This is a genomic window from Ruegeria sp. TM1040, assembly GCF_000014065.1.
Taxonomy (GTDB): Bacteria; Pseudomonadota; Alphaproteobacteria; order Rhodobacterales; family Rhodobacteraceae; genus Epibacterium.
Window position 1 is genome coordinate 237,672 of record NC_008043.1, and the last position, 115,343, is coordinate 353,014.

At 58.9% G+C, this 115,343-nt stretch carries 99 protein-coding genes, 1 tRNA gene, 6 pseudogenes and 1 riboswitch (2 of these 107 cut by a window edge); of the genes and pseudogenes, 57 read left to right on the forward strand and 49 right to left on the reverse strand.

The window, feature by feature from the left end; all coding sequences use genetic code 11:
• A protein-coding gene (gene phnE, locus TM1040_RS01610) for a phosphonate ABC transporter, permease protein PhnE (protein ID WP_011536854.1) crosses the window boundary here: on the forward strand, positions 1–19 show its 3' portion. The gene continues 812 nt to the left of window position 1, outside the view; the window shows 19 of its 831 coding nt (coding positions 813–831); the start codon falls outside the window, past its left edge; it ends in the stop codon at positions 17–19.
• A 192-nt stretch (positions 20–211) separates the two neighbouring features.
• Here the strand turns inward: phnE and TM1040_RS01615 are convergent, their stop codons facing one another.
• From TM1040_RS01615 to TM1040_RS01625, 3 genes are all read right to left on the reverse strand, one after another.
• Entirely contained in the window at positions 212–883 is a 672-nt protein-coding gene (locus TM1040_RS01615; protein ID WP_011536855.1) for a DsbA family oxidoreductase, read from the reverse strand.
• 69 nt (positions 884–952) lie between these two features.
• Positions 953–1,765 (reverse strand): hypothetical protein, encoded by an 813-nt coding sequence (locus tag TM1040_RS01620; protein WP_011536856.1) that lies wholly within the window; start codon positions 1,763–1,765, stop codon positions 953–955.
• Positions 1,766–1,827: 62 nt separating this feature from the next.
• Positions 1,828–2,793, reverse strand: coding sequence for a glutathione S-transferase family protein (locus tag TM1040_RS01625; RefSeq protein ID WP_049763169.1), 966 nt, complete (start codon positions 2,791–2,793; stop codon positions 1,828–1,830).
• Positions 2,794–2,905: 112 nt separating this feature from the next.
• On the opposite strand from TM1040_RS01625, the gene TM1040_RS01630 reads away from it, so the two are divergent.
• From TM1040_RS01630 to TM1040_RS20590, 9 genes and pseudogenes are all read left to right on the forward strand, one after another.
• Positions 2,906–3,823, forward strand: a complete 918-nt coding sequence (locus tag TM1040_RS01630) for a LysR family transcriptional regulator (protein ID WP_011536858.1) — start codon at positions 2,906–2,908, stop codon at positions 3,821–3,823.
• An 861-nt stretch (positions 3,824–4,684) separates the two neighbouring features.
• Positions 4,685–5,092 carry a hypothetical protein gene (locus tag TM1040_RS01635; protein ID WP_011536859.1) on the forward strand — a complete coding sequence of 136 codons (408 nt, stop codon included), beginning with the start codon at positions 4,685–4,687 and terminating at the stop codon, positions 5,090–5,092.
• A 1,027-nt stretch (positions 5,093–6,119) separates the two neighbouring features.
• On the forward strand, positions 6,120–8,762 hold the full coding sequence (locus TM1040_RS01640; protein WP_011536860.1) for a PAS domain S-box protein: 2,643 nt from the start codon (positions 6,120–6,122) through the stop codon (positions 8,760–8,762).
• 24 nt (positions 8,763–8,786) lie between these two features.
• Positions 8,787–9,617 carry a CheR family methyltransferase gene (locus tag TM1040_RS01645; protein WP_011536861.1) on the forward strand — a complete coding sequence of 277 codons (831 nt, stop codon included), beginning with the start codon at positions 8,787–8,789 and terminating at the stop codon, positions 9,615–9,617.
• Between the two features lie 4 nt (positions 9,618–9,621).
• Positions 9,622–10,161 (forward strand): chemotaxis protein CheD, encoded by a 540-nt coding sequence (locus TM1040_RS01650; RefSeq protein WP_011536862.1) that lies wholly within the window; start codon positions 9,622–9,624, stop codon positions 10,159–10,161.
• Positions 10,161–11,747, forward strand: a complete 1,587-nt coding sequence (locus TM1040_RS01655) for a chemotaxis protein CheW (RefSeq protein ID WP_011536863.1) — start codon at positions 10,161–10,163, stop codon at positions 11,745–11,747. Before TM1040_RS01650 ends, TM1040_RS01655 begins: the two co-directional genes overlap by 1 nt.
• Positions 11,748–12,071: 324 nt before the next feature.
• Positions 12,072–13,168, forward strand: a protein-coding gene (locus TM1040_RS01665) for an IS3-like element ISSisp1 family transposase (RefSeq protein WP_085978751.1) whose coding sequence is annotated in 2 segments (ribosomal slippage) — positions 12,072–12,333 and positions 12,333–13,168 — 1,098 coding nt in all. Because the reading frame shifts where the segments join, the coding sequence is not laid out codon by codon here.
• Positions 13,169–13,269: 101 nt separating this feature from the next.
• Positions 13,270–13,431, forward strand: a pseudogene (locus tag TM1040_RS20585) (transposase); the annotation flags it as partial.
• A 77-nt stretch (positions 13,432–13,508) separates the two neighbouring features.
• Positions 13,509–13,837: pseudogene (locus tag TM1040_RS20590) on the forward strand (transposase family protein); the annotation flags it as partial.
• A gap of 252 nt (positions 13,838–14,089) precedes the next feature.
• Here the strand turns inward: TM1040_RS20590 and TM1040_RS01675 are convergent.
• Complete coding sequence (locus TM1040_RS01675; protein WP_011536867.1) at positions 14,090–14,614, reverse strand: CBS domain-containing protein; 525 nt, start codon at positions 14,612–14,614, stop codon at positions 14,090–14,092.
• Between the two features lie 78 nt (positions 14,615–14,692).
• Between TM1040_RS01675 and TM1040_RS01680 the strand changes: the two genes are divergently transcribed.
• A complete protein-coding gene (locus TM1040_RS01680; protein ID WP_011536868.1) occupies positions 14,693–14,875 on the forward strand; it encodes a hypothetical protein in 183 nt (60 codons plus the stop codon).
• Between the two features lie 54 nt (positions 14,876–14,929).
• On the opposite strand, the gene TM1040_RS01685 is transcribed toward TM1040_RS01680, so the two are convergent.
• The 8 genes from TM1040_RS01685 to TM1040_RS01720 all read right to left on the reverse strand — a co-directional run bounded on the left by TM1040_RS01685 (position 14,930) and on the right by TM1040_RS01720 (position 22,925).
• The gene (locus tag TM1040_RS01685) at positions 14,930–15,940 is read right to left on the reverse strand and encodes an ABC transporter permease (RefSeq protein WP_011536869.1); all 1,011 of its coding nucleotides are present in this window, start codon (positions 15,938–15,940) and stop codon (positions 14,930–14,932) included.
• Positions 15,937–17,439: a sugar ABC transporter ATP-binding protein gene (locus tag TM1040_RS01690; RefSeq protein WP_011536870.1), complete on the reverse strand. Its 1,503-nt coding sequence runs from the start codon at positions 17,437–17,439 to the stop codon at positions 15,937–15,939. The genes TM1040_RS01685 and TM1040_RS01690 overlap by 4 nt, the downstream gene beginning before the upstream one ends.
• A 61-nt stretch (positions 17,440–17,500) precedes the next feature.
• A complete protein-coding gene (gene torT / locus TM1040_RS01695; protein ID WP_011536871.1) occupies positions 17,501–18,571 on the reverse strand; it encodes a TMAO reductase system periplasmic protein TorT in 1,071 nt (356 codons plus the stop codon).
• 91 nt (positions 18,572–18,662) lie between these two features.
• On the reverse strand, positions 18,663–19,634 hold the full coding sequence (locus TM1040_RS01700) for a biotin-dependent carboxyltransferase family protein (RefSeq protein ID WP_011536872.1): 972 nt from the start codon (positions 19,632–19,634) through the stop codon (positions 18,663–18,665).
• Positions 19,624–20,499: a 5-oxoprolinase subunit B family protein gene (locus tag TM1040_RS01705; protein WP_011536873.1), complete on the reverse strand. Its 876-nt coding sequence runs from the start codon at positions 20,497–20,499 to the stop codon at positions 19,624–19,626. Before TM1040_RS01705 ends, TM1040_RS01700 begins: the two co-directional genes overlap by 11 nt.
• Positions 20,496–21,872 carry an acetyl-CoA carboxylase biotin carboxylase subunit gene (locus TM1040_RS01710; RefSeq protein WP_011536874.1) on the reverse strand — a complete coding sequence of 459 codons (1,377 nt, stop codon included), beginning with the start codon at positions 21,870–21,872 and terminating at the stop codon, positions 20,496–20,498. The genes TM1040_RS01705 and TM1040_RS01710 overlap by 4 nt, the downstream gene beginning before the upstream one ends.
• A gap of 3 nt (positions 21,873–21,875) precedes the next feature.
• Positions 21,876–22,109: an acetyl-CoA carboxylase gene (locus TM1040_RS01715; protein ID WP_011536875.1), complete on the reverse strand. Its 234-nt coding sequence runs from the start codon at positions 22,107–22,109 to the stop codon at positions 21,876–21,878.
• Positions 22,110–22,145: 36 nt separating this feature from the next.
• Entirely contained in the window at positions 22,146–22,925 is a 780-nt protein-coding gene (locus tag TM1040_RS01720; RefSeq protein WP_011536876.1) for a 5-oxoprolinase subunit PxpA, read from the reverse strand.
• 279 nt (positions 22,926–23,204) lie between these two features.
• On the opposite strand from TM1040_RS01720, the gene TM1040_RS01725 reads away from it, so the two are divergent.
• On the forward strand, positions 23,205–24,122 hold the full coding sequence (locus tag TM1040_RS01725; protein WP_011536877.1) for a LysR family transcriptional regulator: 918 nt from the start codon (positions 23,205–23,207) through the stop codon (positions 24,120–24,122).
• Here TM1040_RS01725 and TM1040_RS01730 read toward each other — a convergent pair.
• Positions 24,119–24,691, reverse strand: coding sequence for a cupin domain-containing protein (locus TM1040_RS01730; protein ID WP_011536878.1), 573 nt, complete (start codon positions 24,689–24,691; stop codon positions 24,119–24,121). The two genes, TM1040_RS01725 and TM1040_RS01730, sit on opposite strands and share 4 nt — an antisense overlap.
• Positions 24,692–24,837: 146 nt before the next feature.
• On the opposite strand from TM1040_RS01730, the gene TM1040_RS01735 reads away from it, so the two are divergent.
• From TM1040_RS01735 to TM1040_RS01770, 8 genes are all read left to right on the forward strand, one after another.
• Positions 24,838–26,115, forward strand: coding sequence for a 4-aminobutyrate--2-oxoglutarate transaminase (locus TM1040_RS01735; protein ID WP_011536879.1), 1,278 nt, complete (start codon positions 24,838–24,840; stop codon positions 26,113–26,115).
• A gap of 1 nt (position 26,116) precedes the next feature.
• The gene (locus tag TM1040_RS01740) at positions 26,117–27,586 is read left to right on the forward strand and encodes an NAD-dependent succinate-semialdehyde dehydrogenase (RefSeq protein ID WP_011536880.1); all 1,470 of its coding nucleotides are present in this window, start codon (positions 26,117–26,119) and stop codon (positions 27,584–27,586) included.
• Positions 27,587–27,741: 155 nt separating this feature from the next.
• Positions 27,742–28,956, forward strand: a complete 1,215-nt coding sequence (locus TM1040_RS01745) for an ROK family transcriptional regulator (protein ID WP_011536881.1) — start codon at positions 27,742–27,744, stop codon at positions 28,954–28,956.
• Positions 28,953–30,203 (forward strand): M20 family metallopeptidase, encoded by a 1,251-nt coding sequence (locus TM1040_RS01750; protein WP_011536882.1) that lies wholly within the window; start codon positions 28,953–28,955, stop codon positions 30,201–30,203. The genes TM1040_RS01745 and TM1040_RS01750 overlap by 4 nt, the downstream gene beginning before the upstream one ends.
• Positions 30,204–30,218: 15 nt before the next feature.
• Positions 30,219–31,271 carry a substrate-binding domain-containing protein gene (locus TM1040_RS01755; protein WP_011536883.1) on the forward strand — a complete coding sequence of 351 codons (1,053 nt, stop codon included), beginning with the start codon at positions 30,219–30,221 and terminating at the stop codon, positions 31,269–31,271.
• Positions 31,272–31,452: 181 nt separating this feature from the next.
• Positions 31,453–32,406, forward strand: a complete 954-nt coding sequence (locus TM1040_RS01760) for an ABC transporter permease (protein WP_011536884.1) — start codon at positions 31,453–31,455, stop codon at positions 32,404–32,406.
• A 13-nt stretch (positions 32,407–32,419) separates the two neighbouring features.
• Entirely contained in the window at positions 32,420–33,631 is a 1,212-nt protein-coding gene (locus TM1040_RS01765; protein ID WP_011536885.1) for an alanine racemase, read from the forward strand.
• The gene (locus TM1040_RS01770; RefSeq protein WP_011536886.1) at positions 33,628–34,371 is read left to right on the forward strand and encodes an ATP-binding cassette domain-containing protein; all 744 of its coding nucleotides are present in this window, start codon (positions 33,628–33,630) and stop codon (positions 34,369–34,371) included. Before TM1040_RS01765 ends, TM1040_RS01770 begins: the two co-directional genes overlap by 4 nt.
• 33 nt (positions 34,372–34,404) lie before the next feature.
• On the opposite strand, the gene TM1040_RS01775 is transcribed toward TM1040_RS01770, so the two are convergent.
• The 3 genes from TM1040_RS01775 to TM1040_RS01785 are packed head-to-tail and all read right to left on the reverse strand — an operon-like array spanning position 34,405 to position 37,924.
• A complete protein-coding gene (locus TM1040_RS01775; protein WP_011536887.1) occupies positions 34,405–35,208 on the reverse strand; it encodes a 3-hydroxybutyrate dehydrogenase in 804 nt (267 codons plus the stop codon).
• Complete coding sequence (locus TM1040_RS01780) at positions 35,205–36,731, reverse strand: AMP-binding protein (RefSeq protein ID WP_011536888.1); 1,527 nt, start codon at positions 36,729–36,731, stop codon at positions 35,205–35,207. Before TM1040_RS01780 ends, TM1040_RS01775 begins: the two co-directional genes overlap by 4 nt.
• Complete coding sequence (locus TM1040_RS01785; protein WP_256378195.1) at positions 36,728–37,924, reverse strand: acetyl-CoA acetyltransferase; 1,197 nt, start codon at positions 37,922–37,924, stop codon at positions 36,728–36,730. Before TM1040_RS01785 ends, TM1040_RS01780 begins: the two co-directional genes overlap by 4 nt.
• A 47-nt stretch (positions 37,925–37,971) precedes the next feature.
• Here TM1040_RS01785 and TM1040_RS01790 point away from each other — a divergent pair, with 47 nt between their 5' ends.
• On the forward strand, positions 37,972–38,529 hold the full coding sequence (locus TM1040_RS01790) for a LuxR C-terminal-related transcriptional regulator (RefSeq protein ID WP_011536890.1): 558 nt from the start codon (positions 37,972–37,974) through the stop codon (positions 38,527–38,529).
• Between the two features lie 147 nt (positions 38,530–38,676).
• Positions 38,677–39,805: pseudogene (locus tag TM1040_RS19885) on the forward strand (DDE-type integrase/transposase/recombinase); the annotation flags it as partial.
• A gap of 342 nt (positions 39,806–40,147) precedes the next feature.
• On the opposite strand, the gene TM1040_RS19655 reads toward TM1040_RS19885, so the two are convergent.
• On the reverse strand, positions 40,148–42,349 hold the full coding sequence (locus TM1040_RS19655) for a histidine kinase N-terminal 7TM domain-containing protein (protein ID WP_166485491.1): 2,202 nt from the start codon (positions 42,347–42,349) through the stop codon (positions 40,148–40,150).
• A gap of 300 nt (positions 42,350–42,649) precedes the next feature.
• A complete protein-coding gene (locus tag TM1040_RS01810; RefSeq protein ID WP_166485492.1) occupies positions 42,650–43,243 on the reverse strand; it encodes a hypothetical protein in 594 nt (197 codons plus the stop codon).
• 24 nt (positions 43,244–43,267) lie between these two features.
• Here TM1040_RS01810 and TM1040_RS20180 point away from each other — a divergent pair, with 24 nt between their 5' ends.
• Together TM1040_RS20180 and TM1040_RS01815 are read left to right on the forward strand one after the other, a co-directional pair.
• Positions 43,268–43,441 carry a hypothetical protein gene (locus TM1040_RS20180; RefSeq protein WP_166485493.1) on the forward strand — a complete coding sequence of 58 codons (174 nt, stop codon included), beginning with the start codon at positions 43,268–43,270 and terminating at the stop codon, positions 43,439–43,441.
• Between the two features lie 388 nt (positions 43,442–43,829).
• Positions 43,830–44,234 carry a YbaY family lipoprotein gene (locus TM1040_RS01815; protein ID WP_049763174.1) on the forward strand — a complete coding sequence of 135 codons (405 nt, stop codon included), beginning with the start codon at positions 43,830–43,832 and terminating at the stop codon, positions 44,232–44,234.
• 155 nt (positions 44,235–44,389) lie between these two features.
• Here TM1040_RS01815 and TM1040_RS01820 read toward each other — a convergent pair whose 3' ends face one another.
• From TM1040_RS01820 to TM1040_RS01835, 4 genes are all read right to left on the reverse strand, one after another.
• Positions 44,390–45,307 carry a DMT family transporter gene (locus TM1040_RS01820; protein WP_011536897.1) on the reverse strand — a complete coding sequence of 306 codons (918 nt, stop codon included), beginning with the start codon at positions 45,305–45,307 and terminating at the stop codon, positions 44,390–44,392.
• A gap of 72 nt (positions 45,308–45,379) precedes the next feature.
• On the reverse strand, positions 45,380–45,601 hold the full coding sequence (locus TM1040_RS01825; RefSeq protein ID WP_011536898.1) for a tautomerase family protein: 222 nt from the start codon (positions 45,599–45,601) through the stop codon (positions 45,380–45,382).
• 4 nt (positions 45,602–45,605) lie between these two features.
• Positions 45,606–45,986 (reverse strand): nuclear transport factor 2 family protein, encoded by a 381-nt coding sequence (locus TM1040_RS01830; RefSeq protein ID WP_011536899.1) that lies wholly within the window; start codon positions 45,984–45,986, stop codon positions 45,606–45,608.
• Positions 45,987–46,360: 374 nt separating this feature from the next.
• Positions 46,361–47,251 (reverse strand): LysR family transcriptional regulator, encoded by an 891-nt coding sequence (locus tag TM1040_RS01835; RefSeq protein ID WP_011536900.1) that lies wholly within the window; start codon positions 47,249–47,251, stop codon positions 46,361–46,363.
• A 188-nt stretch (positions 47,252–47,439) separates the two neighbouring features.
• Between TM1040_RS01835 and TM1040_RS01840 the strand changes: the two genes are divergently transcribed.
• Positions 47,440–48,018, forward strand: a complete 579-nt coding sequence (locus TM1040_RS01840; protein WP_011536901.1) for a flavodoxin family protein — start codon at positions 47,440–47,442, stop codon at positions 48,016–48,018.
• Positions 48,019–48,463: 445 nt separating this feature from the next.
• Here the strand turns inward: TM1040_RS01840 and TM1040_RS01845 are convergent, their stop codons facing one another.
• Entirely contained in the window at positions 48,464–54,151 is a 5,688-nt protein-coding gene (locus tag TM1040_RS01845) for a choice-of-anchor D domain-containing protein (protein ID WP_011536902.1), read from the reverse strand.
• A 544-nt stretch (positions 54,152–54,695) separates the two neighbouring features.
• On the opposite strand from TM1040_RS01845, the gene TM1040_RS01850 reads away from it, so the two are divergent.
• The 5 genes from TM1040_RS01850 (at position 54,696) to TM1040_RS01870 (ending at position 58,140) form a co-directional block, all read left to right on the forward strand.
• On the forward strand, positions 54,696–55,202 hold the full coding sequence (locus TM1040_RS01850; protein ID WP_011536903.1) for a phage tail protein: 507 nt from the start codon (positions 54,696–54,698) through the stop codon (positions 55,200–55,202).
• A 17-nt stretch (positions 55,203–55,219) separates the two neighbouring features.
• Entirely contained in the window at positions 55,220–55,738 is a 519-nt protein-coding gene (locus TM1040_RS01855) for a phage tail protein (RefSeq protein WP_011536904.1), read from the forward strand.
• Between the two features lie 9 nt (positions 55,739–55,747).
• Entirely contained in the window at positions 55,748–56,275 is a 528-nt protein-coding gene (locus tag TM1040_RS01860) for a phage tail protein (protein WP_011536905.1), read from the forward strand.
• Positions 56,276–56,344: 69 nt separating this feature from the next.
• Positions 56,345–57,562 (forward strand): hypothetical protein, encoded by a 1,218-nt coding sequence (locus TM1040_RS01865; RefSeq protein ID WP_011536906.1) that lies wholly within the window; start codon positions 56,345–56,347, stop codon positions 57,560–57,562.
• A complete protein-coding gene (locus tag TM1040_RS01870) occupies positions 57,559–58,140 on the forward strand; it encodes a GNAT family N-acetyltransferase (protein WP_011536907.1) in 582 nt (193 codons plus the stop codon). The genes TM1040_RS01865 and TM1040_RS01870 overlap by 4 nt, the downstream gene beginning before the upstream one ends.
• Here TM1040_RS01870 and TM1040_RS01875 read toward each other — a convergent pair.
• The 3 genes from TM1040_RS01875 to TM1040_RS01885 all read right to left on the reverse strand — a co-directional run bounded on the left by TM1040_RS01875 (position 58,116) and on the right by TM1040_RS01885 (position 60,812).
• Entirely contained in the window at positions 58,116–58,409 is a 294-nt protein-coding gene (locus TM1040_RS01875; RefSeq protein WP_011536908.1) for a DUF6916 family protein, read from the reverse strand. The genes TM1040_RS01870 and TM1040_RS01875 overlap by 25 nt on opposite strands.
• 301 nt (positions 58,410–58,710) lie before the next feature.
• Positions 58,711–59,604, reverse strand: coding sequence for a hypothetical protein (locus TM1040_RS01880; RefSeq protein WP_011536909.1), 894 nt, complete (start codon positions 59,602–59,604; stop codon positions 58,711–58,713).
• A 236-nt stretch (positions 59,605–59,840) separates the two neighbouring features.
• Complete coding sequence (locus tag TM1040_RS01885) at positions 59,841–60,812, reverse strand: GlxA family transcriptional regulator (protein ID WP_011536910.1); 972 nt, start codon at positions 60,810–60,812, stop codon at positions 59,841–59,843.
• A gap of 128 nt (positions 60,813–60,940) precedes the next feature.
• On the opposite strand from TM1040_RS01885, the gene TM1040_RS01890 reads away from it, so the two are divergent.
• The 6 genes and pseudogenes from TM1040_RS01890 (at position 60,941) to TM1040_RS01915 (ending at position 70,628) form a co-directional block, all read left to right on the forward strand.
• Positions 60,941–62,887, forward strand: a complete 1,947-nt coding sequence (locus TM1040_RS01890) for an acetoacetate--CoA ligase (protein ID WP_044026453.1) — start codon at positions 60,941–60,943, stop codon at positions 62,885–62,887.
• A 19-nt stretch (positions 62,888–62,906) separates the two neighbouring features.
• A complete protein-coding gene (locus tag TM1040_RS01895; protein WP_011536912.1) occupies positions 62,907–63,824 on the forward strand; it encodes a 3-keto-5-aminohexanoate cleavage protein in 918 nt (305 codons plus the stop codon).
• A gap of 55 nt (positions 63,825–63,879) precedes the next feature.
• Positions 63,880–65,301, forward strand: a pseudogene (locus TM1040_RS01900) (carnitine 3-dehydrogenase).
• Positions 65,302–65,486: 185 nt separating this feature from the next.
• Positions 65,487–66,962, forward strand: a complete 1,476-nt coding sequence (locus TM1040_RS01905) for a BCCT family transporter (RefSeq protein WP_011536913.1) — start codon at positions 65,487–65,489, stop codon at positions 66,960–66,962.
• 90 nt (positions 66,963–67,052) lie between these two features.
• Positions 67,053–69,326 carry a sensor histidine kinase gene (locus TM1040_RS01910; RefSeq protein ID WP_011536914.1) on the forward strand — a complete coding sequence of 758 codons (2,274 nt, stop codon included), beginning with the start codon at positions 67,053–67,055 and terminating at the stop codon, positions 69,324–69,326.
• A gap of 144 nt (positions 69,327–69,470) precedes the next feature.
• Complete coding sequence (locus tag TM1040_RS01915) at positions 69,471–70,628, forward strand: sensor histidine kinase (RefSeq protein ID WP_011536915.1); 1,158 nt, start codon at positions 69,471–69,473, stop codon at positions 70,626–70,628.
• Between the two features lie 285 nt (positions 70,629–70,913).
• Here TM1040_RS01915 and TM1040_RS01920 read toward each other — a convergent pair.
• From TM1040_RS01920 to TM1040_RS01950, 8 genes and pseudogenes are all read right to left on the reverse strand, one after another.
• Positions 70,914–71,141, reverse strand: a pseudogene (locus TM1040_RS01920) (RidA family protein); the annotation flags it as partial.
• Between the two features lie 49 nt (positions 71,142–71,190).
• Positions 71,191–71,666 (reverse strand): annotated as a pseudogene (locus TM1040_RS19890) (IS5 family transposase); the annotation flags it as partial.
• A gap of 499 nt (positions 71,667–72,165) precedes the next feature.
• A tRNA-Arg gene (locus tag TM1040_RS01925) sits at positions 72,166–72,242 on the reverse strand.
• Positions 72,243–72,393: 151 nt separating this feature from the next.
• Positions 72,394–73,491 (reverse strand): ABC transporter ATP-binding protein, encoded by a 1,098-nt coding sequence (locus TM1040_RS01930; protein WP_011536918.1) that lies wholly within the window; start codon positions 73,489–73,491, stop codon positions 72,394–72,396.
• A 19-nt stretch (positions 73,492–73,510) separates the two neighbouring features.
• On the reverse strand, positions 73,511–75,163 hold the full coding sequence (locus TM1040_RS01935; RefSeq protein ID WP_011536919.1) for an alpha-amylase family glycosyl hydrolase: 1,653 nt from the start codon (positions 75,161–75,163) through the stop codon (positions 73,511–73,513).
• A 45-nt stretch (positions 75,164–75,208) separates the two neighbouring features.
• Positions 75,209–76,357, reverse strand: coding sequence for a carbohydrate ABC transporter permease (locus TM1040_RS01940; protein ID WP_011536920.1), 1,149 nt, complete (start codon positions 76,355–76,357; stop codon positions 75,209–75,211).
• 13 nt (positions 76,358–76,370) lie between these two features.
• Positions 76,371–77,378 carry a carbohydrate ABC transporter permease gene (locus TM1040_RS01945; RefSeq protein WP_011536921.1) on the reverse strand — a complete coding sequence of 336 codons (1,008 nt, stop codon included), beginning with the start codon at positions 77,376–77,378 and terminating at the stop codon, positions 76,371–76,373.
• Positions 77,379–77,522: 144 nt separating this feature from the next.
• Positions 77,523–78,872: an ABC transporter substrate-binding protein gene (locus tag TM1040_RS01950; RefSeq protein WP_011536922.1), complete on the reverse strand. Its 1,350-nt coding sequence runs from the start codon at positions 78,870–78,872 to the stop codon at positions 77,523–77,525.
• A 266-nt stretch (positions 78,873–79,138) separates the two neighbouring features.
• On the opposite strand from TM1040_RS01950, the gene TM1040_RS01955 reads away from it, so the two are divergent.
• Both TM1040_RS01955 and TM1040_RS01960 read left to right on the forward strand, forming a co-directional pair.
• The gene (locus TM1040_RS01955; protein WP_011536923.1) at positions 79,139–80,179 is read left to right on the forward strand and encodes a substrate-binding domain-containing protein; all 1,041 of its coding nucleotides are present in this window, start codon (positions 79,139–79,141) and stop codon (positions 80,177–80,179) included.
• Entirely contained in the window at positions 80,176–81,510 is a 1,335-nt protein-coding gene (locus TM1040_RS01960) for a GH1 family beta-glucosidase (protein WP_011536924.1), read from the forward strand. The genes TM1040_RS01955 and TM1040_RS01960 overlap by 4 nt, the downstream gene beginning before the upstream one ends.
• Positions 81,511–81,560: 50 nt before the next feature.
• Here TM1040_RS01960 and TM1040_RS01965 read toward each other — a convergent pair whose 3' ends face one another.
• Positions 81,561–82,031 (reverse strand): 6,7-dimethyl-8-ribityllumazine synthase, encoded by a 471-nt coding sequence (locus tag TM1040_RS01965; RefSeq protein ID WP_044026455.1) that lies wholly within the window; start codon positions 82,029–82,031, stop codon positions 81,561–81,563.
• A 70-nt stretch (positions 82,032–82,101) separates the two neighbouring features.
• Positions 82,102–82,233: riboswitch (FMN riboswitch) on the reverse strand.
• Positions 82,234–82,403: 170 nt separating this feature from the next.
• On the opposite strand from TM1040_RS01965, the gene TM1040_RS01970 reads away from it, so the two are divergent.
• The 6 genes from TM1040_RS01970 to TM1040_RS01995 are packed head-to-tail and all read left to right on the forward strand — an operon-like array spanning position 82,404 to position 88,016.
• Positions 82,404–83,492 (forward strand): LacI family DNA-binding transcriptional regulator, encoded by a 1,089-nt coding sequence (locus tag TM1040_RS01970; protein WP_011536926.1) that lies wholly within the window; start codon positions 82,404–82,406, stop codon positions 83,490–83,492.
• Positions 83,493–83,496: 4 nt separating this feature from the next.
• The gene (locus TM1040_RS01975) at positions 83,497–84,516 is read left to right on the forward strand and encodes an ABC transporter substrate-binding protein (RefSeq protein ID WP_011536927.1); all 1,020 of its coding nucleotides are present in this window, start codon (positions 83,497–83,499) and stop codon (positions 84,514–84,516) included.
• A 57-nt stretch (positions 84,517–84,573) separates the two neighbouring features.
• Positions 84,574–85,377, forward strand: coding sequence for an ABC transporter permease (locus tag TM1040_RS01980; protein ID WP_011536928.1), 804 nt, complete (start codon positions 84,574–84,576; stop codon positions 85,375–85,377).
• A 3-nt stretch (positions 85,378–85,380) separates the two neighbouring features.
• Entirely contained in the window at positions 85,381–86,169 is a 789-nt protein-coding gene (locus TM1040_RS01985) for an ABC transporter permease (RefSeq protein WP_011536929.1), read from the forward strand.
• Positions 86,166–87,194 carry an ABC transporter ATP-binding protein gene (locus tag TM1040_RS01990; protein WP_011536930.1) on the forward strand — a complete coding sequence of 343 codons (1,029 nt, stop codon included), beginning with the start codon at positions 86,166–86,168 and terminating at the stop codon, positions 87,192–87,194. Before TM1040_RS01985 ends, TM1040_RS01990 begins: the two co-directional genes overlap by 4 nt.
• Positions 87,195–87,203: 9 nt before the next feature.
• Positions 87,204–88,016, forward strand: coding sequence for a phosphodiesterase (locus TM1040_RS01995; RefSeq protein WP_011536931.1), 813 nt, complete (start codon positions 87,204–87,206; stop codon positions 88,014–88,016).
• Positions 88,017–88,059: 43 nt separating this feature from the next.
• On the opposite strand, the gene TM1040_RS02000 is transcribed toward TM1040_RS01995, so the two are convergent.
• The 5 genes from TM1040_RS02000 to TM1040_RS02020 form a co-directional block, all read right to left on the reverse strand.
• Complete coding sequence (locus tag TM1040_RS02000; protein ID WP_011536932.1) at positions 88,060–89,343, reverse strand: TRAP transporter large permease; 1,284 nt, start codon at positions 89,341–89,343, stop codon at positions 88,060–88,062.
• A complete protein-coding gene (locus TM1040_RS02005; protein WP_011536933.1) occupies positions 89,336–89,863 on the reverse strand; it encodes a TRAP transporter small permease in 528 nt (175 codons plus the stop codon). Before TM1040_RS02005 ends, TM1040_RS02000 begins: the two co-directional genes overlap by 8 nt.
• A gap of 56 nt (positions 89,864–89,919) precedes the next feature.
• Positions 89,920–90,900, reverse strand: coding sequence for a TRAP transporter substrate-binding protein (locus TM1040_RS02010; RefSeq protein ID WP_011536934.1), 981 nt, complete (start codon positions 90,898–90,900; stop codon positions 89,920–89,922).
• 116 nt (positions 90,901–91,016) lie between these two features.
• Complete coding sequence (locus TM1040_RS02015) at positions 91,017–91,895, reverse strand: NAD(P)-dependent oxidoreductase (protein WP_011536935.1); 879 nt, start codon at positions 91,893–91,895, stop codon at positions 91,017–91,019.
• Positions 91,896–91,982: 87 nt separating this feature from the next.
• Entirely contained in the window at positions 91,983–93,470 is a 1,488-nt protein-coding gene (locus TM1040_RS02020; RefSeq protein ID WP_011536936.1) for an aldehyde dehydrogenase family protein, read from the reverse strand.
• Between the two features lie 269 nt (positions 93,471–93,739).
• Here TM1040_RS02020 and TM1040_RS02025 point away from each other — a divergent pair, with 269 nt between their 5' ends.
• The gene (locus tag TM1040_RS02025) at positions 93,740–94,363 is read left to right on the forward strand and encodes a hypothetical protein (protein WP_011536937.1); all 624 of its coding nucleotides are present in this window, start codon (positions 93,740–93,742) and stop codon (positions 94,361–94,363) included.
• A 92-nt stretch (positions 94,364–94,455) separates the two neighbouring features.
• Here the strand turns inward: TM1040_RS02025 and TM1040_RS02030 are convergent, their stop codons facing one another.
• Positions 94,456–95,502 carry an Ldh family oxidoreductase gene (locus TM1040_RS02030; RefSeq protein WP_011536938.1) on the reverse strand — a complete coding sequence of 349 codons (1,047 nt, stop codon included), beginning with the start codon at positions 95,500–95,502 and terminating at the stop codon, positions 94,456–94,458.
• 156 nt (positions 95,503–95,658) lie between these two features.
• On the opposite strand from TM1040_RS02030, the gene TM1040_RS02035 reads away from it, so the two are divergent.
• The 7 genes from TM1040_RS02035 to TM1040_RS02065 all read left to right on the forward strand — a co-directional run bounded on the left by TM1040_RS02035 (position 95,659) and on the right by TM1040_RS02065 (position 102,548).
• Entirely contained in the window at positions 95,659–96,348 is a 690-nt protein-coding gene (locus TM1040_RS02035) for a GntR family transcriptional regulator (protein ID WP_011536939.1), read from the forward strand.
• A gap of 115 nt (positions 96,349–96,463) precedes the next feature.
• On the forward strand, positions 96,464–97,984 hold the full coding sequence (locus TM1040_RS02040; protein ID WP_011536940.1) for an aldehyde dehydrogenase (NADP(+)): 1,521 nt from the start codon (positions 96,464–96,466) through the stop codon (positions 97,982–97,984).
• 169 nt (positions 97,985–98,153) lie between these two features.
• Positions 98,154–98,468, forward strand: coding sequence for a hypothetical protein (locus TM1040_RS02045; RefSeq protein ID WP_044026546.1), 315 nt, complete (start codon positions 98,154–98,156; stop codon positions 98,466–98,468).
• Positions 98,469–98,688: 220 nt separating this feature from the next.
• A complete protein-coding gene (locus TM1040_RS02050; RefSeq protein WP_011536941.1) occupies positions 98,689–99,306 on the forward strand; it encodes a paraquat-inducible protein A in 618 nt (205 codons plus the stop codon).
• Positions 99,273–99,908, forward strand: coding sequence for a paraquat-inducible protein A (locus TM1040_RS02055; protein WP_193339793.1), 636 nt, complete (start codon positions 99,273–99,275; stop codon positions 99,906–99,908). The genes TM1040_RS02050 and TM1040_RS02055 overlap by 34 nt, the downstream gene beginning before the upstream one ends.
• The gene (locus tag TM1040_RS02060; protein ID WP_011536943.1) at positions 99,905–101,989 is read left to right on the forward strand and encodes an MlaD family protein; all 2,085 of its coding nucleotides are present in this window, start codon (positions 99,905–99,907) and stop codon (positions 101,987–101,989) included. Before TM1040_RS02055 ends, TM1040_RS02060 begins: the two co-directional genes overlap by 4 nt.
• A 1-nt stretch (position 101,990) precedes the next feature.
• Positions 101,991–102,548, forward strand: a complete 558-nt coding sequence (locus TM1040_RS02065) for a PqiC family protein (protein WP_011536944.1) — start codon at positions 101,991–101,993, stop codon at positions 102,546–102,548.
• Positions 102,549–102,576: 28 nt separating this feature from the next.
• Here the strand turns inward: TM1040_RS02065 and TM1040_RS02070 are convergent, their stop codons facing one another.
• Genes TM1040_RS02070 through cysP form a run of 4 tightly spaced genes read right to left on the reverse strand, consistent with a single transcriptional unit; the run spans position 102,577 to position 106,052 of the window.
• Positions 102,577–103,302 carry an ABC transporter ATP-binding protein gene (locus TM1040_RS02070; protein WP_011536945.1) on the reverse strand — a complete coding sequence of 242 codons (726 nt, stop codon included), beginning with the start codon at positions 103,300–103,302 and terminating at the stop codon, positions 102,577–102,579.
• On the reverse strand, positions 103,299–104,102 hold the full coding sequence (gene cysW / locus TM1040_RS02075; protein ID WP_011536946.1) for a sulfate ABC transporter permease subunit CysW: 804 nt from the start codon (positions 104,100–104,102) through the stop codon (positions 103,299–103,301). Before cysW ends, TM1040_RS02070 begins: the two co-directional genes overlap by 4 nt.
• 3 nt (positions 104,103–104,105) lie before the next feature.
• Entirely contained in the window at positions 104,106–104,996 is an 891-nt protein-coding gene (gene cysT, locus TM1040_RS02080) for a sulfate ABC transporter permease subunit CysT (protein WP_011536947.1), read from the reverse strand.
• 18 nt (positions 104,997–105,014) lie between these two features.
• Positions 105,015–106,052, reverse strand: coding sequence for a thiosulfate ABC transporter substrate-binding protein CysP (cysP, locus tag TM1040_RS02085; RefSeq protein WP_011536948.1), 1,038 nt, complete (start codon positions 106,050–106,052; stop codon positions 105,015–105,017).
• A 342-nt stretch (positions 106,053–106,394) separates the two neighbouring features.
• Here cysP and TM1040_RS02090 point away from each other — a divergent pair, with 342 nt between their 5' ends.
• Genes TM1040_RS02090 through TM1040_RS02100 form a run of 3 tightly spaced genes read left to right on the forward strand, consistent with a single transcriptional unit; the run spans position 106,395 to position 110,187 of the window.
• Entirely contained in the window at positions 106,395–107,921 is a 1,527-nt protein-coding gene (locus TM1040_RS02090; RefSeq protein ID WP_011536949.1) for a DUF4153 domain-containing protein, read from the forward strand.
• 14 nt (positions 107,922–107,935) lie between these two features.
• Complete coding sequence (locus TM1040_RS02095) at positions 107,936–108,628, forward strand: response regulator transcription factor (RefSeq protein WP_011536950.1); 693 nt, start codon at positions 107,936–107,938, stop codon at positions 108,626–108,628.
• The gene (locus TM1040_RS02100; RefSeq protein WP_166485494.1) at positions 108,613–110,187 is read left to right on the forward strand and encodes a sensor histidine kinase; all 1,575 of its coding nucleotides are present in this window, start codon (positions 108,613–108,615) and stop codon (positions 110,185–110,187) included. The genes TM1040_RS02095 and TM1040_RS02100 overlap by 16 nt, the downstream gene beginning before the upstream one ends.
• Here TM1040_RS02100 and TM1040_RS02105 read toward each other — a convergent pair.
• On the reverse strand, positions 110,169–111,269 hold the full coding sequence (locus TM1040_RS02105; RefSeq protein WP_011536952.1) for an alkene reductase: 1,101 nt from the start codon (positions 111,267–111,269) through the stop codon (positions 110,169–110,171). The two genes, TM1040_RS02100 and TM1040_RS02105, sit on opposite strands and share 19 nt — an antisense overlap.
• A gap of 120 nt (positions 111,270–111,389) precedes the next feature.
• Between TM1040_RS02105 and TM1040_RS02110 the strand changes: the two genes are divergently transcribed.
• Positions 111,390–112,289, forward strand: a complete 900-nt coding sequence (locus tag TM1040_RS02110; protein ID WP_011536953.1) for a LysR family transcriptional regulator — start codon at positions 111,390–111,392, stop codon at positions 112,287–112,289.
• A 74-nt stretch (positions 112,290–112,363) separates the two neighbouring features.
• Here TM1040_RS02110 and TM1040_RS02115 read toward each other — a convergent pair whose 3' ends face one another.
• Positions 112,364–113,260, reverse strand: coding sequence for a LysR substrate-binding domain-containing protein (locus tag TM1040_RS02115; RefSeq protein WP_011536954.1), 897 nt, complete (start codon positions 113,258–113,260; stop codon positions 112,364–112,366).
• A gap of 107 nt (positions 113,261–113,367) precedes the next feature.
• Here TM1040_RS02115 and TM1040_RS02120 point away from each other — a divergent pair, with 107 nt between their 5' ends.
• Positions 113,368–114,210, forward strand: a complete 843-nt coding sequence (locus TM1040_RS02120) for an FAS1-like dehydratase domain-containing protein (protein WP_011536955.1) — start codon at positions 113,368–113,370, stop codon at positions 114,208–114,210.
• Positions 114,211–114,362: 152 nt separating this feature from the next.
• Here the strand turns inward: TM1040_RS02120 and TM1040_RS02125 are convergent, their stop codons facing one another.
• Together TM1040_RS02125 and TM1040_RS02130 are read right to left on the reverse strand one after the other, a co-directional pair.
• Positions 114,363–115,151: an ATP-binding cassette domain-containing protein gene (locus tag TM1040_RS02125; protein WP_011536956.1), complete on the reverse strand. Its 789-nt coding sequence runs from the start codon at positions 115,149–115,151 to the stop codon at positions 114,363–114,365.
• A 1-nt stretch (position 115,152) separates the two neighbouring features.
• On the reverse strand, positions 115,153–115,343 hold the 3' end of the coding sequence (locus TM1040_RS02130; RefSeq protein ID WP_011536957.1) for an ABC transporter permease. The gene runs 931 nt beyond the window's last position; the window shows 191 of its 1,122 coding nt (coding positions 932–1,122); the start codon falls outside the window, past its right edge — the gene reads right to left on this strand; the stop codon is at positions 115,153–115,155.

The window sequence follows — 115,343 nt, forward strand, 5'->3', positions numbered from 1 at the left end:
GCGTCGCAAGATCCTGTAACGACGATCCAGTGATGCCAGCGAGGCATCACTCCTTCGTTATCAGAGCCTGCGGCATGATGTGTCGCAGGCGCGCTTTTGGGGGGGGTAGCCAGATGACCAGATGCACAAAGATACCAGTGCGCGCTGCTGCACCTTTGCTCCTGTTGGCATCCGTGAAATGCGCCGAGTGGCTCCTGCATTAGAGGAGAATTTACTGCTGACGATTGCCAGCGGGGACACGCGCCACCCGGTCCGCCAAAAGCAATGCCAGTTCTGCGCGCATTTGTTCGAGCGAGCCGTGGCGCAGCTGCGACTGTCCGCCATCTACCACAAGCGTCGGCACGGCGCTGACCCACCACGAAGACGCCAATTGGCGGTCCTGAGAGACCAATCGCGCCACTTCCGGACTGTGCATGTCTTTACGCAGACGGTTGGAATCCAGCGCGCAGACTAGGGCGACGTCCAACAGAACGCGCTCGTCAGCGATGTTGCGGTTATCTGTCAGATGCGCAGCTTGCACGGCATCGAAGTAGTCCCAGTGCCCGGCGTCACCAGCCTGCAATTCAGCGGCCTTGCACGCTTTGGCGCTCAATAACCCGGAAGGATAGGGAAAGCGCTGACGGCGCATCCCTTCCACATTGATGCGACCGCCTTCGTCATGTTCGGCGCAGCGCTCCCAGTGTCCAAGGATAGCGGACTTGGCTTTCTCGGCTGAGCCGAAGGCTGCGGCGAGTTTGGCAGGCGAGTCCTGCAGAACAAAGCTACGGTGGCGTATACGGATCGGAAATTCAGCCGCCAGCTTGCGTAGTTTTGGGGACATCACAAAACACCAGCCGCAAACCGCGTCGTGAAAGAAGTCGATGGTAAGCACGGGAGAGGTCATCATTTCACCTATAAGAGAAGTCGCGAGGTGCGATTGCAGGCGATGAAAGCGCCCGCAATCGCAGATGCATCAATTTCCAGTCAGTGGACCGTCCAGAAGCAGCGGCTTTTCCCCCGACATGTCGATCCATGCATTGGTGCCGTTCAGGCGCGATCCCGCCACATTGTCGGCGTCAAAGTGAATTTCGAACTGCTCCGGCCCATGCGCGTAAGCAACGACCAGGCCGTATTCCGGATCCAAGAAACCTCCATGCGGACGGATGCCGGGATAGCTGATGCGCCAGGCCTCTCCTTCCAGACCCACATGGCCCAGGGTCAACTTGCCGATGACATCGCCGGGCAGCTCAAAGAACCAGACCCAAGGGCCTCCAGAGACGATGGTCATGACTTCATCGATACCAGTGCCGTCCTCAGCGTGGTTGACATGCAGGGGTCCAAATTTCTTGTGAACCCAAATCCGGGTCTGCGCGTCCATCTTGTTCATGTCGTAGACCTTGGGATAGGGCGCGACGCCCGGTTCCGAGGTCGTGAGGGAGCCACCGTTTTCGACCGTCGGCTCTCGCCCCGCTAAGGCGATTTCTGTCAGCAGGTCTTTGCGGCTGAGAGCAAAATCGGTGATCAGCTGCGACTCCTCTTCTGCTGTGATGGCGCGGTGACGTGAGGCTTCAAGGATGGGGCGCGCCTGCTCTGGAATGGCAACTGTGCTGACGCGGACCCCGACACTGTGCAAGACTGTGTTTACATCCTCTACACCGAGCGTGATCGAACGGCCGTCGGTGTACTCCAGTTTGAGGAGACCAGCGGTGTCCTCAGCGCCTGCGTGCCCGTGGACAGGGGACCATAGCACTGCTGCGGCAAGGGCAAGTTTCGAAAATAGTTTCATGGTGGAACTCTCCAGTTCAGTATCCGGGGAAGCGGCCCCGGTTTGGTTGCGGTGTAAGAGGTTCAAGAGCCAAGGACCGGGATGTCCCGCCCGTGCGGGCGGTTCAGATCGAGTTGCGGTCCAGCCGAGACAATTCCATGCGGGTTGATGTGCCGGTGGCTGAGGAAATAATGCTGACGGATTGCATTCATATCGATCGTGCCGGCCACACCGGGAACCTGGTATAGGTCGCGCAAATAAGGGCTGAGATTGCCGTAGTCAGCGATCCGTTTGCGATCGGTTTTGAAGTGCGTCACATAAACCGGATCAAAGCGGACAAGTGTGGTGAACAGGCGCCAGTCCGCCTCGGTAAGACGCTCCCCGGTGAGGTACCGACGGGTCGCAAGCAGGGCATCCAATTCATCCAGTTTCTCGAACAGCGCAGTAATCGCCTCATCATAAGCAGCCTGGGTGGTGGCAAAGCCAGCGCGGTAGACGCCATTGTTGATCGGGGCATAGATCTCGTCGCTGATACGGTCGATGTCCTGTTGCAGGTCGGGCGGGTAAAAATCCGGTGCCCGGTAGGTAAACTCATCGAAGGCCGAATTCAGCATCCGCATAATCTGGCCAGAATCGTTGCTGACGATACGGTTGGAGCGTTTGTCAAACAGGACCGGTACGGTAACCGGCCCGGTTTGGCCGGGTTCAGCCCGCTGATAGACCTGATAGAGATAGTCATCACTTGGGACACCGACGGCGGGATCAAAAGCCTCCGTGTCGATCCGCCATCCGTCCGGACCGGCCAGCGGATCCATCTGGGTAACACTGATGATCTCTTCCAGCCCTTTTAGCGCACGCACGATCGTGGTGCGATGGCTCCAGGGGCACGCCATCGAGACATACAGGTGATACCGGCCCGCCTCAGCCGGAAACTCAGCATCGCGGTGTGGCTCGATCCATCCGCGAAAGCCGCTGCTCATGCGGCGAAACACTCCGTCGCCCTGTTTTGGCTTTTCGGTGAGCGCACCGTCGATCAACATCTTTGCCATGGCACATCTCCTTGATGACCCGACAAAGCTAGTTGGTTTCCCATCATGCGATAATTGGGTTATACTGAAACTGAATGTTGAGAAAAAATCACCCCACATGGAAAGGGACAGCATGGAGGGCATGGGAGACATCCCAGTGGTCGTCGCGGTTGCAGAAACGCAAGGGTTCGCCGCGGCAGCCCGGCGTCTGGGGGTGAGTAAATCCGCGGTCAGCAAGCGCATTACTCAGATCGAGAACCGATTGGGGGCGCAGCTGTTTCACCGCTCCACCCGCAATGTCAGCCTCACTGAAGCCGGAGAACACTTCTATTCCCATGCCGTGCGGGCACAAGAGGCGGCGCAAGAAGCCGAAGACAGCGTGCTGGCGCTGCAAGAAGCACCAAAGGGGCGCCTCAGGGTCAATGTGCCGATGGCCTTTGGACGATTACATGTCGCACCGCTGATTTCCGGTTTTTTGGCACGCTATCCCGGCGTGTCGATCGACATGGTGATGGATGACCGGATGGTCGATCTGTTTGCGGATGGGTTTGACCTCGCGCTGCGCGGCGGCACGCTGGCAGATTCCGCGCTGGTGGCTCGCAAGATCGCAGCGTTGCGCAACGTTCTGGTCGCCGCGCCGACGTATCTGGCGCGCCATGGCGCGCCGCAAACGGTGAGCGATCTGCGCTTCCACAACTGTCTGCAGTATTCCTTTAGTCGGGATTTCCAAGAGTGGGTCTTCGACTGCGACGGCAAAGCAGAGACCTTCCGGCCCAGCGGCAGCTACAGCGTGAACAACGGCGAAGCTCTGCGGGAGGCCGTTCTTGGCGGGACGGGCATCGGCCGGCTACCGACCTTCACCGCCGGTCCAGATCTCGCCTCGGGGCGACTGGTGCGGGTGCTGCCGCAGTGCCAGTTGCCGTCGCAGACCCTCTACGCCATCTACCCCGAACGCCGTTATCTGCCGACCAAAGTGCGCGTGTTCATCGACTACCTCCTTGAGCACCTAGGTGGCGAAATCGCGCCTTGGGACCAAGCTAAGCTTGGATGAGACAGCAGCCATTTAGGAGCAATACTGGAAAGGCTGACCTGTCTGAAATGGTCTTTTCGGCGACTATCCGTTCCGGAGCTCGGTGGTCGGTGTTGCGCCCTTGGGGGAATGCCCGTTTTGCGCCGAAGGCCTGACCAACGCAAAAAGCAAAGCGGCAAGACCGTAGATTGGCCCAGGCTTCGGTCCCGTATCCAAGTGTCGGTATCTAACGAAGGACCACTCGCAAAGAACGACACTGAGTAATTTCAATCAGCGTACTCTCAGCCATTGCACCCGCGTGTGACCGATGCGTTCTAGGCCCGTCCACCACCAAGGCTAGAAAAGAGACGAAAACTCAGCGTTCATGAGAGGCATCGATCAGAAGTTCATTTTAACGCCTCGACATGGAGGCGCTGAAATAGCGAGAAAGGCCAGCGCGTGCACGATTGAGCCTCGCAAAAAGGTGCGATTGGGACGCGCAGGCCCACGGCATTCCCACCAGAGTCGCACCAGAGATATTTGCCCGCTTCTTGTCCGATGGTCCCCGGTTCCCTGTGCTCTGCATAAGGGACCATTTGAGCGAGGATGTTGGCCGAACTGTCCACAAGACGCCGCCAGTCAAAATGAGTCCAATGCTGCAGCTACGCAAAGTGGAAAACGAGACGAAAGTTGAAGGTAGCCTGTGAGTGACGTCTTTCGTGCGTCCAATCTGGGAGGCGTAAAAGCCGGCTGGTGCAGCTTGACTTTCGACCATCCAGCCCAGTTTGAGCGCCCCGCCCGAACACCCCCAAACGGCGTTAACTATTTCATTAAGATTTGCGTGAGTTACCACCCGGTTTGTCTAAAATATGAATCAACTACTTTGGGATTTGGGTGAACAAGATGATCGTCACAGCAGCAAACGCCGCCAACCTCGGTGTATATCGCTCCATGCAGGGCCACGTTTCCGGCCACGCGTCCGACGAGGCGCAGTCCTTGAAGCTGGAGACGCACCACGCGATCACCGGAACCAAGAAGGCAAGTAACGGTCATGGTATGGCTTTGGTGCTCGACCGTGAAACTTCGGCGCATGGGAAACCTGCTGGCCCAAAGGAATTCGAGGCGGTGCTAGAGGTTCAGGATGCGATCCGTGCAGGCGACATCACCCAGCTCAACGCAGGCAGCATCGACATGTCCCGCTATATGGCTGGCGTCATGTCCGGAAACGTCGAAGGGCCAATGCCGATGAGCGCTCTGCTCGCGCGTGAAAATTATGAGCGCTCTCTGAAGGCGCTGTCCAAGGCCGCCTGAACCTCAGGCCGTGGGGGCAGCATACGGACAGGAGCGTAGTTTTCCTAAATATTGCTGTCGCGCGAGCGATCTGGGCGCATGAACGGGTTTTGTGAAATAACCTTGTTTTTCAAATATTTGGCGTCGCGGCGCCTCATTCATGCTACGGTGTTTCTGTGCCCCGGTAGAGACACGACCACCTCCTTACTCTCCGAACTTAGGCGACGCGGTTGATCTCGGCGGCGCAGGATGCGTTGACACGCACACCCCGCATGTGGAATTCGGCGGTTTGGCGGTCGCGGCTTCTCGGGGCAATACGCTCGCCATATGCCCTTAAGCAGCGCATCGTTTCCTTGATCCGGTGACGAATGTCGGATTGTCTCTGGAACTCCCTAAAGGCTCCAGCGGAATATCGGTTGGCGTACAGGGGTCGTTTTGACCTGCAGAGCGGACGTCTTTCGCTCTAGATTAGGCCACAGCTTCAGAGCAGGCTGTACGGGGCAACGCCGCCTTCGAGGATTGCGGCATGAAAGCGTCAAGTGACATAGGCATACTCGGAGACTGCGGAAGCTATCTGTTCAACCTCGGGACAGTCTCCCAACTCGTCCGCTGGACGAGATCGCCATCGCGACTAGGCGTGAACAACGCCGCAAAGCATCGAGAAACCCGGCACGCGCCAGCGCAGAGCCGACAGGCACAAAAAGCTGGTGACTAACTTGACGGTGCGCGAGATTGGCAGCTTGAACTCAACATAGGTCGACAGGCATGACTGGATCGCAGCAACCGGGATTGCCGAATAGCCTCTTGTTGAGTCTCACTGGCACGCAGAGTTCGCCAACACCGCGATTTGGATGCCTCCCCCAAAACAATGGGGCAGCCAAACGACGTGACGACCACCCTTGAAGGAATAGATGCCAAAAGTTGCATTAATTTGGCCGCATTTTCTCCCCTACTCTTCCGGCTTGCGTAAGGACTTATTGACGCGAAGCGGTCAACCATTCCGGAGTACTAGTTTGATGAGGTAATACCTGTTTTATGAGGTAGGGTAATGAGTATCGACAATACTGCTGCTGTGACCGACGCATCCGCGACGACGCCCACAGCGCAAGGCGAAGCACAGGCCATGCTTGACGCGGTGAGCCGCGTTCATGCGATGATCGAGTTTGAACTTGACGGAACGATCCGGACGGCGAACGAGAATTTTCTGAAAGTTACCGGCTACCAACTGGACGAAATCCGCGGCAAGCACCACCGCATGTTCTGCGACCCAGACTACGTCGCTTCGGATACCTACAAGGATTTCTGGCTACAACTCGCGATGGGACAACCAGCCAGCGGCGAATTTCACCGCATTGGCAACGGCGGAAAAGACGTCTGGATTGACGCTCACTACACCCCGATCCTCGATGCTGCGGGCAAGCCCTATAAGATTGTGAAGCTGGCAACCGACATCACGGCCCAAAAAGAGAGTGAAGCGGTAAATCTGCGCCGTAGAGCCGGCTTTGAACACTCATCCGTGGCGATGATGACAGTCGATCGCGATTTTGTTGTAAAAGACATCAATGCGGCGACAAACACCTTGCTCGATGAGTACAAGGACGTGTTTTCAGAGGTTTGGCCCGGGTTCGACCCGACCAAGATGATCGGCAGCTGTATTGACCGGTTCCACAAGAACCCGGCCCATCAGCGCAACCTTTTGTCTGATCCCAAAAATTTGCCGTTCAAAACGGATATCACTGTTGGCGAAATGAAGTTCGCACTAAACGTTGACGGCATTTTTGATGATGACGGAACCTACGTCGGCAACCTTCTCGAATGGGCTGATGTCACCGAAGCGCGCCTGAATGCGGGTGTTCTGAACGCATTGGATCGTTCGCAGGCGATCATTGAATTCAAACTCGATGGAACCATCACAGCTGCGAACGAAAATTTCCTCGCCGTGACCGGGTATGGACTGCAGGAGATCAAAGGTCAGAAACACCGCATTTTTGTGGATGAGACGACTGCGAGCTCCACGGAATACAAAGATTTCTGGCAAAGCCTCGCCCAGGGAGAAACGCGAACCGGCGAATTCCGACGCTTTGCAAAGGACGGTTCGGAACTGTGGATCCAGGCAACCTACAACCCCATCTTTGACGGGAATGGCGATGTCTTCAAGGTGGTGAAATTCGCCGTTGATATCACGGACCAGATGAAACTGCGCGAAACCGCAAAGACTCTGTCATTGGTAGCAAATGAAACGGACAACTCCGTCTTGATCGCGGATGCGGACGGACGCATCGAATATGTGAACCCGGGCTTCACCAAGCTCACTGGCCACGAATACAAAGACGTCATTGGCAAGAAGCCCGGCGAACTCTTGCAGGGCCGCCACACAGACCCCGAAACGCGGAAACGGATCCGCGAAAACATCAATGCGCAAAAACCATTCTACGATGAAATTCTCAACTATACGAAGGATGGTGAAGCTTACTGGATCTCTCTTGCGATCAACCCGGTCTTTGACGAGGCAGGAAAGCTGCAGAAATTCGTGTCAATCCAGACCAACATCACGGATGTGAAGCTGCAACAGCAGGACTTCAACTGCAAGCTGGAAGCGATCTCCAACGCCAGTGCAGTGATCGAGTTTACACCTGATGGCAATGTCATTGATGCCAACGAGAATTTCTGCGCCACAACTGGCTACAGCTTGGAAGAAATCAAGGGCCGCCACCACCGGATGTTTTGCGAAAGAGATTATGCCGCAAGCCCGGAGTATACCGCATTCTGGGAGCGTCTTCGCTCGGGTATTTCGGACACCGGGAAGTACCAGCGCTTTGGCAAAGGGGAGAAGGAGATCTGGCTCAGCGCATCCTACAGCCCGATTTTCGACCAGGAAAACAATGTTGTTAAAGTGGTCAAATTCGCCAACGACATTACCACAGCCGTCGAACTGGAACGCGAAGTATCACGCATTGCCTCTGAATTTGTGACCCGCTCCGAAGACATCTCGGGCCAGGCCAACAAAGTTGCAGAAGGTGCGCAATCGCTGGGCTGCACAACAGAAGAAATCAGTGCATCGATCGAAGAACTGAGTGCGTCCATCGACTCGATCGCACAGAACTCCAAACATTCTGATGACATCGCGCAGAGTACGCGGGACGAGGCAGATCTTGGCGCCAAAGCAATTGAACGCTCGATCGAGTCCATGGAGCTGATCAACTCTTCCTCCGAAGAGATCAACGAGATTGTCAAAGTCATCAGCGAAATCGCAAGCCAAACCAACCTCTTGGCGTTCAATGCAGCAATCGAAGCTGCGCGGGCTGGCGAACATGGTCTGGGCTTTTCGGTGGTGGCAGACGAAGTGCGCAAACTCGCCGAGCGGTCGTCGCAAGCCACGAAGGAGATCAGCAAACTGATCAACGAAACCGTGAAACGCGTCAGCCAGGGCAGCCAGGTTTCTATTGAGGCGGGGGACGCCTTTAAGAAGATCCTGAGCGGCATCAAGGATACAACGGACTCGATCAAGCAAATTTCGGTTGCAGCCCGCGAACAGCAAACAGCTGCCCGGGATGTTTCGGATGCGATCCAGAATATCGTTGATGCCACTGAGCAGGCCGTCATCGCCTCTGACGCCATTGCAGCCTCGACAAATGAGCTCAATGGCGGCGCACAAGAGCTTACTCAGGAAATTGCCAAACTCGGTCAATAAATCAGGTCAAGGAGGTCCGGTCTCATGCCACAGGACAATATCGAACTTCACCTTGGCAGTTTCAACAAGTTGCGAGAGCTTATTCACCAGAAAACGGGGATCACGGTCGCTGAAAACCGCAAGGGGCTTTTGGAAAGCCGCTTGCGGGGGCGGCTCCGGGAAACGCAAGACACCAGTTACTCAGGCTATCTTGATCGTGTCGCAAATGACGCGGCCGAACTTCAGGAACTGATTGACCGGATTACGACAAACGAAACCTATTGCTATCGCACGCCAAGGGTTTGGGACTATTTTCAGAAAGAGTTTCTTCCCGCGTTTTGTGAAAAAAATCTGCCACGCCCAATGCGCGCGTGGTCGGCCGCCTCCTCTACTGGAGAAGAAGCCCATACCATCGGGATTTTTTGCGAGGAGGTTCGGCAAAACGCACCGGGGTTTGACTATCAGGTCTTTGGAACCGACATTTCATCGCGCGTGATAGAGAAGGCGCAAGAAGGGCGCTATCAAGGTAAGGCAATCGCCCGCCTCCAGCGCGAACAACCCAGCTTGTTTCAACGCCATATGGTCGGCAACAAGGAGGATGGATACTCCGTTCGCCCGGACATAAAGTCTAGGCTGACGTTCAAGATGCATAACCTGATCAAGCCGCTGGTGCCGGCGCAGAAATTTGACATCGTCTTTCTGAGAAACGTCCTGATCTACTTTTCCAGTGTTGAGCAGGAACGGATTTTGCGCAACGTCGCGCGACAAATGCAGCCGGATGCTGTTCTGATCATCGGGGAAAGTGAAAGCCTCACGCGGCTTGATACCGACTTCAATCAAGTGTCTCCACTTATCTACGTGCTTGAGCCGGATTGAAGTCATGGACAAGGTTGAAGTCTCTGAATTGCACGTTCGCATCGGTCAGGTCAAAATCGGCAGCCCCGGGCAAGTCCTGACGGCCATCCTTGGATCCTGCGTGGGGATTGGTTTTTTCTTTCCGCAGCGGCAGATATACGGGCTGGCCCATTGTCTTTTATCCCAGTCTTCATCGCAACCTGTTGCCAGTTCCGCTGCGCAAACCGGCCGTACGCGAGAAGACGGGCAACTTGTCGGGAATGGTCGCCATGTGGACAAGGCCATCGAGAGCCTATTGAAAATGATGGATATCCAGGATGAAGAGCGGCGCCAACTTCGGGTTGTTCTGGCGGGCGGTGCGAACATGTCGATGCCATTCGACACCCCCCCCTCTCAACTGGTTGGAAGCGTAAACGCAAAGTTTGCACGCCAAGCCATTCGCAGTGCTGGGCTGCGTCTGCTTGGCGACGATCTTGGTGGGCTGAACGGACGTCGTATCTCGATCAACTGTGACAGCGGAGAGTACGACATTCAACAAATTCCCCGTCTTGGAGGAACAGTGTAATGACTGAAGACGTATATGATTTGTCCGACCATGCCTTGCCTTGCGCGGAAGCTGGCCGATCTCCTGCTGAGCCTTCCGATGCAGTTGAAGCAAGTGCTTTTGCAGATCCCTTGTCGGAAAGCGCCAGAGAGATCGAGACTTTTGGCTCCTTCCTGATCAAAGATATGGAGTTCGCTCTGCCGGTCAGCGTGATCCAAGAAGTTGTGAACGAACCCGAAGACGTTTCGCCGGTACCGCTGTCCCCGTCCTATATGATCGGCCTGTTCAATCTTCGCGGCATGATTGTTCCAATGGTCGATCTGCGCCAGATTTTCGGCCTGCCAGCCGCAGAGAGCCGAGGCGGGCGAAAGATTGTCATTATCGAAGACGGAGAAAAGCATCTGGGGTTGGTCTTTGATCGCACCGGAGAAGTGGTCCACGCGCGCCGAGCGGAACGCGTTGCCTTTCTCTCCCGAGAAAATGGGATCAAGGATGTGATCTCCGAAGGGGTTCTGAAGCTCGATAACGGGCGCAGGCTTTTGCAGGTACTGGACCCATATGCGGTTCTCAAGTTGGAAAAAGTTCCGCGCCTCGCCAAAGATGAACCCCTCGCCCGTCGCCGTGCTGCGAAAGGCGCGCGGAAACACTGCGTATCTTTTGAAGTCGGTCACAGCAAATACGCCTTTGACCTGGAGCATGTTCAGGAAGTCTTGGAGGTGCCGGAGATCAGACACTCGGTATTCACGAGCGGGCATATTCTGGGCACGATCGATCTGCGTGGTCGTATCGTCCCCGTCGTCGATTTTCGCGGCTTTGTCGGAAAGCAGCGCACTGACAGTCGGCAAGTCGCAGCCTCCAGATCAAAGAAGCTGCTCATCATGAACCTTCTGAGAGGACAGATCGGGCTATTGGTCTACTCCATCGACAATATCGTTCAATACTACGATGAAGACGTGATGCCGATTTCAAAACTCGCCATGCCTCACGAGGCAATTTTCAAAGGCTGTATCGCGTTTGATAACAGTGAATTGATCATGCTTTTTGATCATGAAGAGACCATGAAACAGCCTGATCTGGTCGCTGCGGCGCAGTGTTGCCAGGAACTCTATCCCGGGGCAATCACAGAAAACGTTGAACAAGACACCCCATCAAAACAGCGCCGCACATTCATTACCTTCAGCGCGGATACGCGCTTTGCGATGGATATTACCAAAGTGCGCGAAGTGATTGAATCTCCATGTGATTTAATGAAGCCTCCAAATGTTGCAAAGTCAGTGGCGGGGCTTTTCAACCTTCGGGAGGAGATCATCACACTGTTGGATCTTCGTATTTTATACGACCTAAAGGAAACTCAGACGACGCATCAGAAGGTTGTGATTTTTCAATCTGAGGGTCAAAAGTACGGGATACTCGTCGATACTGTGAATGAAATCATTATGACCACAGCCGACAGGGTGCTGCCATTCCAAGCTTCAACGGCGCGGGGCAACACAGCCGTGCATGAAGACGTGAGCGAAATGGTACAGGTTGCAGGAGGGAACAATCAGTCTGTCTCTACGATGGTTCTCGACGTCGATGCCCTAGTTCGTCATACGATCGATCACTGAGCCGTCCTGACAAACGTGATGCACACCATGGCGCCTGTAAAAGACAGGTCAGAGTGCACTAATATCCGCCAAGATTAGGCTCTGGACTTCGGTATCGGGGGGCCAGTCAAGCGGTTCTGCGCAAGACAATTGTTCCGCCATAGCGGTTTTTGATGTTCTTGGTGCCCGTCTTGGTTTCTGTCGGGGCTTTCGGCTGAGGTCCTTGGGGTGCATGCTTCGGTTCGTGGTCAGAGTGGCGGCGGCTGATGTGATCCCCGAAAACGCCCCCGTTTTTGATTAGAGTTTTCCGCAGAGAAACCCTGGCTGGGAGAGGAGCGGAAACGCATGAAGGCATCGAAGTTCACGGACGCGCAGAAGGCGTTCATCATCAAGCAGGCGGAGGACGGCACCTCGGTGGCCGAGGTCTACCGCAAGGCCGGGATCAGCACGGCGACATTTTTCAACTGGAAGAAAAAATATGCTGGCCTGATGCCATCCGAGATGAAACGGCTCAGGGAACTCGAGCAGGAGAACGCGCGTCTGAAGAAGATCGTCGCGGATCTCGCGCTCGACAAGGAAATGCTGCAGGACGTCATTAAGCGAAAGCTTTGAGGCCTGCCCGGAAAAGGTCGCTGGTCGACGGGATGCGGGCGGATTGGCAGGTGTCGATCCGCCGGGCCTGCGAGGTGATCCGGTTCGATCCGAGAACCTATCGCTACAAATCCCGCCGGCCTGGGCAGGCCGCTTTGGAACAGCGGATACGAGAGATTTGCCAGACGCGCGTGCGCTTCGGCTACAGGCGCGTGCATGTGCTGCTGCGCCGGGAGGGCTGGGAGATCAACGCCAAGAAGACCTATCGCATTTACAAGGAGTTGGGTATGCAACTTCGGAGCAAGACACCTAAGCGCCGGGTGAAGGCCAAGCTGCGGGATGACCGCAAGGAGGCTGTCAGCCCCAATGACGTCTGGGCTATGGACTTTGTTCATGATCAGCTGGCTACAGGCTGGAAACTTCGGGTTCTGACGGTCGTCGACACCTTCTCACGCTATGTCCCGGTGCTTGATGCTCGGTTCACATATCGCGGGGAGGACGTGGTCGCGACGCTTGAGCAAGTATGCAAGCGCACCGGCTACCCAGCCACCATCCGTGTTGACCAGGGCAGCGAGTTCATCTCCAAGGATATGGACCTTTGGGCCTATGCCAACGACGTGACATTGGACTTCTCCCGTCCGGGCAAACCTACCGACAACGCCTTCATCGAGGCGTTCAATGGCCGGTTCCGGGCGGAGTGCCTGAACGCGCACTGGTTCATGAGCCTTGAAGATGCAGCCGAAAAGTTGGAGGCTTGGCGTAGAGACTACAATGAAGAACGCCCGCACGGGGCTATCGGGAACAAGGTCCCGGCAGACCTGATGAAATCAGTTCACGACACCAGCCCGTGAACCTGATGGAACCGCGGAAATTCTAACAACGGCCGAGGGCACGTTGGGTAGCACATCACCAACCTGCAGACTCTCGTTATGAACGAGCGACCAGCGGGGGGCAGGTCAGCGTGACGGAACAGACCTATTACTGCTGGAAGAAGAAGTACGGCGGAGTGGGCACTGAGCAATTGAGGGAACTGAAGCGGTTTCAGAAAGAGAATGAGCAGCTTTGCAAAGCTGTTTCTGATCGGACGCTGAACAAACTGATCTTGGTGGAAGCCGCGAAAGGAGTTTGAAGCTGTTCACGCGGTAATGAACGATCCTGTAGATCGTGCAAGCGCCCAAACGGGCGGAGCCCCCATGGCTCAATGATGGGTCGTGCCTTCGACTACGACCGGAACGCCGCGATCATGTATTGAGCTATGACTTCGTGCATTGCCGCACGGAAGACGGAAAGGCGTTCCGTACGCTCAACATCGCCGATGAATACAGCAGAGAATGCTTGGCGATCCGCGTCGACAGGAAGCTGAACTCAGGCAACGTCATTGGTGTGATGAACAACCTGTTCACCCTGCGCGGTTTATCGTAATTCATACGTTCAGATGAGGGCCTAGAATTCGTTGCTGAGGCCGTGCGGGACTGGATCAAGGCTGTTGGCACAAAACGGCTTATATCGATCCAACATCAGGCTTGCAGCCGCCGCTCTGAACACGAACCGAAGCTTATGCCCCAAGGACCTCAGCCGCCCCCCCCGACAGAAGCCAAGACGGGCACCACGAACATCAAAAACCGCTATGGCGGATCAATTGTCTTGCGCAAAACCGGTTGACGACCGCCGTTACAGAAGTCCAAAGCCTAGGGCTGCTCACGCTCCGCATCAAACGCGCGCCACGCATCAGTGCTGCGCGCGTTTGCACCTGTCCAAATGTGGTTCAGGTTTCATCCAACAATAAGCTGTTTGAGCTGCAGCGCTTCATATTCAAGCGCCGTCAGTCGGAAGTTCACCACGTCTCCGATGGTGATCATCCCGACGAGCTGCTCTTGTTCCAGCACCGGCATGTGGCGGAAGCGCCCGTCTGTCATCAGGCGCAGCACCTCGACCACCGACTGATCCGTGGTTGCGGTGATGACGTCGCGCGACATCAGGCCTTCGACCGTTTGCGGCAAGGTGGCGCCGGGCGTGTCCGCCAACCGACGCACGATGTCGCGCTCCGAGAGAATCCCGACTAGGTCACCTTGCGCGTTTTTCACCAAAAGCGCGCCAATTCCCCTGTCGCGCAGAACCTCCACGGCCTTGGCGACAGTGTCCTCGGGATTGATCCAGTAAAGCTCGCCATTCTTGCTTGCGAGCACATCGCCAACGGTTGCCCGCGCAGCAGACATATTGGTGTCCAATGTCTGGCTGCTGGTCTTTTTATCCGATGTCTCGGAGCCGCGGGTCTTGGGAGTAAATGAAGCAGGCATGGCAATTCCTCTCTTTATCACTTTATACGGTATTACAAATCTCGCCTGAGTAAATGTGTTCCGACAAAGGAAACAAAATTGACCGATCTGACCCTGTCACCCGCAGGCGCCACTGTGCTCTTCGTCATCGCCTGTCTCGCCGGCTATCGCTATCGCACGGTCTGGAAGGCCGAAGGACCGCGCTTGCAGCTGTGGATTTTCGGCTTGATCGCCGCATTCTGCCTGCTGACGCTTGGGTTTGTGCCGCTCAAGGCACAATAGACGCGCAGACGCCCTTGGCAGACCTCTGCGCGCCCGAGCCATTGTCGGCAAACGTCAGTTTGTGCCCATGATCATCCGATAGCGCAGCTGGTCAAAGATCACCGCGAGGATCAAAAGCGCGCCCAGAAGGACCATCTGCATATAGGAAGACACCTGCGCGAGGTTCATTCCGTTTTGCACCAGAACGATGAAGAACCCGCCCAGAACCACGTTTTCGACCCGGCCGATGCCGCCGCGCAGGGAAACCCCGGCGATCACGCAGGCGGCGATGGATTCGAGCGTCAACGACCCGCCGAGGTTGGCTTCGCCGCTTTCCACGCGCGCGGTCAGCAAAAGCCCTGTCAGCGCGGCAATTAGAGCGCAACCCACATAGGTCATCATCAGCGTCCGTTTGGTGTTGATCGCAGAAAGATGCGCCGCCTTGATGTTGCCGCCAACCGCATAGACCTGGGTACCGAGCGAGGTCCGCGACATGAAAACCCACATGACCGCTATGCAGATCATGGCGACAATGACGGGCACCGGCACCCCCCAGAGGCGGCCAAAGCCAAAGACATCAGCAAAGGCAAAGGGCAAGCCCGACACGGGCACACCGCCGGTCAGCAGCAGTGCAGCGCCCCCCGCGAGCGACGACGCCCCAAGCGTCATGATGAAGGGTGAGACATCAAAATAGGCGACCCCGATCCCGTTCAAGAGCCCCACGCAGGCCGCCGCCAGAAGCCCCGCCAGCGCGCCCAGAAGGATCACCAGAAAGATCGCATCGGGAAAGATACCCGCAAGCCAGACCATGGCCGTAGCACTGACAACCGAGGTCAGGGCAATCGCGGTCCCAACCGAGAGATCAAAGCCGCCCGAGATCAGCACCAGCATCTGCCCCAGGGACACCAGTACCAGATAGACCGACTGACGCATAACGTTGACGATGTTCTGACCGGTCAGAAACTTGGGCGACAGCAGGCTAAACACCACCAGCGCCGCCAGCAGGAAAAAGGGGAGCACCCCCACCCGGACAAAGATTTTCCGGATCACTCCGAAGGGATTTAATGGCAGGATTTGGGTGGTCATTGTGAGGCTCCGGTTTCATCGAAGAAGTATTTGAGAACAGTGTCTTCGCTCATCTCGTCAGCGCTCAGCCTGGCGGTGATGGTTCCATGCGCGAGGACCAGGAGACGATGGGCGATATTCATCGCTTCAGGCAGATCAGAGGAAATAACGACAATCGCCTTGCCGGCCTCAGCCAGTTCCTTGATCAACAGGTACAGGGCGGCCCGAGTACCCATATCGACACCGACCGTGGGCTCGTCAAAGATGATGAGATCGGCGTCCTGACCAAAGCATTTGCCAAACAGCACCTTTTGCTGGTTGCCGCCTGAAAGTTGCGAGGTGGGCTTGCTGCGATAGCCTGCGTGCAGCTCCACATGATCGGAGATCTGATCGATCCTGGCGTTGACAGCCCCCCATGGAATGAAGGGCCCGTGGCCGCTGTGGCGCTGGCCGGAAATGATATTCACCGCGAGGTTGTCGCGCGCGTTTTTGGCCAGATCCAGACCCTCCGCCTTGCGATCGGGAGAGAGATAGTACATGCCGCGCGTAATGATCTTGCGGGTGGGGGCATTGGTGATGTCGGCGCCTTTGAAACGGATGCTGCCGGATTGAACAGGGGTCAGCCCCATCACCGCGCGAAACAGGCGCGATTTTCCTGATCCCACCAATCCAGCCACCCCTAGCACCTCGCCACGGCGCACCTGAAAACACGCCCCTGAAATGCCCGGGGCGGTGAGGTCAGAGACCTCGAGAAGTGTCTCGCCCGGCGAGAAGGTGATGCTGGGGTAGATCTGGTCAAAGGCGCGCCCCGTCATCATCTCAACCAGGGCGTCTTCATCGGTCTCGGCCATGGCCACAGTCCCGATCACCGCCCCGTCCCGCAGGACCGTCACGCGCTCTGCGATGCGCTCAAACTCTTGGATGCGGTGCGAGATATAGACGATCCCCACCCCTTGCGCCTTGAGTTTGGCAACAAATTCAAACAGGTGATCGACTTCGCGATCCGTTAGAGAGGCGGTAGGCTCATCAAGGATAAGCACGTTGAGATCACCGTGAAAGGCCTTGGTGATCTCTACCATTTGCTGCTGGGCGCGCGACAGCTGGGCGACGATGGCGGCGGGGTCAATGTCGAACCCCAATTCTGCGAGCATCTCGCGCGCGCGGGCACGCATCGCGCGGTGATCCAGAAACGGGCCGAAGCGCAGCTCCCATCCCAGAAAGATATTCTGGGCGACCGTCAGTGTCGGGATCAGCGAAAACTCCTGAAAAACGGTGTAGATCCCTTTGGCTTGCGCATCTGCCACGCTCTCGAATTGGACCTCTTCTCCGTTCAGCAGCAGGCGACCTTCGCTTGGGGCATTGGCGCCTGCAAGCATGGAGATCAGGGTGGATTTCCCCGCCCCGTTTTCGCCAAAGAGCACATGCACTTCGCCCGGCTCCAAATCAAAATCAACGTGATCCAGCGCGACAACGCCGGGGTATTTTTTGGTTAGTCCGCGAGTCTCGATCAGCTTGGACATCACTTGTTCCTTGAAAAAAGCAGGCCGAGCGGGGAGAGGACCCGGCCTGCAAAAGTGTCGCTTATTGCGTGACGCTGAAAACCGGAGAGAACCCGTCAGGCGGCAGGATATTCTCGCGCGCAACGTCCTTCACGTTGTCCTGGTCCACAACAAAGATCTTGGGCCCGACGTGCTTGAGGTAGTCCTTGCCCTCCAGCACCCGCACCGCCTGATCGACCGCGACACGGCCCTGAATCACCATTGAATCCGCAGGCGCACCGGTAATGAATCCGCGCTGAATGCCACTGTAGACCCCCGGCGTCATGTAGAACGCGAGGATGTCGACCTCACCCTTGAGGCCCCGTTCGCGGATCACGCCCTGCGCCGCTTCTGCGGTCACGGCCGTGCCTGCAATATACGAGATCTCGGGATTGGCCTGCAGCACGTCTTCGACGAGTTTGAGCTGCGCCTCTTTGCCGGTGTCGCCATAGCGCGGCTCCAACACCTTGACTGCAGACCCTTCAACCGCGGCCATAAAGCCGGTATTGGCGGCCTCGACCCACCCCGCGCCTGCGGGGCCCGGGAACCAGCCGACGGTCACAGGATCCGCGCCTGCGGGATGTTTTTCGGCAAGGTATTTGCCGGTCTCAAACCCCATGGTGCGAAACGAGACCAGTGATTTGGCGGCAATCTCCGTGGAGGACACACCGTTGATGACATCGATCACCGGGATGCCTTTGCCCGCGACCTCGCTGATGACATTGTTCAGGCCGTCATAGGAAATCGCCCCGACGATCACCGCGTCCGCCCCGCTGGCCACGCAGTCCTCGATCTGGCTGATCTGGGTGTTGAGCTCGGTATAGCCGCCCGCCTCCACCACATTGAGATTGACGCCGAGCCGCTCGGCTTCGGCCACCACGCCATAGTCGACGCCCAGCCAATAGGCATCTTTCATATGCGGGAAGGACACGCAGATATTCCAAGGCTTCTCGGCGGCGGCGAGGGGTTCATAGGTGATCTCGGCAACCGAGCCGTCGGCGGAAAACGCCGGTGTGACCTCTTCGGCAGGATAGGGGAACCACGCCTCTTGGGCCGTGGCAGGCAGCGCCACCGACAGCAAGAGCGCCGAGGCCGTGTTTAGGAAAAGCTTCATCGTTCTGACTCCTTGTTGGTTCATCAGGTATTGGGCGAAAGACAACGCCGGGCTGATTTTTAGGTGGAGACGAGCTCCGGAGCGTCAGGCGCTAGGAGAGCGCCTGACGGATCTGCTCGATGGTCTCTTTGCGGGCCTTTCGAGCGGCAAGCGCCTGATCCATATCAACGCGCATGAATTTGACCGGCGTATTGGGCTGCAGTTGGCCGATCAGGTCCATATCCGCCGAGATCACGGCCCCGAGGGTGAAATACCCCCCGCCCGAGACCGCGTCGCGGTGCAAAACGATGGGCTCGAGCCCTCCGGGCACCTGGATGGAGCCATAGGAATAGCAGCCATCGACGATGTTGGACGGGTCTGATCCGGCTCCAAACGGTTGATCACGATCAACAAATTCCATCGCCTGCCCGCCTCTGAACCGGTAGCCCATGCGATCTGCTTCCGGGGCGACGGTCCAGTCATCCTCAAAAAACGCTGCCTGGCTTTTTTCGGTCAAACGGTGCCAGTAGAGGCCGGGAAGCACGCGCAAGGCGGCGGGTTTTGCAGGGCGGCGGCGCAGCGCGTCTGGCACTATGCGCCCCTCCGGCATCCCCGCGCCCCGCCCCAGCGGGATCACATCTCCGGCCGCAACGGGACGGCCCTCAAAGCCGCCAAGCGCGCCGATCGCGTAGGTGGAACGAGACCCCAACGCAGGCGGCGTGTCGATCCCGCCTGAGACGGCGATATAGATCCGCGCCCCCTCTTTGAGGAACCCAAACGAGAGCACCTGCCCGGCTTTGACCGAAATGCTCGACCACGTGTTGCGTGGCATGCCGTCCAGCAGCACCGGCAGCTCAGCCCCGGTCACAGCGACGGTCATATCCGCGCCAAACTTCACCTCGGGGCCCATAAAGACCGCCTCGAGACAGGCCGCGCCATCCTCGTTTCCGACCAGCATGTTCGCCGCCCGCAGCGCAAGGCGATCCATCGCACCGCCCTCGGGGATTCCAAGATGGAAATAGCCCGGGCGCCCCAGATCCTGCACAGTGGTTGCAAGTCCCGGCTTCACAATCTCAAGCGTCATTGAGGGCCTCCATCAGTTTGGCGTTGAAACCGGTCATGTCCTTGTTGAAGGCATCGAGATCAAAGGCGACCTCTGCGATCTTTGGCACATAGCTGCCTGCTTCGACCTGCGCGGTAATCGCGTCATACTCTGCGCGGTCGATCGGCTTCCATTTGACGATGTCACCGGGGCGGAAAAAAACCATGAAGTCCTTGAGATAGCTGATCTTCTGCTCGGGATCGAAGATCGGCATCGGGGTGATCCCGAACATCTGGTAACCGCCTGCCCCACGCACGGAGTAAATGCAGGAAAAACAGCCCCCATAGCCGACCGTGAGCTTGGGCGTATCGGTGCGGGGGCGCAGGTATTTGGGTACCTCCAGCTGTTTCTGGCGCTCGACCAGCTGATAGAGGAAGGGCAGACCTGAGACGAAACCTACCATAGACACGAACCACGGTTGGGAATGATGCGCCTCGATGAAGGCCGCAGCATCGTCATACCCGTTGATCCGCGCCGCATAATCCAGATCGGTGCCAGAGGGGTCCTGATGCCGCTCGCGAAACCGCATCAGGGTCTCATGCGTCCAGGGGTCTTCGTAAAACACCGGGATCTCGATAATCCGTGTGTCGAGACGTTTCTCTTGCGCTTTGGCTGCGCCTTCGAGTTCCCGAATGCGGGCCATCATCTCGTCCGGCGCGATCACATCGGGATCAAAGCGCACCTCAAACGAAGCATTGGCCGGGCAGATTTCGGTGACGCCCGGAATATTGGCCTCGCGCACCAGTTTGGACAGCGAGAGCGCGATAAAGAAGGCGTCGAGAGACATCTCATCGTCGATCTCGACGTAGACATGTTCGTCCCCTCCGTAGGTATAGCGCGTCTTCATGCGGCATCTCCTTTTGCAGTGAGATTCCCGGCCTCTAGCCAGGGTTCGAGCCATTGGGTGTGAAACGCGCCCGCGCGGACATCGGGATCAGCCGCCAGCGCAAGGTGCAGCGGTGCGGTGGTCTTTGTTCCGTCGATGTCCAATTCGGTCAACGCGACAACCAGCTTGTCGATGGCGGCTTCGCGGGTCTCGGCGTGGACGATGACCTTGCCCAGCAGCGAGTCGTAAAACGGCGGGATCTGATAGCCCTCGGACAGAAAGTGATCAAAGCGCACCCCCTCGCCCGTCGGGATTTTCAGGGATTTCACCTGACCGGGCCAGGGCATGAAGTCCATGAAGGGATCCTCGGCGCAGAGGCGGACCTCGATCGCATGACCGGTGCGCGTGATCTGGTCTTGAGTCATAGAGAGCTTTGCCCCGGCGCAGACCTTGATCATCTCGGCCACCAGATCGACACCGGTGATCATCTCCGTTACCGGGTGTTCAACCTGGATGCGGGTGTTCATCTCGATAAAGAAGAACTCATTGCTTGCCGCGTCATAGAGATATTCAAGTGTCCCAGCGCCACGGTAATTCACGGCCTTGGCCAGCGCCACGGCAGAGGCGCAAAGTGCTGCGCGCGTTTGCTCGTCCAAACAGTCGGCCCCGGCCTCTTCCCAGACCTTCTGCCGCCGGCGTTGCAAAGAGCACTCGCGCTCAAAACAATGCACGGCGTTTTCGCCATCGCCCAGAATTTGCACTTCGATGTGGCGCGGCGACAGGATCGCACGTTCGACATAAAGCCCCCCGTCACCAAAAGCAGCTTCGGCCTCGGCTTTGGCTTGTGGCGCGAGCGACTTTAGCTCTTGCGCGGTGGTGGCCACGCGAATGCCACGTCCGCCGCCGCCAGCCGCGGCCTTGATCATCACCGGGAACCCGATCTCTTCGGCAATTGCTACCGCTTCGGCGACGGTGTCGACGCGCCCTTTTGATCCGGGCACGACTGGCACGCCTGCGGCTTCGGCCGCTTGCCGCGCGGCAACCTTATCCCCCATGCGTTCGATGGTATCGGCGCTGGGACCGACAAAGATCAGACCCGCGTCTTCGACCGCACGGACGAAGGTGGGGCTTTCGGACAGGAACCCATATCCCGGATGAATGGCGTCGGCGCCCGTGTCCTTGGCAGCGTTCAGGATGGCCGCGATGTTGAGATAGCTGTCTTTTGCGGGAGCAGGGCCGATCAAAACCGCCTCGTCGGCGAGTTTGACAGCCAGCATATCGGCGTCAGCTTCGGAATGGGCTTGAATGGTGTGGATGCCGAGGGCTTGCGCCGCGCGGATAATCCGCACCGCGATTTCGCCCCGGTTGGCAATGAAAAGTCGTTGGATTGTCATGGCTTATTCCAGTTCCGCCACCACGTCACCGGCGGTGACAGGCGTGGCATTTCCGACTCGGTACTGGACGAAGGTTCCCGCTTCTTCTGCGTTCACCTGAATGAAGGTCTTCATCACCTCGACGAGGCCGATGACGTCCCCAACGGCGACCGCGTCGCCTTTGACCTTGAACGGCGGCTCTTCGGGAGAAGCCTGATGATAGAATGTACCTGGCAGCGGAGATTGGATGTCGGACATGTCGGTATCCCTGTTGTTGTCTTGTTTTGACGCAGCTCAAGCCGCTTGAAGCACAGCCGAAGACGGCGCGATCGTGATGTTGTTTTCAGTCAGCACCCGGCGGATCGCGCGGCCGATCTCGACAGCGCCGGGCGTGTCGGAATGAAAGCAGATCGATTCAAAGGCGATGTCGATGTCGTGTCCCTCGACCGTCGTCACCTTGCCCTCAAGGCAGGCCCGAAGGCATTTCTGGGCAATCGCTTCGGGGCTCAGACGCCCTACCTTGCGGGTAAAGACGATAGAGCCGTCCTTGCCGTAATCGCGATCAGCATAGAACTCGCGCACCACCGGATGACCGAGACGCTGCGCGATGGCACAGGTCTTGGAGATGTCCATGCAATAGACGATCAGGTCTCCACTGATTGCCGCGAGGCTCTCGATCATCAGTCGCGACAGATCTTCGTTGCGCGCGGCCTCCATATAAAGCGCTCCATGGGGCTTCACATGCTGCAGGCGGATGCCGTGGCGGCGTCCGAATTCGCGCACCGCGCCGACCTGATAAATGATGTCATTGACCAATTCCTCGGGCGTGGTGTCGATGTAGCGACGGCCAAAGCCCTGGAGATCGCGGTAGCCGGGGTGCGCCCCGAGGCCCACGCCGTAATGGTTGGCCAGCTTGATCACGCGATCCATAGAATTTGGATCTCCTGCATGAAAACCGGCGGCAATATTGGCGGATGAGATCAGCTCCATCAGTTGATCGTCGGGCGCCTCGCCAAGCACCCAATGGCCAAAGCCTTCCCCCATATCGCAGTTGAGATCGACAATTTTTCGCATCACACGCCCTTGGAATTTCTGATCCTTCGAGCATGAGGAGCCGACCCCATTTTTGTAAAGTTCATTTATCGAAAACTACATTATCGGATTTTCCGAACTTATTTTCACAAGAAAAGTTCAATATTGCAGGCTGGATAGCGCCTAGGACCGAGAGTATTGAGGTTTTCCACGCAACCCATGAGTGCAGTATCGGATATTTCGATAATCTGATTGCGGAGTTTCTGAAAGCGCTCGATAGTCAGGCGCAGACTCTGCTCCCACTCAGGAAAGGGCAACGCGATGAATCTGAGGCAGCTAAAGTACTTTCTCGCCACGGCCGAACTGGGACAGGTCAGTCGGGCCGCATCGGAGTTGTCGATTTCCCAATCTTCCGTCACCACGGCGATCCGAGAACTCGAGCAGAGCATGGGGACGACGCTGTTCAACCGTACCGCGCATGGGATGGATCTGACGCCCACCGGACGCGACCTGATGAGCGCGGCGCGGGATGTGATGGAAAAGGTCCAGATCGCGCAGGACATCGGCCAGAACCATTCCGATGTGACCGGCACCATCAATATTGCCGCGACCTATACGGTCTGTGGCTACTTCCTGCCCTATCATCTCGACCGGCTGAGCCACCGGTTTCCAAACCTGACAATCAACATCTCCGAGCTGAACCGCGAGAGCATCGAAGAGGGGCTGATCTCCAATCGCTTTGACGTGGCGGTGATCCTGACCTCGAACACCTCAAACCCCGAGTTGGCGACGCAGACCCTGATGCGCTCTCATCGCCGTCTTTGGGTGCCGCAAAATCACCCGCTGGCCGGGCGCGAATTTGCCAGCTTCGAAGACGTCGCCGCGCAGGATTACATCATGCTCACTGTCGATGAGGCGGCCAACACCTCGATGAAATACTGGGGACCGACGGGTCTGATGCCGCGGGTCAGGATGCGCACGTCCTCGACCGAGGCGGTGCGATCCATGGTGGCCAACGGGCTTGGGGTCACGATCCTGTCGGATATGGTCTATCGCCCCTGGTCGCTGGAGGGGCGGCGGATCTCAACCGTGGTGATGGACCGGGAGATCCCCTCGATGGACGTGGGGCTGGCGTGGCGGCGCAATCAGGAGATGCCCAATGCGGCACGCCATTTTGTCGATTATTTCCGCAACGCCTATCTCTCACCGCAAATGGCGCATACTGCCTGGCGCGGTTAAAACGTCGGTGGCGTACAGGCGCTGACCAGCACGCATTTTTCAGGCCCGACCTGGCGAAACCGATGAGGCGCGCGGCTGTCGAAATAATAGGCGTCGCCGGGGCCAAGGATTTTGCGCTGCGCACCCACCGTGATCTCAATCCTCCCTGAAAGCACGATGCCCCCCTCTTCGCCCTCATGGCCATACATCACCCGCCCGGTATCCGCGCCGATCTCGTAGGTCTCGTAGAGGATCATCATCTGGCGCCCAAAAAGATTGGCGCCCACCTGCTTGAGTGAGACCTTGCCCTTGCCGATTTCGGTGAGGTCTTCGGCTGCATAAAAGCTGGCTTTCTCGGTCTCGGGCTCAAAGGCAAAAAAGTCCGAAAGGCTGATCGGAATCCCGTCGAGAATACGCCGGAGCGCGCCCACCGAAGGGTTCATCTTGCCCGACTCGATCAATGAGATCGTCGAGTTCGGCACGCCGGTTTTCTTGGCCAACGCACGTTGTGACAGGTTGGCCTTTTCCCGCACGCTGCGCAGACGCGGGCCGAGGTCCTCGTCTGCGCCCTGAGCGTTAGATATGTTCACTATCCGAAAACTCCTGTGATCCAACTTATTAAATTCAGTATCTTAGCACACACAAGAAACAGACTATCGCATAAAATTCAACGCCATATTCTGCGCTGCATCTCAACACCTGGGCGATTGCGCCCCTCCACACAGGATTGATCCAGATGCTCAATGCCGAAATCTCCATCCGCCGCAACGCTGCCATATCCCGGGGAGTCGGCATGCAAACGCAGGTCTATGTCTCCCGCGCAGAAGGGGCCGAAGTCTGGGACGTCGAAGGGCACCGCTACATTGATTTTGCAGCCGGAATCGCGGTGGTGAACACGGGCCACTGTCACCCCAAGGTGATGGAGGCCGTGCGCAGCCAGAGCGCGGCGTTCACCCATACCTGCCATCAGGTTCTGCCCTATGAATCCTACATTCGTCTCGCCGAGCGACTGAATGACAAGGTCCCGGGTAACTTTGATAAAAAGACCGCCTTCGTCACGACCGGGGCCGAAGCGGTGGAGAATGCCATCAAGATCGCCCGCGCCGCGACGGGCCGTTCCGCCATCCTCGCGTTTGGAGGCGGGTTTCACGGGCGCACCTTCATGGGAATGAGCCTCACCGGCAAGGTGGCCCCGTACAAAAAGGGCTTTGGCGCGATGATGCCCGATGTGTATCACGTCCCCTTTCCCGTTGATCTGCATGGGATTTCGACGGCGGATGCGCTGGGGGCGATTGATAGACTCTTCAAGGCGGACCTCGATCCTGATCGCCTTGCTGCCATCATTCTGGAGCCCGTTCAGGGCGAAGGCGGGTTCTACCCCGCCCCCAAAGAACTAATGCACGCGCTGCGCGAGCTCTGCGATGCCCATGGGATCTTGCTCATTGCGGATGAGATCCAAACCGGATTTGCCCGCACGGGACATCTCTTTGCGATGGAAGGCTATGATGTTGCGCCCGACCTCACCACGATGGCCAAAGGGCTGGCCGGAGGGTTGCCGCTGGCGGCTGTCACCGGGCGGGCCGAAGTCATGGATGCCGCAGCACCGGGCGGCCTTGGCGGCACCTATGGTGGCAACCCGCTCGGCATTGCCGCCGCGCATGCGGTGTTGGATGTTATCGAAGAAGAAGACCTCTGCACCCGCGCCAACGCGCTTGGGGCGCGGCTCAAACAGCGCCTGAGCGCTATTCAGGAGCGCGTGCCCGAGATTGCCGACATCCGTGGTCCCGGTTTCATGGTGGCTGCAGAGTTCAACACCACCGATGGCTCAGCACCCAACCCGGAGATGGCAAACGCCATCCGCACCGAGGCGCTTGAGCGGGGATTGGTGCTGCTGACCTGTGGAGTCTACGGCAATGTGATCCGTTTTCTCGCCCCGATCACGATACCGGATGCGGTGTTTTCCGAGGCTCTCGAGATCCTCGAGGCCTCCATCCTGGCTGCAAAGGACGCCTGATATGAGCACTCCAACTTCCCTCTCCCTGCGCGATCCGAGCCTGCTGGAAACCCGCGCCTATGTGAACGGCCAGTGGATCAATGGCGCCACCACTTTTGATGTCATCGACCCAGCAACCGGGCGACTGGTGGCGGAGGTGGCCGATCTAGATGTGGCTGCCGCCGCCAAAGCGGTGGACGCCGCCCACGCCGCCGGACCTTCGTGGGCAGCCCTCGCTGGCAAGGAACGCAGCAGTATCCTGCGTCGCTGGCACGATCTCTTGGTTGAGAACGCAGACGACCTTGCCACCATACTCACCGCCGAGATGGGTAAACCCTGGGCTGAAGCACGTGGCGAGATCCTCTATGGCGCCTCCTTCATCGAATGGTTCGCCGAAGAAGCAAAACGCATCTACGGCGATGTCATTCCTGGCCCGCAGCGTGACAAGCGCATCATGGTGCTGAAGCAACCCATCGGCGTCGTGGGTTCCATCACGCCATGGAATTTTCCCAATGCCATGATTGCGCGCAAAGTTGGCCCGGCGCTGGCTGCAGGCTGCACCTTTGTCGCCCGCCCCGCAGAGCTGACCCCCTTGTCGGCGCTGGCGATGGCGGTACTGGCCGAGCGGGCCGGGATTCCTGCGGGTGTTTTCAATGTGATCCCTTCCAATGATGCGCCGGGGGTGGGGCGAGAGCTCTGCACCAATCCGAAGGTGCGCAAGATCACCTTTACCGGCTCCACGCGTGTCGGACGCATCCTGATGGAACAAGCTTCTGGCACCATTAAGAAAATGTCGCTCGAGCTTGGTGGAAACGCACCCTTCATCGTATTTGATGATGCCGATCTCGATGCGGCGGTCGAGGGGGCGATGATCGCGAAGTTCCGCAACAATGGTCAGACTTGCGTCTGCGCCAATCGCATTTACGTGCAGGCCTCGGTCTATGATGCCTTTGCGGAGAAACTGGCCGGAGAGGTGAAGAGCTTGCAGGTCGGGAACGGCTTTGATGACGCCACGACTGCAGGCCCCCTGATCAACGAAGCCGCCCTGCGCAAGGTTGAGGCGCATATCTCCGATGCGGTGGGCAAAGGCGCGCGGATTGTCACCGGCGGGCACCGCTCGGATCTGGGCGGAACGTTCTTTGAGCCCACCGTGCTGCGCGATGTGAACCCGCATATGGTGGTGTGCCACGAGGAAACCTTTGGCCCGCTTGCCGCGTTAGTACGCTTTGACAGCGAAGAAGAGGTGATCGCCCTAGCCAATGACAGCGAGTTTGGTCTTGCCGCCTATTTCTATGCGCGGGATCTCAGCCGGGTCTGGCGGGTTGCCGAGTCCCTCGAAAGCGGGATGGTCGGAGCCAACACCGGCCTCATCTCAACCGAGGTCGCTCCCTTTGGTGGCATCAAACAATCGGGCCTCGGACGCGAAGGGTCAAAATACGGGATCGACGATTTTGTTGAGCTGAAGAACATCTGTCTCGGGGGAATGAGCTGATAAAAGCGCAATAAAAACAGGCCTGTGCGATGTCTAAGACAGCGCGCAGGCGGATCGCGATGGGATCAGCGCGCGCGAGCCGCACAGATCAACTGTGTTGACTCGGTGTGTGAATCCAATTAGTTCGGTCATTGGACGAACTAAAAGGAAGTGCCGTGGCCGACCCCTTGAACCTCTCGCGCCGGATGACCCTTAGCAACATCGTGCAGGCGATCACGACCTATGGTCCAGTTTCGCGCGCAAGCGTTGCGAAGATGACAGGGTACTCCAAACAGACCGTGTCCGAGGTTGTCTCCTCGCTGGAGGACGACGGCTGGGTTCAGACCGTCGGACGCACCGAGGGCAACGTCGGACGGCGCGCGGTTGTCTATGAAATCGTGCCCAATGCCGCTTTGGTCGCCAGCGTTGATCTCGGCGGAACCAAAGTGCGCGTGGCACTGTGCAATCTCTCTGGCGCCGTGGTCGAAGAGCTCGCCGAACCCACCTGTCAGGATGGCGGCGAAGCAGTGGTGGACCAGATCGCCCGCATCGTTGGATTGGCGGCCCGCGCCCATGGTATCGCGCAGGAGAAGGTCCGGGTCGTCGTGGTCGGCGTGCCCGGCGCGCCTGACGCCGAAACCGGCAGCATTCAGATGGCACCCAATATCGCGGGCATTGACGAGATCGACTTCCCCACCCTGCTGAACCAGCGTCTCGGGATCGAAGTGCTGGTGGAAAATGACGTGAACCTTGCCGCCCTTGGCGAACACTGGATGACTCATCAGGGTGAAACGGATGATCTGGTCTACCTGTCGATCGGCACCGGTATCGGTGCAGGTGTGGTGATCGGCGGACAGTTGGTGCGTGGTGCACGCGGCGCCGCAGGCGAAGTCGGCTTTATCCCCTTTGGGGCAGATCCCACAGAACCCGAAAGCCGCCAGATTGGAGCCTTGGAGCGCATGGCGGCCACCTCTGCCATCGTGAACGGCTATTTGGCAGAAACCGGCGCGCAGAAAACTGTGCCCGAGATTTTTGAAGCCCATCTGGCGGGCGAGGCGGCGGCAAGCCGTGTGCTGCAAACCACCGCCGCCTATATTGCGCGCGCAATCGGCACGATTGCCGCCGTGATAGATCCGAAGTGCATCGTCATTGGCGGCTCGATCGGCGCGCGTCCCGAGTTGATCCAGATGATCGAACGCGAGATTGCCCGGAGCTTTCCACGAGACATACCGATTGAAACCTCGGTTCTGGGCAATCATGCAGCTCTGGCCGGGGGGGCTTCGGTTGCCTTGTCTCGGCTTCACATCGCGCTGTTCTCAAGCGGGCTCCCGAATGCAAACATCGTCATCCCGCCGCCGGAAATCAGCGCCTTTCGCGAGGGTGTGGCATGAGTTGCGACCTCTCCAAACGGCTGCTTGATCTTCAGGATCGAGATGCGGACATTGCCCTGTTGCAACAGGCGCTTGGCTGCGAAAGCGTCACCGGCAATGAGGCCAATTTCGCGCCTTTCCTGATGTCTCAGATGGGGGAGTTGGGGCTGGCACCCAAGCGCGCCGACTTTCTGCCCGGTCGGCCAAATGTCTGGGGGCGCAAACCCGGCTCTGGCGACGGCCCGACGCTTATGTTCGCCGGTCACACCGATACCGTGCATGTGCGCGGCTGGTCCGAGAAATGGGCGGGCACGGTCAAGGAAGATCCCTTTGCGGCGCCGCTCATCAACGGGGAGATCTGGGGGCGAGGCGCTTGTGACCTGAAAGGCGGCATTTGCGCCTCTCTTGCGGCCATGCGGCTTCTGGAACGCGCGGGCGTCACGCTCCGGGGCGATGTGACCTATGCGTTCATCGGCGACGAAGAAAGCGGCGAATCAGGCACAGGCGTAAGCGCAGGGGCGGCGGATCTGGTGACGCGCATCCAATCGGGCGAGATCACGACACCTGATTTTGCCGTCTACGTGGAGCCGACCTGCCTTGATGTCTACACCGCGCAAATCGGGTTCTTCATCGCTGACGTCAAGATCACCGGGACATCTGCCTATTTTGGAACACCGGAAAAAGGCGTGGATGCGCTCAGGGCTACCCACGCCTTGCTCGCGGCAATCTGGCGTCACCAAGAAGAATTGGCACTCGGTCCAAAACACGATCTTGTCGGCACCTCCAATATTCTTGTCACTGAAATCAAAGGCGGCGGATATATCGCGGTGCCCGGCGAATGTGAGCTGTCGCTAATCCGCAAACTACGCCCAGGCGAGGATCTCGATGCCGCTGTTGCCGCCTTTGAAGCGGTGATTGACGCGGTAGCCGTAGAGGAGGGGATCAAAATCCGCATCTCGTATCCGGCTGGTCGCGATCATCCCTATGGCGGCTCGCCGGTCGAGATCGCCCCTGATCATGGCGACGCGCTCAGCCTTGGACGCTGTATTCAGGACACGCACAAGGCCCGCGGCAAGATTGCCGGCGCGCCCTATTGGTCGGAGACACCGTTTTTGGTGAACCAGATCGGCTGCCCCGCCGTCTATTGCGCGCCGGGCGACATCAGCGTGGCACATACCTTCGAGGAACGCATCAACGTCGAGGAGTATCTCGCCGCGATCCGCGCCTATGCGCTGTTCATGACGCGCTACTGCGGGACCAATGAATAAAACGGGAGGAAACCAATGAAACACTATCTCAGCACCGTGGCGCTTGGCGCCGCCCTGGCCCTGGCCACGTCATCGGCCTTTGCCCAGACGGTTGGCCCCAAGGGCGAGGCCGCGACACCAACGGCATCGATCATGGTCGAAGACGGAGACCTCGAGACGATCCGCAGCGGCAATCACACCGCCGCGCTCCTTTGGCATGACCAAAGCGATTTTGTAAATGCTGTGACGGCAGGCGCGACCGATGAGCTGGCGCGCGCCGGGATCGAAGTCGTCGCCACCGCAAGCGCCGGGTTCGACGCCGCCAAACAGCGAAGCGATATCGAAACCGCCCTGAGCAAAGACCCGAGCATCATCCTGTCACTCCCCCTCGATCCGGTAACCTCTGCCGCCGCGTTTGAGGAAGCCAAGGAAAACGGCGTGAAGCTGGTGTTCCTGTCCAACGTGCCCTCTGACTATGAACACGCAAAGGATTACGCGGCGATTGTCACCGACGATCTGTTCCAGATGGGCAAGCAGGCTGCAGACGCGCTGGCCGCATCCATGGGCGGGGCGGGCACCGTGGGCTGGATCTACCATGACGCCGACTATTATGTGACCAACCAGCGCGATAACGCCTTCAAGACCACCATTGAAAACGACTACCCGGAAATTTCAATCGTAGCAGAGCAAGGCATCAGCGACCCTGCCCGCGCTGAGGACATTGCCAACGCGATGTTGCTGCGCAACCCTGACATCGGGGGCATCTACGTGACCTGGGCTGGTCCCGCCGAGGGCGTTCTGGCCGCACTTCGGGCAAATGGCAATGACACCACCAAAGTGGTGACGCTTGATCTCTCGGAGCCGGTGGCGCTCGATATGGTTCGGGGCGGCAATGTTGCAGCCATCGTTGCCGACGAAGCCTATGAGCTAGGCCGCGCCATGGCCGCAGCTGCGATCCTTGATCTTTTGGGCAAGGACGTCCCTCCATTCGTGGTGGCCCCCGCAGTGACCGTCACCGCTGAGAATGTGGCCGAAGGCTGGATGCGATCCCTGCACATCGACGCCCCAAAGAGCGTCACTGGCAACTGATCGCCCGTGTGACCACCCAAGTGATTGCTCTGCGTTTGCCATGGCCTGCGCAGAGCGATTGCCCCAGATCTCCTCACGCGCAGGCGGACCGGGCCCTTTGGCACCCTGCACATGTGGTGCTGCCTTCCACACCTGCCCCTTGGCGCCGGTTTTGCGACCGGCCGCAGTCTGAGAGACTAGAATGACCGCCATCAAACAACGCTTCTCCGGGTTCGACTTCCAGCAGACGGTGGTCTATTTCGGCTTCGTCGCGATTTTCCTGTTCTTTGCCATCACGCTCCATGACGACGGGTTCCTGACCCAGCGCAATCTGACCAATATCGTGCTGCAGACCGCCCCTGCGACGATCATGGCGATTGGTCTTGTCTTTGCGCTGAGCGCGGGGGAAATCGACCTTAGCTTTGGTTCCATCGTCGCGGTGTCGGCTCTGACCGTTGCGGTGGTGTTGCGCGAGCATCCTATGATTGTCGGCGTTGCCGCTGGTCTTGGCGTCGGCATTTTGATCGGGGCGCTCAATGGTGCTCTGGTGGCCTATCTCAAGCTGCCCTCTTTCCTCGTGACGCTGGCGACCATGGGGCTCTTTGCCGGGATCGCGCGGTCCATGACCGATCTGCGATCGGTTCCGGTGATGAACGACAGCTTCACCGGCCTCTTTGGCTCGGGCAAGCTGTTCTCGGTCCCATCGCTCCTGATCTGGACCGTCATTGCCGTGGGGCTTGGGCATATCGTTTACCGCCACACACGGTTCGGCGCGCATGTGCTGGCTACCGGTGACAATCCCCGCGCGGCGCAGGTCACAGGGATCAAGGTGCCCCGCGTGCGGCTCTATGTGATGATGATCTGTGGTGGCACCGCAGGGCTGGCGGGGCTGCTTTATGCAGGGCGTCTGCAGGCGGCCAAATACACCCTCGGTGAAAGCGATCTGATGACCGTGATCGCCGCCGTGATCGTCGGGGGGACCGCATTGAAGGGCGGCAAAGGCTCCGTGATCGGTGCCCTCTTGGGCTCGCTCCTGATGGGGATGCTCAACAATGGCCTTATTCTGATGAACCTCAAGGTGTCGGACCAGATGATCGTCCGTGGCCTGATTATCCTGTTGGCCGTTGCCATCTCACTGCGCGACACCAGCCGCTAAGGGAGGAAAAGAAATGTTCCTAGATGTCCTGATCCGCCGCAACCCAAGCTTTATCGAAGCCGCACAGGCCCTGCACCAACAGGGGCTGATCCCGCCGAATTCCTATGTTCTGGACCTCGACAAGGTCGAAAGCAACGCGCGCTACTTTGCCTCCGAAGCCGGAAAACTGGGGCTCAAAACCTTTGCGATGACAAAGCAGGTTGGTCGTCACTCCGGGTTCTGTCAGGCCGTGATGCGCGGCGGGATCGAGAAATCTGTCGCCGTGGATCTGGACTGCGCGGTGTCCTGCGACCGCGCCGGCATGAAGACCGGCCACCTTGGCCATCTGGTCCAGGTGCCCCGCGTGCATGTGGATCTTGCCGCTCGCGACCTGAGACCCGACTATTGGACCGTCTTCAGCAACGACAAGGCCCGAGAGGCCGCAGCAGCCGCGCATCGTGCGGGTCGGGAACAAAACCTGTTGGCGCGCATCCAGACCAGTGGCGACGTGTTCTACCGCGGCCACGAGGGGGGCTTTGCCGCAGAGGATATTTGCGCGGTCGCAGATATGCTGGAGGCGCTTGAGGGCGGGGCATTTGCAGGGATCACCACGTTCCCCGCGCTGCTGTTTGATCAAGACACCCGCAAGGTAAAGCCAACGCCCAATCTCCAGACCCTCGCCAAAGCACGCGAAGCGCTGGCCGCAGCGGGACGCGATCGGATCGAAGTCAACGCACCGGGGACAAACTCCGCTGTGGTGCTCTCGGCCTTGGCCGAAGCGGGCGCCACGCAATGCGAGCCGGGCAACGCCTTGCATGGCACAACCCCTCTGCATGCGGTGGAGGATCTGCCCGAAGATCCGGCTGTGCTCTATCTCACCGAGGTGTCACACAACCATGGCGGCAACGCCTTCTGCTTTGGTGGCGGGCTCTACATCGACCCGGTGTTCCCCAAATATGACGTAAAGGCCCTGGTATCCTCAGAGCCCACTACCGCGGCTTCAGCCCTCGCAAGCGTTGAAATTCCCGATTATTCGGCCATCGACTACTACGGCATGATCGATGCAACAGGCCGCGTGAAACCCAAAACCGGCGATACGGTTGTCTTTGGCTTCCGCGGTCAGGCCTTTGTGACGCGCGCCAATATCGTCGGCCTCTCCGGCGTTTCGCGCGGCACCCCCAAAGTGACCACCATCGAGAATATTTTTGGGCAGGCCGCAGGCTGGCCGGAAAAGGCAATTTCATGAGCAACGAACCCGCAGTTCTGTCCCTGAAGAACATCCACAAGGCCTTTGGCGGTGTCATTGCGATACAGGACTTTTCGCTTGATCTCAGAGCCGGGGAAATTGTCGCCCTTGTGGGGGACAACGGAGCGGGGAAATCGACCCTGATCAAGATCATTTCGGGTGTTTACACACCGACCTCCGGCAAGATCGAACTGGATGGCGAGGAGACGAGCTTTGGCGATGCCAGCTCGGCGCGCAGCAAGGGGATCGAGGTCGTCTATCAGGATCTGGCACTGGCCGATCAGCAACCCGTATTTATGAACATGTTCCTCGGGCGCGAGCTGACAAAACCGCCCTTTGGCCTTCTCGATAAGGCGCGCATGCGGCAGGAATCTCAGGATCTGGTGGACGAGCTCGATGTCCGCATCCCCTCGGCATCTTCGACGATCAGCGATCTGAGCGGCGGGCAACGCCAGGGGATTGCCATTGCGCGCGCAACCCATTGGGCCAGCAAACTGGTGCTGCTGGATGAACCCACCGCCGCTCTTGGCGTGGCCGAGACGGGCAAGGTCGAGACTCTCATCGAGAGCCTCAAGCGCAAGAACCTCGCGATCCTGATCATCAGCCACAGCCTCGATCAGGTGTTCAAACTTTCTGACCGCATTTGCGTCCTCAGACGCGGCGAACAGATCGGCATTCGCAACACCGCCGAGACCGACAAGAACGAGATCGTCTCCATGATCACCGGAGTCGCCGGGTAACCTCGGCGTATCTGCGGGGGACGGGTGCGGCGCCTATTGCGCCGTCCAGCCGCCATCGACCGGGATCACCGTGCCGGTAACATTGTGGGCGACTGGCGCACAGAGCCACAACGCAAGCGCACCGATCTCCGAAGGATCAGAGGTGCGCCGACTGGGTTGTTTTTCCGCCAGCAGATCAGCAATCCCCTTGTCGCGGTCGCCATCAAACTGCGCTGCGCGCGCCTCGACCTGCGGCTTGATGATTGCAGTTTCTGTCCAGCCAGGCCCGATGCAGTTGACGGTGATGCCGCCTTCGCGCTTGGAGCCCGCCGCCGCGTATTCCAGCGCAGCCACTTTCGACATGCCCACCAGCCCAAACTTCGAGGCGCAATAGGGCACTTTGGCGACCGAGGCGACGATGCCGTGAACGCTGGCGATATTGATGACCCGGCCATAGCCTTTCTCAGCCATCTTCGGCAAAGCAAGCCGCATGGTGTGAAACGCACCCGAAAGGTTCACTCCGATGATCGCGTCCCACGTCTCGGTGTCGAGGTCAGCAAGCCGCGCGGTTTTCTGGATGCCAGCATTATTGACAAGAATGTCAAGACCGCCCCAGGCGTTGATATCATCCATCATCGCCTCAATAGCCGCGACATCGCGCATGTCGGCGTCAAAAAAGCGCGCCTCAGGCGCACCGGCAGCGCGCAGGGCATCAACGGCAGCCTGTGCCTGAGCCGCATCCGCGAGGCCATGCACAGCAATGCGCGCGCCAGCCCCGGCCAACGCCTCGGCAATGGCCAGCCCGATCCCTTGCACCGACCCCGTGACCAGCGCCGTTTTTCCCCGAAGATCCGTCATGTTGCGATGTCCTTTTTCAGTTCTTCGCGCAGCTCGGTCTTGAGAACCTTGCCGTAGTTGTTCTTGGGCAGGCCCTCGACAAAGCGATAGGCTTTAGGGCGTTTGAAACGGGCGATACGATCCAGGCAAAGCGCATCCAGCGCCCCCGACGTCACCGCCCTGCCCGCGCACGCGACCACAAAAGCGACCACCACCTCGCCCCATTCGGGGTCGGCAGCGCCGACAACGGCAACCTCATGCACATCGGGATGGCTCAGTAGCACCTCTTCGACCTCGCGCGGGTAGATATTGGATCCACCGGAAATGATCATGTCCTTGGAGCGATCCTGTAGTGTGACATAGCCGTCCGCGTCCATCCGCCCCATGTCCCCGGTCCAGAGCCAGCCCTCGCGAATGGCCTTTGCGGTGGCCTCTGGCTTCTGCCAGTAGCCGGGCATCACCGTTGCCCCCTGCACCACGATTTCGCCAATCTCTCCGCGTGGAAGTTCGGCACCGTCCTGATCCACGATCCGCACCTGCACCGCGCTTTGGGCGGTGCCAACGGAATTCAGGCGTTCACGCCAGCGCGGGTGGGCTCGGTCGGCCACGGTGCTGCGAGGCAAAACGGTGATCCCCATCGGGCATTCGCCCTGGCCGTAGATCTGTATGAAGCGCGCGCCCATGACATCGACCGCGTCGAGAATGTCTGCCTCATACATTGGGCCACCGGCATAGACGATAGTTCTAAGCCCCGCGCCTGTCTCTCCTTTGGCTTTGGCCACATCAACGAGGCGACGCACCATCGTTGGCGCCGCAAACATCGAGATCGGCCCCATGCTCTTGCCCAAGGTCAGGATCTCTGCCGGGTCAAACCCGCCGCTCTCGGGCACGAGATGACGCGCGCCGCGCAGGATATGCATGAAATTGTAGATCCCGGCCCCATGCGACATGGGCGCGGCATAAAGAATGGCATCTTCTGCGCGCACGTCATCCACATCGGCGAAATAGGTGAAGGTCATCGTCGCGAGGTTGCCACAGGTGAGGGCGACGCCCTTTGGTTTGCCGGTCGTGCCCGAGGTGTAAAACAGCCAGGCTACATCCGACGGCACGAGGCCCACAGGTGCGGGCATGCGTGCGCCTTTTCGCATCGTCGCAAAATCCGCGCTATCCACAGAGAGCATCTGCCGTCCCTCAAGAAGTGGCGCAAGCCCTACCCCAAGCGCGTCGTCCGAAATCACCAGAGCGGCATCGGTGTCGGCGACAATCCACATTACCTCTTTTGGGTGCAGCTTGGCGTTGATCGGAACCGCCGCCGCGCCCGCATACCAGACACCATAGAGCGTCTCGAGATATTCGGTCCGGTTCGACATGAAAATCGCAACACGCGCACCCGGCCCCACCCCGCGCGCCTCGAGGGCAGCACCGATGGCAGCGGCCGAATTGTCAAAGGCCGCATAGGTCGCCCTCAGCGTTTCTCCGGCGTAGAGCGCCGGTCGGTCGGGATACCGGGTCGCGGTGCGCTTCAACCACTCTGCCGGGTTCATGTCTTGGCTTCCAGGATCGAGCAGTAATTGGCGACGCCGGAGCCTCCCATGTTGAAGACACAGGCCAGTTCGGCGCCGTCCACCTGCAGGTCTCCGGCCCGCCCCAAGACCTGCTGCGCGGCCAGAACATGCATCGATACGCCGGTGGCCCCGACGGGATGCCCCTTGGCCTTCAATCCGCCCGACAGGTTGACCGGCAGCCGCCCGCCCCGCAGCGTCGCACCGCTCGCGACAAGATCCGCGCCACGGCCTCGCTCGGCCAGTCCCATCGCCTCGTAGATCATCAACTCGGCGATCGTGAAGCAATCATGCACCTCGGCAAGATCAAGATCGTCGACCGTGATCCCGGCTTGGGTGTAGGCTGCATCGAAGGTGCGTCTGGCCGCGGTCAGCTCTGTCATGTCGCGACGGGACATGGGCAGAAAATCGTTCATCTGCACCGCTGCCCGAAACCCCACCGAGTGATCGAAGTCCCGCGCCATGTCATCAGTAACCATCACCAGCGCCGCCGCTCCATCGGTGATCAGCGAGCAATCCGTCAGCCTGAGCGGCGCTGCGATCATCGGGTTCTTGTCGCTGACCGTGTTGCAGAAATCGAAACTGACATCGCGCTGCATATGCGCCAGCGGGTTGTTCAACGCATTCTGGTGGTTCTTGACCGCAATCTGCGCAAGGGTCTCGGACTGGTCGCCAAAGGCGTCAAAATACCGATCTGCGATGCGCCCAAATATCTGTGGAAAGCTCACGCCCGCTTCCTCTGCGGCGTAGGAGGCCCCGGCCAGCGCCGCGGTCACGCCTTTGGTGTCCAGTTCGGTCATCTTCTCGACGCCCAGTACCAGAACACAGCGCGCTTCACCGGCCCGAATGGCGCTGCGCGCTGCATAGACCGCAGCCGAACCCGACGCACAGGCGTTCTCCACCCGTGTTGCGGGCGTGAAGCGCAACGCATCATCCAGCCCCAGAGCGAGCGAACTTGCAAATGCATCCGGCACCATGCCGTTGTTGAAATGACCAACCCAGATCGCATCGACGTCCTCAGCCGCAACACCGGCAGTTGCGATCGCCTCGGCGGCCGCCTGTTGGATCAACGCCTCGAGCGAGGTGCCGCTATGCACCCCGAATTTTGTGTGCCCCCAGCCAACTATTCTTGCGTCCATACTTGCCTCCCTTGCCTGTGTGGAGGAATACTCCAGCGGGTCCGGGCGTGCGATCCGTGAAACTACCTAACGGGTGACAAGCGATGGAGCCTCTTTCAACACTCGCGTTTGAAAGCGCACCGGTCGGCCTCATTTATGCCGAGGACCGGGTGATCAAGCTGTGCAACACGCGGTTCTCCGAGATGTTTGGTTACCGAAAGGCCGAGCTTGAGGGGCATTCCTTATCCAAGCTTTACCCCTCCTCCGACGAGTTTCAGCGCATTGGCCAGATCGGGGTCGAAAAGATGCGCGGCCTTGGACGCTATGCCGATGAACGCATCATGCGCCGCAAGGATGAGAGCCTGTTTTGGTGCCGCGTGCGCGGGCAATCGCTCGCCCCACAAGATCCCTTTGCTCAATCGGTCTGGAGCTTTGCCGATATCTCGGAGAAGCGCCCGGTCACGGAAATGACACGCCGCGAACGGCAGGTGGCCAAGATGTTGGCCGAAGGGCTGACTTCAAAGGAGATTGCCCGTGGCCTCGAGATCAGCCCCCGCACGGTCGAGGTGCATCGCGCCCGGCTGATGGACAAGTTCGGCGCGCGCAACGGGCTTGAGCTGGTCGCCCATCTGGCGGGGCTGCCGCTTGGCGGCACATCCTGAAGCGCGTGTCGATCTGGTGCTACTTTGGGGCGAACAGGATGGACTACCGCTGGCGTAGACGATCCATGCGATCCCTTTGCTGTACCCAAACTGGTCGTCCCCCACTGAAGTGGTCCTCCGCTATGTTTAGTAAAACGGAGGAAACGCATGGCCAACAAGCAACCAAGGCCAGATGAGATAGTCACGAAGTTGCGGAAGATTGAGAAACTGACTGCGCAAGGAATGCGGCTCTGGATGCGACCTGGCAGATTGGCGGGACTGAACAGACCCATTACCGCTGGAATGCAGGTGGATAAAGAAAAGCGTCCAGTGGACGGTATTACCGCCAAACAAGTACGGCGGAAACGGCACTGAGAAATTGAGGGAACTGAAGCGGTTTCAGAACGAGAATGAGCGGCTTCGCAAAGCTGTTTTTGATCTGACGCTGGACAAGCTGATCTTGGTGTAAGCCGCGAAAGGAATTTGAAGCGGTTCACGCAGTGATGAACGATCCTGTAGATCTTGCAAGCGCCCAAACGGGCAGAGACCTTGAGCCCCGCTCGTCGCCGTGTTTGCATTGATCGCGTTTGTGGTGAGTTGAATGTCTCGGAACGCCATGCGTGCCGCGTTCTGAGACAACACCGATCCACGCAGCGTAGGGTGTCAGTTGGTCGCCTGGAAGAAGAACGATTGGTGGCCGGCATGATAGAGCTGACCCGGCAATATGGCCGCTATGGCTATCGTCGGACCGCAGCGCTACTGAGAGATGCGGGCTGGCAAGTGAATGACAAGCGCGTCGAAAGGCTGTGGCGACGAGAGGGGCTGAAAGTGCCCATGAATGACCAAAGAAGGGGCGGCTCTGGCTGAATGACTGATCGTGCGTTCGGCTACGGCCGAAACACCGTGATCATGTTTGGTCTCACGACTTCTTGCTTTGCCGGACTGATGACGGAGGGCGTTCCGCACGCTCATCATCATCGACGAATACGGCCGAGAATGTTTGGCAATCCGCGTGGATCGCAAGCTGGACTCTGGCAACGTCATCGATGCGCTGAGCGACCTGTTCATCCCGCGCGGCGTGCCTTCGATTATTCGGTCTGACAATGGCCCGCTCGCAACTGGGCTCGAACCAATGGCGCCCTTAATGGCTCGCTTCGTTGCGCAGGCCGTGCAGGACTGGATCAAAGCCGTCGTTGCAAAGACGGCTTACATCGAACCCGGCTCACCCTGAGAGAAAGATTACTGTGAAAGCTTCAACGCCCGGTTCAGGGATGCGTTCTTAAATGGCGAAATCTTCTAGAGCCTGCGAGAAGCCCAAATCCTGATCGAAGAATGGAGGAAACACTACAACGACAACTCTGAAACGGGTCTGCATGGATTTTTTCTGCATCGCAGAAATACGGCTCACAAGAGAGTCGCACGCAATTCATCTGACCCAATGCAGATGGAACAGTAATTTGGCGCATCTGTCCAAATTTTGGGCATGGCGCCCTGTCTTGCCGTCGTGCAGCCATGACCTTGGCATAAGAGTGCGACTCTCCCCATCGCGTGTCTGTTTTCGGCTATCGGGTGAAGAGGTCAACAAAAATACCCCGTCGGGGAAGCCGCTGCTCGCGCAAGTCGTGCTTTGGCGATCGCCCTAGGCAACCTCTCGCCGGATCTCGCGGATCAGTGAGAGTAGAAGCGTTTTTGAGACAGGTTTTGCCAGCACATCATCCATGCCCACCGAAAGGTAGTGGCTCAATTGCTCGGGCATCGCATTGCCAGTCACTGCGACAATAAAGCTGGGCTCGCGACCCTTCGCCTGTTCAATGGAACGGATTTTCTGCGTGGTCTCCACGCCATCCATTCGCGGCATCTGAATGTCCATCAAGATGACATCGAAGGAAAACGAATGCACAAGGCCAATGGCCTCTTGCCCATTGGAGACGGATTTGACGCGGTAAGGTGTGGAGGAGAGGAACTTTTCGAGGATCAGCCTGTTGGTACGGTTGTCGTCGACCACAAGCACATCGAGCGCCGGGCCATGAGGCACCGACACCGCGCCTGATGCGGGCTGCGAGAGGAGCTCTTGCGCCTCATTGGCGGGAAGGAGCGGCAGTCTGATTTCAAACGTCGCGCCCTGCGGTTCATCATCAGCCACTTGCAGGCTGCCTCCCATCAGGTGGCAAAGCTGGCGAGAGATCGAAAGCCCAAGGCCGGTCCCCCCGAATTTGCGCGCATCACCGCCTTCGACCTGCTGGAAGGGCTGAAAGATCATATCCCGCGCCTCGGCGGGTATCCCCGGCCCTGTGTCGCTGACGCGAACCAGAAGGATCGACCCATTTTCCGCCGGTGCGGCAGAAATGGTGACAGCGCCCGTTTCGGTAAACTTGATCGCATTCGATACGAGGTTGTGAACAACCTGACGAAACCGGTGATCATCTCCCAAGATGACCCGTGGCAGATCATCATGCATCTCGAGATGCAGACCGATGCCCTTTTCCTTGGCGCGGGCGGAAAACAATGCACGCGCCCCCTCAAGCGCATTGCGCAGTGTGAACGGTTTGGTCTCGAGCGTCATCTTGCCCGCTTCGACTTTTGAAAGATCAAGGACATCGCCAATCGTTGTCAGCAACACCTGCCCGGAGTCCTCGATAACCTGCAAAAACTCCTGCTGCTCTTCATCGAGCTTGGTTTCCCCCAGAACAGACGCCATGCCCAGCACACCATTCAGCGGTGTGCGGATTTCATGGCTCACATTGGCGAGGAATTGAGTTTTTGCACGGTTTGCGGCCTCCGCCAGTGACAGGGCTTCGCGCAGAGCCTCGGCGGCGCGTTCTCTTTCGGTGATGTCGACCAGAGAAATGCACCAGCCCAGAAGGGGGATCTGGGCTTGGATCGGGCTGTCGATCGGAACTGCTCGCGGGTCAAAGGCGCGTCCGGCCAGCCTGATCGGCCCGGGTTTGCCGAGGCCACCCGCTTTGACGAGATCCTTGACCAGCGGCCCGACTTCGGGCAGTTGCTCTATGGGTTCGCCATAATCTGGAATGCGATCGCCAATCAGCTGTCTTGCGGCCGGGTTGGCACTGACAAACTGTCCGCCAGCATCAACCAGGATCACAGGATCCTGCGTGGCGTAGAACATCAGGGTCCGCCCCTGAGCCGCCGTATCCATCATCGAATTGTTCACCAGCAGCCAGCTCAGTGCGATGAGGGACACCGCAAAGGTGAACGGGGTCGGGTCGAAACCAAACACCGTGACCCCCCACCCGATATAGGCCAGGTTGGCCACAACCGGAGCCGCCGTAATAATAATCAGGGCGCCCATGAAGGGCCGAAAGATCTTTTTTGCCTTGAGAAACGCAAAACCGAGCAGACCCAAGGCGATCATCAAAAAGACATAGAGTGTCGCGGCGACCGCAAAAAACAGCGGCCCATGGTCAAAAATGACAAAGCTATCCCCGCCCTCGATCACAAGGCGGGTGTCCGGTCCATAGAGCAGATGCGTCCAGTGGTTGGTCACGGCAATCGCACTGACAAGGCTCGGAAGGCCGATATAGATCAGCAACCGGAACGGGCGGCGGGTCCGACAGCTGTTCATCGTGTAGTCGAAGACAAAAAAGCTCCAGGCCACGGGCACGAGCACGATCCCGGGCCAGGCCGCCAATGACCATGCGACCTTGCAAGCTTCGCTTTGCGACGCGAGGTCAAAGATAACAGTGAAGAGCCACCACAGCATCGCCGCCAGGGTCAGCACAAAGGAGAGCTGACCTGAAAAAGGAATGTTTCTCGCGATCCGGATCAGAACAATCGAGCAGACCACCCATAGCGAAGCAGCAGCGCCGGAAGCCAAGTTCACGTCTAAGTTCGCAAGACAATTCATAACCTACCTGGGCAGCTTGGGTGTGTCGTCCTGTCGGCGAGGCACTAGAAATACATCGGGCAATCGTAAAGCCGAAAAATACTGGCATTTTATATGACATATGACGGTGAATTTATTGCTGTCGGGTTAAGATTACGGGTCAATTGTTCTGTCGTACTGTGCGCAAAGACCAGTAAAACAAGCGATGTCGACAAAGCGCAGGACATGACACACAGGATTGGGCCCGGGCTCAAAATCTGACGAGCTGGAAGTCTCGATACTCTGCCAAATCCGCGGTCACGGGAGCCAGATATGGCGCAGGTAAACCGGCACATCCATCACGGCCACGATCTCTTCTGAACCATCGAGAATGCCCGCAAGGGCTGGCACGCTGCTGGTCAGGGTCATCTCGCTTACACGATCCATTTCCAGTGGCACGCTTTTCACCAGATCAACCATCTGCTCGATCCGATAGATGCGCGAAAACTCGGGCGTGGTTGCTGAATGCGGAAACACCTCGTCGGGCCCCCACATCGGAGTGCCTACCGTGTATCCCAGACGAAAGTCGAGCGACTGCGCCTCGGCCACATGCATCTTCCACGTATAAATACTGGTGCGCGCGCCATTTTCTGCCCCGATGAGCTGCGTTTGACGCGACATCTCGGCCGCGACACTGACGCCATAAGGATCGACCTCTGGCGTGGTCGAATAGATGCGCAAGACAAAAAGGCGAACCTCATCGCCTTCAACTTTTCTGGCCATGCCGACCAAAACGATCGCATGACGCGTCGCAGGGCTGAGCGGTTGGCCTTCGCCGTCCAATTGCAGTTTGGAGTCCGCAAAAACGAACAGAATATTGGCGCCTGTCACCGGCCCAGCGGGAAACGGCATCGAAACCCACCCTTTGGGCAAAAGGTGCTGAACACCCGCGGCAGGAGCGTCAATGGCCACTATGACCCGGTGATCAATATTGAAGCCGACTGGCGTCTCGGCACTGGCTGGCGTGCGCGGCCCAAGGAGAAAAACAACCACAAGGAGACAAATGAACAGATGCAGCAGACGTCGTATCATGTCGAACTTTCTCCCTGAGCTTGAGACGGAACACCGCGTGATGCTAGACTCGGCTCGCACAATATGGCTCTATTTATGGGCTATCAAATCAACTTCCGCGCTCGCTTGAGCAGCTAATGACAGCACGGTTTTTTCACCGATGGATGGCTTTGATGCAGATCAGAGACCGCATAAAGTGTATTTGATAACGTTGACCCTGTCACGGGCGCGCTTCGCCCAAAGAGCTCTTGGCACACAAAACTATCAGTCTGGTTTTTTGAATGAGGAGATTTCGCCGACCACCGTGTCAGAGCCCAGACCCTCTCACGTTCGGCAAACCGGCTGCGCCACAGCCCCTGAGGCCCACAGATTGACGGGTTTCAACGCAGCCCACAGATATTGCATGCAGAAGAAATGGAACAGCCACATGAAACACATATTGCTCGCCGTGCTGGCGTCGATTTTCCTGGTATTTGCACCGGGCAAGATCATGGCCGATAGCGCGGAAATTGAGATCACCGCAGGCTACAGAGAGCGTATCGCGCTGCCGCCGGATGCCATTCTGGAGGTTGAGCTACTGGATGTATCACGAGCCGATGCGCCCTCGATCCGGCTTTCTTCGCAGCGTTTCAAGATGGATCGCGTGCCGCTCTCGGTCACGCTGCACTATGATGCAGACATCATTGATGCGCGGATGAGCTATACGATCTCGGCGCGTATCCTGTCGGGCGACACCGTCTTGTTTCGCACGACATCGGCCTACCCGGTCCTCACGCGCGACTTTCCTGCACAGGCCGAACTTGTGCTGCACAAGATGCCCCGGACCCCCTGAGGCATTTTCCCTCAGGGCCAGCTCCCGCGTGTTTGGGTGAGTTGTTCCTAGTCGTGAGAACGCCTTCATCGAAGAACTGGCGGCAGGCACGACCCGAGCGCATTTGCTGCTGTGGCCTTCGGCGCGCGTGATCCCGTCGAGGGCTCCGACCTGTATCAGGTGGTCTTTGGTCCCAAATTCCAGATGACAAGCCCCGCCACCACCAACACCAGCGCGAGGAGGTCCGAGGGCTGTGGAACCTGGCCCAGCACCGGGATCGCTAATAGGGTCGCAACACCGGGGGTGAGGGCCGACAGAACAGAGGCCCGCCCACCAATTAGCCGGAGCGCGCGGCTGAAGGCATACATGGAAATCAATCCCGAGATAGTGCCCTGAAAAACAGCCTGAAAGGCAATGTCGACCCAATGCGCCGCACCAATATTGGAGAGATCCAAAGCGATCCAGAGCGGCAACAGCCAGACCGCTGACACCGCGCCTACGATGGCCGTCGCGAGGACAGCGGGGATCTCATAGGCGCGGAGCGTCACGGTGAAGCACGCCCAACAAAGCGCTCCCAACAAAAAGAGCAAATGCCCGGTCCCCATGCCCTGCGCCGGCAGCGGCCGCCCTGCCCCAATGAGGATCGTGGTTGCCCCGGCAAGAACAAGCATCAGGGCAAGGGCCGTTCGTTTGCGAAGACGCTGTCCCAAAAACACATAGGCCAGGACCGCGGCAAAAACCGGCATGAGGCCGGGAACCATCGCCCCTGCATGGGTGACGGGCGCATAGCCCAGGCCATGGCCAACCAGAAGCGTAAAAGGCGCCCCGTAAGCCGATAGGATCAAACCGCGTTTCACGCCCAATTGCACAATCTGATCCCGGCTGCGCCAAAGCAATGGAGCCAAAAGCACCGCAGGGATCACCGCGCGAAAGGCCGCAAGATCCACCACCGATAGCGCGGTCGTGCGACCCGATGAGGTCAGCACCAGCCAACTTGCCCAAATCAAGACAGCAAGCGACATCCAGGCACAACCCGCAAGCGTCGCGCGCCCCATCGGCTGCAGCCTTGATATGATCCGACGTAACTTTGACATGCGGCCTGCCCTTCTGGCCGGCGCGCAAGAAGGGCGCCGACACATGTGGAGATCAGTTTGGTGGCGAAAAGGTCAGCCCTGTTCAGCGCGAATGGTACTGACCTGCCGACCCTCCAATCCCCAGTTTTCAAGCGGCACCTCGTCGATGACAACAAACGTAGTGGCCGGGTTCTTGCCAAGAACACTAGCAAGAAGATCCGTCACGCCCGCAACCAGTTTTTGCTTTTCCTCGGTCGAGGGCCCGGTCCCATTGGGGCCGCCCTCTTGGGTCACCTTGATATTCACATAGGGCATTGTCTCAATCCCTTCTTTCCACAAATGAGAAGACTTTGGTGAGGACGCGCCAGCCTTGATCGCTGTGGATGATCGTCAGCAAATCCTGGTAATTGCGGCCCATCATCGTCATCCGCGCCTCGATGATGCCGATGCGCGCGCCTTTGAAGGTGATCCGTTCGATCACCTCCTCTCGGGCGTCACCACGGGAGGCAGGCGGCGTGCGCGCATCGATCCGCGCCATATAGGCTTCGAGCCCCATGTGCTCGTAGGTGCCCTCAGTTGCGTTCACATAGGCAAGATCAGGGTGGAAAACAGTGCGCAAGACGTCACTGTCGGAGTGGTAAAGCCCTTCAAAATAGCGCGTCATGAGGTCTTGGACTTCGGCATCAGGGGAGTTGCTCATCCTGCGACACCTCGCTGATCTGACAGGGGTGGCGAAACGACAGAGTCCTTGAGGCGGGCTTTTGGATCTGCGCTGGCGCGGCCTTGATCCAGGCATTTGGAGTTGAGTGTCATGAGATGCTCCGTATTGGCGTCTCTCCCGATCTAACGAGGGAGACCGCCTGAAGATAACATCGAGTTTTCACACTCATGATCTGATTTTTGGATCAACTGAATGCGCATCCGACCCTTACAGGTGCAAAACTGCCCTGCGCGGGAAGGAGGGCCAAAACGCTCGAGCAGGCTGATCGCCCGCGTGCCGTTGCGTTGCAGTAAGGTCGCTCGCGGCGCACAGGAATGATCCAGTTCTACCACAATCTCCCGTGCCGCGCGGGTTTAGCCGTCTTGGATACCCCCGCGTCCAAGATCGTCCCAGATCCGCGACATGACTTTACCCATGGGGCGGTCCCGGCGCCTGATGGCGAAGATCTCCGTGTGGCGCGGGGGATAGCCCTCGATCGCGAGGGGCACCAACGCGCCCGTCTTGAGTTCATCGCGGATCAGATGCTCTGGTATTCCGCCCCATCCAAGGCCCGCCTTGATGATCGAGATCTTGGCTTGGAAATCCGAAACCGTCCAGCGCTGCCCCCCCGAAAGCAGATCGCGGCTTTGGTCATACTCCTTGCCCCCCGTCCCCGAGACGACAACCTGCGTGTAGCTTTGCATCTCGCGGCGCGATTTGACGCGCGCAGGGTCTGCTGCGGGAAACGCCGGACTGGCCACGGGACGGATGGTGATGGTTCCAACCGGTCGCGTTTCGACCTCATCGATTGGCACGTCGTCCAGCCCGGCAATAATCAGATCGGCCTCACCACTCATGAGACGCGCCAGCGGGCCACCCATCATCTCGGTTACCAGCTTGATATGTGTGGCAGGAAAGGCGCGCCCCACCTCCCCCAAAAGGGTCAGGATCGGATCAAGCGACATCGTTGCAGTGATCACAATCGAGACCAGAGGCTCCTGCTCGCTGCGCAGCCCCGCCGCCACGGTCTTCAGACCGTTGACCTGTTCCAGAACCCGCGTCACCTCGCGATAAAAGACCTCGCCCTCCGGGGACAATCTGGGCCGATAAGTGTCCCGCGAGAAGAGGTCGAACCCCAGTTCATCCTCAAGTTTCTTGATTTGATGGCTCACGGCGGATTGCGCCTTGTTCAGCCGATCCGCCGCCGCCCGGAAAGTTCCGGAAGCCACAATCGCGTCGAGGGCAATGAGCTGATCCAATGTCATGGGGCACCTATATGATCTTATTTTTCGATCATAATCATGAGAACTCAATATTATCAATCGTTGATCTCCAGCGACATAAGCATGGAGGACATCCCAATGAGGAACGGGGTCAGCTCCGTTGCCAGACGTGATGTCGCATGCAGGGCACCCCGGCCAGCCAGCTCGGCCCACCCTAGAAGGAGAAAACAATGGTGAAGATAGCTATCGTCTACCACAGCGGCTATGGCCACACGGCAGTACAGGCCAAAGCGGTATACCGAGGCGCCAATGAGGTTGCCGGCGCAGAGGTCTCTCTGATCCCGGTCGAAGACTATGCGCAAAACTGGGAGATTATTGACGCCGCCGATGCGATCGTCTTTGGCTCCCCCACGTATTTTGGCAGCGCGTCTGCCCAGTTCAAATCGTTTCTGGATGAGACATCTGGCCGCTGGCTCGAAGGGCGCTGGGTCAACAAGCTGGCAGCGGGGTTCACAAATTCGGCGGGGATGAGCGGCGACAAGCTGGCAACGCTCCAGCAGATCAACCATTTTGCCATGCAACATGGCATGATCTGGGTCGGACTTGGCTTGCCGCCTGGAAACAACACCAGCACGGGCTCGCCCGAGGATCTCAATCGTCTTGGTGGGTTCATGGGCGCGATGTCGCAAGCGGATGCGGATGTCGGACCCGAAGTGGCGCCTGCGGGTTCGGACCTGAGGACCGCAGAATACCTGGGCCGCCGGGTCGCCGAAACCGCGCTTCGCTGGCAGGCAGGCGCTGCGACCTGAAGCCGCGTCCCGCAGCCCCCACATACCGCTTCGTTCTGTCACAACAAAACAGCCAACAGGCACCTGCCGAGGCCCAGAGGTTCGGGCCTCGGCGTTCGCTTGAAAGGACCCCGCGCAATGACCTCATCCGTCATCACCTTATGCCTGGTATTTGGCTCCGGGGTTCTCGCATTCAGGACCTTCGCAGCGCAAAGCGATGTGCAAACGAAACGCGAGACCAATTGCCGCCGCGCCAAGGCACGGCACGCAACGGATAGTCTGCTGCGCCGCGCGGGCCGGTTGGGATAGCAGCACGGCCCTCAGTCGCCGATGACGCCTCGCTCGGGGCCGCATTGAAATGCACCCGTGGGCCGGATCGCGGGCGCAGTTCATCTGCAGCCAAAATCATCCCCCATGCGTGCCCCTGGATAGGCCTCCGCAGGCAATCTCTGCCAGGATGGGGCCTTCAGAACGGGATCAGGACACTCAGGCTCGCACCATAGGATTCAAAGTCGGACGTTCCAATCCCGTCATAAAACCCCTCGACGGCAACTTTGATCCCGCGATCAGGCACAAGGAAAGTGGCACCCGCTTCGAGCCGCCCCCGCAGATCCGACTGAGAAGAGGCCAGTGTCGCATCTGTCGGTGTCGCCCCCTGCAGCTTGTTGAAATCATAGATGCCGGAAAAAGACACATAGGGCGAAAATTGCGTGCCCTCCTGCAAATACATCTCCCATGAAATCTTTGGACCGAACTCGAACCGACCAAGTTCGAAGTCCTGCGAGGGGATCACCCGGCCGAGCGTATCGGTATAGCTTTCCTGCTTCTCATAGTAGTAGGTCAGCCGCGCAAACGGGCTGATCGTGGTGCGCGCATTCAGTTTGAAATCGCCCGTCAAACCACCTTGCAACAAGAAACGTTCAGTATCGAAATCGTCTTCGAACAAACCAAGCGCGTTGACCGTGTTGGAAGATCGACCATAGGTGGCCGCAACATCGAGATAGAGGTTCTGATCGAGGCGCACCACCACATAGGGCCCGACCATCCAGCCGGTACCGCTGGCCGACGTCCCGGCCGCGACATTGTCCTCATCGGCAATGTCCAACTGCCCCATGACCCCGAGCAGGACCTGATCCGACCAGCGGTAGTCTGCACCCGCAAAGAACAGGCCTGACCGGCTCTCGAAGTTGCCACTCTCCGTGATGGCGTAGGTCCCCTCGGCCCAAAAATCCCAGCCTGATGAGATTACGGGTGTCACCACGGGCGCTGCTTGCGCCGGGTCGGTTCCGCGAAAACGCAGCGCATAGGCCTGACTGGCCATCGCACGGTCTGCTGCGGAGTCTGCGCCGGGCCCGGCGCTCGCATCCGCATGGCGCAGCGTCTCGCGCCAACGCGCGCCGTCATTGCGCCGACGAGCCTCCTCCAGCAACGCGCGCAGACTAAAGCTGAAGTTCGCGGATCGACCACCCGATGTGGCCCGCAGATCAAACCCGTTGCGCCCTTGTTGGCCCGCCAGCGCACCTTGCCTGAGCCGCGATACCAGATCGGGCTGATTGGACACGATGGCATTGGCGCGATTGGAAACAAAGGCCGCTATCACCTCTTGGGTTTTCTGAATATCCGCTTCTGAATCGCGATCATTGGTCAACGCAAAGGTGACACTGGCGAGGCCCGTCGCGCTGGCCGTGACATCATAAGATTGAAGTGTCGATCCCCCGGCATAGCTGGAGGGCGTTCCATTGGCGGTCATGGCAGAGGTGCTCGCCGTCCCATCAGAGCCGGTGGTCACCGTCTCTGTATGGGTGCCCGTACTGGCAAAAACCACCGAAGCGCCGCTTGCAGGGGCGGCAAACGTCACATCGACCCCCGCCACTCCTGTACCAGTGCTGTCTGTGACCAAAACCACGAGTGGCGCAGGAAACTGCGCGCCCACTTCAGAGACCTGACCCGATCCGGATTGAGCTGCGAGCGCGCTCGCGACGCTCTGGGCTGTGCCACTGACAACGATGTCAAACGGGTCTTCATCCGCGTCATCCGATCCCAGGCTCAGGTCGAACCCATACGCACCACCTGCGGTGGCCGTATAGTCAACCCGCAATGTGGTTGTCCCACCGCCACTGGCCACAGTTGTTGATGCAAGACTGAGACGATCCACCGTCACGTTGCTTTGGTTGCGGATGTTGCTGGCCACCGACGGCGCATCCAGGGTCAAGACATCGGTGCCGCTGTTGGTGATGGTATAGGTGACGGACGCCGTGACGCCGGGCGTCGCGACCGTGGCGATACTATCGGTGTCACCATCGCTCAACGCACCGCTTGCCGAGGAAGACACCTCGATTTCGGGGAGGCCGCTTGCAGAACCCGCGACCGTAATATTGAACAGGCTTTCATCTGCATCGTCATTGGCGACCTGCAGATCAAAACGATAGGCCCCGCTGACCTGCGGCGTGTACGAGATCTCCAGCGTTGTGGTGCCGCCCCCGCCGGCCACAGTGTTGGACGCAAGAGTCAAACTGTTCACCACGACATTGGTTTCATTTGAGATATTTCCAGCAACCGTCGGCGTCGTGATATTGAGCGTGCCGGAGCCAGAGTTGGTGAACGTATAGATTATCACCGTCGGCGAACCCGCACTTGGGGTGCCGGGAATTGTATCGGTGTCGCCATCCTCAAGACTGCCGCCGGTCGCTGAGCCAACGCCGATTTCCGCGCTCCCATCTGCCGTGCCGCTTACGGTGAGATCATAGGTGCCCTCGTCGGCGTCGTCGCTGCTCACATCGAGTTCAAAGGAAAACGCCCCCGCCGCAGTGGGCGTATAGGCCACCGTAAAGGTGGTGCTGGCGCTGGCTGCAAGGCTGCTGGAGCCGGGCGCAGAGATACTGTCCACGCTCACGTTGCTCGCCGCCGCACTGCTGGGCGTGCCGCTCAGGGTGAGCGTCGCAGTGCCGGTGTTCTCTACCGTGTAGGTCAGCACCTGCTGCACCCCCACCGCAACATTGCCCTGCGCATCGGTGTCACCATCCGCCAGAGACGTTGCCGCCGGGCGCTGGAGATCGATCTCTGGCGAGGCCACCGTCAGCGAGGCCGAGGCGCTGCCGGAATTGCCAAGGCTCGAGGTCAGATCGCCGCTGGTGTTGCTGTAGCTGCCGTCCGTTCCAGCGGTCACATCCGCCTGCACCGTGCAGCTGGCGCCCGCGCCCACCGTGCCACCGGTATAGGAGAGCGTGCCGCTGCCAGCCACCGCCGTCAGCGTGCCACCGGTACAGGAGGTCGCGGCATTGGGCGTTGCGGCGACCTCAACCCCCGCAGGCAGACTATTGCTGAAGTCGAGTGACGTTGCCGCCGTGGCATTGGCGCTGTTGTCGATGGTAAAGGTCACCGTCGCCGTCCCATCCGCAAGGATCGTCCCCGGCGCAATCGCCTGGCTGAACCCAGGCGCCGCCGTCGCCGTGCCGCTTACGGTGAGATCATAGGTGCCCTCGTCGGCGTCGTCGCTGCTCACATCGAGCTCAAAGGAAAACGCCCCTGCCGCGGTCGGCGTATAGGCCACCGTAAAGGTGGTGCTGGCGCTGGCCGCAAGGCTGCTGGAGCCGGGTGCAGAGATACTGTCCACGCTCACATTGCTCGCCGCCGCACTGCTGGGCGTGCCGCTCAGGGTGAGCGTCGCATTGCCGGTGTTCTCTACCGTGTAGGTCAGCACCTGCTGCACCCCCACCGCAACATTGCCCTGCGCATCGGTGTCACCATCCGCCAGAGACGTTGCCGCCGGGCGCTGGAGATCGATCTCTGGCGAGGCCACCGTCAGCGAGGCCGAGGCGCTGCCGGAATTGCCAAGGCTCGAGGTCAGATCGCCGCTGGTGTTGCTGTAGCTGCCGTCCGTTCCAGCGGTCACATCCGCCTGCACCGTGCAGCTGGCGCCCGCGCCCACCGTGCCACCGGTATAGGAGAGCGTGCCGCTGCCAGCCACCGCCGTCAGCGTGCCACCGGTACAGGAGGTCGCGGCATTGGGCGTTGCGGCGACCTCAACCCCCGCAGGCAGACTATTGCTGAAGTCGAGTGACGTTGCCGCCGTGGCATTGGCGCTGTTGTCGATGGTAAAGGTCACCGTCGCCGTCCCATCCGCAAGGATCGTCCCCGGCGCAATCGCCTGGCTGAACCCAGGCGCCGCCGTCGCCGTGCCGCTTACGGTGAGATCATAGGTGCCCTCGTCGGCGTCGTCGCTGCTCACATCGAGCTCAAAGGAAAACGCCCCTGCCGCGGTCGGCGTATAGGCCACCGTAAAGGTGGTGCTGGCGCTGGCCGCAAGGCTGCTGGAGCCGGGTGCAGAGATACTGTCCACGCTCACATTGCTCGCCGCCGAACTGCTGGGCGTGCCGCTCAGGGTGAGCGTCGCATTGCCGGTGTTCTCTACCGTGTAGGTCAGCACCTGCTGCACCCCCACCGCAACATTGCCCTGCGCATCGGTGTCACCATCCGCCAGAGACGTTGCCGCCGGGCGCTGGAGATCGATCTCTGGCGAGGCCACCGTCAGCGAGGCCGAGGCGCTGCCGGAATTGCCAAGGCTCGAGGTCAGATCGCCGCTGGTGTTGCTGTAGCTGCCGTCCGTTCCAGCGGTCACATCCGCCTGCACCGTGCAGCTGGCGCCCGCGCCCACCGTGCCACCGGTATAGGAGAGCGTGCCGCTGCCAGCCACCGCCGTCAGCGTGCCACCGGTACAGGTGGTCGACGCATTGGGCGTTGCGGCGACCTCAACCCCTGCGGGCAGACTATTGCTAAAGTCGAGCGACGTTGCCGCCGTGGCATTAGCGCTGTTGTCAATGGTAAAGGTCACCGTCGCCGTCCCATCCGCAAGGATCGTCCCCGGTGCAATCGCCTGGCTGAACCCAGGCGCCGCCGTCGCCGTGCCGCTTACGGTGAAATTGAAGGGGTCTTCGTCTGCATCGCTGTTCACAAATGACAGATCAAAAGAGAAGGCCCCCGCCGCGCTGGGCGTATATTGCACGGTGAACTGTGTCGTGCCGCCGCCTGCGGAAACCGTTGTGCTGCCCGGCGCGCCAATCGAATTCACGGTAACATTGCTGGCGCTTGACGAGGAGGCCGTCGCAACACTGAGGTCCGCCGTACCCGAGTTCGTGATCGTGTAGATGAGAGCCTGAGCGCTTCCGGAGGCTACTGTGCCCTGCGCATCGCTACCTCCATCCGCAACCGTATTAGTTGTTGAAGAGGTCAGATCGCTGATCTCGGCTTCGGCATTGATTGTGCCGGAGATGGTGACATTGAAGGTGGTTTCATCGGTTCCATCATCCGCATCGTTGGTTGTGAAACTGAACGGAACAGAGAAACTGGCACCATCCGTGGTGGAGCTTGGGGTAAATGTGATGCTGATGGCATCGGTCTCTGTCCCGCCTGAAGCCACGGATGCCGCATCTATTGAGGTCGCCCCAAATGAAGCATTCGTCGGGGTGCCCTGTGTCAACCCAGACAGAGATAGCGTGCCCGAACCACTGTTGCTGACATCGTAGGTGATGGTCGTCGGGGTACCGCTGTCGATTGCAGCTGCAATCGTGTCGGTTCCACCATCCGCAACCGTGTTGCCCGTGGAGGAAACGAGATCGTCAATCTCAGCCGGAGAACTCAGAGATCCGCCGCCGCCTGAGGCGGTGTAGGTAAAGGTGAATGGCGATCCCCCGTGGGTGCCGCTCACCGTGCAGCCCGCCGCACAATCGATCCCGGACAAGCTGCCGCCATCCGCATCGAGCGTGCCTTGAGGGCTGCCGTTATTGACGCTGAATATCAGATCACGGAGATCATTTGCCGAAGGGTCAAAGATGAAAAAGTTGGTGCTCGATCCTCCAGCAATCTGAATTTGTATCAGGTCGTCAGACAATGCCGACACGGCCGCGCCGCTTTGCAAGGTGCACTCATCCACAGTGAGATTCATTGTCAGCGGGTCACCGCCAGAGGTATTGGCTGGGCAACTCGTAAACGACGCTTGTGCCGCCTGTGGGGCTACAAAAAGCGAGACCATGATAAAGAAGAATACGCCACTGAGGCGTTTAACAATCGGCCCCCGCCCAGTTTTGTACCCTGAAACCGGAGGTGTCATGGCGCAACGTTTGTCGCGCACCACACATTCGCACAAAAACTCAATCATGAATACTTCACTTTCAAACCGCCAACAACGCCCCAAAAGACGGAGCGCACACCTTGGCACAACCATAGCTATATTTTAAAAAACTCCAAAACAATTATGATTTGGACGATTGCGCACACAATGACGCGCTCCGCTTATCAAGAAAAATCAATCATGGGGAGTATTTAGGAATACTTGCACCTTTTCCAAGGAAACGTATCAGCACCCGGTGCGAGACGGTCCGATCGAAAAACGCGCCGCGGCCTCCTCACGCTTAGGCCCTGACCCTCAAGTGATAGCCAAGCCTGCATAGATAAAAGTCAACGTACCTGAGCTCAGTGAAGGGCGTACGACGTCCCTGCATGCGAGGCGCTCGTGGCACCACACTGACAAGGCCTGATGCAACCTAAAAAATATTTTGATTGCCACAATGCTGTTCATATGTGACGCTCGAAGAATCAAAGATGCGCACTTTATTATACTACCTATAGAATATTGCCGCCAAATACACATCGGGCACTGTCCGGTTGTGAATACGTGAAACGCGCATTTTCCGGGGGAGATTATGTCAGAACCTTTTCTCGCTGAGATCCGCATTGTCGGGTTCAATTTTGCGCCTCGGGGCTGGGCGTTCTGCGATGGGCAGATCCTGCCGATCAATCAGAACCAATCGCTCTATTCTTTGCTCGGCACGACCTATGGCGGTGATGGGCGCACCTCTTTTGCGCTGCCCGACCTGCGCGGTCGCACCCCCTTGCACAGGGGGCCGGGACATTCACTTGGTCAAAAAAGTGGTGCTGAAACCGTCACACTCGGTATTGGTGAAATGCCGGCGCACACGCACGCCGCGCATGCCTCTTCACAAGTCGGCAACAGCCGCACGCCCGCAAGCCACCTGCTGGCTGCAGAAATATCTCCTGATGCGGCCTATCATGCCCCGACCCCGGGAACTTTGGTGGGCATCCGTGCCATAACCAATGCTGGCGGCTCTCAGGCACATGAGAACATGCAGCCCTATATCGCCGTAAACTTCTGCATCGCCCTTCAAGGGCTGTTTCCGTCGCGCAACTGATCACGAAAGGACACAGGATGTCGGAACCTTTTGTAGGCGAAATCCGTATGTTTGCGGGTAACTTCGCTCCTCGCGGCTGGGCCTTCTGCGATGGTCAGCTGCTCGCGGTGTCGCAAAACGATGCACTGTTTTCCCTTTTTGGCACGATCTATGGCGGCGACGGCCGCACGACATTTGGCCTCCCGGATATGCGCGGACGATTGCCGCTTCATGCGGGGGCCGGCCCCGGCCTAAGCCCGCGCAGACTGGGCGCGCGCGGAGGTGCAGAAAAGGTCACCCTGACCGTCAACCAGATGCCCAGCCATACACATCCCCTGCAGGCCTCGACAGAACTCGCACAAGACCAAGACCCTGGAGGCAGGGTGCTGGCAGCGGGGTCCGGGATCAACCACTACACGCCATCGTCACCAACCTCGCCTATGGCGTCGAATATGGTGACGCATACGGGTGGTTCGCGGTCACACACCAATCTGATGCCATTCCTCTGCGTCAATTTCATCGTGGCGCTGTTCGGCATCTATCCGAGCCGACATTAGGAGGCGTATATGTCTGAACCTTTCATCGCTGAGATACGGATCTTTGCCGGGAATTTTGCGCCGCGCAGCTGGGCTTTTTGTGACGGCCAGCTTTTGCCGGTCTCTCAGAACACAGCGCTGTTTTCCTTGATCGGCACCACCTATGGCGGCGATGGTCGCACGACAACTGCGCTGCCCAATCTGCAGGGACGCGCACCGATGCACCCGGGGCGCGGTCCCGGCCTCACCGACCGCCGCCTCGGCCAGCGTGGCGGCAGTGAAAACGTGACCTTGAGCGAAGCGCAACTGCCCAACCACACCCATTCAGGCATCGCCAGCCTGGACACGTCGAGCACTGGCACTCCAAGCGATACAACCACGCTTGGCGATACCGGCTTTGACAACCTTTACCAGACGGCGACCGGGACCAATCTGGTCGACCTTGCCCCAGAGGCCCTGCCCAACACGGGTGGCGGCGCGGCGCACCAGAACATGCAGCCTTATCTTACCTTGAATTTCATTATCGCGCTTCAGGGCCTTTACCCGTCACGCAGTTAACCTTTGCCTCGGCGTCATCGCCCGCCCCCAGATCCGCCTATCGGCCCGCATATCGGAAGGACATTCGACATGTCAGTTGAAGACGCCACCCATGAGGACTTTTCAGGAAACCTGCTGACAGATCCCAGTTACTTTCGGATCTTCTTCACTGCCCTCACCTCGGAGGGCAGCTTGGGCTACAACGACCAGACGATCGAAAATGGCAGTTTTTCTGCGAGCTTCACGCCTCTAACGCAGACCACCTATGAGCCCTCCCTTCTCAATGCCTCTGTTACACAAGGCGGCTATGTTTCGGTGTTGGCCGTGGATGCAAGCACGGGCCATGTGACCTACATTCGCGAACGCCGCGATGAGACAGGCAGCCGTTTTGCCGCGCCGCAGGATCTGGGCAAACCAGACAATGTGGCCAATTTGGGTGAAACCCTGCTGCTCAACGGGCTGAATGGTCGCCCGAATGTATTCTTGATCAGCGCAGATCCCACCGGTGAGATCTGGTGGAAGTACGAAAATCCCAATACCGTGGTTGAAGAGACCATCACCGTGGTGCCGCCGGGAACCGATACCCCAATCGAAGTGACAGTTCTCGTCGAAGTTCCGCCTGCGCAACCCTGGTCAGACTGGCAACAACTGCCGGGCGCGTTGAGCAGCCTCACCGCCACACAAAACGCGGATGGTCGCATTCTGCTTGCAGGGATCAACTCCGACGGCATCCCATACATGAACCTACAGTCCAGTGATCGGCCCTTTTTGCCAGAGGGCTGGGATGGCTGGGAGGAGATTTCCGACGGGCTAACCGGCTTTGAGCAATTGGTGTGCGGTCTCGACATGAATGCGCTGGTTCACATCTTTGCGCGGATCGGCGACAAGATCTACATGAAGGCCCAGCAACAGGTCAGCGCCAGCAGCTTTGGAGCCTGGGTTTTGTTTGGCACCTTCCCGTCTTCTGTACACTCAATGGCCCTGTCCAGCGCATGCAATGACGGGCTGTATCTTGTGGCTCAGTTGAGCACCGGAACGAACTGCCCGCTCTACGCCAAGTATCAAACCGGCCCCACCTCGGAAAACTGGTCCACATGGGATGTCATTGGCCATGTGGCGCAAGATTGCGATCTGGTTCTGCAGCCCAATGCAAACGCAATGCTGAGCCTGTTTTCATGCGACCCCAACGGTGACGCGGCCTATCTCAACCAGCAGACCCTTGATCATTGGGCGGCCGTCTGGACCGCTCTGGGGTCCGGCTATGCCACGATTGCAACCACGCAGGACATCACACCGAACCCCGAATGACGCTGCCCGAAGCCCCCCCGACATCCTTTGAGATCCGTCCCCCATCTGGGGCGGAGGCACCACTCGCCCGCCGCGCCGCTACTCTGGGCGCGCGCTATCGGTGGATCACGCCCAAGGATCAAGCGTTTCTGGTCGCGCTCTATCGATCGACGCGCGAGGTCGAACTTGATCGAACCCCTTGGCAGGAAACCGAGAAACAAGCCTTCATCACCATGCAGTTCATGGCCCAGCATGCGCATTACCAGGCACATTATCCTGATGCGCTATGGCTCGTGATTGAGCAGTACAACAAAGCCGTGGGGCGTCTTTATCTTGAGCGCTGGGAGCGCGAGCACCGCATCATCGACATCGCCCTTTTACCCCAGACGCGCGGCCAAGGGCTTGGGAGCGCAATTCTCGGCGACCTCCTCGAGGAGGCCACTCGTGCGCAAAAGTCCGTGAGCATCCACGTCGAAAAGGCCAATCCGGCCCAGACCCTCTATCGCCGGCTTGGTTTCATTACAAAAGAGGACAAAGGCGTTTACGACCTGATGCGCTGGGATCTTCCGGCAGATCAGGTAAATACGGCTTCGTACTGAATGCCTGCGTCCTTTTCGGCGACGGGTACAAGGAATACTTCCTGCTCGCCAAATTCCTCTTCAGAGAGGCTGTAAATGGCCTGCTCCAGAAACGGCGATTTGGGCCCTTGCCACAGCGTAGAGAACGCCCCACCCTCCCGCTCACCGGATCCCATCACCTTCACTTCGATCAGCGACAGGTACACGTCTTCAGGCTCGGATCGTACAGCGAAGGTCCGGTTCAGCAATGCTTCGAAATCCGCAGAGGTAAGCGTGCGCAGAGTGGACATGGGTTCTCCTGTGCAAATGCATCAATAAGGCGCCACGAATGCGCAACTTATACGAGGGTAAACCGATGCTCCCGCAACCGTAAAGTCTGTTTTGGCATCTGCCGAACAGTTCCGCACCCGCAGACACTCGGAATAGATACAGGCCTACAGTTTCCCGGATCACGACGGCCTGCTGGCACATGAGACCAATCGGGATCAGGCGCGATAGCCAGGCCAACATGCCCGCGCATAGCGATATCCGGCGATGCACGAACAGGCCGCTTCGCCTATGAGCGGCTTTGACATTTCAACGCATCTCCAACTAGACAAATTCGTAGTCGTCCGCCTCGCTAAACTCTTCGGCTGTGGCTTCTGCCTCTGGGTCCATATCGATGGAGAGCGCCGCCAAAAGGTCGGCCCCGTCTGTGCCGCTCTCGGCCTCATACGCGTCAAGCGCAGCATAGTAGGCGTCAAGCACCTCTTCAGTGCTTTGGAAACCGGCCTCGGGGGCGTCAAACCGGAACACCTCCTGCAGCGTGCCATTTTCATCCGTCTCGTAAAAGGCAACGCCCTCTAGCAGATCTACATCGCCCCAAACCGTGTCCGAGGCATAGTAAGAAAGGTAGTTTTCAAAGGTTGGCTCCGTGCCTTCAGGCAGAGCGGTCACACCATAGGGGTTAGGATCGGGTTCCTGATCAAGGATCCAAGTGCCGCTCAGCGGCTCGCCTGTTTCAGAGAACTCCCACCCGAAGAAAACCTTCTCATAAGTTGGCTCCACAGGATCTACGGGCTCTTCGGGATCATCGGAGACCGCCTTGATAGAGCCATCTTCCGTAGTGGTCGATGTGGCGCGGATGCCAAAAATGTCGACCTCATCAAGGGACTCGGCCCCCAATTCGACGGTCAGCGTATCGCCTTCATGAAGATAGGTTTCCTTTTCATCCCCCTCTGCCCCCAGACCAGGATCGCTCAACGCGACGGCATCGTCCCATTGGATCTTTTCACCCTCAAGGCTGGTTCCGTTGAGGTTGAGCGGCCCACTCAGGTTTTCGCTGGTGCCCGAAAATTCATCATCGCCATAATAGAGCGCGTTCACATCCATGCTGCCCTCGGTCAGAGTGATGTCAGCGAGGATTTTGCCATCTTCTTCGTAGAGCGAAACCGTGTAGGACAACCCTTCGACTTCGTAGGTAAATATTTTTGCATAATCAGGCACTTGGTTCTCCTTTTCGGGACGCGCGCGGCACTGGTCAGATCAGACTCTCCAGAGGAGAAGCTTCATGAATGTTGCCATTTCAAGGTACCAAAATTGACACAAAATTGCCTTGATTTGTTGGGAAACAATAGCACCCTATTGTTGACCCACCTCTTGGAATGTTGGGATCAACCAGTGGCGCTCCAGATGTCGCGCCCCATCGGTCGACCGCGCGCCCGGTACCTTGGGCATTCTTCTTATCTTGCGGACTTCACCCAGGGCCTTTCCTGAGTACGCGTGTCGCGAAGGGTGCGCCCGTAGAGACCTACAAAGGAGCGGCCAAGCGACGAAGCGGAAGAGAACCCGCAACGATGGGCAATTTGCTCAAGGCTCAGATGTGTTTCCTCCGAGAGATAGCGTGCATGCTGCAGCCGCAGTATTTTGTAATACTTACCGGGCGTCATACCCAATTCACGCTGAAACGCGCGTGCAAGCGTGCGCTCAGAGAGCGAGACTTGCTTGGCCAATTCAGCCGTACTGAGCGGTGACTCAATGCGCTCTGCCATCAGGTTCACCGCCTCGAGCACCTTTGGTGAGCCTCTCTGCTCCAACCGCGCAGCGCCCCGGTTCAGCTCCGACTGGCGCGAGGGATCATAGACAAACATCGTCGATGCCCCAAAGGCCGCGGCGGAGCCATAAAGCTCCTGAATGAGGCTAAGCATCATGTCGAGCGCCGTGCTGGCGCCACCACAGGTGAGGAACGCACCAGAGCGTACAAACCGGGCGGTGGATACTTCGGTCTTGGGGAAGGTCTCGCTGAACGCCTCCAACTCTTGCCAGTGGATCGTCGCGGCCTGGCCCTCCAAAACGCCCGCCGCCGCCAGCAGCCAGGCGGCCGTGTCCAGCGCCAGCACCCGCTCGGCCTGACGGGTGGCGGTCCTGAGTTTGGCCAAGAGCGTCGGCGTCACCTGATCCCGCACATGGTACCCCGCAACCAGCACCAGAGTGCGGTTGGTCTCACCCTCGTCAAAGCTTCCATCGGGGGTGATCTGCAATCCGCTGGAGCTGCGGACCGGCGCGCCGTCCAGCGTGGTGACGCGCCAACCGGAAACCTCTTGGCCTGAGTTCATCCGCACATCGCGCAGGGGTTCCATGGCGCTCGCCAGCACCATGTTGGAGAACCCCTCAAACAGCAGAAATTCAAAAATAGGCGGCGATTTTGGCGGCATCTGCGTAGTTTCTGTCCAAAACTGTATAAACGTTACGTCACTTGATGCGTTACGCAGTCTGCAAGTCAAGTCGTTTGGCCCAATCCGAACCGCTCGCAGGCACCCGCTCTCTAGACCCCGATGCCCCCATGACCACTGCGCCACCTCTCTGGCAGCCGGACCTTTCGGCCTGCCGTAAACCTCTGCTGTCCGATTTTTTGACACTGGCCGCAAAGACCAGTGACACAACGATACGGAGCTTTGCAGACCTACACGCCTGGTCGGCCACGGAGCCGCAGAAGTTCTGGCCGTTGGCGTGGGACTTTTGCAGGCTTGTGGGGGAAGCAGGCCCCGTCCCTCTGCTGCCGCATCAAGACCCGATGCAGGTGCGTTTCTTCCCCGAAGCCCGCCTCAACATCGTAGAGACCTTTCCAAAGAATGCGGATACGCGGGAGGCGATTGTCTTTATCGGCGAGGATGGCCGTCGCACGGTCTGGAGCCGCGCCGATCTGAAGCGAGAGGTGGAGATGCTGGCGGCCGCCCTGCGCGATGCCGGGATCGAAGCGGGCGATCACGTCGCGGGCATTGTGCCAAACATGCCGCAGGCAGTTGCCGCAATGCTGGCCACCGCCTCTCTCGGGGCGATCTGGTCCTCCTGCGCGCCGGAAGGCGGACCAGACGTGGTGGTCGACCGACTTGGCCAGATCGCGCCCAAGCTTCTGTTTGCAGCCGACGGGTATTTTTACGGCGGCAAACGGTTTGAAACCCGTGCCGCCATAGCCGAGATTGCCGATCGGCTGCCGTCGATCCAGCAAATCGTGGTCTGGCCTTATGCGTATGATGCAGCGGACTTGCCCGCATGCATGACGTCTTATGATGCCTTCAAACTACAGGACGCGCCGGAACTGGACTGTCGTCCCATGGCATTTGGCGATCCGCTTTATGTGATGTTTTCCTCGGGCACCACGGGCAAGCCCAAGTGCATCGAGCATTGCGGCGGCGGAACACTATTGCGGATGTTGGTGGAGCATAAGCTTCACTGCGATCTGAAGCCGAGCGACCGGATGTTCTATGACACCACATGCAACTGGATGATGTGGAACTGGCAGGTAGCAGCACTGGCCTCCGAGGCGGCGATTGTCCTGTTTGACGGCAACCCGATGTACCCAAACCGCGAGAGGCTGTTCGACATCGCTGAGGCCGAAGACGTCACCCATCTGGGCGTTTCGGCAAAATACATCGACACCTCGTTGAAGCGCCAACACAAGCCTGCCCAAAGCTACACTCTGGATTGTCTGCGAGTGGTACTGTCAACGGGCTCACCGCTCTCGCCGAAGGGCTTTGCCCATGTCTACACAGACTGGAAGGCGGATGTGCAGCTGGCGTCAATTTGTGGCGGCACCGATATTCTGGGCTGTTTCATTGGCGGCTGCCCGCTGCTGCCGGTGCATCAGGGTGAGATTCAGGCACCAATGCTGGGGTTGGACGTGGCAACCCTGAACAGGCAGGGCGAACCGGTTGAGGGCGAGGCAGGTGAACTTGTTTGCCGCAATGCCCATCCGTCGATGCCGACCCGGTTCCTGAACGACCCCGGCAATGCCCGCTACCGCGCCAGATACTTTGAGACGTTTCCCAATGTCTGGCGGCAGGGCGATTTCACGATCCGCACGAAACAAGGCGGCTATGTCGTGCTGGGTCGATCAGATGCGACCCTAAACCCCGGCGGCGTGCGGATCGGCACCGCCGAAATCTATCGGCAGCTCGACAAGATCGACGCAATCGCGGATGCGGTGGTCGTCGGCCAGAGCGTCGACAATGACGTGCGAGTAATCCTCTTTGTGGTGCTTGCCGAAGGTGTTGCGCTCGACGACGGGCTCAGCGCCCGGATCAAAACGGCAATCCGCAAGAATGCCTCGCCGCGCCATGTGCCCGCGAAGATCCTTTTCGTCGCTGACATCCCACGCACCAAGTCCGGCAAGACCGCAGAGCTGGCGGTGCGCGATGTGGTGAACAAACACCCTGTGCGCAACCTCTCCGGCCTCGCCAACCCTCAAGCGCTGGCGCTGTTTACCGACCACCCCGAATTGCAAGCTTAACCCTCGACGGAGCGAGACCATGCCCCTAAACATGAACCGAGACGTCTTTATCACTGCCGCCGTAACCGGCTCTGGCGGCACCCAGGACAAGTCCCCTCATGTGCCCCGCTCGCCCAAAGAGATCGCCGCCTCCGCTATCGAAGCAGCCCGAGCAGGCGCTGCGGTGGTCCACTGCCACGTGCGCGACCCGGAAACCGGCGCGCCCTCTCGTCGACTTGAGCTTTACCGCGAACTCACGGATCGCATCCGCGACTCCGAAGTGGACGTGGTGCTGAACCTGACCGCGGGCATGGGCGGCGACATCGTATTTGGATCCACCGAAGCACCGCTGCCGGTCAACGAGGCCGCAACAGACATGATCGGTGCCACCGAGCGGATGGCCCATATCGCCGAATGCCTGCCGGAAATCTGTACTCTTGATTGCGGCACCATGAACTTTGCCGAGGCGGATTACGTGATGACTAACACGCCCGGCATGTTGCGGGCGATGGGACAGATGATGACGGATCTGGGTGTCAAACCCGAGATCGAGGCCTTTGACACAGGACATCTGTGGTTTGCCAAGCAACTGGTCAAAGAAGGTATCCTGGAGCCAAACGCGCTGGTCCAGCTTTGTATGGGGGTGCCCTGGGGGGCACCGAATGACCTCAACACCTTTATGGCGATGGTCAACAATGTGCCGTCGGACTGGACCTGGTCGGCGTTTTCGCTGGGCCGGGATCAGATGCCCTTTGCCGCAGCGTCGGTTTTGGCAGGCGGCAATGTGCGCGTCGGCCTTGAGGACAACCTGTTCCTCGACAAAGGCGTGCTGGCCACCAATGCCCAGCTGGTCGAGCGCGCCGTCAGCGTGATCGAAGGCATGGGCGCCAAAATCGTCGGCCCCGATGCAGTCCGCGAAAAACTGGGCCTCACCAAACGTGCGCCGGTGGCGGCATGAGCCGCGCAAGGCCCCTGCCCCGCAAGGGTACGCAGTTTCCCCGAAAGGATAGATCATGAAAACAGCAGCAATCATCGGTGGTGGTGTAATCGGGGGCGGTTGGGCTGCGCGGTTCTTGCTCAATGGCTGGGATGTGCGCGTATTCGACCCCGACCCGGAGGCAGTGCGCAAAATCAACGAAGTGCTGGCCAATGCCCGTCGCTCGCTGCCCTCGCTCTATGACAAGGCACTACCGGCCGAAGGCGCGTTGACCTTCCACTCAGTAATGGCCGAGGCGGTGGCAGAGGCCGCGTGGATTCAGGAAAGCGTGCCGGAGCGGCTCGATCTCAAACACAAGATCCACGCACAGATCGAGGAACATGCGCCCAAGAGCGCGATCATCGGGTCCTCGACGTCCGGCTTCAAGCCCTCTGAACTCAACGCCAAAGGCGCGCGCGCCGTTGTGGCCCACCCCTTCAACCCGGTCTATCTTCTGCCGCTGGTCGAGCTGGTGGGCGATGCCGACAGCTGCGCACAGGCCTCGGATCTGCTGCGCGAGGTGGGGATGTACCCGCTGACCGTGCGCAAGGAAATCGACGCGCATATCGCCGACCGGCTGCTGGAAGCCGTCTGGCGTGAGGGCCTGTGGCTGATCAAGGACGGCATCTGCACCACCGAAGAGCTCGACGAGTCGATCCGAATGGGCTTTGGCCTCAGGTGGGCTCAGATGGGGCTTTTTGAAACCTACCGCATTGCGGGCGGCGAAGCAGGTATGAAGCATTTCATGGCGCAGTTCGGCCCAGCACTGGTATGGCCCTGGACCAAGCTGATGGATGTGCCGGAGTTCACCGAGGAGCTTGTCGATCTGATCGCGGGCCAGTCGGACGCTCAATCCGGCCATTTGTCTATCCGCGCGCTGGAACGTCTGCGCGACGACAACCTCGTTGGCATGATGCGCGCGCTGAAGAAATCCGGCAGCGGTGCGGGAGGTGTCATCAACACTCACGAGGCAACGCTTCCGGTGCCGGCCCCAGTTGAACTGCCAATCACCGTTAGCCGCCCGGTTCCGTAGAGCTGGACCGACTACAACGGGCACATGAACGAGGCACATTACACCGAAGCATCGGCGCAGGCGACCGACCGTTTCATGGAACTGATCGGCGCGGATGCGGACTATATCGCCGCAGGTCAAAGCTATTTCACCGTCGAGAACCACGTGCGCTTCCTCGATGAACTGCACGAGGGCGATGCGCTGACCGTGACCACTCAGGTGCTGCAGGGGACCGGCAAAAAGATGCACCTGTTCCACCGCCTGTTCGGCCCTGCGGGCAAGCTGGCGGCAACTGTGGAAACGCTGCTCCTGCACATGGACCTGAACGCGCGCGCCACCTCGCTGCCCTCGCCAGAAGTAGCGGACAAGCTGACATCCTATGCCGCCGCTCACGCGGGACTGCCGCTGCCGGAAGGCGCCGGGCGCCACGTCGGACAGCGCGGATAACTTGGGCCCCCGGCAGCTGCGCTGTCGGGCTTTCCCTTCGCGGGCCGGATATCCTCCCCGGTTCGGCCCGCTCTTTTTGAATACCAGCGGTCGGAGAACGCACGAACACCACACCGCCCGAACAACGGGCTGCCCGCGGCGGAGGACAACGAGGGCAATACCAACCAGATCAAAGGGAGGACTGAATGTCTGATAACAACTCCAAGAGCCACCTGGTGGCGAAGTCCGGCTTCTTTGCCGGTCTCCATCCGGGGATGGGCACTGCCGCAAAAGGAATGATCGCCTTTTTTGTCATCTTCACCGTGTTGAACGTGGACTTGGCAAGCGGGCTATACGCGTCCGTGCGCGCCTGGATCGAAGGCTGGTTCAGCTGGTATTACATTTCGCTGCTGATCGGCGTGATGTTCTTCTGCTTCTGGCTGATGGGGTCGCGATTTGGCAAGTTGCGGCTTGGAGAGGACGACTCGCGCCCCGAGTTTGGCAAGTTCAGCTGGTTTGCGATGCTGTTTTCGGCCGGGATCGGTGTCGGCATCCTGTTCTTTGGCGTGGCAGAGCCGATCTTCTACTTCGACAATTCCGGCGCCTTTGGGTATCCCAATAACCCACACGCCGATATGGCGGGCCATATGGACATGGACATGTTGCGCGCCCGGGACGCGATGCGGGTGGCGTTCTTCCACTGGGGTTTTCACGGTTGGGCGCTGTATGTGCTGGTCGGCTTGTGTCTCGCCTATTTCGGGTTTCGCAAACGGCTTCCTCTGACCATGCGCTCCACGCTCTATCCGATCCTAGGCGAGCGGATTTACGGCCCGTGGGGGCATCTTGTGGACTTGCTGGCGGTGTTTGGTTCGGTGTTTGGCATTGCAACCTCGCTGGGACTGGGCTCCACGCAGATCGCGACGGGATTGAACGTGCTGTTCGGATTGGAAGTAACCCTGACCCTGAAAATCGTGCTTATCGTGATCGTATCTGTCATCGCCACTGCCTCGACCGTATCAGGCGTTGCCCGCGGCATCCGCTTTATCTCGGAATGGAACATCTGGCTTTCGATCGCTCTGCTCTTGGGGTTCCTGGTTTTGGGACCAGCAAAATGGCTGATGGCGTTCTTCATCACCTCAGTCGGGGACTACCTGTGGCACTTCATCCCGATGGGATACTGGACCGCAACCGAAGAACCAAATGTCGCCTGGCAGGGCGGTTGGACCATCTTCTATTGGGGGTGGTGGATCGCCTGGGCACCGCTGGTGGGCATGTTTATCGCGCGGATTTCCTATGGCCGCACCATCCGTGAGTTCATGGTTGGGGTGCTCTGCGTGCCGACCATTGCCGTCTTCTTCTGGCTCTGCATCTTCGGCGGCACCGCGATCTGGCAAGAGATGCACATGGCCGGTGGACCAGCGGCTGAAGGCGGCGCAGGCATCATTGCGACCGTCCGCAATTGGGAGTTGCCTGGAGCGCTTTACGGCACCATTGCCAACATCGGCGAGACGTCCTGGATGGGTGACATGAGCTGGACCGCCTGGCCGATGTCGCTGCTGGCCAACCTCTCCATGTTTGAGCGTGGCGCGAAGGATCTTGTGGTCTTTATGGACGATCTGGAGAGTGTGGTTGGGTCGGGCCGCAAGCTCACGGCAAACGAGCTTCGCAAACGCATTCAGTGATCCTCCATGGGCCTTTTCGAGATCTTTCTGAGTGACCGTCGCATGCCCGTCCAAGCTCGATGATCTCCCTCCCATAGAAAGGTGGCGTGCATGTCGCCAAAACGATTGCCGATCAAACTCAAGGTCGCCCTGGTCATCTTCATCGTTTCAGGGGCGGCTTTCAGCGCCTTCTTCTTTCTAAACTACCGTGACACCGTCTCCCGGATCCACACTCACACAGAGCAACTGCTGGAGAGGGATCACAAAACGCATGCGAGATACATCCAGGACACTCTGACCACGATGCGTCAGGACGCCGAAACCCTTATCGGGTTCCCCCCCATTTCTGGGATTCTGCGCACGCGCCAATCCGATGAACTCACCGATCCCTTGGACGGGTCGTCCCTGCAGGATTGGCTTGTGCGTCTAGAGACATTGTTCAAAAGCGTGCTGACCAATCGGAGCGGCTATAGCCAGATCCGGCTTCTTTTGCCGGAGAACAATTGGTCCGAAATCGTTCGGGTGAACTTTGTTGCGGGTGAGGTCAGTCATGTTGACCCCACGGATTTGCAGCAGAAAGGTGATGAGCCCTACATCAGGCTGCTGCAAGCTGTTGAAACCGATGACTCGCTATTTTCAAACGTGACGCGCAACCGAGAAAAAGGGAGTGTCGTCGGCCCCCCGACACTGCGCTCCATCAAGAGATTGGTGAATGACGACGGGGCCGTGATCGGCGCGGTGGTCATCAACGCGGTTCTTTCCGAACTTCTGTCCGTGCCGGAATACGAAGGAGAGCTGGGGCGGACCTACTACGTTATCCAAAACCATGTCGAACCCGCCTTCCCGCTTGCGACCGACGATCAGAGCTTTGTGCTCTCTCCCGAAGAAACCCCACGGGTTCTCGACTTCAAGGTGGTTGCGCAACAATCTGTAGGTCAGCTGATCGATCTGGGCAGTGATGAAAACCTCTACCTCAGCTCCGTCCCTATTTCCGACGCCCATGTGCCATTCGATTTCTTCATCGCCACCGACATTGATGCCGGGGCTCTCTTTCAACAGGCTCGGCACGAACTCTGGAGAAACTTCGCCCATGCCCTTGTGCTGACCCTTCTTGCCTCGGGGCTTGGATATGTCTTTGCAGCACGATTGCTGTCACCGCTCGAACACCTCATCGACGAGATCAAGAAAAGCGCGGGCCTGCGCGGCGATCAGGCCGGCTCCCTGTCGAAGGGCGGCGACGAAGTCACACTCATTGCCAATAACTTCAAACAGTTGACCAGCGATCTGGTGCGTGAAACACAGCGTTTGGATATGGTCCTGACCAATGTGGCCGAAGGCATCGTGACCCTGTTGCCAGACGGCACCATCGAAGACGCAAATCCTGCCTCCTGCAGGATCTTGGATGAAGACAGCGTGCATCTCACCGGGCGAAATCTCTTTGAAATGCTGGGTTTTGATGAGGAGCACGGAAAGGAAATCCTCTGCGAAACCATTTCCGCTCGCGGGGATCAGCCTCCACAACAGCGCGAAATCTCTCTCAAGAAACAAGCGGGCGAACCCATCGTCATCAATCTCGTGATGCGGCATACGTCCTATGCTGAGGGAAGCCGCTTTGTGGCCCTTATCCGCGATGTGACGGAGCGCGCGGCGGCAACCGCTAGGTCCGAAGCGCTGATTGCCGCCCTCAGGCGCTCCAATGCCGAACTCGATCAATTTGCCTATATAGCGTCTCACGATCTCAAGGCGCCATTGCGGGTGATCGAGAATGCCGTTTCCTGGCTCGAAGAAGATCTGCGCCCCCATCTGACCGACGACACTCGAGAGAGCATGGATCTGCTGCGTAACCGTGCCCGCCGCATGGAAGCCCTGCTCAGTGATCTGCTGAAACACTCGCGGATCGGGCGGGTTGCGGATTCGGTTGAAAAGGTGACAGGGGTCCAATTGTCAGAGAGCATCCTGGAACTCCTCGACGTCCCTGAAAATATCCGGATCGTGTTTTCGGACGACTTCTACCATTTGACTGTCCAGAAAATGCCCCTGGAAACGGTCCTCGTGAATCTGATCGGCAACAGTATTAAGCACCACGATCGAGGTTCGGGCTATGTATCGATCGATGTCAAACATAGCGACGGATTCATGCGCTTTCGCGTCGAAGATGATGGCCCCGGGATCGAACCCGCCTATCACGACCGGATTTTCGACATCTTCAGAACATTGCGCTCTCGCGACCAGCTAGAAAGCAGCGGAATGGGATTGGCGATTGTGAAGAAACATATCGAAGTGGTTGGAGGCAAAATCGATGTTCTCTCCGACGGCGAGCGTGGAACAGTGTTTGAATTCTCTTGGCCAGACGAAATCGTTCAGGAGGAGGACAAAGCAGCATGACGTCATTCCTATGCTCTTTCCCTTCTTCAAAAGAGGCGGAGACCCCACCAGTTTGCAACCTCGATATTGGGCCTCACCTGGGCACAAACACACCTCGCCTTTTCCTCATGGAGTTCACCGCCGCCGATGTTAGGAGTTTGAAATATGGATGAGAAGAAAATGTTGATCGTCGATGATGATGCGGGTGACCGCAAAATGATGCGACGCCATCTGTCCAAGCTCTATCCGACAAATTCCATACTCGAAGCCGAAAGCGGCGAAACAGCGCGTTCATTTGTCGATGAAGAAGTCGAAGTCATCTTTCTGGATTATCAACTGCCCGACATATCCGGTATCGACTTGATGTCCAGCTTCTTTCGCCGTTGGCCGCATTGCGTGATTTTTATCATGACCGGTCAGGGGGATGAAGAGATTGCAAAAAGCGCCATCCTGAGTGGTGCCGCTGACTATATTTCAAAATCAGCAATCACTCCTGGGGCGCTGCAAAGAATGATCGCAAATGGCCTTCAGGTGGCCCGGATGAAATGGCGTATCGAGGAACACCAGAAAGAACTCCAGCAGTTTTCGGATGTGCTCGTCCATGACCTGCGCGCGCCTATTCGGGCGATCAAATTCCTCAGCGATCAGATCCTTGAGGATTTTGCAGCCGGGGATATGGATGAAGTCACAAGAGAATTCGATTTGATGAAGAAGTCGGTCTCCAAGATGTCCGATTTGATCGAACGGCTTGCAAGTCACATCAACCCTCACAGCGAAGGCGCGCCGGAGATGATTGCGGCCGAGAGCCTTGTGGAGTCCGCTTGTCTGGCGATCTCGCAAGACATCGCCAATAGCGACGCGATCATTTCTACTGAGCACAATGACATAAGCGTTTCCTGCTTCCCTCCAGATATTTCTCAATTGCTTCAAAATCTTATCAGCAATTCGATAAAGTATCGCAGTAAGGAGCAGCCCCAAATCGACATCTCTGTCAAACAGCTTAGTTCTGGCGTTCAGTTTGCGATTCAAGACAATGGGATCGGCGTGCCAGAAGAGTATCGCAAACGCATTTTTGAACCCTTCAAGAGGCTTCAAAGAAGCAGCGATCTGCCGGGAAGCGGGCTTGGCCTTGCGACCTGCGCAAAGATTGCAAAACGCCACGATGGTGAGATCTGGTGCGATCCAAATGTGAGTTCCGGCACCCTTATTCGATTTTCCTTGAAGCTACCGCCCCCAATGACCCTTCCGGATCAAGAAGATGACGAGGAAGAGACGGTTGTTCCAGCTGCATTTCGGGATACCCAAGCCCGGGCCCGTCACTGACGCGCACCCATCGATGTGATGATAGCGCGCCCAGCGTAGGCGCGTTCGAGACAGATCTAGTCGCCAGAACTATTGGGTGGTCCCGTCTGAGCGACTTGCGATGCCTTATCCCGCATCGACCTGTGGACACCGTCTTGCTCGAAGGCGCGAGACGCCCGGTGGAACAGACGTCCCCCTTAGGCCCAACGCCACGATGCATTCCAGCCACGCGATCCTCGCCATGGCGGATTGAACGTTCTCGAAGCACGAATAAGAGGGCAACGCTGCGCCTCTTTGGGGGCGCCGTCAGTCGACCGGATAGGCCGCTGTCACGATGATCTCCACCTTGAGCTCTGCCCGGGCGAGCTTTGCCTCGCCGCAGGCCCGCGCAGGGGCGTGGCCCTCGGGCACCCAGGCATCCCAGACCTCGTTCATCTCGGCAAAATCCGCCATATCCGCCAGCCAGACAATGGCCTGAAGCATCTGTTCACGCGAGGACCCCGCATCTCGCAACAAGGCGTCTACCCGGCTTAGGTCATGTTGACAAATGGCGCACCCAAAGGCGAATTGACGTGATATCGATGAAGCCGAGATAGTCGGAGGTTTGCCCCGCTGTGATCTCGGTCCTCATGGGCAGCCCTGCTGCATTGACGAGGAGATGGATCTTGGTCGAGAAGCCGCCACGCGAACGGCCAAAACCCTGTCGCGGAATCCCCCTTTTGCGCCCGCTGCCTGATGATGGGCGCGAACCACGGTGCTGTCGATCATTTGCAGTGCGTGCGGGACCACGCCGCTTTCGTTCAGGGCGTCCATGATCCGCTCCCAGAGCCCCGCCAGCGTCCAACGCCGGAACTGGCGGTAGACGCTTGACCACTTGCCGAACTCTTCCGGCAGATCGCGCCAGGGAGAGCCTGTGCGCGCGATCTAGAAAACCCCATCAAGAACAAGGCGGTGGTTGGAAGGTTTCCGCCCGTTCGGGGCGCGGACTGTCCGGATGAAACGCCCAAAGAACGCCCATTCCTCGTCCGACATCAGGTCTCGTGCCAAGTTGGTCTCCATCGCAGATACCAGCTTGAATCACGATCAGCGCGCCTTGTGAATCCCTTTTGTCAACACGTCCTAGCGGTTAAGCCTAAACCTGTGAACTCAGTTTTCAAAATTGAATGACCGCAACACGGAGGTGGGACTGATGGCCCGCCGCTTCTGTTTTGTGGGCCAGCGGGATTTGAACAAGCCAAACGCCCCTGGCCGTCAGGGAGAGGGTGCTGCCTTCCCCCTCGGGCAATCCGATTAGACCGGGCCGTGTCCTCGGCTACGCCTGCGGGCCGCACCAACCCGGTCGAATAGCATTGCCTCGCCCCCTCCCGCGTTCGCCGACCTTTGGACACATGGGGCAGATCAGCAGGAACCGGCGGGCTCAAAGACCGAACCTGCAAATCAGCCCTGATTTTCCAAAAGGAAGGTCAGATCAACGCAACAAGCCACACGGCAATAACATCGGACTGGGTCGGTTTATGACGCCTAGGTCAATTTCGTCTGACGTTCAACAGGGGGGAAGTGGCGGACCGAGGAGGATTCGAACCCCCGACCCCTTGATTCGTAGTCAAGTACTCTATCCAGCTGAGCTATCGGTCCACTGTGGCGCGGTGTATCGCTGCCATCGGGTGGGTGCAAGCACAAAATGACCTGCAAACGCCTATTCTGGAAAACTCCAAATTCGGCGCTCTGGTGAAAGGGGCGCCGCGCGGCTTCGACGTCCGCGCTTGCGCCCCTAACGATCCTGACCTCACCCCTCGCGATACAGAAGAGAATGCCCATTGTGAAAGAGGTGTACCTTCTTCGGATCCGCGTAGAGTCGCACTTGGCTTCCACGCAAACCTTTGTGAATACCAGACAATTTTGCAACAGGCGCATCTTGCCCGGCTTGCGCCTTGAAATAGAGCACCGTCACTTCACCAAGTGCTTCGACGATGTCGACCGTAGCGTCGATCATCGCGCCGCCCTCCCCCTCCTCAAAGAGATCCTCTGGTCGCACGCCCACATTGACCTTGAGCCCCATGTCGCTCGTGCGGGTGGGCACGGTGGAGGCGACCTCTTCACCATTCTCCAGGCGAATGCGGGTCAGATCGCCCGTTGCGATGACCTCGCCCGGCAGCAGGTTCATCGCCGGAGAACCAATAAACTGGGCGACAAATTCGTTTTCGGGCCGCTCGTAGAGTTCGAGCGGCGTGCCCACCTGCGCGATCCCCTTATTGGCGAGCACAACGATGCGTGAAGCGAGCGTCATCGCCTCCACCTGGTCGTGGGTCACATAGATCATGGTGCTGTCCGGCATCGCTTCCTTGAGCTGCGCAATCTCGATCCGCGTCGCCACCCGCAGGGCCGCGTCCAGATTGGAGAGAGGCTCATCAAAGAGATAGACCTTTGGATCGCGCACAATCGCCCGACCGATTGCCACCCGCTGCCGCTGCCCACCTGAAAGCGCCTTGGGCAGACGGTCGAGATAGTCCTCAAGCTGCAGGATCTTGGCTGCTCGTGTGATCGCCTCCTCAATCTCGCTTGCGCTTTTACCTGCGATCTTGAGCGCAAAGCCCATGTTGTCGCGCACCGTCATATGTGGATAGAGCGCGTAGCTCTGGAACACCATGGCGATGCCCCGCTGGGCGGGCGGGATGTCATTCATCACCGCGCCGTCGATTTCCAATGTCCCACCGGTTATGCGTTCCAGCCCCGCGATCATGCGCAGGAGCGTGGACTTGCCGCATCCCGACGGACCCACAAAGACAATCAACTCCCCCTGCTTGATGTCGAGATTGATGTCTCTCAGGACATTCACCGCGCCAGCGTAGGTTTTCTCTACCCCGGTCAGTTTCAAATTCGCCATGGTCTCCTCCCAGAGAGTGTTATACGCGCCGTACGAGGCAGGCTTGCCAAGGGCCAAGTTTCACCAGATCACCATTGATTTCGGCAGTGCCGATGTCAGCACCAAGCTGCTCCCACGTTCCCGCGGGCAAGCTGACCTCTGCCGCCGCCTCGCCAAGATTGAAGGCACAGAAGATGTCCTCGGACTCGGCGCTGCGCAGAAAATGAACGACAGACCCGCTTGCCACGACCTTGTCGTGGGTTCCGTGCGACAGTGCCGCGTGGGCGCGTCGCAGGGCAATCACGCGGCGGTAGTGGTGCAGCAACGCATCGGGGTTTGCTTCTTGCTCTGCTACGGACAGCGCCGCATGCTCGAGGCTGACCGGCAGCCAAGGACGCGCCTCGGAGAAGCCGCCATGCGTATTGTCGCTGCGCCAGACCATCGGAGTGCGGCATCCATCGCGTCCTTTGAATTCAGGCCAGAACTCAATCCCATAGGGATCTTGCAGATCTTCAAAGGAAATATCGGCCTCTGGCAGCCCCAGTTCTTCGCCCTGATAGATGCAGACAGAGCCGCGGAGGCACATGATCAAAGTCGCATGGAGGCGCAGCGCAGCGTCCGACAACCCCCATCGGCTGACGTGCCGCTGAACATCATGGTTGGAGAAGGCCCAACAGGCCCAACCATCGGCTGCTACCTCATCTGTGCGCTCAAAAACCTCAGCCACGCGCGCGGCGGTTAGCGGATCTTTGGCCAGGAACTCGAAGGCATAGCACATGTGGACACCGGTGTTGCCGGCCGTGTACTGTCCCAATAGTTCCAGCCCGCGCTGCGCATCGCCGACTTCGCCAACCGCGGTCTTGGCCGGGTATTCGTCCAAAAGCGCACGGAACCGCGCGAGAAAATCGAGGTTTTCCGGCTGGTTCTTGGAGTAGAGGTGTTCCTGATGGTTATAGGGGTTCACCGAAGGGGCGATATTGGCATTGCGCTGATCCTTGGGAAGCGCTGGGTTCGACCGCAACTCCTTGTCGTGGATGTAGAAATTGATGGTGTCCAAGCGGAACCCATCGACTCCCCGCTCGAGCCAGAAGCGGGTCACATCCAAAAGCGCATTCTGCACGTCCGGACAATGGAAATTTAGGTCAGGCTGCGAGACCAGAAAATTGTGCAGATAATATTGCTCGCGGCGCGCGTCCCAATGCCAGGCGGAACCGCCAAAGATCGACAGCCAGTTGTTCGGCGGCGTGCCGTCTTCTTGGGGATCGGCCCAGACGTACCAGTCGGCCTTTGGGTTGTCGCGGCTCTGACGGCTCTCGGCGAACCAAGGGTGCTGATCCGAACTATGCGACAGCACCAGATCGATCATCACCCGCAGGCCGAGATCATGCGCCCGCGCCACCAGCGCGTCAAAATCTGCGAGGTTGCCAAACATCGGATCAACATCGCAGTAGTCGCTGACATCGTAGCCATAGTCTTTCATCGGTGACGTGAAAAAGGGCGAAATCCAGATGGCATCCACCCCAAGAGAGGCGATGTGGTCCAGACGTGACGTGATACCCTGCAGATCCCCGATGCCGTCGCCATTGCTGTCTTGGTAGCTGCGCGGATAAATCTGGTAGATCACCGCACCGCGCCACCAATCCGGGTCATTGGACAGCACCGAAGCAGGGTTGATTGTGGTCTGAGCGTTCATGTCTTGAGGTCCGTCGTCAGGAGGTAAGTGTGAAGTTTGGGGTCGCTATTTGACCGACCCGGCCAGTAGCCCGCGCACGAGGTACTTCTGCATGGCAAAGAAAACGGCAAGCGGCACGGCGATGGAAACAAAAGCCGAGGTGGCGAGGATTTCCCAATTGCCGCCGCGGGTGCCAAGAAGCTCGACGATCTGCTTGGTCATCACCGTTGTTTCGCCAGTCGCGTCAATCAGGAATACCATGGCCACCAGAAGGTCGTTCCAGGTCCAGAGGAATTGAAAAATCGCAAAGGAGGCGAGCGCCGGGAAAGAAAGCGGCAAAATGATCCGGGTGAAGATCTGAAAGTCGGTCGCCCCATCCACCCGCGCGTTCTCGATGATGTCGCGCGGTATGCCGACCATGTAGTTGCGCAAGAGATAGATCGCGAGAGGCAAGCCAAAGCCGGTATGCGCCATCCAGACTCCGAGGTAGCCTTTGCCGATGCCGATCTCGTTGTGAAACTTCAAGAGCGGGATCAACGCCAGCTGCAAGGGCACCACCAAAAGGCCCACGATGGCCGCAATCAGCAGCGCGCGGCCCGGGAATTCCATCCACGCCAGCGCATAGGCTGCAAAAGCCGCCACAAGGATCGGAATAATCGTCGCCGGGATCGTCACGGTGAGCGTATTGAAAAAGGCCCGCGCCATGTTGTCGGTAGACCCACCTGAAATCAGGATCGTCTCATAGTTCTCAACTGTGAACTCTGGGGGCACAACAGCAGTCACAAAGACCCGCGCGCCCCGGCGTCCTTCCATTTCGGTGGAGGAGGTCATCCGGTAGCTTCCATCTGCCTCGACGGTCAGCTCTTCACCGCCGCGTAGGGTCGCGGTCTCTCCCGCGCTGTAGGCGTCAATCTCGCGGGCATTGGTGCCCCAGACAGAGATTTCGGCCGAAGTTTCGCCCTCAAAGAGATTACCTTCGATCACCCAGAGGTCACCCACCTGCACCTGTGTTTCTGGCGCAGCTGTGCGCAGCGTCTGGTTCTGCTCGGTGGGAAACAAAGCCTTCCACCAACCGGATGTGGCGATCTGATCACCGGTGCGGAACGACGACACCAGCAGCCCCAGCGTCGGAAACAGCCAGAGGCCAACCAACACGATGACAGAGATGCGAAGCGCCCACATCAGGCCAGGCTTTTGTCCTGCGATTGCATTCATAACCCCATCCCCCTCAGCGCATTTCGCGACGTGCGTTGTAGACGTTCCAAACCAGGATCGGCATCACCAGAAGCATGATCACCATGGCCGAAGCCGATCCCACGCCCCAGTCATTCGCCCGGAACAGCTTGTCATACATATAATTGGCGAGAACCTGCGTCTCCCACTGGCCATTGGTCAGCGCAAACACGATGTCAAAGACCTTGAGCACCACGATTGTAATCGTAGTCCAGACCACGACGATGGTGCCCATGATCTGCGGCACTTTGATCTTGAAGAAGATCTGAAAGGGTCCGGCACCATCCACGATGGCGGCCTCGACGGTTTCTTCGGGGATACCGCGCAGGGCTGCCGACAGGATCACCATGGCAAAGCCGGTCTGAATCCAAACCAGAACCATCATCAAGAAGAAGTTGTTCCAGAACGGGATCGTCAACCATTGCTGGGGTTCAACGCCACCGAGCCAGATATAGATCGCATTGAGAATGCCGATTTGCTCGGTGCCCGGCGGGCGGGCGTCATAAACGAGCTTCCAGATCACCGCAGCGCCCACAAAGGAGATCGCCATTGGCATAAAAATCAATGACTTAGCGATATTTCCCCAAGCCAACCGATCGGTGAGCTGCGCTGCCAGCAAACCAAAGGCGGTAGAGGCCGCAGGCACCACCAGAAGCCAGAGGAAGTTGTTCTGCAGCGCCTCCCAGAACTTTGCCTCTGCGAGCATCTGCTTGTAGTTGTCGAGCCCGACAAACTCCGAGCCACCACCGGGCACCCGCTCGGTGAGGGACAAACGGATTGTCTCAAACACCGGATAAGCGAGGTAGAGCCCCAGGGCGAGAAGCGCAGGCAGCAAAAAGAGCCATGGGCGCACCATGTTGGCGCGGCGGATATTCTTGGCAATGTCCTTGCCTCGGGCGGGGAAAACAAAGGTGTCGAGGATGATATTCGAGAGGTAGAAATAGCCGACACAGCCCCCGACGCCGAAAGCGATGGTCAGCAGCCCTTGAATGGCTGGATGCATGACTGGCTCCTGAAGAAAACATGGGTGCCGGGGCCACAGAGCGCCCGTTTGGGCGTGGTGAGTGGTGAAACGCTATTGCTGCGTGGCCACCGGCAAGGGGCAGGGCCGGCCGGAGGGACGGCCCTGCAGGAGAGGCGCTCTTGGTTACTTGAGCGCATCCCAGGAGGACTGGATCTCGGTTGCAACCTCTTCGGCAGGTTTGCCACCTGCGTAATCCACCATGCCGGTCCAGAACGACCCGGCGCCCACGCCACCCGGCATCAGATCGGATGCATCAAAGCGGAAGGTATCTGCAGAGAGAAGAATCTCGCCCATCTTCTTCAGCGTGTCGGTGGCATAGAGGTCGGTGTTGACGCTCTTCAGCGGGGTCAGGAACCCTTGCTGCGCCATCCAGACTTCATGAGCGATCGGCGCCTTCAGGAACTCCATCAGCGCCTGAGCACCGGGGCTGTCATTGGTGATCGACCAGATGGTGCCCGCGCCCAGTACCGGATTGCCAAGTTCTTTGCCTTCGTAGGCAGGGAAGTAGAAGAAATCAGCATCCAGACCCATTTCGGTGCCTTCTGGGAAGAAGGCCGGAATGAAGGACGCCTGACGGTGCATCATGCACTGCGGCGGGCTGGCAAAGAGACCTTTGGGGCTATCGCGGAAGTCGGTAGACGCCACGGCACCAGCACCACCAGAAACGAAGTCATCGTTCTTGGCGAACCAACCGAATTCCTCAATCGCACCGATGACGGCAGGATCATCGAACTTCAGCTCATTGGAGACCCATTTGTCGTAGACTGCGGGTTCCTGCGTGCGCAGCATCATGTCCTCGACCCAGTCGGTCGCAGGCCAGCCAGTCGCGCCACCGGATCCCAGGCCGATGCACCATGGAGTGTTGCCATCGGCCACCATCTGCTCGGTCAGCGCCTTCAGCTCTTCCATGGACTGCGGAGTTTCATATCCGAAATCCTCAAAGTTTTCCGGGTTATACCAAACCAGAGACTTCACATCGACCTTGTAGAACAGACCAAAGAGCCCGTCATTGCCATCTGCGCCCGGATAGGTTCCGAGATCCACCCAGGACTGACCCGCGGCGTAGTTGTCGCGCACCCAGTCGGCGGTTTCTTCACCAAGCGGCGTGATGAAGCCTCGCTTGGCCATATCAGACACCAGACCGGGCTGCGGGAAAACAGCAACATTGGGGGCAGAGCCTGCCTCGGCATCGACCACGATCTGCTGCTCAAAGCTGTCGGAGCCTGCATAGCGCACATCCGCACCGGTCGCGGCTGCGAAGTAGGCCAGTACGTTTTCAACAACCTCTTGGTCAGGCCCGAGCCATGGACCAAACACGGTGACCTGCTCACCGTTCAGGTCGATCTTCTCCAGCTCTGCGTAGCTGTCCCAGTTGAAGGCGCCTTCGCCGACCGGAAAAATCAGATCCTGGGCGCTCGCCGTTCCTGCCATCAACGCGGTGATCGCTGCGGCTGACATCAATACTCGTTTCATTGGGTCTCCTCCCTTTACTCTCCGCATCCACCATAGAGCCGCATCAGTCTTGATGCCTTCGCTCGGCGGCGCGTCCTCAAGCGATTCAAAGCGCTTTGATTGATTTCAAAATTTCGGATTCGGGCCCAAGTGTCAACAATTCTCTGCTCGGATTATTAGTTTACACTTGAACTAGCGATGTTGCCTTTGACATAACTTGAATAGAGCTTCGGGTTCGGAGACCGACTTCTCGCAGACTTTTTAAAGCGCTTTGGAGGCCCAGCCCCATGAACCTCAAAGAACTTTCGGCAGTCCTTGGTCTGTCACAAACCACCGTGAGCCGAGCGCTAAACGGCTATCCCGAAGTCAGCGAGGCTACGCGCAAGCGCGTGATGCAGGCCGCCCAAGATCACAATTATCGCCCCAACACCCGTGCCAAGGCATTGGCGACGGGGCGCGCGATGGCAATCGGTCATGTGATTCCGCTCTCGACCCAGCACGAGATGATGAACCCGATTTTCAGCGACTTCATTGCGGGCGCCGGAGAGAGCTACAGCCAAGCAGGCTACGACATGGTGCTCTCACTGGTCGCCGACGAAGATCAGTCCCGCGCCTATCACGAAATGGCCGCCAAGCGGAACGTGGATGGCATCGTGTTGCACGCACCAAAGATGCGCGACTCTCGGATTACGATGCTGCAAGAGATCGGCCTGCCCTTTGCAGTGCATGGGCGCGCCACCGATATTTCCAGACCTTACAGCTGGCTCGACGTGAACAATACCAGCGCGTTTCGGCGCGCAACCGACTTTCTGCTGGATCTGGGCCACCGCCGGATCTGCCTTGTGAACGGTCAAGAGAGCATGGATTTCGCGCACCGCCGCCGCCAGGGCTATGAGGCGGCGCTGCAGGCACGCGGAATCCCAGTTGATCCCGCCCTGATGACGGCAGGAGAGATGACCGAAGTCTATGGCTACGACACCGTGCAACGCACGCAGGCACTGGAAGATCCGCCCACCGCCTATCTGGTGTCCTCGATCATCGCCGCCTTTGGTGTGCGCCGCGCAATCGAAGAATCCGGGCTCAAAATGGGGCGCGACATTTCGGTTATCACCCATGACGACGACCTGTCTTATCTGCGAAACGGGGCCGATGTGCCGGTCTTTACCGCCACTCGTTCCTCGGTGCGCGATGCCGGGCGCAGGTTGGCCAAACTCCTGATTTCACAGATCGAAGACCCGGGCGATGCGCCCTTGACTGAGCTTTTGGAAGCCGAACTCACTGTCGGTCGCTCAACAGGCCCCGCCCCCAACAGGACATCAAAGACATGACGGATTTCACTTTTACACGCCGCGACTTTCCAGGGGATTTCCTGTTCGGCTGCGCGACGTCTTCCTATCAGATTGAAGGCCATCAATATGGCGGCGCAGGGCCGACCCATTGGGATAGTTTTGCCGCAACACCCGGCAATGTGGTGCGTTCTGAGGATGGCGCACGCGCCTGTGACCACTACCACCGCTTTGAGGAGGACCTCGATCTCGCCGCTGCAGCGGGGTTTGAGTGCTATCGGTTCTCGACCAGTTGGGCACGCGTGCTGCCCGAGGGGCGTGGCACGCCCAATGCCGAGGGGCTCGATTTCTACGACCGGCTGACCGACGCGATGCTCGAACGCGGCCTGAAGCCCTGCGCGACGCTCTACCACTGGGAGCTGCCGCAGCCACTGGCCGACATGGGCGGCTGGCGCAATCGAGATGTAAGCAACTGGTTTGCCGAATTCACCGAAGTCATCATGTCCCGGATCGGCGATCGGATGTATTCCGTGGCACCCATCAACGAACCCTGGTGCGTTGGGTGGCTTTCGCATTTTCTGGGCCATCACGCGCCCGGTCTGCGCGACATCCGCGCCACCGCACGGGCCATGCACCATGTCCTGTTGTCCCATGGCCGCGCCATCGAAGTGATGCGGGGCCTTGGAATGAACAACCTTGGTGCGGTGTTCAATTTTGAATGGGCGGAGCCGCTGGATCAGAGTGCCCAAGCTCAGGCCGCGGCAGAAACCTATGATGCGATCTACAACCGCTTTTTCCTCGGCGGGGTCTTTAAAGGCGCTTATCCCGAAGCAGCCTTGCGCGGGCTCGAACCCCATTTGCCGCAGGGCTGGCAGGACGATTTCGCCACCATCACCCAAAAGGTCGATTGGTGCGGTTTGAACTATTACACTCGCAAGGTGATCGGTCCAGACAATGGCCCCTGGCCCCATTACGCAGAGCTGGTGGGCGAACTGCCCACGACCCAGATGGGGTGGGAGATTTATCCAGATGGGCTTTACAAGTTTCTGAAGCGCACAGCCGAAGACTACACCGGAGGTCTGCCGCTCATCGTGACCGAGAACGGCATGGCAAACCCGGATGTGCTTCTGGAGGGCGAGGTGCCGGACGCAGCCCGCATCGCCTACGTTGAGGCACACCTTGCGCGGGTACGCCAAGCGATTGCAGAGGGCGTCCCGGTGAAGGGTTACTTTCTGTGGTCACTTCTCGACAATTACGAATGGGCGCTCGGGTACGAGAAACGCTTTGGTCTGGTGCATGTCGACTTTGAGACGCTGAAGCGCACGCCGAAGGCCTCTTATCGTGCCTTGCAACGTGCGCTTACCGCATCCTGAACTCAAAGAAGCGCCGCACTTCTTTTTCTGAGAGGTGCGGCGCAGGCCATTTAGGCCACGGCCTCGACCGGAGTTGGGGTAAGATCGCGGTACAGATTGGCCATCCGCACTGCCGCCTGTGCAGCCTCGCGGCCCTTCTTCACAAAATGCGCGTGATAGAAGGTCTGGTGTTCCTCGCTCGGCTGGAAATGATGCGGCGTGAGAGATACCGACAGCACCGGCACGCCTGTCTTGAGGCCGGCCTCCATCAACCCGGACACCACCGCCTGTGCCACGAAATCATGGCGGTAGATCCCGCCATCCACGACCAGAGCGGCCGCGGCGATCGCGTCATACTCACCCGTGGCCGCAAGTTTCTGAGCCAGCAGCGGCATCTCGAACGCGCCGGGCACGTCGAAGACGTCGACGGCGGCGTCAAGCCCAAAATCGGCGAGTTGGTCTTGGAACCCGATCAATGCCTGATCCACGATATCGGCATGCCACTGCGCCTTGATGAAGGCGAATTTTGGGGATTTTGTCATAGCTCTTGATCCTTTCAACATGACAGAATCCCAGAGCGCAAAAGACCACCTGCACCCATCGGTACACGCAGTACATTCTCTCCCATCCGGACTATGACCGTCGGCCCCGGAATTCCACCGGATCTGCTGACCCACCCCGTAGAGGTGGCGCTCGCGGGCTATAACCGCCGGTGGGGAATTTCACCCCGCCCTGAGAATGGAAAAGAGCTAGGCAGCCTCTGCGGCATTGTCAATGCACAGGGCACGCCGAACCATCGAGCGCCCGTTAGGTCATCCGGCTGCGTTTCGTGCCAAACGTCACAAAACTGTGCCCCTATCCCGCTATTTGCTGGGCTGGAAACGTTTCCATCTCACGACTCGCAAAAGGTTCAAATGACCGACAGGACCCGCATAACCATCAAGGATGTCGCCCTCGCTGCCGGATGTGGCGTCGCAACTGCGAGTCGCGTGCTGAATAAATCCGGCCCCGCCAGCGCTGAGACCCGCGCTCGTGTTGAAGATGCAGCGCGGCGCATGGGTTTTGTCTTTTCCGCGACTGGACGCGCCTTACAAAGCCGCAAGAGCATGACCGTCGGTTGCCTTATTCCGTCGCTCGCCAACCCGGTGTTTGCGGAGGCCGTGCAGGGGGCTCAGGAAGAGTTGCGCAGCCACGGGTATCAGCTGTTGGTCGCCAGCTCCAATTACGATGACGAAACGGACAATGACATTCTCACAACTCTCCTGAGTAAGGATGTCGACGGCCTGTTGGTGACAATGGCCGCGCCACAGGAGAGTGTGCCGCTCGCACAGGCTCGGGCGCGCGACATCCCCGTCTGCCTGATGTTTCACGACCCTCTGCCCGACTGGCCCAGCGCGCATGTGTCCAACGCGCAGGCCGCCGCAGAAGTCGCGCGCCAGTTTGCCCTCTACGGCCACGAGCGCACCGGATTTCTGGCGTTGCGATTTTCGACCTCGGACCGCTCACGCAACCGGTTTGACGGGTTTCGGGCGCAATGTGCCGCCCTCAATCTGGCCCCACCCAAGCTGATCGAGATCACCGAGACCGAAGCCAACACGCCCAGTATCCTTGCCCAGCGCCTCTCGGACCACCCGGATCTGACCGCGATCTTTGCCTCCAATGACTTCCTGGCAATCGCCGTGCAAAAAGCCGCGCCTTTGATGGGGCGGCATGTCCCGCAGGATTTGTCGGTTGTGGGGTTCGATGGGATCGAGGTCGGGCGTTTGCTGGATCGCTCGCTTGCCACGATCGAGACCACCCCAGAGGCAATGGGTCGCCAGGCCGCACAGACGCTTTTGACCGGACTGCAGGGCGGCGCAATGACAGAACTTGCGCCCCTGCCTTTTACTTTCCGCGCCGGGGCAACCTTGTCCGGACCCCGCGCGAAAAGCCCTGACGACGACCGGGGTGCTGCCCAGTCGCCGTCTGTTCCCCCGTTCACGTCCAACGACAAACAAGGATGAACCCATGAAACATATCGCTCTTACGGTTCTGGCTGCAACCGCTCTTGCGGCACCGCTGACCGCGTCTTTTGCATCTTCGGCGCAGGCCGAAGACGCCATCTGCTACAATTGCCCCCCGCAATGGGCGGATTGGGCGTCCATGCTGGAGGCCATCGAGACCGAGATCGGTGTCAGCCTTCCGCATGACAACAAGAACTCCGGCCAGACATTTGCACAGCTTGTGGCTGAAAAAGACAGCCCCGTGGCAGATGTGGCCTATTACGGTGTGACCACCGGCATCAAGGCGGGCAAGGAAGGTCTGGTCGAGGCGTACAAGCCCGCAGGTTTTGACGAGATCCCGGAGGGGCTCAAAGACCCCGAAGGCAAGTGGTTCGCAGTGCATTACGGCACCATCGGGTTCTTTGTGAATGTGGACGCCCTTGGCGGCGCGCCCGTCCCGCAGTGCTTTGCAGACCTGAAAAAGCCTGCCTATCAGGGAATGGTGGGTTATCTGGATCCCTCGTCGGCCTTTGTCGGATATGCCGGGGCCGTCGCCGTCAACCTTTCCTTTGGGGGCGATCTGCAAGACTTTGACCCCGCAATCGAGTATTTTTCCGAGCTGGCAGAGAACGCACCGATCGTGCCCAAGCAGACGTCTTATGCGCGGGTCGTATCGGGAGAGATCCCGATCCTGTTTGATTACGACTTCAACGCCTATCGCGCGAAATACGAAGAAGACGGAAATTTTGAATTTGTCCTGCCCTGCGAGGGGTCGGTGCGTGTACCCTATGTCATGAGCCTCGTGGGCAATGCGCCTCACGGCGAGACCGGCAAGAAGGTTCTGGATTTCATTCTCTCTGACAAAGGGCAGGCGATCTGGACCAACGCCTATCTGCAGCCCGCGCGCCCGGTTGAGCTGCCTGCTGAGGTGGCGGAGAAATTCCTGCCCGCCAGCGATTATGCCCGTGCACAGGCTGTGAACTATGCAGAGATGGAAAAGGCGCAGGCCGGTTTTGGCGAACGCTACCTGAACGAAGTCAAATAATCCAACACCGGGAGCGCGCGTCCCGGTGTGCTCCCGGTACTTCAGGAAAGAACTCCCGTGACGGCCCGTTCCTTTGGCGTTTTATGCCTCCTTCCTCTGTTGATCTTCACGCTCGCTTTTCTCGCGCTACCCTTGGTGCGCCTTGTGCTGTCCTCCTCCGAGGGCGCAGAGGGCTGGAGCGTTTATGTCAGGATGCTGCAAACCCCGCGGTATCTCTCAGCCCTTCTGCAAACCCTTCTGGTTTCAGGCGCGGTGACTCTCGCGGCCTTGGCCGTCTCCACCACTGCAGGGCTTTTTCTGACCCGCAATCGGTTCTGGGGACGCAGTGCCCTCTTGTCGATCCTGACACTGCCCCTCGCGTTTCCCGGTGTTGTGGTCGGCTTTATGATCATCCTTCTCGGGGGTCGGCAGGGGCTGGTAAACCAGATCACCCCAAGTCACGTGGTCATTGCCTATTCCACCTTTGGGCTCTTCCTCGGCTATCTCTATTTCTCCATCCCACGGGTGCTGCTGACCGTGATGGCCGCGGCCGAGAAGATAGATCCTGCACTGGAAGAAGCCGCGCGCAGCCTTGGCGCGCCAGCCCATCGAGTGCTCTGGGATGTACTCTTGCCAGCGCTGCGCCCAGCCATGGTCGCGGCGGGGGCGATCGCCTTTGCCACCGCCATGGGGGCCTTTGGTACTGCCTTCACCTTGGCCACGGACATCGATGTCCTGCCGATGGTGATCTACACCGAGTTCACGCTATCGGCGAATTTCGCCATGGCTTCGGCGCTCTCCATCGCATTGGGCATTGTCACATGGGGAGTCCTCTTGATTGCGCGCAGCTTTTCCGGCGGCGCGATAGCTGCAGGAGGATAAGACATGCGACGACTGCCTCATCTCTTATCACTCATGGTCACGCTGCTGGCCTGCGCCTTCTTGCTGGTGCCCACGGTGCAATCGGTGCTCGCGGGGCTGACCGCCAACTACTTCCGTGGCCTTTCTTCGGGTCTTACACTCAAATGGGTGGCTGAGGTCTGGACGCTTTATGCAGACAGTATCTTTCTCTCCATCTGGCTCGCTGTCGCATGCCTTGTGATGACGCTGATCCTGGGCGTGCCCGCAGCCTATGCGCTGGCCCGAAATCCCGGCCGACTGTCGCGTATCCTGGAAGAGTTCATTTCCCTGCCGCTGGCCGTGCCGGGGCTGGCGCTCGCACTTGCGCTCTTGCAGCTCTACGGCGCGCAGCAGGGGTTTCGCGCGCATTGGAGCTTTATCCTTGTCGGGCATGTTCTTTACACCCTGCCCTTCATGGTGCGCGCGGTGCAGGCTGTGCTGGCTGCAATCGACCTCAAGACGCTTGAGGAAGGGGCGGCATCTCTTGGCGCAGGGCCGGCGCGGCGCTTTGTCGATATTGTGGTTCCCAACGCTCTGCCCGGTATTCTTGCCGGGAGCCTCACGGTCGTCACACTCTCTATCGGAGAGTTCAATCTCACATGGATGCTTCACACGCCGCTTTTAAAAACCCTGCCTGTAGGGCTTGCGGATTCCTACGCCTCGATGCGGCTGGAAATCGCCTCCGCCTATACACTGGTCTTTTTCGTGATGATCGTCCCGCTTCTGATGGCGATGCAATGGGCCTCTGCCCGCGCCCAAAGGATACTGTCATGACCCTTACTCTCTGCCGCGTTGCCAAAACCTATGACGATGGCACCCGCGCCCTCAATCCTACTGATCTGGAAATTGATCCCGGCGAGATCATATCGCTCCTTGGCCCTTCGGGTTGCGGCAAGACCACCCTCCTGCGCCTCATTGCCGGGCTTGAAGTGCCGGATACAGGCGCAGAAATTCGGTTCGGGGATAAGGATGTCACCCACCTGCCCGTTGAAAAGCGCAATATCGGCATGGTGTTTCAATCCTATGCGCTGTTTCCCAACATGTCCGTGCGCGACAACATCGGGTATGGTCTCAAGATGCAGCGCCTGCCGCGGGCCGAGATCCAGCGCCGTGTCGACGAAGTCATCACTCTGTGCCGCCTGGAACCTTATGCCCACCGCGCGATCACCGCGCTCTCTGGCGGGCAACGCCAACGGGTCGCACTGGCCCGCGCATTTGCCCCACGCCCGCGCCTGATGCTGCTGGATGAGCCCCTGTCGGCGCTGGATGCCGCCCTCCGGCTGGAGCTGCGCGACGAGTTGGCCGCGCTCTTGCGCCAGTTCGGAACCACGGTGATTTTTGTCACCCACGATCAGGACGAAGCCCTCGCCATCGCGGACCGGGTCGCAGTGATGGAGGGGGGGCATATCCGCCAGATCGGCACTCCAGAAGAGCTCTATCGCAATCCCAAATCCGCTTTCGTGGCGGAATTTGTCGGCCACGCGATGCCATTGCGCGGAGAAATTTCCGACCGGACGCTCCGTCTCCCCGGCGGTGCCCTGCCGCTGCCGCTGCCGGACAATGCCGCAAACGGTGCCGTCTATGTGCGTGCAGAAGATCTGCGCGTCGACCCCAAAGGCCCGCTCAGGGCACAGGTGGAAACTGTCACCTTCCTCGGCACCCATTACCGGCTTGGGCTCACCGGGCTGACGGATCAGCGCCTGTTTGCCCTGCACCACGGAACCTCTGCGCCCGTTGTCGGCGACACCCTACACCTGTCCATTCCGCCTGAGGCCCTGATTTGCCTCCCCCAACACTAGAGTTTGCACATGACGTCCTTCATTCAACTCACTGACACGCATATCGTCTCTGAAGGTTCACTCGCCTACGGGCGCTCGGATACCGCGACGGCGCTGGCGCGCGCGGTGGACACAATCAACAGCAGACTGCCGGTCCTCGATCCCGTGGACTGCGTGGTGGTGACAGGCGATCTAACGGATCACGGCAGCGCGGAGGAATATGCACATCTGCGCCAACTGCTTGCGCCATTGAACGTGCCTGTGCGGGCTATCCCCGGCAACCACGACACGCGCGAGGCCATGCGTGCAGCTTTCGCCACCGAAGATTGGATGCCTGCGTCTGGCCCAATTCAATGGCATCACGATTTTGGTCCCTTTGCGATGGTGGGCCTCGACACATTGGTTGAGGGCGCTCCCTACGGGATGGTGTGTGAGGCCGGGCTTGGGTTTCTGGCGCGTAGTCTGAAGACCACCCCAGACAAGCCGCTTGTGGTCGCCACGCATCATCCTTGGATCCCTTCGGGTATGGCAGATATGGACCGCAACAATCTGCGCAACGGGCCCGCAATGCTGGATCTTCTGCGTGAGCATGACGCCCCGGTGCACGTAATCTCCGGCCACCTGCACCGCGCCATGAGCGCGCTCGTCGACGGGGTGCTGCATCAGGTGGCCCCCGCACCCTGCCATGCGGTGCATCTCGATCAGCGCGCAGATGCGGTAAACAGCCTTGTACTGGAGCCGGGTCAAGTGACGGTCTACAACTGGCACGACGTCACAGGCGGCCTGGTCAGCGACTTGCTTCCCATCGGAGATTATCCCGGCCCTTGGCCCTTCTATGACTGAGCGTGCCCCGGCAACCGGAGCACGCGCACAGACACGGTAGATCTCAGAATCCGCTGACCTCAGGAAGCCAGGTAGACAGGTTTGGTACAAATGTGATCAGCAAAAGCGCCGCGGCCAAGGCCAGAAAGAAAGGCGGCAATTCGCGGATCAGAGCGGACGGCTTCAGATGCACCGTTGAGGACACTACAAAGATCAGGCTCCCGACCGGGGGCGTGGTCAGCCCCATCGTCAGGTTCACGATCACGATGATGGCAAAATGGTTTGGGTCGATCCCAAGCGCAAAGCTGATCGGGGCCAAGATCGGGACAAGGATCATGACGCCCGGCAACGGATCCATGAAGAGCCCGAAGGCCAGCAGCAGCAGGTTCACAGCCAACAGAAACGCCACTGGCGACAGCTCCCAGCTGATGATCGTTTCGGCGAGTTGCTGCGGGATGCCCTCGATGATCAGGACCCAGGCAAAGGCCCGCGCCGCCCCCAGGATCAACAGAACCGCCCCGGAGGTCATTGCGGCCTTGAGCGAGATGTTCGGCAGGTCACGAATCCGCAGCGAACGATAGACAAACATCCCCACAATCAGCGCATAAAATACCGCGATGACCGAGGCTTCTGTGGGCGTGAAGGCCCCAAACCTGATGCCTCCGACGATCAGGACGATCAGCGAAAGCGCAGGAAGCGCATAGACAAAAATCCGCCCGATCTCGAGGAGGGTCGGCATGACATCACCGCTCATGTAGCCACGCTTGCGGCTCACATAAGCGTTGGCGACAAGCACCATGCAGGTGATCAAGACGCCCGGCAACACCCCCGCCATGAACAAGGACCCAACAGAGACATTCTGATCCTGCATGGCGTAGATGATCATGGTGATCGAAGGCGGGATGATGGGCCCGACTACCGCGCTGGCAATCGTGAGCGCCCCGGCATACGAGCGATCATACCCGCCTTTTTCCATCATCCGGATCATCATCGAGCCGGGTCCAGCCGCATCGGCCAAGGCGCTCCCGGAAATGCCTGCAAACATGGCGGAGCTGACCACATTGGCGTGCCCTAACCCACCTCTCAGATGCCCGACGAAGGACTGCGCCAATCGCAACAGCGCCATGGTGACGGCCCCGCCCGTCATGATCTCTGCCGCGAGGATAAAGAAAGGCACCGCCAAGAGCGGAAAACTGTCAAGGCCAGAGAACATCTCTTTGACCACAACGAGGTGCGGGTAAGACGACCCAAGGCTCAGTGCCAGAAAAACAGCGATCATCATTGCAAAGGCCACCGGCAGTCCAAGCGCCAGCAAGACAAAAAGTGCAGGGAAAAGGATCTCAGCCATTTGCGCCTCCGGGCAAAGCGGTTGGCGCATCAGAAGGCTTGCCTGTGGGCTTAAAACGTCCAGCCGTGATGAACGGATGCGCTACAAGAAGCAGATGCACCATTAACAAAAGAAACCCGACGGGCATGGCCGCATAGATATAGAGAAACGGCAGGCGCAGCGCAGGCGTGACCTGATATTGCATCCTCTGCGTATATTGCAGACCGACGTGGACCATAAATCCAAAGAACAAGAGCAGCCCCAACACGATCGCTCCTCTCAAGAGCCGCTGTCCCAAGCTCGGCAATGCGTCTTGCAGATTTGTGATCGCCACATGCCCCCCTGCGCGCAAGACAAGCCCCGCGCCGGAAAAGGTCATCCAGATCATCAGATACCGCGCGGCTTCATCCGCCCAGGGCAGTGAGTGCCCGGTAAAATACCGCAGCGCAATATTGGCACCGACGACGGAGGTCATCGCTGCCATCAGCACCATCAGAAGGCCGCCATTCAGCGCCACAAAGTAGTGTTCCAGCTTCTTCATTTCACGCCCCCCGGGGGTAGACCAGCGCTGCACCAACAGCGCTGGTCGTATGTTCATCACTCAGCCGCGACGATCGATTTCACGAGATCCTCGCCATAGGTCTTGTAATAGCCCTCGTAGGCAGACTGGATTGACGCTTGGAACGCGGCTTTTTCATCGGCGCTCAGCGCGTTCACTTCCATGCCGCGTTCCTTGAGCGTTTCAACACCGCTGGCTTCGATGCCATCGACGTATCCGCGCATGGCACCCACGGCCTCGGCGGCGGCGGCTTCAAACGCAGCCTTTTGCTCGTCATTCAGACCTTCCCAGAAGGGTTTGGACACCAAGAGCATCGCAGGCGAATAAACGTGACCGGAGAGGGTCAGGTATTTCTGCACTTCGTCCAGTTTCACCGAAACGATCACCGAGAGCGGGTTTTCCTGTCCGTCGATCACCCCTTGCTGCATGGAAGAGATCACCTCGGGCCACGCCATCGGTGTCGGCGCGGCGCCCATCGCGTTGAACGCCGCGAGGTGGACCGGGTTTTCCATTGTGCGCAGCTTCAGCCCCTGAACGTCGGCAGGAGTGTTGATTGCATTACGGTTGTTGGTGATATGGCGAAAGCCCTGCTCGCCCCATGCCAGCGCATGCAGGCCAACAGCGTCAAACTTTTCAAGGATGTCCTGACCGATGGGGCCGTCGAGCACCGAGCGGGCGTGGCCAAGATCCCGGAACAGGAACGGGATGTCGAAAACACCAGTTTCAGGGACAAAGTTGGCCAGCGTGCCGGAAGACACGATGGTGACTTCCACGGTGCCAAGCTGCAGGCCCTCGATCACATCGCGCTCACCGCCCAGACCGGACGACGGGAAATGCGTGAAGCTGAAATCCTCACCGGTCTGCTCCAGCACAACCTCTTCGAATGTCTTGGCAGCCACGCCGTAATGGCTGTCCTCTGCCAGTGCATAGCCAATCTTGATCTCGGTCTGTGCGGCCAGCGGAACGGCAAAGGCAAAGCTGGCACCTGCGGCCAGGAGACTGCGGGAAAAAACGGTCATGGTAATCCTCTCTAGTGTTGGTCCATGGTTTTGAAATAAGGGGGCTTTTCACAAGCTCCCCCAGCCTGCACGTCACAAACATGCAGGGTTAAACATCGGTCAGCCGTGTGGCTGCCTTAGGATGAGCTGTTTTTGAACAAGGCGCAGAGCTCTGGCACATAGGCTTGACCGTGGCCATCGGCCACCGCATCGGCCAGAGCCTGCGACACGCCGTCTGCAACGGTTTGCTTTGCTCCCGCTTGCTCTGACATCGCACGGTAATAATCGATGTCCTTTTGCGCGTTGGACACAAAGAACGGCAGACCCTCGCGATCTCCTTCGGTAATAAAAGGCGCAAGGCGTTCGAGCGCGACACTTGCCCCGCCTCCCGAGGCCAGCACATCGACAAAGACGGCAGGATCAACGCCCGCATCCGCAGATTGCGCAGCAGCTTCCGCCAAGAGGGTCATGAACCCGACAGAGACGTAATTATGCAGGAGCTTCAGGCGATGACCGTGGCTGAGCGGTCCCACATGCGCCACATCCTCGGTAAAGGTTGAAAGCACCGGACGCACCCGCTCCAGCGTGTCCGTCGCGCCCCCGACCAGCAGGTTCAGCGTGCCCTCATGGGCGTGTCTGGCCGTGCGCGTCATCGGCGCATCGAGGTAATCGCCTCCTGCGGCGCGCACTATCTCGGCCATGCGCAGAGTCGACTCGGGCAGAGCCGTCGAACAATCGACTATCACAGCGTTCTGTCGCAATGCAGTCGCCACGCCCTGATCGCCAGCAACAATGGCCTCGACCTGAGGTGAGCCGGTCACGCAGAGGATCACCACATCCGACATCGCAGCCACTTCGGCAGGCGTCGCGCAGGCCACGGCACCCAGTGAAACAATTTCATCTACGGGCTGATTGCCCGGATGATCCAGAAAACTCAGCGCAAACCCACCGCGCGACAAAACATTACGGGCGATGCCGTGGCCCATAAGCCCGACGCCGATAATACCAACATGCATGATGTCACTCCTCATCCTTGCGGCCACAGCGCTGCGGCCCTGCTCCGGACCTAGATCCGGGGCGCTCCTCCCTGATGCCTCAGTCGGTCAGTCCGTGTTGATCCAGATCGCCTTGGTATCGAGGTATTCTTCCATGTGCTCGGTGCCGCCTTCGCGCCCGTAGCCTGACATCTTGACGCCTCCGAAGGGCACCGCAGGGTCGATCGCGTGGTACATATTGACCCAGACTGATCCCGCCTTCAGGCGATGTGCCAATTTGTGCGCGGTCCCGAGGTGGGTCGAGAACACACCAGCAGCCAACCCATAAGGTGTCGCGTTGGCCCGCTCGACCACCTCATCGAGACTGTCAAACGGCAGCGCCGAGATCACCGGACCAAAGATCTCCTCGCGTGCGATGGACATCTCGTCCGTGACGCCACCAAACACAGTTGGCTCGATGAAGTGTCCGCCTTCAAAACCCGCGCCTTTCACCCGTGCGCCACCGGTCAGGATCTCCGCACCTTCGCTTGGGCCGGCAGCGAGATAGCCCGCAATACGCTCTGCCTGCCGCGCAGAGATGATCGGGCCTACGTCCGTGCTCTCTTCGATGCCGTGACCAATACGCAGATTGGCAGCGAATTCCGCAACACGTCGCACAAATTCGTCGTGGATCTCGCGCGCCACAAACAGCCGCGACCCGGCGATGCAGATCTGGCCCGAGTTTGCAAACACCGCCATGGCTGCGACGGGCACCGCTTTTTCAATGTCTGCATCCCGGCAGACAATCACCGGGGATTTGCCGCCAAGCTCCAGCGAAACCCGTTTGAGGTTTCCGGTTGCCGCGCGGGCGATGGCCTGCCCTGTCGCGGTGGAGCCGGTAAAGACGATCTTGTCGACACCAGAATGCGCCGCCAGCGCCGCACCCGCCGCGGCGCCGTACCCGGTGACGATATTCAAAACCCCATCGGGCAGGCCCGCTTCCTGCATGATCCGGGCAATCATCAGCACCGTCAAAGAGGCCTCCTCGGAAGGTTTCAGCACCACCGTGCAGCCGGTTGCGATGGCTGGCGCGATCTTCCAGATCGAACCCGCGATCGGCGCGTTCCACGGAATGATCGCGCCCACCACGCCCACCGGTTCGCGCACGGTCGAGGAATGGATCTCCCCCGGAAAGGAGTTGGGGATCGTGTGGCCATGGATGGTGACTGCCTGCCCCGCATAAAAGCGCAGCATCCCCAGAACACGACGGCTGTTGGCGAGCGTGCGCTGAATCGGCATCCCCATATCAAGCGTGTCGGACAGACAAAGCGTTTCCCACTCTGCCTCAAAGCGATCCGCGATCCGGAGCAGCAGGGCCTGACGCTCAAAGGGGGTCCATTTCGACCACGGCCCCTCAAAAGCCGCGCGCGCCGCCGCGACAGCCGCATCAACATCCGCTGCGCCGCCTTTGGGCACCGTTGCCAGCAAAGCGCCGCTCGCAGGATTACGGGCCTCGATCACCTCGCCGGATTGCGATTCACACCATTTTCCGTTGATGAACATCGGGCGAAACCCGCCATCATACAGAGCCGAAGCCGCCGCTTTCCAATCCGTCATGCTGTGTCCTTTGTCGTCTCTGGGTGCTGCCCGATTATGGAGCCTGCCCCACCCCCGAGGGGGCCTGCATAAAATTTCTTTGCCATCATCTACACTCAGGTTTGCCGAGAAAGCCAGTCGCGCGCGTTGCCAATTTGTGAACGCCCATCTGCCCAGCAGAACGCCTAAGTTGTACAGTGGGACACCACCGGCGAAACAGCGCCGATGCTCTGTGATCGCGCATACCTCCACGGCTTGCACCACACAGGACGAAGACGTAACTCCCTGCCATGGCGTCAAAGATCCTCATTCTCAGTACCCGCGAAAATGGCAGCGGCCGAATTTCCCTCACTCACAAGGCAGAGGGCGCCAGCGGCATCAGTCGTATTTCGGCAGACCTGTCGCGCGATGACCTGTTGCAGCTTGTGCTGTTTTGCGAGGGCTGCGATCTGCGCAGGATCTATGGCAGCCCCGCGCCTGCGGAGCTCACGCTTGACGGCCTGTCGGTGGCCTATGATCCACGCCAGGATGAACTGCTGCTGTCGCGCCAAGTAGGCTTTAGTGAAAAATCGGCGCGGGTCGGCTATGCTGCCTTCCTCGCCGAGATGGCCGGAGTTGTGGAAACGGTGATCGATCAAGCCGAAACTTCGAAACATGGACTCACGCTCAAGACGTTGCTGAAGGACACAGAGCTCCCCGATGCTGCGGTGACGCATCTCACCACCGATCAGATCGCCGAGGTGCGGCATCGGCTGCATGAAATGGCGCTCCTGATGCTCTATGATCGCGCGATGGAGAAAGGTTCGCGGTTTGCCAAACTCTTGCGCACCAAAAAATTTCGCCCGGAGGCGCAGGCATGTGCCGATGATCTGGTCGCCGCGTTGGCACAAAGCCTGCTGGCACGCGGCGACTGATCCACGAGATGAGTGCTCCACGTCACAACTGGCCAGTGCCCCGTTGAGACCGCCCGTGAGAGCGCGCTGATTTATTCTCTTTCGGCCGGTTGTCAGCTTGATCCGATGGGGCTTTCCATCAGCGCTTCAAGATCGCGATACAATGCGCTCGGGATTTCCAGATAGCCACGCTCCAGATTGCGCGCACGCGCTGCATAGCGTCGCTGAGACGGCAGCCGCGCACCTTGAGCGATAATATCGGCAAAGAGACGCTCTGCTCGTGCATCATTCTGCGCTACGCGCCCGCCAGAGAATTTCTCTGGGTCGAACGCCAGAATGATTTGCCCATGATACGGCGCGCATCCCGGGCGCCCGGCAGCGGCTTCACTCTCCAGACTGATGAGGTCATCAATCAGCGGCCCCGCCATCAGCTCGATCATGATCGACAGTGCAGATCCCTTGTGGCCGCCAAATGTGAGCATCGCTCCGTTCAACGCCGCGTCGGGGTCGCAGGTCGGTTGGCCGCGTTCATCAATAGCTACCCCTTCGGGCAGTGGTTTTCCGGCCCGCTTGTAAAGCTCGATCTCCCCCCGCGCAAAACCGCTGGTGGCAAAATCAAAGGTAAAAGGGTCTTGCCCCTTGCGCGGCCAGCTAAAGGCAATCGGATTGGTGCCCAGGGTCCCTTTTGTGCCACCTGCGGGCGCCACCCAGGAATGGCTTGGCACCATGGACAGACCTGCAAGACCCGCGGTTGAAAGCGCCTCAACCTCTGGCCAGAGCGCTGAAAAATGAAAACAATTGTTCACGGCAAGCGCGGCCATACCATAGCGTCGCGCCTTTTCAATCAACGTGGGCATTGCCTCTTGGACGGCCAGCAGGGACATCCCTTCGCGCGCATCTGCCCGAATGATCGCAGTGTCCTCGGAGTGGATCTGAGGGCTCGCAGCCGCATCGATTTTTCCGTCCTTCATCGTGTTGGCGCACATGAAGAGACGAAACAGCCCATGTGACTGACAATCATCAAGCTGGCAGCGATAGAGCATCTCGGAAATGGCCGCGACATGCGCCGAGGCGTAGCCGCAATGTGTCAGGACTCGCTCGGCAAGTGCGCGCACCTCGTCCAGCGTCAGTTGCGTTGTGGCATCTTCAGTTTGAGTCATCCTCACCCTCTCGACTTGCATGATGGATATCGGATACATCATGCAAGTCGACACGACTACCCCCGCCGTGTCCGCACGTGGGGTTTTCAACTTGAAAGAATAGGAAAATTCCGTAACGTATCCAAAATACCGACAAATAGGGAAAAGTGTATTCTCATGGCTGGCAAACGCGCGGTTTCTCGCAACACCCTTCCGGATGTCATTGCCAATGATCTGCGAGAGCGCATCCTCAGCGGTGAGCTCGCCGAAGGCGAGATCATTCGCCAAGAAAGCCTAGCCGATGAATATGACGTCTCGCGCATGCCCATTCGCGAGGCCCTGAAACGCCTGGATGCCGAAGGGCTGGTTCAATTCACCAACAACCGCGGCGCTTCAGTCACTAAGCACTCCCTGCCGGAGATTGCCGAGATCTTTGACCTGCGCATCCTGATCGAAGTCGATCTGTTCCGCCGCGCGATCCCGGCTATGACCTCCACGGATTTTGCCCTGTGCAATCAACTGCTCGAGGAAATGGACGCCTCCTATGATGCCAACGATGTGGGCAAATGGGGGACCTTGAACCACCAGTATCACTCGGCGCTTTATGCAGCTGCGGATCGCAAGTTGACCAATGACGTGCTGCAGGGGATCAGCCTGCACTCGGATCGGTTCGTGCGGATGCATCTGAGCGTGATGGAGCAACGCGAACCCGCCAAGAAAGAGCATCGCGACCTGCTGCGTTACGCCGAGGCGCGGGATGTCGAAAAAGCCTGCGCCGCGCTGCGCGATCACATCACGCGCACCAAGGATGCCTTGCTGCGTCTTGTTGCCGAAAACCGCGCTCTGGCAGGCGATCAAGCCAACTGACAGAACCCTGCTCTCAACCCGAGATCGGGCCGCGACGGGAAACGGGTTGCATCATCCAAAATATGTATACATTATCCTGCATCAAATCCTACCGAGTCAAACCAGAGGCAAGACCATGTTCCACCCTCACGGAAACCACCTGATCGCCGGGCAATGGGTCACAGGAAGCGACCACTTTGCCTCAAGCCCCGCACATGGCGAAAGCTACGCCTTCTCCGTCGGCCGCGTATCTGACGTGGACGCCGCTGTCGAAGCCGCAGAAGAGGCGTTTGCGGCCTATAGCGCAACCTCGCGTGCCGAACGGGCGGCGTTTCTCAATGCCATCGCCGACGAGATCGAGGCGCGCGCGGATGACATCACCGCAATCGGCACGCAGGAAACTGGCTTGCCCGAAGCGCGCCTCCAAGGCGAGCGTGGACGCACCACGGGCCAATTGCGCCTCTTTGCCGACCATATTCTTGCGGGTGACTATCTCGATCGCCGCCACGACGAAGCGCTTCCGGACCGCGCGCCCCTGCCGCGCCCCGACCTGCGCATGGTGCAACGCCCGATCGGCCCGGTGGCTGTCTTTGGCGCATCCAACTTCCCCCTCGCCTTCTCGACCGCTGGCGGCGACACAGCCGCCGCGCTTGCGGCGGGTTGTCCGGTGGTCGTGAAAGGCCATAGCGCCCACCCCGGCACCGGCGAGATCATCGCAGAAGCCGTTCTGGCCGCGATCCTGCGCTGCAAGATGCCTTCTGGCGTTTTCAGTTTGATCCAAGGCGGCAACCGCCAAGTCGGCGCGGCGCTTGTCCAGCACCCGCTGATCAAAGCCGTCGGCTTCACCGGGTCTCTTCGCGGCGGTCGGGCCCTGTTCGATCTTTGCGCGCAACGCCCTGAGCCTATTCCCTTCTTCGGGGAACTGGGCTCCGTCAACCCGATGTTTATCTTTGATGCCGCACTGAACGCGCGCGGCGAAGCCTTGGCCGAAGGCTGGGCCGGATCGCTGACGATGGGCGCGGGACAGTTCTGCACCAATCCCGGCATCGCGGTTCTTCGCGCTGGCGCAGATGCAGATCGCTTTGTCGATGCAGCCGCAGCAGCGCTTGCACAAACCGCTGCGCAAACCATGCTGACCGACGGCATCGCTCATGCCTACCGCGATGGTCAGCGTCGTATGGCAGGTGTCGAAGGCGTCCGCGAGGTGCTCGCCACCGAAAGCGACGCGCGCAACGCGACCCCATTTCTCTACATGACGGACGCGCAAAACTGGCTACAAAACGAGTCTCTCTCCGAAGAGGTCTTTGGCCCGCTTGGCCTTGTTGTCACCGTCGCGGACATGGACGAGATGCGCGCGGTTGCACGTTCGCTGCAGGGACAGTTGACCTGCACCCTGCATCTGGACGACGGCGATAGCGATACAGCCGCGACCTTTGTACCGATCCTCGAGCGCAAGGCCGGGCGGGTGTTGGCCAATGGCTTCCCGACTGGAGTTGAAGTCGCTGATACAATGGTACACGGCGGCCCCTACCCGGCTTCGACGAACTTTGGCGCCACCTCGGTTGGCACCTTGTCGATCCGCCGCTTCCTGCGTCCGGTCTGTTACCAGAACATCCCCGAAGCCCTGCTGCCTGCAGATTTGCGCGACGCAGGGTAAACCTCCCCCCGACCCGGAGCACTACACCGGGTCGGGGATGTCCGGACCGCGGCAGTTGGAGCAAGGCACGTCAAGATCGATTGGCGGCCAAGGTCTGGCGTTTGGGTATACTCGCGCCAAAGAAATCGGTATCACGAGACGCGTTTGTGATATTTTTGGATTTCTTTTGATGAAGAGCTTTAGATCAGCGGCCCTCATTGGGGGTGTGGTGGCACTTACCGGCATGGCCGCAATCATTGGGTTGGTCTTGCTGATCGATAGAGGCCCAGCCCCAAATACCGACACACTACGGGATATGCGGTTGGCGATGACGGTCTGCGCACTGGTGGCGCTCTGCATCGGTCTGCGATTGCGACAGATCCCGGCGGCACAGATGTGCGCCTATGTGAGCGCATTGATCCTTCTGGGGTCTCTCTGTGTCTTTGTTTGGGGCGGGTATCACGCTCAGATAACACACTCCAGCGAGGGTCACATCCGAGACTGATTCACCGCGCGGCCATCGCATGTTCGCACCTTCCATTTGCGCCTAGCGGCAAAAGCACGCCTTAGCTGCAACGCCCATCCCGTCTTGATTGATCTTCACCCGCGCGTCATGGTTACCTTTCCGGCGAGCGCGTCCTGCTTTGTTGCTGCTTACCTAATTGTTCGCCTTCGCCGCTTTGCCTTCGGGCCTTGTGTCAGACGCATCTTGGATTTGGGCTGTCATGAACCTTGATCAGATAATTGCATGTCCGATGTGTGACGCCCTGCATCTCGATCAGGAGGTGCAAAAACAGTCCGTTGCACAATGCGCCCGCTGCGGGACCGTGTTGGCCGCGCCAAAGTCAGGAGCAATGACACGGATCGCGATGCTTTCGATAACGGCGCTGATCCTGTTGATGGCAGCGGCAAGCTTTCCGTTTCTCTCGCTCAGAGTACAGGGCTTTTCCCACCAAGCTTCTGTTCTTGATACGATCCTTGCCTTTGCGACGGGTCCGATGCTGCCGCTCTCATTGGCCACGGGGTTCTTGATCCTGCTTGTGCCCGCGGCCCGTTACTGCGCATTGATCTACACGCTCGCCCCAATGGCCATCGGCTATCGGCCGGCCCCGCATGCAGCGACGGTCTATATCTGGGCCGAACGCCTCAGGCCCTGGGCCATGGCAGAGATCTTTATCATCGGAGTGGCTGTTGCGTTGGTCAAAGTCTCCGGCCTCGCACGGGTGGAGCTTGGGCCCGCGTTTTGGGCTTTTGCCGCACTACTGGTCGTGACAATCCTTACCGATAGTTCAATTTGCAGGTTAACCGTTTGGAAGACTCTCAAAACACGCAGCACTATTTGACGGCCACTGAGGCCGGGCTGTCGGGCTGCCGCACCTGTGGCAGCGTTGCGCCCTCTGGCAGTCAGGTTTGCCCGCACTGTCGCAGTCGGCTGGAGCTTTCGGAAACCGCATCCCTGCAACGGGTATGGGCGTGGCTGACGGCGGGGCTGATCGCCTATGTGCCGGCCAATATCTATCCGATGCTGCGCACCAAGACCTTTGGCCAGACCTCCGAGAACACATTGATGGGCGGTATCATTGAGCTGTTTCATCACGGCTCTTACGGTGTGGCCTTTATCGTATTTTTCGCCAGCATCCTGATCCCGATCGCAAAGTTCCTCGCCATAGGATTTCTTGCAATTTCAGTCCGCAAGCCAGTGACACTCGATCATCACAGGCGACTGGTCCTGTTCGAGGTGGTCGAATTCATCGGCAGATGGTCGATGATCGACGTCTTTGTTGTGGCGATTTTGACCGCATTGGTACAACTGGACTATGCCGCCGCGATCAGTCCCGGTATTGCAGCTGTGAGTTTTGCCTTGTCGGTGGCCTTCACCATGCTGGCAGCTCAGAGTTTTGATCCGCGCCTGATGTGGCTGGCGGACAATGAGAAGACATCATGAACCCCAAAGAGCCTGCACAGCTAAAGATTTCAGATCAACGCCCTTCAATGTGGCGCAACCTCTCACTGGTCTGGCTCGTGCCCCTGCTGGCCCTGATCGTATCGCTTGGCATCGCCTGGAAGAGCTATTCAGAGCGCGGCGAGTTAATCCACATCGCTTTTGACAATGGCTCTGGGGTGGTCGCCAATGAAACCACGCTGCGCTATCGCGATGTGGTGATTGGCCGGGTGGAGCAGGTCGGCTTCTCCGAGGACCTGAGCCGTGTTTCAGTTGCCGTTCGCGTCGACACGGACATCGCTCCCTTTCTGGATGAAGATGCGACCTTCTGGGTGGTGCGCCCGGAGGTGAGTTCGCGCGGGATCTCGGGGCTGAGCACGGTGCTGTCCGGCGTCTATATCGAAGGCGCCTGGGACGAGACCGCCGGATCCGCGCAGACCGAATTTGTGGGGCGGGATCGCCCCCCTCTGGTGCAGCCCGGACGCGCCGGGCGCCGGATTACCTTGCGGACCGAAGATGGCAGGATGATCACCGAGGGCGCGCCTGTCCTGTTTCGCGGCATCGAAGTGGGCCGCCTTGAACACCCCCGCCTGACCGTAAGCGGCAACAGCATCGTGGTGGATGCCTTTATCGAGGCACCGCACGATCGCCGGATCAACTCGGCCACGCGCTTTTGGGATACCTCCGGCTTTACCGTCTCCTTTGGAGCGGAAGGGCTGTCTTTGGATGTCGACAGCCTTGCATCCCTTGTTTCCGGCGGGATCGAATTCGACTCTGTCTTTGATGGCGGCAGCCCGGCGAACCCCGGCGCGGTCTTTGACATCTATCCAGATGAGGCCACCGCAAGGCGCACTGCTTTTGCGCGTTCCATGGCCGGTGGCGTTGCGATCTCTGTAGCGTTTGACGACTCTGTTGCGGGTCTGAGCAGTGGTGCACCCGTAGAGCTCGGCGGTATCAAGGTAGGCGAAGTCGGCAGCCTCACCGCCGCGATCCAGAATGAGACCGACACGGCAGATGTCAAACTGGTGGCCAAACTCCTGCTGCAACCCGGATTGCTGGGTCTTGCGCCAGGTGCCAACGAAGAGGACGTTTTGGACTTTCTTGAGACCGCTGTTGAGGGTGGAATGCGGGCGCGTCTCGCTTCTGCCGGACTCCTGAGTTCAGAGCTGATGGTAGAACTGGTGCGCCTCGATGATGTCCCTCCCGCCAGATTTGATCGCACAGCAGAGCCCTTCCCGGAAATGCCAAGCGCGCCATCGGATCTGCCTGATTTCTCTGCAACAGCAGAAGGCGCGATGGAACGGATCAGCCAGCTTCCGGTGGAGGAATTGATGGCGCAGGCGATCAATACCTTGGCCAGCATCGAGGCTCTGGCCGCCGCCGAAAGCACCCGGCAGGCCCCGGCAGCTGCTGTGGCTCTCTTGGAAGAAACCCGCGCCCTGCTGAACGATCCAAGCACACGCGCCCTGCCCGGAGAGCTGCGCGCCACCGTCTCAGATCTGCGTGCAATCCTGCAGGAGTTGCAACAGGGACGCGCCGTTGCGAACCTGACCGCTGCGCTTCAAGATGGGGCGCGGGCCGCAGATGAGATCGCGACAGCCTCAGAGAATCTGCCCGCGTTGGTGGACGATCTGCGCGACCTTGCCGCCAAAGCCAACAACCTTGAAGCGGAAGAGCTGATCCAATCGGTCAACACGCTGATGACCAGTGCAGATGCGCTGATTGGCACAGAGGCGGCTCGTGCGCTTCCAAGCTCATTGTCGGCGGCGCTCGAGGAAATCCGCACCACTCTCGCGACACTGCGCGAGGGCGGATTAGTCGACAACGCAAATGCCACCATGGTCTCGGCCCGCGATGCCACGCAATCGGTTGCGCAAGCCGCAGAAGGCCTGCCCGCGCTCTCCGCGCGGCTGGAGCGCCTCATGACCCGGTCAGAATCGCTGGTGGCGGCCTATGGGGATCGCTCCAATTTCAATATGGAAACGCTCGATATGCTCCGCGAAATCAAATCCGCAGCGCGCGCGGTCTCGCAGCTTGCCCGCAAGATCGAACGGGATCCGAACTCACTGGTATTTGGTAGATGATATGAAAAAACTGGTTTTATCTCTGTGTGTTGCTGGCGCTCTTTCAGCCTGTTCAAGCGCCAATGACCCTCGCTACCTGATCGCGGCCACCCCCGCAGAGCGGGTAAAAAATCTCAGTGCGCGCACGGTCGAGGTACAGCTGGTGTCCCTGCCTTCCTACGCCTCTGCGTCGGACATCGTCTCCGAAGGAGATGGCGGCGCGCTCTACTCTCAGGAACGGGCACAATGGGCGGATGATCCGGCGCGCGGCATGTCGGTTGCAATCGCGCGGGGGCTCAGCGATCGCACGGGTGCAGCTGTCGCGGTGGAGCCATGGCCACTCAATACGCCGGCCGATGCACGGCTCGATGTACGCATTGACCAGAGCTACGCACGCGCGGATGGGCTGTTTGAGCTCTCCGGGCAATATGCCGTTTCATCCCCAGACGGGCGCGTACGGGAATTTGTCAAACGGTTCCACATTGAAACCCCGGTCACTGAGTCCGGCCCAGCCGCCGCCGCGCGCGCGCTTTCGGCTGCATTGGCGGAACTGTCCCGACAAGTGGCCGTGTCGATGTGACGGTCCCGTGCAGGTCGGCGCGCCGGGATCAGGCCGCGCCTTGCAGTAGCTCTCTTACGGCCCCAGTCGCCGGCCGGTCACGCAGCGCATCCGGGGTGTCGAACTGCACGATCTGCCCCTGATCCATCACGGCCACGCGGTCCGCAAGATCCCAGGCTTCGGCCTGATCATGCGTCACCATGATCGCGCCCACCCCAACCTTTTGCTGCAATGTGCGCACAGAGCTGCGCAGAGACCGGCGCACCTGCGCATCCAGTGCACTAAAGGGCTCATCCATCAACAGAAGCTGCGGATTGATCGCCAGGGCCCGCGCCATCGCCACGCGCTGGCGCTGCCCGCCAGAGAGTTGCTGCGGAAAACGGTCGCCAAGATCCTGAAGGCCGATCATCTCCAGAAGCTCCGAGACCTTGGCGTCACGCGCTGCACGACCAGGGCGCGCGCGACGCGGCAAAACCCGCAGACCGAAGGCGATGTTATCGGCCACCGTCATGTGGCGAAACAACGCGTAGTTTTGAAACACCATGCCAAAGCGGCGCTTGCCCGCCGCCAGCCCGGTAATGTCGCGACCATCAAGATGCAATTGCCCCCGATCCGCCTGCTGCAGACCCGCTATGATATTCAACAGAGTGGTCTTTCCCGAGCCGGAAGCGCCGAGGAGCGCTATGAACTCGCCCTTTTTCATCGCAAGCGAGACGCCCTTTAGCACCTCGGTGCCATTGAAACTCTTATGAATATTACTGGCTTCGAACGTCATCTCGCATGTCCTTTCTCTGGCCCAAAGCGGTTCAGGAGCCCGCGCAACACCAGCGTCAGCAGCGCCAGAGCCGTGAGCACAGTTGCAGCGGCAAAGGCTCCGGTGGCGTTATAGTCATTGTACAAAAGCTCGATCTGCAGCGGCAGGGTCATGGTCTCGCCCCGAATGGAGCCAGCCACCACGCTTACCGCGCCGAATTCGCCCATCGCGCGCGCCGCTGTCAGCACCACGCCATAGACGAGCGCCCAGGAGATATTGGGCAGCACCACAAAGCGGAAGAGATGCCAGCCATTTGCGCCCAATGTTATGGCGGCTTTCTCCTCGTCCTCGCCCGATACCATCAGCACCGGAATAAGCTCGCGCACCACGAAAGGGCAGGTCACAAAGAGCGAGACCAGAACAATCCCGGTGAGGTTGAACATCAACTGTATGCCCTGCGGCGCAAGCACGCCGCCAACAGGACCATAGGCTCCATAGACCAACAAGAAACACAGACCCGCCACGATAGGAGAGATCGCAAAAGGGGCCTCAATCAGGATTAACAGCGCGCGCCGACCAAAGAACCTGTAGCGCGCAATCAACCACGCCGCCGCGACGCCGAACATCACATTCAGCGGCAATACAATCAGCGCCGTCACCACCGTGAGGCGGATCGCTAGCAGGGTCTCCTGGTCCAGTATGTTGGCGATATAGGTCCCCCAGCCCTCGCTGAAAGCGCGGTGGAACACCGCCGCCACGGGCACTGCGATCACCACGGTGACAAAGAGAAACGACAGAGCAATCAATATGAAACGCGTCATGATCTACCCTTCCGTCCGCAGGTAGCGATAGAGCCGGGTTTGCACCAGGTTGACCACGATCAACAACAAAAGCGATAGCCCCAGAAGGCTACCGGCAATCGCCGCCGCCGCCGGATAGTCGAACTCATCAAGTCGGATCAGGATCAGAAGCGAGGCGATCTCGGTCTTGAAGGGGAGGTTCCCGGCGATGAAGATGACCGCGCCGAACTCTCCGAGCGAGCGCACAAATGAGAGCGCAACTCCGGTCAGGATCGCAGGCAGCAATGGACGCAGGATCACCCGCACAAACCTTTGTAGACCACTGGCCCCAAGCGTGAGCGCCGCGGCTTCCTCATCGGGGTCCAGTTCCTCGATCGCGGGCTGTATCGCGCGCACCGCAAAGGGCACCGAGGTGAACACCATCGCGATTACAATGCCCCACCAAGTATAGGCGATCTTGATGTCAAACTCCGCGAGCATCCCGCCGATCCAGCCGGATTTGTCGTAGAGCGCCACCAATGCGATCCCCGCCACAGCAGTCGGCAGCGCGAAGGGAATGTCGACAAGCGCGTCCAGGACTCCGCGCCCCCAAAAGCGATAGCGCACCAGGACCCAAGCCAGAAGCAGACCAAAGACGGCATTGATCAGCGTTGCAAGAGCCGCCGCAGACAGTGTCACCTTGAGCGCAACAAGCACGCGGCGAGATGTCATCACCTTGATATAGTCAGCCGGGCTCAGTTGAGCGAGTTGCCACATCAACCCGCTTAGGGGCAATAGGATGATCAGCGTCACGAACAATAGTGTCACGCCAAGAGAAAGGGAAAACCCCGGCAGCACGCGCGGGGCGGTTCGGGTCAGGGACACCACGGTGATACTCCGGTATGGGTTTCGTCCGGCCCCCTCGGGGCCGAACATCGTCACAAACGATCTGGGTTAGTTGGTGAAGACCCGGTCGAGCGTACCACCCTCGCCAAAGTGGGTCTCCTGCGCTTCGGCCCAGCTGCCAAAGACTTCTTCGACCGTGATCAGACGCACATCAGGGAACTTGTCGGCTGTTGCAGCCACCACCTCGGGGTGATGCACACGGTTGTTGAAACCGGCAATGACTTCCTGCGCGTCCTTGGAGTAGAGAAAGTCGAGATAGGCCTCGCCAACGGCTCGGCTGCCCCGTGCATCTGCCACCTTGTCAACCAGCGCCACAGGGAACTCTGCCAAGAGGGAGATTGCAGGCACCACACGATCAAAGGCACCTTCATCCTCACTGGCGCGGATGTTCTCGACCTCGGCCTCGAAGGTAATCAGCACATCGCCAAGCTCACGCTCGACAAAGCTCGTTGTCGCACCACGCCCACCGGTGTCGAACACCACGACATTGGAGAGGATCTTACCGACAAATTCCTGCGCCGCGGCCTCATCGCCTCCAAACTTGTCAAGCGCATAGGCGTAGGCCGCGAGATAGGTGTAGCGCGCATTGCCGCTGGTTTTTGGGTTCGGGAACACGAGTTCCACGTCATCACGGGTCAGATCGTCCCAGTCTTCAATACCCTTGGGGTTGCCACCCCGCACCAGGAAAGCCGGGAGCGAGTAGTAAGGCGATGCGTTATTGGGCAGCTTTTGCTGCCAGTCCTGCGCCACAAAACCCTTGTCTGCGAGGATCTGCACATCCAGCACCTGATTGAAGGTCACGAGATCCGCCTGCAGACCTTGCAGGATCGCTCGAGCCTGTTTGGAAGAGCCAGCATGGCTTTGTTTGATGGTCAGTGTCTCGCCCGTCTCTGCCTGCCAGTTTTCGGCAAAAACAGGGTTCAGCGCCGCGTAGAGTTCACGGGCAATATCGTAGGAAACATTGAGGATTTCCTGCTCTTCGGCTTCGGCCGAACTCGCAAAACCAGCAAGCGCGATCGCGGCAGCACCGAGGCTGCGAACCAGAACCCGAGAGGACCGGAGAAACGGTTTGGAGGAGAGGGGCATTTGAGGCTCCGTTACTGAATGTGTCCGTGCATATCTGTTGGATTTTCTCCTGATTGCAATGGGTTGGACAGGATTGAAGTCTCTCATTCCATATCTCTCGCAAAGTGAGAAACAACTGTTCTAAAAACTGCGTGAGATGCAAAACGCTGCTTTCTATGCGCCCAAATTAGCCGGAACTGATCAGCCTTGAAGACATCAACACCGGGTTGAGGTGCAAATCATCGGTGAGAGCCTGCACAATTCCTGCACAAAAGCCCCGCGAAACCTGCGCGACTGCCCCCACAAAGCTGCAAGGCAGGCGTCCAGACTGCCTCCAATGAAACAAACCAATGGAGGCAGTTCATGGCACAGGATCTAATCCTTCACGGCGTTCCAGATCGCATCAGGTTGGACGGGTGGTGGCTCGAGACGACAGAAACACCAGAGCCGGACATCGCGCCGCCTATGAGGGCAAATGGCTCGTTGATGGCGTCATTGCGCATGCGGCAGGTGATCCCCCTGCTTGGCGCGCTTGTGGCACTTGCGGATTGGCTGTTCTGGCATCAGCCGGTCGGTCTCTCACTCGCCATTTTTGCCGTCGTTGTCTCCGCAGCGATTCTGGCGGTGAAACCTGAGCGACCAAGCTTACGGAGCTGGGGCCTCGCCATGGGGTTTGCGTTGCTTTGCAATCTGCCAGTGGTGATCGAGCTTCAATTTCTGTCACTCCTGTTTAGCCTCGGAGGTCTCATCACGCTTGCGGCTTGGGCGTTTGCGGGGTCCAGCTTGACGACGGGGCTCATACTGAGGATGGCACTTCGCCTCCCTGCCTTTGGGCTAGTACATTTGGTGAAAGATACCGCCGATGCGCTACCGCCTGCAACATACTCGTCACGGCTCCGGTACATGGCGGCCACGCTGCTATTGCCGCTTCTGATGGGGGCCGTGTTTCTGGGCCTTCTCGCAAATGCCAACCCAGTCCTACAGGCGGCGCTGGACAGCATCGATCTGCGCCACCTGCTCAGGGCTGAATTTTGGACGCGCTTTCTGTTCTGGGGGTGCGTGGCGTCACTCCTCTGGCCGCTCCTCAATCTGAGCGAGTCATGGATTGGGGCACAAGCCCGCCGAGCGCGCGTAACAAAGGCGGGTCCGCACCGTAGCAGCTTCTTGATCAATCCGCTTTCCGTGCGCAATTCGCTTTGGCTGTTCAATTTGATGTTTGGCATCCAGACCCTGATGGACCTCAGCATATTAACCGGCGGAGTGTCGCTGCCCGAGGGCATGAGCTATGCCTCATATGCACATCGCGGCGCCTATCCCCTTGTGGCAACGGCGCTGCTCGCCGGACTCTTTACACTGCTCACGCGAAATATGATTGGCCAAGACAAGGTTCTGCGGTCTCTGGTCTATCTGTGGCTGGCGCAGAACATGATACTTGTTGCAACAGCCGCGATCCGATTGCAGCACTATGTTGAGGCCTACGCCCTTACCTACCTGCGTGTCGCGGCATTTATCTGGATGGCTCTGGTTCTGACAGGGCTGCTGTTGACGATCTGGCAAATCCATCGCGGGTTTGGGACATCATGGCTATTGCGACGGTGCTTGGCTGCGCTCGCCATCACGCTCTACCTCTCCAGCCTCACAAATTTTGCCGACATAGTCGCCAGATATAATCTCACCCATGGCAGCGCGCTTCGGGGGCCTGACACCTACTATATCTGCAGTCTCGGTCCGGGGGCCTACCGCACGATACTGGATCATGAAGCAAGCACCGGACAGGATATTTGCACACGCATGATTGAACGCGACCTCGAGCGCATTTCAATCCGGAACTGGCGCGAATGGGGCTATCGGATGTGGCGGCTTGAGGCCTATGATCGGGCGCAGAATTGAGAGGCCCGATTTTTATGTCCGCACGCATTCTTGTTGTCGATGACGATCCCGACATTCTCGAGGTGACGCGGTTCGCCATTGAAAAGGCCGGGTTTGAAACCTGCTTTGCCAGTGATGGGCTTGCGGCCATTGCCGCGCAGCGGCGAGACGCGCCCGATCTCGTGGTGCTGGATATCGGGCTGCCGGAAAAGGACGGACTCGAAGTCTGCCGGGACATCCGAAAATCCTCAGATGTGCCGATCCTGTTCCTGACGGCGCGGGATGAAGAGATCGACCGGATCGTAGGGCTGGAGCTTGGCGCAGATGATTATTTGACCAAGCCCTTTTCACCGCGAGAACTGGTCGCCCGCATCAAGGCCATACTGAAGCGCAGCACACCCAGCATCACCCAACTCCCCACGGCATTGACACATGGCGCATTGGAGTTGGATGCCGAGCGCCACCAATGCGCCTTTGCCGGCGTGCCCGTATCTTTGACCGGCTCCGAGTTTCGTTTGCTGAAAGTCCTGATGACGCGCCCAGACCTTGTTCTGACCAGAGCACAGCTTGTGGAGGCGCTCTATGGGTTTAATATCCATGTGTCGGACCGCACCATCGACAGCCACATTCGCAACATCCGCGCAAAGATGTCAGAGGTCGGCTGCACCGAAGCAGTGGTCACCGTACATGGCGTAGGCCTCCGGATGGGCGCATGCCAGCAGACATGATCCGCAAGTGGCGCCCGCGCCTCTGGACTGTTGTCCTCCTGGTGCTGGCAATTGTGCTGTGCCTTCCGATTGCCGGGCTGATCCTGTTTCGGTTCTATGACAATCAGTTGGTGCAACAGACCGAAGAAAGCGTGCTGGCGCAGGCTGCGGTGATGGCGGCCACCTATGCAGACCTTTACAGCGAGGCTGCGGGGCTCGCCCCGCCAAAGCCAAAGCCCGTGTCGGCGCAAGACGCCATCTTTCCGTCGCTGTCAATCAACAGCGCCACCGTCTTGCCACCTCGTCCCGACGCGGCCAACCCGTCAACATCAGTGACTGCAACTTACCAGCGCCTCGCACCGCAACTCTCTCGGATCGCAAGTTCAGCGCAAGCGCAAACACTTGCGGGCTATCGCTTCCTTGACACGCAAGGCAATGTGATTGCTGGGACCGCCGAAATTGGCCGCGATCTGGGCCACGTCAGCGAAGTCCGTGCCGCCCTTGATGGTCATGTCGTTTCTGTTGCGCGCACGCGGGTGCGAGACAGCAGCCCGCCTGCGCTTTATACGCTCAGCCGTGGGGCCAGAGTGCGCGTCTTTGTGGCAATGCCTGTACATGTGAACGAGGCTTTGATCGGGGCGGTCTATGTCAGCCGTACACCCAGCCATATTTTTCGTTTCCTCTATGGGGAGCGCTTCAATTTGCTAAAGGCCGCTGCCTTTGTTGCACTGTCTACCACGCTGATCGGATATGTGTTCTGGCGCTTCATCACCCGCCCCATCCGACTGCTGAAAGAGCGTAGCCAACTGGCCACCCAAGGCAATCACGCCTTTGAGGCACCAGATCATCTTGGCACGCGCGAGATCGAAGACCTAAGCCTCAGCTTCAAATCGCTGACCGAGCGGCTGCAGAACAATCGCGATGCGCTCAAGACGTATACGGCCCATGTCACCCACGAATTGAAATCACCCCTCACTGCACTGAAGGGCGCAGCAGAGCTCTTGCGTGACGATGATCTGAGCCAGAGCCAGCGACATCGGTTGCTCGACACGATCGAGAAAGGCGGCACACGCATAGAAGATCTGCTGGCCCATATGCGTGCCTTCAGCCTTGCGGACCAACAAGCGATGTCCGGGCGCTGTAGTCTTGAGCAGATCCAAGATCAGATCACGCAGGCGTTTCCCGCTCTTAGTATCATGATCGAGAATGGCTCTCTTGGTCTACCATCAGAGGCCACCACACTCTCCATCCTGTTGACGCATCTTTTGCAAAACGCACAGCAACATGGCGCAAAAACCGTCAAACTACGCACAGCGCACACAAACGGATCAATCACCCTGCGGATCTCGGATGACGGCGCGGGGATCAGTGCGGGCAATGCCGACAAGATCTTGCAGCCTTTCTTCACCACCCGACGCGACAGTGGCGGAACAGGGATGGGACTCAATATCGTGAAATCGACAGTGGAGGCCCTTGGCGGGCACTTGTACATTCTACCGCAAGACACGGGCGCAGGGTTCGAGTTGGAGTGGCCCAACGCCACCCCGTCACTGGATCGAACTCAAGCTCCCGGCGCATAGGGCCCATAGGTTGTATAGCCCTGATGATCGCCGCCAAAAAGCGTCTCGCTGTCAAATGCGGACAGCGGCAAATCCTGGGCAAAGCGATGCGGCAGATCGGGGTTGGCGACGAACGCACGACCAAAGGCCACCACATCCGCCAGACCAGCGTCCAAGATCACCTTGGCCCTTTCTTTGTCGTAGCCTCCGGCGACAAGGATGCTGCCGGAAAACACCTCACGCAGAGCCGCGCGAAAGGCGCGCGGTGTTTCAGGAGCATCATCCCAATCGGCCTCGGCGATATGGATATAGGCGATCCCGATACGCGCCAGCGCTTTGGCCATCTCAAGAATCGTCTCGGGCGCGCTGGGATCGTCCATTCCACGCTGGGTGATAAAAGGCGAGATCCGCAGCCCGACGCGATCCGCACCGATTTCCGCTGCGACGGCCTCGACCACCTCGATGGCAAACCGGATGCGGTTCTGCACGCTGCCACCGTAGCGGTCCTGCCGTTTGTTCGAACTGGAACGTAAGAACGCATCAATCAGATACCCATTGGCTGCGTGGATCTCGACGCCATCAAACCCGGCCACCTTTGCATTGCGCGCAGCCGCAGCATAGTCCGCAACAACCTCCGCGATCTCGGTCGTCTTCAGCGCACGTGGCACCGGGCATTCCACCATGCCGGCCCTGTTGGTTTTGGGATCGACGACCCACACGCTTGCATCTGGTGCTATCGCCGAAGGGGCGACAGGCAGCCCATCGGCATGGAACATTCCGTGGCCCATCCGGCCAACATGCCAGAGCTGGTTCACAATGCGTCCGCCTGCCTCATGAACCGCCTGCGTAACCACGCGCCATCCTGCGACCTGATCATCGGAATGAATGCCCGGCGTGAAGGAATAGCCTTGTCCTTGGCGGCTGATCTGGGTGGCTTCTGTGATGATAAGCCCGGCACTGGCCCGTTGAGCATAATACGCCGCCATCATGTCGTTGGGGAGGTTTCCGGGCTGGTCCGTCCGGCTGCGCGTCATTGGAGCCATGGCAATCCGGGACGGAAGCGAAAGCGCGCCCACTTTTATGGGGTCAAAAAGGGTGGTCATATGTCTGGTCCTTCGATGCCTGATCGTTTTGGCCGTTTCCTTGATGAAACCAAGATGCAGATTGCGGATCCGTAAGATAATTGGCTAAAAATCAAAATTATAATTCGGACAAGGCGAATAATGCTGTTAGATAATCTCTCTCTGTTTCTCCGCATCGTGGAGAAAGGCGGGCTCGCAGCTGGCGGGCGAGAACTGGGACTGTCACCGGCGACCGTCTCGGAACGCCTCGCTGCGCTTGAAGCCCACTTCGGCGCGCGATTGCTCAACCGCACAACGAGGTCCATCAGCCTGACAGTAGAGGGCCGCGAACTCGTCCATGGCGCCCAGCGGCTGCTTGCGGAAACAGAGGAACTCGAGTCGCGGATCCGCCTTGGGACTCAACAGATTGCCGGGCCGATCCGTGTCAGCGCGCCATCGGATTTGGGGCGCAACCGGCTTGCCCCAATCCTAGACAGGTTCCTAGAGCAGAACCCAGAGGTCTCGATCGACCTCCATTTGAGTGATGGTTTTGTGGATATGGCGACCATGGGGCTGGATATGGCGATCCGCTATGGTGAGTTGGCGGACAGCAGCCTCATCATGCGTCGACTCGCGGACAACGCGAGGATTGTCTGCGCTGCACCAAGCTATCTGGAGGCCAACGGCACCCCAGGCGATCCTTTGGATCTGGCGCATCACAACTGCCTGTTGATGCGGTTTGGATCGGATGTGGATCGCGCCTGGCCCTTTGACATCGATGGGCGCAGGAAACGCGTTGTGGTGCGTGGAAACCGCATCGCCAATGATGGTGATCTGATCCGCCAATGGGCTCTGGAGGGGCGCGGGATCATGCGCAAGTCGCAATGGGATGTGCAGCAGGACCTCGCAGAGGGGCGGCTTGTGCCACTTCTGCGGAACTTTGAGGTCGAGCCGATCCACTTGCAGGTGGTAATGTCGGCGGGAAGACCTCAGCCGCGCCGGGTGCGCGCCTTGCTTGATACCATCGTGGCAGAGTTTCAGCCCTCTCGCTCGGACAGTTGATTGGAACGCGCATTTCAACGCTAGAAATGCACCTGCTTTGCTCTGCATAGCGCCCGTACGGCACTCAAGCTTCTTCAGACTTCGGCACCGCCTGCTTCTTTCTCTACCAGCAGATCAATGAGCCTTTGCGCGGATTGGGGCAGATCGGCCCAGCGACGCACTAGGATAGAGCGATCTCTTACGGCCCAGTCGTCCGCCAAAGCCAGCAACGTGATGTCCATGGTCTGCAGGTGGCGCAGCGCGGCAGACTCCGGCACGACCCCGATCCCAACGCCTGCCTCGATCAGGCGACACATGGCTTCAAAACTGCGCACCTGAATTCTGAGTTGGCGATCAAACGCTGAACGACGCAACTGCCGACGCAGGAAATCGAGCAAAGTGCTGCCATCGTGAAGCGCGATATGCTCAAATGCCAGGGTTTGCTCCAGGGAAACCTGATCATGATGGGCCAAATGATGCCCGGAAGGAACCGCCAGCATCAGCCGGTCCGTCGCAAAACGCAGTCGCTCCAAACCATCACGCCCTTCGGTGCCAGAAATGATCCCGATATCCGCAGTCCCATCGGCCACAGCACGGATGATCTCTTGGGTCAGTCGCTCCTGGAGATCGACCCGAACGCCCGGATGGTCCGCCAAAAAACGCGCGAGGATCGCGGGCAGGAATTCCGTCACTCCTGTCGTGTTGGCATAGATACGCAAGTGTCCCATCTGAGCATTCGTCATGTCATCCGTGAGGAAATCAAACTGTCGTAGGACAAGGCGTGCATGCCGCAACAAGGCGTCACCCGACGGTGTCAGCTCTACCCCTTTGTTCTTGCGCACAAGGAGTTGCTGGCCAATCTCTTGCTCCATGGCTTTGATGCGGGCGCTGGCAGCGGGCGGCGACAGGAAGGCACGCGCAGCACCGTGGGTCAGGTTGCCGCACTCGGCGATCATCACAAAAAGCCTCAGGTCCGCAAGTTCGATGTTCATTTGCATTCACCTTTGAAAAACACAGCATTCATGAAATGCGAATTTTCTGAATTCAAGACCTGTGCAAGGATCACGCAGATACCTGACACAATAGAGGGCAGAGGCAGATGGACCGTCTGGCAGATTGGATCGGCCGAACAGAAACCCGCACCGAGTGGATTGCGCCTTTTCCTGCCAACGCACTGGCGGCAACGCTTGATTGCTCCGGCACGGAATATGGAGAGGACTCCGAACTGCCTCCGCTCTGGCATTGGATGCATTTTCTGCCAATCTACAAGCTATCAGAAGCCGGGTATGACGGGCATGCTGCCCTGGGTGGGTTTCTTCCGCCAGTGCCTTTGCCACGCCGGATGTGGGCGGGCAGCAGATTGCAGTTCCATGCCCCACTGCGGATCGGGCATGTGCTCACCAAGAAATCGACGGTTCAATCGGTGATTGCCAAGAAAGGCCGCAGTGGCCCCTTGGTCTTTATCACGGTCAGGCACCTGATATTTGATCAGGACACCCTTGGCATTGATGAAGAACACGACATCGTTTACCGCCAAGAACCCTCGCCCGACGCACCGGTGCAAAAACCATTGCCCGCGCCAGAAACCTCTGACTTTTCACGCGAAATCACTCCTGATCCAGTTCTCCTGTTTCGCTATTCAGCGCTGACATTCAACGGGCACCGGATCCACTACGACCGGCCCTTTTGCACCGTCTCCGAAGGATATAGTGGCCTCGTCGTGCACGGCCCGTTGCTTGCTACGCTCCTTCTGGATCTATTGCGCCGAGAACGTCCCAGTGCAACGGTCACGGGGTTTGAATTTCGTGCGCTCTCTCCGGTTTTTGACAATGATCCGTTTTCGGTACACGGCGCCATTGGCGAGGATGCGAAGACCTACAGCCTCTGGGTGCGGCGCGCGGATGGCGCGTTGGCAATTAAAGCCGAGGCGCGCGTGATATGACCTGAACACCAAATCTGGTCTTTCCCCTACATATCGTGATCAACAGATAAGTAGGACACATAGAAAAGGCGGGACGTTGATGTCCCACCTTTTCTTTGGCCTATCCAGAGAGATCTTCGTGGCGAGCGTTCACCCGCCTGCAAAACCTCTGATTAGACGGTTCCGCCAAGACTGCCTTCGAGCGCGACGAGCTCCTGTCCGCCCGCCATCAGATCTTGCAGTTCTTCGGGGGTAATTTGCCCGCGCTGCGCGGTCCCCAATGTCTGACCTCGGTTTAGCACAGTGAAACGGTCCCCTACTGCAAGCGCATGGCGCACATTATGGGTGATGAAAACCACTGCGATACCTTGCTTGCGAACCTTGTCGATGGTGGCGAGCACATTTGCAGTCTGGCGCACACCTAGCGCCGATGTGGGCTCATCGAGGATCAGCACCTTGGCTCCGAAATGTACCGCGCGCGCGATGGCGACCGTCTGACGCTCCCCACCCGACAGGGTGCCCACGGCCTGATCCGGGCCGCGCAGGTTGATCCCCATCTTGCGCATCTCATCCATAGTCACTTGATTGGCGTAATCATGGTCAAAGAAGTTCAACGGCCCGATCTTCTTTGTTGGCTCGTTGCCCATAAAGAAGTTCCGGCTGACGGACATCAAGGGGATCATTGCCAGATGCTGGTGCACCGTTGCAATGCCAGCCGAGATCGCATCGCGAGGGTCGCCGAAACTCATGGGCTTTCCTTCAAAGTAGATCTCGCCATGGGTCGGCTTGTGGACGCCGGACATGGTTTTGATGAAGGTCGATTTGCCCGCCCCGTTGTCGCCCAACAGACAATGACATTCACCGGGGAAGACCTCGAGAGAAACGCCAGCCAAAGCGATAACGCTGCCGAAATGCTTCTCGATATTCTTCATCTCGATGATGGGTGCGTGTTCGGATGCCATTTTAGCGCTCCCCCGTGATGATGCGACGGATATAGGTGTTCAGGATCACGGCGCCCAAAAGGATCACTCCGAGGAAGACGCGGAAGAGACTGCTTTCAACGCCTGCGAAAAACAGACCCTGCTGGACCACGCCAAAGATCAGCGCCCCAAGAGCCGCGCCCAGAACAGAGCCATAGCCCCCCGTCAGCAACG

Excerpts from the sequence above, each read along its gene's own strand:
- TM1040_RS02000 (WP_011536932.1), bottom strand. The coding sequence starts at position 89,343 with ATGGCTGAGATCCTTTTCCCTGCACTTTTTGTCTTGCTGGCGCTTGGA.
- TM1040_RS02025 (WP_011536937.1), top strand. The coding sequence starts at position 93,740 with ATGGCGTCAAAGATCCTCATTCTCAGTACCCGCGAAAATGGCAGCGGC.
- TM1040_RS01910 (WP_011536914.1), top strand. The coding sequence starts at position 67,053 with ATGTCGCCAAAACGATTGCCGATCAAACTCAAGGTCGCCCTGGTCATC.
- TM1040_RS02105 (WP_011536952.1), bottom strand. The coding sequence starts at position 111,269 with ATGACCACCCTTTTTGACCCCATAAAAGTGGGCGCGCTTTCGCTTCCG.
- TM1040_RS02070 (WP_011536945.1), bottom strand. The coding sequence starts at position 103,302 with ATGACGTTCGAAGCCAGTAATATTCATAAGAGTTTCAATGGCACCGAG.
- TM1040_RS02050 (WP_011536941.1), top strand. The coding sequence starts at position 98,689 with ATGAACCTTGATCAGATAATTGCATGTCCGATGTGTGACGCCCTGCAT.
- TM1040_RS02095 (WP_011536950.1), top strand. The coding sequence starts at position 107,936 with ATGTCCGCACGCATTCTTGTTGTCGATGACGATCCCGACATTCTCGAG.
- TM1040_RS02015 (WP_011536935.1), bottom strand. The coding sequence starts at position 91,895 with ATGCATGTTGGTATTATCGGCGTCGGGCTTATGGGCCACGGCATCGCC.
- TM1040_RS02005 (WP_011536933.1), bottom strand. The coding sequence starts at position 89,863 with ATGAAGAAGCTGGAACACTACTTTGTGGCGCTGAATGGCGGCCTTCTG.
- TM1040_RS02040 (WP_011536940.1), top strand. The coding sequence starts at position 96,464 with ATGTTCCACCCTCACGGAAACCACCTGATCGCCGGGCAATGGGTCACA.
- TM1040_RS01620 (WP_011536856.1), bottom strand. The coding sequence starts at position 1,765 with ATGAAACTATTTTCGAAACTTGCCCTTGCCGCAGCAGTGCTATGGTCC.
- TM1040_RS02020 (WP_011536936.1), bottom strand. The coding sequence starts at position 93,470 with ATGACGGATTGGAAAGCGGCGGCTTCGGCTCTGTATGATGGCGGGTTT.
- TM1040_RS01985 (WP_011536929.1), top strand. The coding sequence starts at position 85,381 with ATGCGACGACTGCCTCATCTCTTATCACTCATGGTCACGCTGCTGGCC.
- TM1040_RS01775 (WP_011536887.1), bottom strand. The coding sequence starts at position 35,208 with ATGACGGATCTTCGGGGAAAAACGGCGCTGGTCACGGGGTCGGTGCAA.
- TM1040_RS01930 (WP_011536918.1), bottom strand. The coding sequence starts at position 73,491 with ATGGCGAATTTGAAACTGACCGGGGTAGAGAAAACCTACGCTGGCGCG.
- TM1040_RS01935 (WP_011536919.1), bottom strand. The coding sequence starts at position 75,163 with ATGAACGCTCAGACCACAATCAACCCTGCTTCGGTGCTGTCCAATGAC.
- TM1040_RS01705 (WP_011536873.1), bottom strand. The coding sequence starts at position 20,499 with ATGAAGACGCGCTATACCTACGGAGGGGACGAACATGTCTACGTCGAG.
- TM1040_RS01915 (WP_011536915.1), top strand. The coding sequence starts at position 69,471 with ATGGATGAGAAGAAAATGTTGATCGTCGATGATGATGCGGGTGACCGC.
- TM1040_RS01905 (WP_011536913.1), top strand. The coding sequence starts at position 65,487 with ATGTCTGATAACAACTCCAAGAGCCACCTGGTGGCGAAGTCCGGCTTC.
- TM1040_RS01760 (WP_011536884.1), top strand. The coding sequence starts at position 31,453 with ATGACCGCCATCAAACAACGCTTCTCCGGGTTCGACTTCCAGCAGACG.
- TM1040_RS01820 (WP_011536897.1), bottom strand. The coding sequence starts at position 45,307 with ATGTCAAAGTTACGTCGGATCATATCAAGGCTGCAGCCGATGGGGCGC.
- TM1040_RS01700 (WP_011536872.1), bottom strand. The coding sequence starts at position 19,634 with ATGACGCTTGAGATTGTGAAGCCGGGACTTGCAACCACTGTGCAGGAT.
- TM1040_RS01715 (WP_011536875.1), bottom strand. The coding sequence starts at position 22,109 with ATGTCCGACATCCAATCTCCGCTGCCAGGTACATTCTATCATCAGGCT.
- TM1040_RS01875 (WP_011536908.1), bottom strand. The coding sequence starts at position 58,409 with ATGTCCACTCTGCGCACGCTTACCTCTGCGGATTTCGAAGCATTGCTG.
- TM1040_RS01830 (WP_011536899.1), bottom strand. The coding sequence starts at position 45,986 with ATGAGCAACTCCCCTGATGCCGAAGTCCAAGACCTCATGACGCGCTAT.
- TM1040_RS01710 (WP_011536874.1), bottom strand. The coding sequence starts at position 21,872 with ATGACAATCCAACGACTTTTCATTGCCAACCGGGGCGAAATCGCGGTG.
- cysW (WP_011536946.1), bottom strand. The coding sequence starts at position 104,102 with ATGACGCGTTTCATATTGATTGCTCTGTCGTTTCTCTTTGTCACCGTG.
- TM1040_RS01815 (WP_049763174.1), top strand. The coding sequence starts at position 43,830 with ATGAAACACATATTGCTCGCCGTGCTGGCGTCGATTTTCCTGGTATTT.
- TM1040_RS01850 (WP_011536903.1), top strand. The coding sequence starts at position 54,696 with ATGTCAGAACCTTTTCTCGCTGAGATCCGCATTGTCGGGTTCAATTTT.
- TM1040_RS02115 (WP_011536954.1), bottom strand. The coding sequence starts at position 113,260 with ATGAACATCGAACTTGCGGACCTGAGGCTTTTTGTGATGATCGCCGAG.
- TM1040_RS01860 (WP_011536905.1), top strand. The coding sequence starts at position 55,748 with ATGTCTGAACCTTTCATCGCTGAGATACGGATCTTTGCCGGGAATTTT.
- TM1040_RS01735 (WP_011536879.1), top strand. The coding sequence starts at position 24,838 with ATGCTCAATGCCGAAATCTCCATCCGCCGCAACGCTGCCATATCCCGG.
- TM1040_RS01650 (WP_011536862.1), top strand. The coding sequence starts at position 9,622 with ATGGACAAGGTTGAAGTCTCTGAATTGCACGTTCGCATCGGTCAGGTC.
- TM1040_RS01995 (WP_011536931.1), top strand. The coding sequence starts at position 87,204 with ATGACGTCCTTCATTCAACTCACTGACACGCATATCGTCTCTGAAGGT.
- cysP (WP_011536948.1), bottom strand. The coding sequence starts at position 106,052 with ATGCCCCTCTCCTCCAAACCGTTTCTCCGGTCCTCTCGGGTTCTGGTT.
- TM1040_RS02065 (WP_011536944.1), top strand. The coding sequence starts at position 101,991 with ATGAAAAAACTGGTTTTATCTCTGTGTGTTGCTGGCGCTCTTTCAGCC.
- TM1040_RS01975 (WP_011536927.1), top strand. The coding sequence starts at position 83,497 with ATGAAACATATCGCTCTTACGGTTCTGGCTGCAACCGCTCTTGCGGCA.
- TM1040_RS01770 (WP_011536886.1), top strand. The coding sequence starts at position 33,628 with ATGAGCAACGAACCCGCAGTTCTGTCCCTGAAGAACATCCACAAGGCC.
- cysT (WP_011536947.1), bottom strand. The coding sequence starts at position 104,996 with ATGTTCGGCCCCGAGGGGGCCGGACGAAACCCATACCGGAGTATCACC.
- TM1040_RS01940 (WP_011536920.1), bottom strand. The coding sequence starts at position 76,357 with ATGAATGCAATCGCAGGACAAAAGCCTGGCCTGATGTGGGCGCTTCGC.
- TM1040_RS02010 (WP_011536934.1), bottom strand. The coding sequence starts at position 90,900 with ATGACCGTTTTTTCCCGCAGTCTCCTGGCCGCAGGTGCCAGCTTTGCC.
- TM1040_RS01720 (WP_011536876.1), bottom strand. The coding sequence starts at position 22,925 with ATGCGAAAAATTGTCGATCTCAACTGCGATATGGGGGAAGGCTTTGGC.
- TM1040_RS01970 (WP_011536926.1), top strand. The coding sequence starts at position 82,404 with ATGACCGACAGGACCCGCATAACCATCAAGGATGTCGCCCTCGCTGCC.
- TM1040_RS01725 (WP_011536877.1), top strand. The coding sequence starts at position 23,205 with ATGAATCTGAGGCAGCTAAAGTACTTTCTCGCCACGGCCGAACTGGGA.
- TM1040_RS01835 (WP_011536900.1), bottom strand. The coding sequence starts at position 47,251 with ATGACATTGGATCAGCTCATTGCCCTCGACGCGATTGTGGCTTCCGGA.
- TM1040_RS01885 (WP_011536910.1), bottom strand. The coding sequence starts at position 60,812 with ATGCCGCCAAAATCGCCGCCTATTTTTGAATTTCTGCTGTTTGAGGGG.
- TM1040_RS01865 (WP_011536906.1), top strand. The coding sequence starts at position 56,345 with ATGTCAGTTGAAGACGCCACCCATGAGGACTTTTCAGGAAACCTGCTG.
- TM1040_RS01840 (WP_011536901.1), top strand. The coding sequence starts at position 47,440 with ATGGTGAAGATAGCTATCGTCTACCACAGCGGCTATGGCCACACGGCA.
- TM1040_RS01990 (WP_011536930.1), top strand. The coding sequence starts at position 86,166 with ATGACCCTTACTCTCTGCCGCGTTGCCAAAACCTATGACGATGGCACC.
- TM1040_RS01635 (WP_011536859.1), top strand. The coding sequence starts at position 4,685 with ATGATCGTCACAGCAGCAAACGCCGCCAACCTCGGTGTATATCGCTCC.
- TM1040_RS01890 (WP_044026453.1), top strand. The coding sequence starts at position 60,941 with ATGACCACTGCGCCACCTCTCTGGCAGCCGGACCTTTCGGCCTGCCGT.
- TM1040_RS01690 (WP_011536870.1), bottom strand. The coding sequence starts at position 17,439 with ATGTCCAAGCTGATCGAGACTCGCGGACTAACCAAAAAATACCCCGGC.
- TM1040_RS01810 (WP_166485492.1), bottom strand. The coding sequence starts at position 43,243 with ATGCCGTTTCCCGCTGGGCCGGTGACAGGCGCCAATATTCTGTTCGTT.
- TM1040_RS02100 (WP_166485494.1), top strand. The coding sequence starts at position 108,613 with ATGCCAGCAGACATGATCCGCAAGTGGCGCCCGCGCCTCTGGACTGTT.
- TM1040_RS01765 (WP_011536885.1), top strand. The coding sequence starts at position 32,420 with ATGTTCCTAGATGTCCTGATCCGCCGCAACCCAAGCTTTATCGAAGCC.
- TM1040_RS01790 (WP_011536890.1), top strand. The coding sequence starts at position 37,972 with ATGGAGCCTCTTTCAACACTCGCGTTTGAAAGCGCACCGGTCGGCCTC.
- TM1040_RS01870 (WP_011536907.1), top strand. The coding sequence starts at position 57,559 with ATGACGCTGCCCGAAGCCCCCCCGACATCCTTTGAGATCCGTCCCCCA.
- TM1040_RS01855 (WP_011536904.1), top strand. The coding sequence starts at position 55,220 with ATGTCGGAACCTTTTGTAGGCGAAATCCGTATGTTTGCGGGTAACTTC.
- TM1040_RS02120 (WP_011536955.1), top strand. The coding sequence starts at position 113,368 with ATGGACCGTCTGGCAGATTGGATCGGCCGAACAGAAACCCGCACCGAG.
- TM1040_RS01845 (WP_011536902.1), bottom strand. The coding sequence starts at position 54,151 with ATGATTGAGTTTTTGTGCGAATGTGTGGTGCGCGACAAACGTTGCGCC.
- TM1040_RS02035 (WP_011536939.1), top strand. The coding sequence starts at position 95,659 with ATGGCTGGCAAACGCGCGGTTTCTCGCAACACCCTTCCGGATGTCATT.
- TM1040_RS01825 (WP_011536898.1), bottom strand. The coding sequence starts at position 45,601 with ATGCCCTATGTGAATATCAAGGTGACCCAAGAGGGCGGCCCCAATGGG.
- TM1040_RS01625 (WP_049763169.1), bottom strand. The coding sequence starts at position 2,793 with ATGGCAAAGATGTTGATCGACGGTGCGCTCACCGAAAAGCCAAAACAG.
- TM1040_RS01895 (WP_011536912.1), top strand. The coding sequence starts at position 62,907 with ATGCCCCTAAACATGAACCGAGACGTCTTTATCACTGCCGCCGTAACC.
- TM1040_RS01945 (WP_011536921.1), bottom strand. The coding sequence starts at position 77,378 with ATGCATCCAGCCATTCAAGGGCTGCTGACCATCGCTTTCGGCGTCGGG.
- TM1040_RS01640 (WP_011536860.1), top strand. The coding sequence starts at position 6,120 with ATGAGTATCGACAATACTGCTGCTGTGACCGACGCATCCGCGACGACG.
- TM1040_RS01685 (WP_011536869.1), bottom strand. The coding sequence starts at position 15,940 with ATGACCACCCAAATCCTGCCATTAAATCCCTTCGGAGTGATCCGGAAA.
- TM1040_RS01950 (WP_011536922.1), bottom strand. The coding sequence starts at position 78,872 with ATGAAACGAGTATTGATGTCAGCCGCAGCGATCACCGCGTTGATGGCA.
- TM1040_RS01965 (WP_044026455.1), bottom strand. The coding sequence starts at position 82,031 with ATGACAAAATCCCCAAAATTCGCCTTCATCAAGGCGCAGTGGCATGCC.
- TM1040_RS01780 (WP_011536888.1), bottom strand. The coding sequence starts at position 36,731 with ATGAACCCGGCAGAGTGGTTGAAGCGCACCGCGACCCGGTATCCCGAC.
- TM1040_RS02090 (WP_011536949.1), top strand. The coding sequence starts at position 106,395 with ATGGCACAGGATCTAATCCTTCACGGCGTTCCAGATCGCATCAGGTTG.
- TM1040_RS01955 (WP_011536923.1), top strand. The coding sequence starts at position 79,139 with ATGAACCTCAAAGAACTTTCGGCAGTCCTTGGTCTGTCACAAACCACC.
- TM1040_RS02060 (WP_011536943.1), top strand. The coding sequence starts at position 99,905 with ATGAACCCCAAAGAGCCTGCACAGCTAAAGATTTCAGATCAACGCCCT.
- TM1040_RS02045 (WP_044026546.1), top strand. The coding sequence starts at position 98,154 with ATGAAGAGCTTTAGATCAGCGGCCCTCATTGGGGGTGTGGTGGCACTT.
- TM1040_RS01740 (WP_011536880.1), top strand. The coding sequence starts at position 26,117 with ATGAGCACTCCAACTTCCCTCTCCCTGCGCGATCCGAGCCTGCTGGAA.
- TM1040_RS01675 (WP_011536867.1), bottom strand. The coding sequence starts at position 14,614 with ATGCCTGCTTCATTTACTCCCAAGACCCGCGGCTCCGAGACATCGGAT.
- TM1040_RS01630 (WP_011536858.1), top strand. The coding sequence starts at position 2,906 with ATGGAGGGCATGGGAGACATCCCAGTGGTCGTCGCGGTTGCAGAAACG.
- TM1040_RS01755 (WP_011536883.1), top strand. The coding sequence starts at position 30,219 with ATGAAACACTATCTCAGCACCGTGGCGCTTGGCGCCGCCCTGGCCCTG.
- TM1040_RS01960 (WP_011536924.1), top strand. The coding sequence starts at position 80,176 with ATGACGGATTTCACTTTTACACGCCGCGACTTTCCAGGGGATTTCCTG.
- TM1040_RS02125 (WP_011536956.1), bottom strand. The coding sequence starts at position 115,151 with ATGGCATCCGAACACGCACCCATCATCGAGATGAAGAATATCGAGAAG.
- TM1040_RS01615 (WP_011536855.1), bottom strand. The coding sequence starts at position 883 with ATGACCTCTCCCGTGCTTACCATCGACTTCTTTCACGACGCGGTTTGC.
- TM1040_RS02030 (WP_011536938.1), bottom strand. The coding sequence starts at position 95,502 with ATGACTCAAACTGAAGATGCCACAACGCAACTGACGCTGGACGAGGTG.
- torT (WP_011536871.1), bottom strand. The coding sequence starts at position 18,571 with ATGAAGCTTTTCCTAAACACGGCCTCGGCGCTCTTGCTGTCGGTGGCG.
- TM1040_RS01750 (WP_011536882.1), top strand. The coding sequence starts at position 28,953 with ATGAGTTGCGACCTCTCCAAACGGCTGCTTGATCTTCAGGATCGAGAT.
- TM1040_RS02110 (WP_011536953.1), top strand. The coding sequence starts at position 111,390 with ATGCTGTTAGATAATCTCTCTCTGTTTCTCCGCATCGTGGAGAAAGGC.
- TM1040_RS01645 (WP_011536861.1), top strand. The coding sequence starts at position 8,787 with ATGCCACAGGACAATATCGAACTTCACCTTGGCAGTTTCAACAAGTTG.
- TM1040_RS01655 (WP_011536863.1), top strand. The coding sequence starts at position 10,161 with ATGACTGAAGACGTATATGATTTGTCCGACCATGCCTTGCCTTGCGCG.